Consider the following 108,139-nt stretch of genomic DNA (forward strand, 5'->3'; position numbering starts at 1 on the left):
TTCACCAACCCCGACGGCCCTCTGATCGTCTGCCTGCCCGGCGGCGAACTCGCGTTCTGGGCCAACACCCGAGCCGCGACGACCCCCAAGGCCGGCTAGCCACCTGTCGTAGTGGGGGTCCTGCTCCGGGTGCACCAAGCCAGCTGACCGCGGTCCTGCGCAAACTGACAGTCTGGTGTCATGGGAATGTACGCCTCAGCTCGCGGCTGGCTGGAGATGAAGGTCGAGCAGCGGAGCGCCGCTCAGGAAATCATCACGCGGCGTCATCACGAGCTCTATTCGGGCGGCTGGGCCTTCCCGACGGCGCCGTTCAACTGGACTCTGTACCTCTTCTACGGCGGTGACATCCGGGAACAGGAGCTGGACTGGCTCCGCGAAGCGATCGCGGAGCTGGCGGCGATGCCACCGATCGACGACGACGGCGACCGGCCCGCCGGCTTGTTCCTGATCACCGACGAACGCGGACATGCGACCCAGTGGCAGATCCGGAACGGCTCCCTGGACGACCGGCCGGCACCCTCCCTGGCCTGGCTCGGCGAGTAACGCAGAACCCGCTAGGCCGGGGCAGCGGTCGCGGGTCGGGAGATGCGCCGTCATCAAGCTAGTTCCGCCTGATCGAGAGCGACCCGCTGCCCTACTCCGTAGCTGTCGCTGCACCACGGCCTCAGCATGAGCTAACGTCGACCCGCGCGCCGGGCAGAGGCAACATGGGAAGGCGCGTCGTGTTCAGTCATGTTGTCTGAACGCGGGGGAATTCTCCGCAGCGGCATGAGCCGGTTCGAGTCCGGTAACCCGGAGCGCGCTGACCGCGGCTAGATGAGTGCGCCCTCAGACTCGCTCATACAGAGAGCGGCAATGCCGCTGTGACTCGAAGACGGCTGCCATAATTCAATAATGCCTGAGCAGGTTAGCCGCGACCATCACACCGTACCGAAGCTGTATCTGCGCGGCTTCTGCGGACGAAAGAAGCTAGACAAGGAAATCCTGCTGGCGCGACATCGCGACGGCACTGAGGAACGGATGCCTATCAAGAAAGCAACCGTCGAAGTGGATTTCTACGATGTCGGCGAACTCGGCCAGCCGGACGATTCCCTTGAGCAATGGTTCGCACGCTCAATCGAGAGTCCTGTCGGAGACGTCATGCGCGCCCTCCGCGACGGAGCCCTTCCGCCTCCGGGCCCACTCCGGGCCACGCTCGCCACCTTCGTCGCAACCCAAATGGTCCGCACGGTGGCTGTCCGCCGCACGATGCAAGATGTGAACTCCCACCTCGGCCCCATGGTCTTCGCAAGCACGGTGCTCCAACGTGCCATCGAAGCGGACCCCGCGGTGAAGGCGAGGGGTGACCTCACCGCCATGTATCACGACATCGCGAGCCGCGCCCCAGAGGCGATGCGCAGGACGGATACACCGTCGATGCTGCGGACAATGGTCCGGGAAGCGGACAGAATCAAGCTTCTCCTACTCGACATGCACTGGTTGCTGACCTCCTCACCGAATCCCGTTCTGATCACGAGTGACGCTCCCGTGGTCACGGTTAGCGCGACCGGTGAACTCGACTTTTCTAGCCCGGTACTCCTGCCGGAGCTGCACGAGGTACACATGCCGGTCACCCCCTCACGGTTGCTCACCATCACACCTATCCAGCCCTTGGGCGCTCCACCGACCGTCCTAACGACCGAGCAGACCACGCTCGTGAACCACGCGATCGTGCGCAATTGCTGGGACATACTGCTGCGTCCGCCTACGATGCCGTTTCCAGCCGACTTGGTTCTTCCACGTCAACGGTCCAGCATCAGGCAGCCTAAAATTACGGTCCGAGCAAACGAAGGTCAGCCGCCTACGTCCCTGACTTTCCCGCCGGTTGTCGATGCGGCCTTGGCGGACGCCCTGAATATTTTGGGCGGAGATCCCGCAACGCCCGCATGAAATGGACTGCAAAAGTCACGAGGGAAGGCACGTTCGTGTACTCACATCGGCATGACCGGACACCGAAATCAGGTCGGGCTGTAGGAAATGTGACAGCAGTGGCGCACGATCGGCGGCAGATACGGATGCGCCGGCGTGAGTAACAATAGTTCGGTGGTTGATCACCGACAGTACCGCTTCGCGGCCAACGGAGGCGAGCTGGCACTTGCGGGTCCGTCGGCGGCTTTGCAAGCCTTCAGCGACGACTTGCTGCGTCGGCGCACTGACCGTGTCGAGGTACCTATTAATGGTGGACCCGCGGGTTCAGGAGGTGACCACTGGTCCGCTGCTTGTCGGCTTGCCGGGCGCGACTGTACTGGGCTTTCCGGCGGACGCGAGTATCTCAATATCGTGTAGGACGTGCTCGTTGGCGTGGCCGCTGATGCCGAGACTGCCGAAGATCGGAAAGTCAACCGGCATCAGCACATCGAGTACTTCCCTGGAGACGAGCACCGATCGCCGGATTCGATGCCGCTGATCATTCTGGCTGACCCGCCGGACACACCAGCGCAGGCGACGACTGATCTCCGCAAGAGTCGGCACTTCAGCCCTTCATGCGCCGAACTGAGCGTGACGGCTTGGGGCGGCCAGCGCGCACGACCGGCGGCAAGAGAGTAAGCAAGTGAGACGTCGGCTCGGCTTGGGGCTCCGCTCTGGATTTCACTATCACGCGGAAGAGCTAAGCCGAATGGGTCCCGATAGACCCCACATGAGGGAGGCCGACCCGTCTGCTGTGGTGGGAGGATCCTATTGCTCGCACAGTCGGATTCGTTTCGGAACGCCCTACGTGGCGCAGTCATTCAGAGTGTGAACGTCGCCGTCGCGGACCATTCACGATTCCGCAGTGCCAGAAGCCTGACGGACGGATCACAGGAAGGACGATCGATGAACATTCCCGGAAAGGTGATGGCTGGATCGCTCGCGGCGGCATCGACTTTCGCGACTCTAGCAGTGAATCCATCGCCTGCATCGGCTGCAACGACGTCAACTGTTGTGGGAACGGCCTGCTATGCGGGCAGCACGGAGGTTGCTTGGGTCAAGGGCGATCTGGACAACTCTCATCCGCCAGCTCAAAAATTCACGCCCTCCTGGTTCGACAACAAAATTCACTACAAAGTAGTTTTCACCGGAATCACCAATTCCGGGTGGGCCTGGATTTGGTTCGACTGCAACATCGCACCGGATCGTGGCGCGTGGGTCCGCACGAACCCGGGCCAAACGTCGACCCTCAACTATTAGCGGGAAGCCTGCATCATGTGAGGCCGATCAACGTATTCTTGTATCTCGGATCGGTTGCTGGCGGCGGCATTGTTCGCCGCTCTCGCTACCGGCGCGGACCTGATTGGTAGCTACTTCACCGAAACGGGCTTGTCTCCGCCTTCCGCGGCCAGGTGCCCTGATCGCGGAAGGTGTCTAGCCGCGCGGCTCGGCTGGGGTGGTGGTCAGGCGCTTGCCGTACCAGACTTGCATGTAGAGGCGGCCCGAGCGCTGTACCAGCGCCACGGCTACCGTGAGATTCCGGCGTACTGCACCGGCCTCGACCAGGTCGAGTCGGGTGTTGAGAACCATCTCCGTCGCGCCCCTCGCGGGTCAGGCTCTCCGACGCCGCCTGCAGGAGTGTGCCACCGCCGCTACCCCGATAGGCCGGCCGCATGAAGACGCGGGTGGGTTCGGCCCGTTTGCGGTCCAGCCTCCGAAGCCGCCGCAGGCCGCCGGCTCACCCTCGAAGCGCCCGACGACGAACTGGCCCGTGGGTGGTGTGAGCGCCGCGGCATCGTCGTCGGCCAGCTCTCGGTCCACCTCGACGGCGGTTGCGGCGCGCCGACAGTAGCGGCCGGCGACCTCGGCGTAGTACTCACGGCGAAGGGTGCCACGCGTCGGGCGAGTCGAAGGCTTCGGCGACCAGGCTCAGGAGGTCATGGCGTTTCTACCGGGACGGAACCCAGGCCGCACTACGACAATCAGTGATTCGAGGAGGGTGCCCGGATTTCTACGGTGGCTCTCATGTCACTCTCCACTTCTCTGCTCTGGCGGGGCGTCCTCGCCGTCATCATCGGGATCGTCTCTTTCACCTGGCCCGGCCTTACGATCGGGGCGTTCGCCATCCTGTTCGCCGTCTACGCTTTCGTGGCGGCGGTGCTGGAGGTCGTGCGGGCGTTCAGTCGTGAGCGGGCCGGGCCGGTCGTCGGCTGGCTGTTGCTGGCTCTGCTGTCGGTCGCGGCCGGTGTCGTCGCCCTGGCCTGGCCGGGCGTCACCGCCCTGGTGCTCACCATCTGGATCGGGGCCTGGGCCCTGACCACCGGGCTGCTCGAGGTGGCGCTGACCTTCCGGCAGGGGCAGATCGCCGGGGAGTGGGCCGCCTGGATCCTCGGCGGGCTGGTCTCGATCGCCTTGGCCGTCGTGCTGTTCATCCGCCCGGACATCGGCGCTGTGTCGCTGGCCGAGGTGTTCGGGCTGTTCAGCCTCTTCTACGGCATCATCGGCATCGTCCCGTCGGTGCGGGCCCGCCGCATCCTGGCGGCCGTCTGACGCCCGTCTCAAAGGGACAGCTCGGCCCGTTCCATCAGCACGCGGACCAGCTGCGTGCGGGAACGGATGCCGAGCTTCCGGAACACCTTTCCCAGGTGGTACTGCACCGTGTTCTGGCTGATGTACAGCTGCTCGCCGACCTCACGGTTCGAGTGGCCCGCGGCGACGAGCCGGGCCACCTGTGCCTCCTGGGCGGTGAGCTCGCCGGATTCGCCGACCTACTCCGCGGTCGCCCTCAGCTCCCTCTCGGCCCGCTGGGCGAAGCCGGCGAATCCCCGGGCCCGCAACATCTCCGACGCGATCCGCAGCTGGGCCCGGGCGTCGCGCCGGCGACGGCGGCGGCGCAGCCATTCGCCGTACAGCAGATGCGCTCGGGCCAGGTCGGCGTCCCGCAGGCCGCCCAGGGCCCGGCAATAGAACTCCTCGGCGTCGCCGTCCGCGAGCAGGGCCCGGCACAACGCCTCCCGGCCCGGCTCCAGGACGGCGACGTCGACGCCCCGCGCCGCCGTGGCCATCGCGCCCGGATGGCGGCTGCGGCCGGCCGCCTCCAGCAGGTCCGGCACCACGCGATCGCTCAGGCCGGCCACCCCGCCGCGGCGTACGGCCAGCGCGTGGCCGAACGCCGCGTCGTACCGGCCCAGCCCGAGTTCGAGGATCGTCAGCGCGTAGTGCCCGGCCGCCCGGGCGCCGGCCGTGTCGTCGCGCAGCAGCGCGGTCACCAATGCCCGGGTCTCCGCCTCCCGGCCACGCCAGCGCCAGCGGCTCGCGCCCCGGACAGGCGAGTAAGCCGGGGTGCGCGGGAATGGCGGGCAGGGCGTGCAGCCGGTGCGCCACGATGCTGAGCACCGACGTTCGCGACGGCGCGCCGGCCAGCAGGCCCAGCAGCACCCGGTCGAGTTCATCCATGCCGACGATCGTGCGGGCCTGGTCGACCCCACGGCCTAGGTAAGACGACCGCCCGCATCGCCGGGGGAAACGCGGTCTGCCCGCGGGGGCAGGATGCCGGATTCGGGGGCGTCGCCGGGCTGCCGGGCACATAGCGTCGCCCTCCATGAAATCGCTTCAGCTGCACGAGTTCGGCAAGCTCGAGAGCCTGCGGATCGTCGACGTGGTTCCGGCGCCGCTCGAGGCCGGTCAGGTCCGGGTCGCCATCGAGGCCGCGCCCATCAACCCGTCCGACTTCCTGACCGTCAGCGGCCGGTACGCCGTACGGCCGCCGCTGCCGTCACCGCTCGGCGCCGAGGGTGTCGGTGTGGTCACCGAGGTCGGCGCCGGTGTCACCGCGGTCACCACCGGCGACCTGGTCCTCGTGCTGCCCAACCCGCAGCCGGGCACCTGGCAGGAGGAGGCCGTGGTGCCGGAGCGGTTCGTGGTGCGGGCCGACCCGAACGCCGACCCGGCCCAGCTGGCCACGGCCGGCATCAACGCCGCCACCGCGTACCTGCTGCTGGGCTACGGCGACGGGCTGAAGCCGGGCGACTGGGTCGTGCAGACCGCCGCCAACTCCGCGCTCGGCGCGTTCGTCGTCGCGCTGGCCCGGCACCGCGGGCTGCGCACGCTCAACGTGGTGCGGCGGCCCGGGGCCGAGGTGCCGGGTGGCGACGCCGTCGTGGTCAGCGACGACACGTTGATGGCCCAGGTCCGTGACGTCCTGGACGGTGAGCGGCCGGCGCTGCTGCTCGACGGGGTGAGCGGGCCGGTCGTGGACAGCCTGGCGGCGGTGCTGTCGGTGAACGCGCACATCGTGAACTTCGCCGCGCTCAGCGGGCAGCCGCTGGTCGTCGACCGCGTGCACCTGCTCTTCAAGAACCTGAACGTGCACGGCTTCTGGCTCAACAACTGGATCGCCACCGCGCCGCGGGCGGAGATCGAGCGGGTGTACGCGGAAGTGACCGGGCTCATCGCCGACGGGGTCCTGCGTACGGAGATCGCCGCGCAGTATGGACTCGGCGACTACGCGCGCGCCCTCGCGCACGCGAGCGCGCCGGACCGTACGGGAAAGGTGGTCTTCCGCCGATGACGGAAGTGAACGAGCTCGCCGAGCTGACCGAGGCCGCGTTCATGTACGACTACGAGACCCGCATGCCCGCGGCCGCGCGCGATCGGCTCGGCGTGGCCGCGGCCCGGATCGGCGGCGGCGTGGTCCTGGCCATGCGGCACGATCCGGCGTCGTACTGGAGCAAGGCTCTCGGTTTCGGTGTGACCGAGCCGTTCACCCCGGCCGTCCTCGACGAGGTCCTCGACTTCTACCGCACCCACCGGGTGCGGCAGGCGGTCCTCCAGCTGGTTCCGTCGGTGCTGCCGGCCGGATTCGCCGGCCGGGGCCTCGAGAAGACCAGCACCTGGGTCAAGCTGGGCGGCGACCCGGCCGCGATCGCGGACACTCCGACCGATCTGCGGATCGCCGCCGTGACACCGGAGACGGCCGAGGAGTGGGCCGGCGCCGTGCTGGACACGTTCGGCATGCCCGCCGGCGACCTCACCACGATGCTCGCCTCGACCGCCGGCCGGGCCGGTTGGCGGCCGTTCGGCGCGTGGGACGGCGACCAGGTGGTCGCCGGGGGCAACGTCTACCTCAACGGCGACGGGGCCGGGCTGAACGCCGCCGCGACCAGGCCGACGCATCGCGGCCGGGGCGCGCAGTCGGCCCTCATCGCGGCCCGGGCGCGGGCGGCGGCCGAGGCCGGATGCGGCCGGCTGTTCGCCGAGACCTGGCGCGGCGAGGGCAACCAGTCACTGTCCAACATGGTCAGCGCCGGTCTGGTGCCTCTGTATGAGCGGGAGAACTGGACAGTGCGCTTCTGAGCTGGTTGCGGTTGCTGATGCCCAGCTTCGGGAAGACCTTGTACAGGTGGGTTCCGATCGTGCGGTGCGACAGGTAGAGCTGGTCGGCGATCTCCTTGTTGGTCAGGCCGTCCGCGGCCAGCTCGACGATGCGCCGTTCCTGCGCCGTCAACTCGTTGAGCGTGTTCCGGCCGGGGCGCGACGCGACGGGCGCGACCCCGGCCGCGCGCAGCTCGGTCGAGGCACGCTCGGCCCACGGATGCGCGCCGGCGCCCTCGAACGCCCGCAGGGCCGCGCTCAGCTGCTCCCGGGCGTCGACGATGCGCCTTCGGCGGCGCAGCCATTCCCCGTACGCCAAGCGGGTCCTGGCCACCTCGAGCACGGCCGGGTTGTCCTCGGCGGCCAGCGCCGCCTCGTAATGCTCCTCCGCCTCGGGTCCCGGGGCGATCTGCGCGAGGCCGCGGCGGACGAGGTTCTTGAGGTACGGGCTGGGGAACGCCGCCGCGCGGTCGAGCAGCGGCTGCACGACGGCCGTACGCCCGGTGCGCACCGCGGCCTCGGTCAGGTCGCCGAGCGACCACAGCCCGGTGGTGCCGATGGCCTGGGCGCCCTCCAGGGCCGTCCACGCGTCCTCGTACCGGTGCTCGTTCAGGGCGACCAGCCCGGCCGACCAGCTCGCCCGGGCTTTGATGAACGTGACGTCGAGCCCGTCGCCGAGCGCGATCGCGGCCAGCGCCCGCGCGTTGTCGCCCTGCCACGCGTACGCCCGGGCCGCGACGATCGCCGAGTCGGCCGCGGTGACCCGCAGTCCGAGGTCGGAGCTGAGGCGCAGCGCCATCTCGGCGTCGGCCAGGCCGTCGCGCAGCTGCCCGAACCCGACCCGGATGAGCGCGCGCTCTCGCATGGTCCACGCCTCGTCGCCCGGCGCCCCGGCCCGGTGGAAGTGGTCGACGCCCAGGCTCCACCACTCCGATGCGGCCGGCAGGTCGTGCACCGCCTGGGCCATCAGCCCGACCCCGATGATGATCTGCGAGCGGCTCGGTGACGTCCCCTCGGCCAGGTAGGCCCGGACCGCCCGGCCCAGCTCGGGCAGCCGCTCGCGGGCCTCGGCGGCGTGCCTCACCGGGTCGAGCAGCACCCGGCCGACCAGCGCGTGCGGGCTTCGCGCGCCGGCGTCGGCGGCCACGATGGCGTCGTCGAGGCGCGCCCGCAGGTCGGCCGGCAGCCCCTCGATGGCGTTGGCGGTGGCCGCCGTGGCCAGCACGCGCAGGCGCTGCATCCGGTTCTCGCCCCCGCCCGGCCCGGCCAGGCGGGCGACCAGGTCGAGCAGTTCGCCGGTGCTGTGGCCGGGCACGGCGGCGCTGGCGCCCAGGGCGACCTCGGTGAGCGTGAGGTGGGTGAGCACGTCGGGGTCGGCGGCGAGCGGCCAGGCCTCCCGGACCAGCAGCGCGCTGGCGGCCACCTCGCCGGCCTGCCGGGCCACCTCGGCCGCGGCCGCGAGCCGGCGGCTGCGGTCGGTCACCGAGGACGACAGGGCGGCGGCGCGGCGCAGGGCCGCCACCGCCTCGATCTGCGCGCTGCGGTCGCGGGCCCGGTCCGCGGTCTGCTCCAGGGCGGCCGCGACCGCGTCGTCGTAGTCGGGGGTGGCCGCGGCGGCGTGCCAGGCGGCCCGGTCGGGGTCGGTGGCGGTGTCGGCCAGCAGGCGGTGGGCGGCGGTCCGTTCGGCGAACGAGGCGGCGTTGTAGACGGCCGAGCGCACGAGCGGATGGCGCGGCACGACCCGGTCGCCGGCCACGGCGGCCAGCCGGGCCCGCTCGATCGGGGCGAAGTCGTCCAGGGTGAGCCCGGCCCCGGCCGCGGCGGCCATCAGCTGCCGCAGGGACGACTCGGGGGCGGCGGCGATCAGCAGGAGCATCTGCCGGCTGCGCTCGGGCAGGCCGGCCGCGCCGTCGAGGAAGGCCTGCTCGAGGCGGCGGGTCATCGGCAGCCATTGGTCGCCGGCCCGGGCCGGGGTCAGCGCCCGGGGCAGCTCGGTGAGGGCCAGGGGGTTGCCGACGGCCTCGGCCAGGATCCGCTTGCGGGTGGGCGCGTCGAGGCCGGCGAGCAGCTGCTCGGACGCCTGCTCGCCGAGCGGGCCCAGCGGGAGCTGCGGCAGCGAGGCGAACAGCTCCGAGGCGTGGCGCATCGTGATGATCATCAGGACCGGGGCCTGGGACAGGCGGCGCGCCGCGAAGGCGACGGTCTGCGCGGTGGAGGCGTCGAGCCACTGCGCGTCCTCGACCACGACCAGCGTGGGCTGCTCCGACGCGTACTCCTCGAGCAGGCCGAGCGCCGCCAGGCCGGTCATCAGCCGGCTCGGCGCCGGCCCGTCGGCCCGGCCGAGCGCGACCTCCAGGGCCTGCCGCTGCCGGGCCGGCAGGCTGGGCAGGCGGTCGAGCACGGGGTGGAACAGCTCGTGCAGCCCGGCGAAGCCGGCCGTGGTCTCGCTGGCCACGCCGGTGCAGCGCAGCTCACGGAAGCCCCGTTCGGCGGCGATCGCGGCCACCGCGGCGGCCAGGGTGCTCTTGCCGATGCCGGCCTCACCCTCGACCACGACGGCCTGCCCGCCGGGGCCGACCGCGTCCAGCAGCTCACGGAAGTGGGCCAGCTCGGTCTCGCGCCCCACGAGGAAGGGTGTCTGCGCCGGCACAAGATCGAGCTTAGCGGCGGTGTGGGCAAGCGCCGTTGCCCGTGTGACGCCGGAAACTCGGCCCGGGTGACGGAGGCCACCCGCCCCTGTCACGGTTGCCGGGTGAACAGGACGTCTTTCCCCGAGATCGAGGATCTGCCCGCCGCCGCGACCGCCCGGCTCGACGCCGAGCAGTTGGCGCGCGCGGCCACGTACGGCGCCGAGGTGACCGTGACCGCCGGGACGCGGCTGTACGAGGTGGGCGAGGCGAACTGCGACCTGATCGTGTCCCGGAGCGCCACGCTGTGGGACGGCCTCTTCACGTACGGGCCGGGTGGTTTCGCCGGTGAGCTGAGCCTGCTGACCAGCCAGACCCGTAACCAGGCGGTCACCGTGGTCGAGCCGGGCACGGTCCGGGTCATCGACCAGGCGTCGTTCCGGCGATTGATGGCCCAGCAGACCGACCTGGGCGACCTGTTCCTGCGGGCCTTTCTGGCCCGGCGCCGCTTGCTGCGGCTGGGGGCCGAGCAGTCGACGACCATCGTCGGCGATCCCCGCTCGGGCGATGGGCTGGCCCTGCGGGTGTTCCTGTCCCGTCAAGGACTGCCGCATCTGTGGCTGGACGCCGCGTCGGCCGAGGCGCACGGCGTACTGAAGCAAGCCGGTCTGTCGCCCGAGGATCTGCCGGTGGCGCTGACGCCGGCCGGCGCGATGCGGCGGGTGACGCCGGGGATCATCAGCGAACGGCTGGGGCTGACCTACAGCAGCATCGGCCGGGGCACGGTCGACCTGGCCATCGTCGGCGCCGGGCCGGCCGGCCTGGCCGCGGCCGTCTACGGCGCCTCGGAGGGACTGAGCACGCTGCTGCTGGACATGGTGGCCACCGGCGGGCAGGCGGCCACCAGCGCCCGGATCGAGAACTACCTGGGCTTCCCGTTCGGGCTGAGCGGGCTCGATCTGACCACGCGGGCGGCGGTGCAGGCGCTGAAGTTCGGGGCCGAGATCGCCACGCCGTGCGGGGTGTCGGCGCTGCGCCCGGGCGAGAAGGAGCACGTGGTGGTGCTGAACGACGGCACCGAGATCACGGCCCGGGCGGTCATCGTCGCGACCGGCGCCGCCTACCGGTCGCTGCCGATCGACCGCTGGGACCACTTCGTCGGCAACGGCGTCTATCACGCCGCGACCGACCTGGAGGCCCAGGGCGTGGCGGGCGAGCCGGTGGCGGTGGTCGGCGGGGCCAACTCGGCCGGGCAGGCGTCGTTGCACCTGGCCCGCTACGCCAGCCACGTGACGCTGATCGTCCGCGGTACCGACCTCTCCGCCAAGATGTCCTCGTACCTGGTCGAACGGATCCTGGCCGACCCCCGGATCACCGTCCTCACCGGCACCGAGATCTCCGGCATCGGCGGCGGCGACCGCGTCGAGAGCCTGACCCTCACCGGCCGCGACGAGCCCTTGGAGTGCCGCGGCGTGTTCAGTTTCATCGGCGCCACCGCGGCCACGGACTGGCTCGACGGCGTCGAAACCGACAAAGACGGATTTATCTGTACGGACGCCGTCTTCGCCACCTCCGTTCCCCGCGTCTTCGCCGTCGGCGACGTCCGCCACGGCTCCCTCAAGCGGGTCGCGGCGGCCGTCGGCGAGGGATCGGCCGCGGTGCGTTCCGTCCATCAGTCCCTGTCTTCAGTGATTTGACTTATGCCTCCGCCGTCATCGCACGGCACTGTTGCCTCATGACCCAGACCCTGGTCCCCACGCTCGACGTGTCGGTGCAGGCCACCGACTCGCTCACCCTGGCCGGGCTGACCGTGCTGCTGGAGGGCCGGCCCGAACTGCGGGTGCTCGGCCCCGAGCAGGCCGGCGGCGACGTGCTGGTGTTCGCCGCCGACCGGCTGGACGCCCGGGTGGTGGCGGCGCTGCGGCGCTCGGCCACCGCCACCCGCCGGCCGGTGGTGCTGGTGCTCGACGAGATGAACGATTCCGAGCTGCTGCTCGCCGTCGAGTGCCGGGTCCACTCGGTGCTGCCGCGGGCGGCGGTGACCGCCGAACGGCTGACCCGGGCGGTCACCGCCGTCGCCGCCGGCGACGGGGTGATGCCGCCCCCACTCGTCGGCGACCTGCTCAAGCACCTGCGCGACCTGCAGCAGCGCGTGCTCGACGAGGCCGGGCTGAACGCGGCCGGGCTCACCCCGCGCGAGATCGAGGTGATCCGGCTGATGGCCGAAGGCCTGGAGACCACCGAGATCGCCGGCCGGCTCAGCTACTCGGAACGCACCGTCAAGGGGATCATCCACACGATCACCCGGCGGCTCGGGCTGCGCAACCGGTCGCACATCATCGCCCACGCGATGCGCTACGGCGTCATCTGACCAGCTGGGCGCGGTTGGTCACGCCCGCTTAGCCGAACGCCTCGTACCTCGGGGACCCGGCGCCGGAGCCCGGGTCCCCGCCGGGGTCACGCGACCGTGACGTCCTTCAGGTCGATCGAGACGATGAGCGGATCCGGAACCTTCCGGTTGTTCTCGTCCGTGCTGTAGATCTTCCGGCTGGTCGCCACGACCAGGCCGTCGACGGTGGCGAAGTCGAGCGCGTACTGTGCGCTCGGCGCCCGGCCGGCGATGTCGACGGTGTAGTCCCGCCGCCGGATCAGGCCGTCCGCGTCGACGTAGAGCACCTGGCGCGGGGTGTGGGTGGCGATGCCGTCCGGATAGGTGACGGCCAGCCGGCGGAACGTCTTGCCGTCCTCGGTCCAGCCGTCGATCTCCTCGGTCCGCACGCCCGGCAGCAGCAGTGATGCCGGCTCGGTGGTGTACGTCCACATCGCGTACCCGGAGAAGTAGGCCAGTTGCAGTCGGCTCCACGGGGTGGTGAGCACGTGCCCGGCGAACGAGTCGCGCGGGTGGAGCAGCTCCTCGACCACCTCGCCGTCCGCGGTCTCCACGGCGACGCGCTGCGGCGTGAAGTTGGTGTGGTGGCCCGCCTCGAAGAACGGCTCCTGCCGGGTGTGCTCGCGGTGCAGATCGACTGTCACCTGGACGTCGTCGAGCGCACCGGGCCAGCCCTTCATGCCCCAGAGCACGCCGCCGAAGAACTGGCGGGCGCTGATCTGCTGAGCCTGCTCCCAGGCCGCGCGACCGCCGTACGTCTCAAGAATCACTTCGAGCAGATCGGCCATGTCACTTGTCTCCTTCGCTGAGGAATGCGTTGACGTCAGCGGCGGCCTCGGCCGCGTACTGGAAGAGCGAAGCGTGCGCGGCGTCCGGGTAGATGCGGATCCGCGCGTCCGGGATGAGCCCGGCCATGGTGTAGCTGCCCTTGGTCGGGATCATCAGGTCGTCGTCGCCCTGCAGGATCAGCGTGGGGGCGGTGATACCGGTCAGCCGCTGCAGCGCGGAGTGGTCCGGGATGCCCCACTCGATGATGGCGTCGAACTGGGCGTCGCGGACGGCCACGGTGGTCGGCTCGTCCCGGTTCTCGGTACGGGCGAAGATGCGGCCCAGGAACTGTTTGCCGAGCGCCTGGCTGGTCTCGGTGTGCGCGAAGAAGATGTAGAGCAGATCCTCGGCGTCGTTCACCTCGGCCCGTGCGTGCGACGCGATGTCCTCGCGCCACGCGTGCATGCCGGGCGCGCCCTTGGGGCCGGTGCCGGCCAGCACCAGCTTGCGAACCAGTCCGGGCCGGACGAGGGCGATCTCCTGGGCCACGAACCCGCCGAGGGAGAAGCCGAGCAGGTCGATCCGCTCGAGCCCGAGGGCGTCGGCGAAGGCGATGATGTCGCGGGCGCTGCGCGCCACGGACGGCGCCGGCTCGCCGGTGGAGGCGCCCACGCCGGCGTAGTCGACGAGGATGACCTCGCGGGAGGCGGCGAGACCGTCGGTCAGGGCCGGGTCCCAGTTGTCGAGGTTGCCACGGAAGTGCTGAAGCAGCACCAGCGGCACGCCCCCGCCGGTGCCGAACCGGCGGTAGGCGTACGAGACGCCGCCGGCCTCGGCGAACCGGGTCGGCGCGGTGTGATGGGTGATGTCAGGCATGACTCCAGTTGAGCCCCGGTTGCGGCCACCCGCCGAGGACCGGCGCTCACCCATGGCCTAAAGGGTCACGCCGGTCGCCCCCGCGCACTGTTCTCGAGCGCTGATCAGAGGACCTGGTTCGACTGGGGGTCTAGATCTGCTTGGGCGTTCCCTCTCCCGCCGCCCAGAAGCACAGGTCGTAGTTCACCGGCCGGCCAGGGTGCGCTGGGTGGGCCAGAGCTTGGCCGGGTTCAGGCCGACGCCCTTGACGCAGTTGTCGATGAACATCTCGGTGTCGGCCTGGTACTCCATCTGGTTGGTCAGGCACACGTAGAGGTCCACCGCCTTCTGGCGTCCGCCGGTGCGTTCGGCGGCCAGGAACATCGTTGAACTCAGGTTGTAGTTGTAGCTCTGGCGCTTGGCGTCGGGGGCGTAGAACGTCTCGCTGGGCGGGAACGGGCCCGCCGGGCGGTAGGCGCGGCCGGCTCGGACGGCGCGCGTCGCCGTCTGGGCGTATCCGGGAGCGTCGAGGAACTCGACCCAGCGGGCGAAGCCCTCGATCGGCCAGCTGGCCTGCACGTTGGTCGACTTGGGGCCGTAGCCGCCGGCCCTGGACTGGATCAGGTGCGGGGCGATGGCGTGGGCCATCTCGTGGGCCATCACGGTCTGCGTCTGGCGGACGCTGGTGAACCGCGACATGTCGAGCACGATCCGGGAGCCGGCGCCGCGGCGGATCCAGGAGGGCTGGTTCGGCTCGTGCAGCACCTTCGGGTTGGGACGGTCGAACTGCTCCGTCCCCTCGTCGTCGGTCGCCCGCGGGAAGACGGTGACGCCGACGGCGCCCTGCCGGGATACGTTGTTGTCGTACCACTTCAGGAACTGCTTGTGGTCACCCAGGAAGATCACAAAACCGGGGGTGCCGTACGGGCGTGCGCCCCACAACGACCGCACCAGCTTCGCCGCCCGCTGCGCGGCCGGCAGGTACACCTTCGGATCCCAGGTGCTGCCCACGGCCGAGGCGACCGTGATGCCGCCGGCCGTGGCGGTCCGCAGGGGTACGTCGTCGGCCGGCGGGAACAGCAGCGGGTTCTGGTACTGCGGGTTCCAGCTGGGCGCGGCGTCGGTGATGGTGACGGTGTCGCCGGTGAAAGCGAGTTTCCAGTCGTACGGGATGACCGAGCGGTCGACGTCGGCGGTGAGCCGGGAGATCTGGTCGATGACGACGTCCGGCTTCTCGTCGAAGACGGCGGTGGCCGTGACGTTGCTCAGTGACAGGTCGAACGAGGCGAAGCGGAACTGCCGCAGGTTGGCGAACCGCTTCCGCTCGAAGGCGATCGCCTTGGTGGCGGCCGGGTCGATGTCGGCCAGCCACGCTTTCTCGTCACCGGCCTTGAACGCCGCCGCCCGCCTCGCGAGCATCTGGTCGATGAGCCGCAGCCGGCGGTCGGCGTCGCTCTCGTACGACTGGGCGACGGTCGCCGTGACCGCCTCGGGCGCCGCGTCCCCGGGCCGCGACACGACGACCACCCCGGCCACGGCGACCGCGACCGCCGCGACGGCCGCCGGTGCGATCCATCGCCGCGGCGACCGTTTCGGTGGGACGAACTCCGGCGCCGTCTCGAACGTGGCTGGCCGAATCTCCGGCATCAGAACAAATCCCCCAAGATCGCGATCAATGCCGGGCCAGCGTAGATCAGGCCGTTTCGCCCCCGTCGGCCAGCAGGGTGCTGCCGGTCATGAAACAGGACAGGTCGCTCGCGCAGAACAGGGCGACGCGGGCGATGTCGTCGGGGGTGCCGGGGCGGCCGATCGGGCTGGTCATCATGAGCGGGGTGGGCGGGATGTCACCGGTCATGAGGGCGGCGGCCGCGGCCATCGTGCCCTCGGTGGGCACGAAGCTGGGGGCGACGCCGAGCACCCGGATGCCCCGGGGCGCCAGCTCCACCGCCATCTCCCGGGTGAGGCCGCGGGCGGCGTGCTTCGACCCGACGTACGCGGCCAGGCCGGGCGCGCTGGCCCGGAACCCGGCCGTGGAGATGATGTTCACCACGACGCCACCTCCGGTCATCCGCCGGGCCGCCTCGCGGGTGCCCACGAAGACGCCGCGGGCGTTCACCGCGAACACCGCGTCCCACGCCTCGTCGGTCATCTCGAGCAGCGGGACGCTCGGGAAGACCCCCGCGTTGTTGACCCAGATCTCCAGGCTGTCCAGCAGGCCGGCCGCGGCCGCGACCGAGGCGCTGTCGGTCACGTCCATGTGGGTGCCGATGGCTTTCACCCCGTACCGGGCGGCGAGGTCGGCGGCGGCCTTCGCCGCCAGGTCGGCGTCGAGGTCGCCGAGCAGGACGTCGGCGCCGGCCTCGGCCAGGCGCTCGGCGATGGCCTGGCCGAGCCCGCGGGCGCCGCCGGTGACGACGGCGCGGCGGCCGCGCAGGGAGATGAGGTCGTGCAGCGAAGGCATGCGGGATCCCTTTCAGCGAACGGCTTTGACTCGGGTGAACACCAGCAGGCCGCCGATCAGGGCGAGCACGGCGCCGGTGAGGTACAGCAGGGTGTAGTTCTTCTCGCCGGAGGAGCCGGCGATGATGAACGGGGCGATCAGCGGCGCCACCGCCGACGGCAGCTTGTGGGCGAACTGGACGACCGCGATGTAGCGGCCCGCCTCGTCCCGGCTGGGCAGCACGGCCAGCACGATGGCCTGGTCGACGGCGCTGAAGAACGCGATGGCGAGCTGCATCAGCACGGAGCCGACGAGCAGGGCCGGGAACGAGTGGGCGAACGCCTCGACGACCGCCCCGGCCACGAAGAAGATCGCGCCGATCAGGGCGAACAGCCGGCGGCGGCGCAGCTTGTCGGAGAGGTAGCCGCCGCCGATGGCGCCGGCCGTGGCCGCGACCAGGCCGATGACGCTGATGACGGCGACCGTGCCGGCCACCTCCCGGACGGGAAGGTCGAGACGTTGGGCGTAGAAGAAGGTGGCGAACGTGGTGTTGAAGTACAGGCCCATGAAGAAGGCGAGCCGGCCGAGCCAGTTCCAGCCGAAGTCCGGGTGCTTGCGGGGGTTGAAGACGTAGCTGCCGAGCAGGGTCCGGGCCGACACCGGAGTGGTGGCGACGTTGGCGCGGATGTTCTCCCGCTTGCTGGTGGCCACGAAGACGGCCAGCAGCGCCGCGCCGATCAGGCCGGGCAGCATGAAAACGAGGAAGGTGTTGCCGCTGACGGCGCTGGCCACGCCGATGCCGATGGTGGGCCCGATCTGGCCGGTCATCCCGGAGAAGCCGGAGACCCGGCCGCGCTGTTCCTCGGGGATGCGGTCGGCTTGCAGGGCGAGGATGGTCTGGGCGGCGGTGGCCCAGCCGAGCATGGCCAGGATCCAGCCGGCGCCGAGCAGGAACAGGTTGGGGGCGACGGCGATGGCGGCCAGCGCGGCCAGGCCGAGCACGCCGCCGGCGATCAGAAACGGCCGGCGGCTGCGGGTGCGGTCGCTCCACACGCCGATGAGCGGGCTGAGGACGAGGAAGACGGCCTGGGCGGTGCCGGTGACGTAGCCCAGCACCTCCTCCCGGCCCGGTGCGAGCTCGTCGATGCGGACGGCCAGGGAGAAGGCGGCCGGGACGACGTACGCCATGGCGACGCCGAAGTTGGCCGCCATCATCCAGAAGATGAAGCCGCCGCGGGCCTTGGGCAGGACGTCGGGGGCGACGGAAGCGGGAACGGTCATGGCAACCGAGCCTCGGCAGCGGCGGCCGTGGTGGCCATGGATTGCCATGCTTTGCCGCGGCGCCGGCTCGTCGAGGCGCGCACGACCAGCCGGGTCGGCAGGGTGACGGCGGACGGCCCGGCACCGGCCAGCACGGCCTTGACCGCCGCCTCGCCCATGGCGTGCAGGGGCGCGGCGACGGTGGTCAGGGCGGGAGTGACCAGCTCGGCCGCGAAGATGTTGTCGAAGCCGGCCACGCTGACGTCGTCCGGCACGCGGACGCCCATGGCGGTCAGCCGCCGGACGAGCCCGATCGCCATGAGGTCGTTGTAGGCGACGACGGCCGAGGTGGGCCGGCGGGCGAACTCGTGGGCCGCCTCCGCTCCGCCGGCCACGGTGGGCTCGTAGGGACCTATGCGATGAGCGTGGACGCCCCACTCGCGCAGCGCCCGCCAGCGCACGCCGTCGGTCCACGACGCCTCCGGGCCGGCCACGTACGTGAGGCGGCGGTGGCCGAGCTCGCCGAGGTGCTCGGCGACCCGGCGGGCGCCGCGCGGATTGTCGACGACCACCGACGGCACCCCGGCCACGATCCGGTTGAGCACGACGACCGGGCGCTGCTTGGCCACCTGCCGGATGGCCGAGTCGGACATCCGGGAGGTGGCCAGGACCAGGCCGTCGACCAGCGGTACGGCCCGTTCGAGCACGTCCCGCTCGGTCACGCCGTTCTCCTGGGCGTCGGCCAGCAGAGTCGTGCGGCCGGCCCGGCCCGCCGCGGCCTGGGCGCCGCGGATGATCTCGTCGTAGAACGGGTTGGTGACGTCCGAGATGACCAGCCCGATCATCGAGGTGCGCCCGCGCGGGGCCGGGCGCGGGACCGGGCCGGCCCGGTAGCCGAGGTCCGCGGCGACCTTGCGGATGCGTTCGGCGGTCTCGACGTTGACGCGGCCGGGCCGGGCGAACGCCCGGGAGACGGTCGAGGAGGCGACGCCCGCCGCCCGGGCCACGTCGTTGATGGTGGCCGGCTTGCCGGTCACGGCCGGCGCCAGCGCCGGCGGAGCTCGTGCGCGGCCGCCTTGGGCCGCCGGTCGCGGGTGAAGACACCCTTCTTGTTGCCGTCCACCCGGTGGATGCCGTGCGAGGTCTGGAAGTCGGCGAAGTTCCACACGTGCTCGCCGACGAAGCCCTCGATCCGGTCGAAGACCCGGTGGTGCATGGCCAGGAACGCCGCCTGGTACTCCTCGGTCCACGGGGTGTCCCACACCGAGTGCAGCCCGGGCAGGGTGTCGGCGCCGTACTCGGACATCATGACCGGCTTGCCGAATCGCTGGATCCAGCCGCGCAGGTCGGCCTCCAGGTACCCCTCGGCCGTCTCCAGGTCGCCCGTGGCCACGTACCAGCCGTAATAGCGGTTGATGGAGAGCAGGTCGAACAGGTCGGCGATCTGGTCGTTGGCCGCGGTGGCGAACATGACCGCGGAGTAGGTCAGCGGCCGCGAGGGGTCGAGGGTGCGAGCCAGCTTCACCAGAGGCTCGAAGTACTCGCGGGCGCCGTCCTCATTGGAGGCGGGCTCGTTGGTCAGCGACCACATGACGACGCTGGGGTGGTTCTTGTCGCGGGCGATGAGCTCGGCGATGGCCCGGGCGTGGGCCTCGCGGGTGGCGTCGCCGAAGGTCTCGGGCGAGAAGGTGGGCCGCGGCGGCGCGCCGGTCAGCCCGGACACGACGGCCAGGTTGAGCCCGACCGCCGCGGTCTCGCCGATGACGACGACGCCGTGCCGGTCGGCGAAGTCCAGGACCTCTTCGGCGTACGGGTAATGCGACGTGCGAAACGAGTTCGCGCCGATCCACTCGAGCAGCTGGAAGTCGTGCACGAGGTAGGCGTCGTCGTGTCCCTTGCCCCGCACCGGAGTGTCCTCGTGCTTGCCGAATCCGGTGAAGTGGAAGGGTTCCCCGTTGATCAGGAACTCGGTGCCACGGACCTCGGCCGTACGCACGCCGAACGGCAGCGCGTACACATCGTGGCCCTTGATCTCGGCTTCGAGGGTGTAGAGGTAGCCGGCGCCGGGCTTCCACAGGATGGGGTCGACGATCTTCACGATGCCGTCGGTGCCGGTGGCCACCAGCACGCCCGCCGCGTCGTACACCCGGGCCCGCACCTCGGCCGGCTCGCTGGTCGACACCTCGTAGGAGACGGTGCCGTCGAGCGCGGTCGTCACCGCGATGTCGGTGATGTGCACCGCCGGCACGCTGTGCAACCAGACCGAGCGGTGCAGCCCGGCGTAGTTGTAGAAGTCGTGCTGGTACTGCTGGCGGCGGCGCCCGTCCGGGCCCTCGGTGATCGTGCCGGGCGGGATGGTCGTCTCGGTGAGCTCGTTGCTCACGCCGATGGTGAGCCGGAACTCCTCGCCCGCGCGGACCAGGCCGGTGATGTCGGCCTCGAACGGCGTGTAGCCGCCGGAGTGCTCGGCCACCAGCTCGTCGCCGATGTAGACGCGGCCGTGGTGGGTGGCCGCGTCGACCCGTACGAGGATCCGCTCGGAGGACCAGCCGCGCGGCACCCGCACCTCGCGCTCGTAGTAGACCCAGCCGACGTGGTCGCGGATGGCGGGATCGGTGAACAGGTCGTTGTAGCTGGCCGGGACCGGCGCCTCCAGGCCGGTGAAGGCGTCGCGGGAACCGACGGCGAAGCGCCAGAGCCCGTCGAGGCGGACCTGCTCGCGGGTGGCGGTGGGGCGGGGGCGCAGCATCAGCGGCCTCCGTTGCGGCGGGCGAGATCGCCCAGCCAGGCCAGGCTCGGCTTGGGGGTGCGCACGAAGGTCTCGCGGTCGACGGCGATCAGCCCGAACGTGGGCGCCCAGTGGCCCCACTCGTAGTTGTCGAGCAGGCTCCAGTGCAGGTAGCCGCGCACGTCCACACCGTCCGCGACGGCCGCTTCGAGGCCGTCCAGGGCGGCCGAGGTGTAGGCGATCCGCCGCTCGTCGTCGCCGGTGGCGATGCCGTTCTCGGTGACCAGCACGGGCGTACCACCGGTGACCTCCCAGGTGTGCCGCACGGCCAGGCCGAGCGAGTCGGGCCGGTACGCCGTACCCACCAGGGTGTTGTCCGGGCGCACCGGGTGCGGCTCGATGCCGTCCGGGCCGACCCACATGCTGGAGTAGGACTGCACGCCGACGAAGTCGTCGCCCTTGGCGCCCTCCAGATAGAGGTCCTCGCGCACGTACCGGACCTCGCGCAGCTTCTCCTCGCCGCCGGGCCGGGCCACCAGGGCCTGGTTGGCGACGGTCCAGCCGACCTTGGCGCCGGTGCGCTCGCGGATCAGGTCGCGCACGGCGTGGTGGGCGTCGACCAGGCGGCGGCCGATGGCCGGATCGGGCGAGGGCAGCACGGGCCGGGCGCCGTCGTCGACCGTGGGGCTCTGCCACTGCTGTCCCGACGCGGCCAGGCGGGCCATCATCGTCATGATCGCGAGCATGTTGGGCTCGTTCATCGTGCAGACCCAGGGAACGCCGTCGAGGATCGCGGCGGTCGTCTCGGCGTACGACAGGAACCGCTCGACGGCCCGCTCCCCCATCCACCCGCCCTCGGCGGCGAACCACCGCGGGTTGGTGAAGTGGTGCAGCGTCACCACCGGCGTCAGGCCGAGATCGATCGCCGTGTCGATCATGCGACGGTAGTGGGCGAGCTCGGCCCGCGAGACCAGGCCGGGCTCGGGCTCGACCCGGGCCCACTCGATCCCGAACCGGTAGGCGTTGCAGCCGGAGTCGGCCAGCAGGCGCATGTCCTCCGCGTAGCGGTGGTAGCTGTCGCAGGCGTCGCCGCTGCGCTCCATGCCCGGCATGGCCGCCTCGGCCTGCCAGAAGTCGCTGTTGTGGTTGTTGCCCTCGACCTGGTGCGGCGCCGTGGCCGCGCCCCAGAGGAAGCCGGCGGGGAACTTGGACATGATGAAGCCTCCGTTACGGGCTCGTTAATCGTTGCCGTGGCGGCAATCTTGCAATCGCGGCAACCAAAAGTAAAGATGTTCGGCATGACTCGGGAAGTTGGTCTCCGCGAACGTAAGAAGGCCGCCACGCGACGGGCGCTGAGCCGAACGGCGTGGTCGATGATGTTGGCGAACGGCCTGGAGGCGGTCACGCCGGAGGCGGTCGCCGCGGCCGCCGACATGGCGCCACGGACGTTCCGCTACCACTTCCGCAGCCGCGAGGAGGCGATCCTCGACGAGCTCGCCCAGCAGCACCGGGCCCTCGCCGACCAGCTACGTGACCGCCCTGAGGGCGAGCCGGTCTGGGAGTCGCTGCTCGCGTTCCTCCCGGAGGCCATCGCCGGCCTGGCCGGCGATCGCGCCGAGTTCGCCGAGCTGCTGACGGTCCTGCAGGCCAGCCCGGCCCTGCTGGCCGAGAACCTGCGCGTGCTCGAGCTGACCCGTCAGCTGCTGGCCGAGGTGATCAGCGAGCGCACCGGCCGCGACCTGCGCACCGACACCTACCCGGGCCTGATGGCGGGCGTCGTGATCACCGTGATCGGCACGTCGGTCGCGCACTGGGCCACCGGTGACGACGACGCGGCGCTGCCCGGCCTGATCCGCGACTGCCTCGCCCAGATGCGCGCGGGCCTGCGATGACCACGCCGTACGACCTGCGCGTGGACGCGCCCGTCGCCCGCCCCCGGCTGTCCTGGAAACCCGGCGGCGCCGCCGCGTGGCGGCTCGAAGCCCGGATCGAAGGGGCCGCGCAGCCGCCGGTGACCGTCGACGGTCACCTTTTCGTCGACTGGCCGTGGCGGCCGCTGACCAGCGGCGAACAGGCCGAGTGGCGGGTCGGCGACTCGGCCTGGAGCACCTTCGAGGCCGGCCTGTTCGACGCCGACTGGACCGCCTCGTGGATCTCGCCGCCCTCGTCCGACGGGCAGGTCGAGCGGCTGCGCGGCGAGTTCGACGTCCACGGCGACGTGGTCCGGGCCCGGCTCTACGCGACCGCGCTCGGCGTCTACGAGGCCTTCGTCAACGGCGAGCGGGCCGGCGACGCCGAGCTCACCCCCGGCTCGACCTCCTACGCGGACACGCTGTACGCGCAGGCCACCGACGTGATCGGGGCGCTGCGGCCGGGCGCCAACGCCATCGAGGTCCTGCTCTCCGACGGGTGGTACCGCGGGCTGTCCGGCGCCTGGCGCAAACGCGCGGCCTGGGGGCCGTTGACGGCGGCCCGGGTCGAGCTCCACCTGCGCTTCGCGGACGGCACGACCCAGGTCGTACGGTCGGACGCCACCTGGACCTCGCAGCCCAGCGCCATCGTCGCCGCCGACCTGATGAACGGGCAGACCACCGACTTCACGGCCGTCACCCCGTACCCCTCGAAGGTCCTGACCGACGCCGTGACCGCGCCCCCGATCGACTGGTCCCCGGCCCCGCCCGTGCGGGTCGTCGAGGAACGCCGGGCACACTTCGTGAGCCCGCTGGTGGCCGACTTCGGCCAGAACGCCTCGGGCTGGATCACGCTCAGCGACCTCGGCCCGGCCGGGACACGGACCGTCATCGACTACGGCGAACACCTCGACGCGCACGGCGACCTCACCACGAGCCACCTCGACAGCGCCAAGCCCGGCCAGGCGCCGATCCCGTTCGTCCAGCGCGACGAGGTCGTCTCGGCCGGCGACGGCGGCGTCTTCGAGCCGCGGCACACCGTGCACGGCTTCCGCTACGCCCGTTTCAGCCGCCCGGTCGACCCGGACGCGGTCGTGATGCGGGTCGTGCACACCGATCTGCGGCCGACGGCCACCTTCACCTGCGGCAACGACGACCTCAACCGCCTGCACGCCGTCGCCGGCTGGAGCTTCCGCGGCAACGCGGTCGACGTGCCGACCGACTGCCCCACCCGCGAACGCCTCGGCTGGACCGGCGACTACCAGGTCTTCGCGCCGACCGCGGCCCGCCTCTACGACGTCGACGGCTTCAGCCGCAAATGGCTGCGCTCGGTCCGCGACGACCAGCTCGCCGACGGCCGCGTCACCAACGTCTCCCCCGACCACGCGCGCCTCAAGGCGATCCCCAACCCGGAGGCCGACCACATCACCGGCTCGGCCGGGTGGGGCGACGCCATCGTCACGGTTCCCTGGACGCTTTACCAGACGTACGGGGACCGGGCCGCGCTCGCCGAGAACTGGGACGCCATGACCCGGTGGGTGGACTTCGCGCTGGCCGCCGCCCGGGACAAGCGGCACCCGTCCCGCGTCGAGCGATCGGCCACCCCGCAACCGCACGAGCGGTTCCTGTGGGACGGCACCTTCCACTGGGGAGAGTGGCTGGAGCCCGGCGACCGCGGCCCGGCCGGCGATCCAATGGCCTGGTTCATGGCGGACAAGGGCGAGGTGGGTACGGCGTACCTGTTCCGCTCGGTGCGGACGCTGGCCGCGATCGCCGAGGTGCTGGGCCGCCCGTCCACTTACGCCGCCCTGGCCGAGGACATCCGCGCCGCCTGGCAGACCGAATTCCTCGACACGGGCCTGCGCACCCAGGCGAACTGCGTCCGCGCGCTGGCCTTCGGGCTCGTGCCGCCGGACCGGCGCGACGCGATCGCCGAACGCCTCGTCACCCTGATCCGCGACGCCGGCACCCACGTCGGCACCGGGTTCCTGTCCACGGCCGACCTGCTGCCGGTGCTCGCCGACACCGGGCACGCCGACGTCGCGTACGACCTTCTCCTCCAGCGCACCTCGCCGTCCTGGCTGGGCATGCTCGACCGCGGGGCCACCACCGTCTGGGAGGACTGGGACGGCGTGGCCGCCGACGGGACGGCGACCGGCTCACTCAACCACTACAGCAAGGGCGCGGCCGTACGCTTCCTGCACACCCACGTCCTCGGCCTGCGCCAGGCCCCCGGCTCCGTGGCGTGGGAGTCCTTCGTGGTCGCCCCGGTGCCGGACGAGCGGATCGGGTGGGCCCGCGGCACTTTCGACAGCCCGCAGGGCCTCATCAGCGTGCGCTGGCGGCTGGACGACGGCGACCTGCTGATCGCGGTCGAGGTGCCGCCCGGGGCCACCGCCGAGGTGGTGTACCCGGACGGCCGGCGCGTCTCAGTCGTCCACGGGCTCGCGGACCAGGATGTCCTCCAGGTTTGAGATCTGCAGGACCATGCGGACCATGGCCGTCGGCTCCCGCAGCATCAGCGTGACGCCGCGGGCGGCGGCCGCCCGCTGCGCGGCGACCAGCACGCCGATGCCGCTGGAGTCGAGGAAGGCCACCCCGCTCATGTCCACGTCGATGCGGTCGGTGTTCGGCGCGTCGACGGTGCTGCGGAGGACTTCCCGCAGCACGTCGACCGTCTCGAGGCTGACGTCCCCCTCGGGTGCCACCGTGACGGTGCTCGCATCGCGTTCGATCCGGTACTGCAAGGACATCGTCGACCCCTGTCGAAAACGGTGGCGGCTGGTCGCCGCGCGATACCCCACTACACGCGCCTCAAACGTGCCGCAGCTCGAACGGCCACTCATACGATACTGACCGCCGGCCCGCACCCCTACCGGGTCGGCCGCTACTCGCCCGGCTTCTTGAACTCGGTACGCGGCTGGCCTTCCATGTAGTCGGCGACCGTGCGGTAGACGATCGGGTTGATGACGCTGTGCGGCATCCGGTCGGTGTGGTTGGCCCAGTCCGGGTTGACCATGTATCCGGCCACGACCAGGTTGCGGGAGCCGACGACCAGCGACGCGGTCTTGTCGTTGTCGGTGGTGCCGGTCTTGCCGAAGATCGGGTGGCCGACCGTGCGGTACGCGTTGGCCTCGGTCGCGCCGCCGCAGCTGCCGAGCTGCGCGCGGTCACCGACCGGGCAGCGGGCCGCGTCCAGGGCCTTGCGGGCCACGTCGGCGCTGGTGGCCCGCTTGCAGGACGGCTGACCGGCCTTGACCTTGGAACCGTTGGCCGCGTAGATCTGCTTGATCGGCGTCGGCGCGCAGTACATGCCGTCGCCGGCCAGCGTGGCGTACGCGTTCGCGATGTCCAGCGGCGTCGACGCGGTGACACCGAGGGTGAACGCGCCGAACTGGTGCGCCGCCTCGGGGGTGGCGATCAGCTTGCGGTCGTCGGACGAGCGGTACTGCACGCCGAACCGCTTCGAGACGTCGACGACCTTCTCCGCGCCGACCTTCTCCTGCAACGGCACGAAGTACGTGTTCACCGACTTGCCGAAGCCGGTCCACATGTTGAACGTGCCCTTCTCGCTCTTCGAAGCGTTCTCCGGGCAGTAGAAAGACGTGTTCGGGCAGGCCGCCGGCGAGTTGAAGGCGACCGGATAGCTCGTCTTGTAGAAGTAGTCCGAGGTGATGGAGTGGCTGAGCTCCAGGCCGTTCTCGAGCGCGGCCACCATGGTGAACATCTTGAACACCGAGCCGGCCTGGTAGCCGTTGATGTCGCCGCCACCGGTGATGATCGGGTTGGTGGTGTTCGGGTAGGTCGCCCGGGCCCCGGCCCTGCGGGTCTGCGGGTTCGAGCTCGGCGGGTTGGTGCCGTCGTCGAGCTTGTACGACCGGTTGGTCGCGAGCGCCTTGACCCGGCCCGAGCCCGGCTCGACCGCGGCGATCAGGACGGCGTTCTTGTTCTTGTCCTTGATCTTCTTGGTGATCTCGTTACGGGCCGCGGTCTGCGCCTTGATGTCGAGCGAGGTGACGATCCGGTAGCCGCCGGTCTTGAGCTGACGTTCCCGCTCGTACGAGTTGGCGCCGAACGCGGACTGACCCATCCACCAGCGGTAGAAGTAATCGCAGAAGAAGCCCCAGTTGTTCTTCGCGACCGAGGTGCAGCCGTTGCCGGGACGGTTCGTCGTCCGGCCCAGCTTGACCTTCTTGGCCTCGTCGCCCTGGGCCTTGGTGATCTGCCCCAGCGACACCATGTTGTCGATGATGTAGTTGCGCCGGTCCAGCGCCTGCGGGTAACCGGTCGGGGTGGTCGGGTCGAACGCGGTCGGCGCCTTCACCATGCCGGCCAGCAGCGCGGCCTCGGCGATGGTCAGGTCCTTGGGCGACTTCTTGAAGTAGACCCGGCTGCCGGCGTAGACGCCGTACGCGCCGTTGCCGAACGGGGCGAGGTTCAGGTACCGCTCGAGGATCTGCTTCTTGTCCAGGTCCTTCTCGACCTGCAACGCGTACTTGATCTCGGTGACCTTGCGCTCCGGGCTGTCCCGGGTCGCGTCGATCGCCTCCTGCGGCGTCTTGGCGCCGTAAGCCTGCGCCATGCGCACGTACTGCATGGTCAGCGTCGAGGCGCCCTGCTTGGACCCGCCGTTGTTGTTGTTGACGGCGGCCCGGGCGATGCCCTTGAGGTCGACGCCGTTGTGCTCGTAGAACTTGTGGTCCTCGGCCGCGACGATGGCGTTCTGCATGTTCACCGAGATCTGGCTGATCGGCACATCGCTGCGGAACTCGTCGTAGAGGACGGCGATCTGCGTCTTGCCGTCATTGGCGAAGACCCGCGTCACCTGCGGCGTCGACTGCTGCACGAGCGTGCTCGGCAGCGCGGAGAACTCCTGCGCCCCCGCCTTCGCCACCAGCCCGCCGAGCGCGAACGCCGGGAACGAGGCGGCCGAGACCACCACCCCCGTCAGCAGCCCGCACAGGAGCAACAGAACGGCCTTCGTAGGCCACTTACGGTCTTTCGTCCGGTTACCGACAGACACGGAGCTCCAGACCACCTTTCTCCACGAATACCCCGAACACGCCGGCACAGGGAACCATCCCCGCGCAACACAGCGGCGCCAAGACTACGTGATCTTGTCGCACGCCGCCCGGGAGCCGGAGCCCCCAAGCTTCACCGCAACGGAGCCTTGAGAATGCGGGAAGTAACTATCTGGCCCTCCGGCGAGAAGACCCACACCCAAAGCGACAGCCACCCACGTTCCCTTCGCCCCGAACTCGGAGAGCGCCGCGGCTTGTGGCGAACAACACAGCCACATTCACCTGTCCCGCCGAGTCTGTCAGAAAACGGCTCTGGCGCGGAAACGGTGGCCGTCGGCCGGCCGCACCCACCGTGGGCAGAAAGATTCACAGACTCTTGAACATTTGGAGGCTGGGCTGCGTCCTTGAGAGAGACGGCCGGTCCAACGGGGGGTGTAATCAGCGTGGATTCCGCGCTCATCACGTGCGAGAGTCTCGTACGCATCTATCAGTCCGGGCCGATCGAAGTCCAAGCCTTGCAAGGCCTCGACCTGGTGGTGGACAAGGGCGAGATGGTCGCCGTGGTCGGCGCTTCCGGCTCCGGCAAATCAACGCTGCTTTCGATTCTGGCCGGGATCGACGCACCGACCGCCGGACATGCCCGCGTCGATCAATGGAATCTGCTGTCCATGTCACGCGCGGATCGGGTCCGCTACCGCCGGCACGCCGTCGGCTTCGTCCGTCAGCAGACCGCCAGCAACCTCATCCCCTATCTCACCGCCCAGCAAATGGTCGACCTGCCCATGACCGCCGCCCGCACGCCGGCTCGCGAACGCAGACGCCGTGCCGCCGACCTGTTGAGCGCACTCGGCGTGGGTGAGCTGGCCGACCGCAGGCCCGGGCAACTGTCCGGCGGTCAACAGATGCGGGTAGCCATCGCCGTCGCCCTGGCCAACCAACCGCACGTCCTGTTCGCCGACGAACCCACCGGCGAACTCGACACCGCCACCTCGGCCGAGGTCTTCGCCGCTTTGCGCGACGTCAACCGCAATTTGGGCGTCACCGTTGTCATCGTCACCCACGACTCCGCCGTCAGCGGGCAAGTCGAACGCACCGTGGCCATCCGCGACGGGCGCACCAGCAGTGAAGTCCTACGCCGCACCGCCACCAGCGACGACGGCGACACCCATGTGACAGCCGAGGAGTACGCCGTCATGGACCGCGCCGGACGCATCCAAATACCTCGCGACTACCGCGAAGCCCTCGCGCTGACCCGACGTGTCCGGCTGGCTCTGGAGTCCGACCACATCACCATCCGGCCGGATGCATGAACACGCCCCTTTTGGCGGTCCGCGACGTCAACCGCAGCTTCGGCACCGTTCACGCCCTACGGGACATCTCCTTCGACGTCGAACCCGGCACGATGGTCGCTGTCGTCGGGCGCTCCGGCTCCGGCAAGACCACCCTGCTCAACGTCATCGGTGGACTCGACCGCCCCGACAGCGGCACGGTGACCGTCGACGGGCTTGAAGTCACCTCGCTGGACGAGGACGGGCTGTCGCAACTACGCCGCGACAAAGTCTCCTACATCTTCCAGACCTTCGGCCTCATCCCGGTGCTGTCCGCCGCCGAGAACGTCGGTGTGCCACTGCGCCTGGCCCGCACCGACCCAGGCGAACGGGAACGCCGGGTGGCGGTGTTGCTCGACCTGGTCGGGCTGGCCGGCCACGCTCAGCAGCGCCCTGGCGAATTGTCCGGTGGCCAGCAGCAGCGTGTCGCCATCGCCCGCGCGCTGGCCGGCTCACCCCGGTTGTTGATTGCCGACGAACCCACTGGGCAGCTCGACGCCGAAACCGGATTGGCCGTCATGGCTTTGTTGCGCGGCGTGGTGGAGTCCGAGGGCGTCACTGCCGTCATCGCCACCCACGACCCCGTCATGATGGAACTCGCCGACCGCGTCATCCGGATCAGCGACGGCCGTGTCGCATGCTGAGGTTGGTCGCCCGGCGGGCCCGCGCCCAATGGCCGCTACTGGCTGCCCTGCTGTCCGTCCTGGTCATCGGGGCCACCCTGCTGGGCACCTGCGCACTGTTGCTGGACCACACCTCCCAGCGTTCGGTCGAGGTGTCGGCCATGCGAGCAGATCCCGACGAGGTCACCTCCACCGCGTACGTGGCTGAGGTTTCCGCCGACAACGCACGCTCAGTCGCGGCCGGCACCCGCGACGTGCTGGTCTCAGCGGCCGCTTCGTTCCCGGTGACGACGTCCGCGCGCGCGTCGTCTTACCTGCGCGAGCTGCCGATGGCCGATGGGCGGGGCGGCAGCGACATCGTGGGCGGGGCATACATGTCCGCACTCGACGACCTGCCGGCGCGGGCCACGCTGGTCTCAGGCCGTTGGCCGCGTGCCACGGGTCAGCAGCGGGAAGCGGCCGTCCTGCAGAGCACCGCCCGGCTCCTCGGGCTGCGCGTCGGCAGCCGTGTCAGCCTCGGTCTCGAGTTCGGCCGCACATCGAACCCACCGGTCGAGCTGACAGTGGTTGCCATCGTCCGGCCGACGCCGGATGCGGGCTGGGAGCGCGACCCGTACGGCGGCACCGGTTTCAGCGACAACCCGCCGGAGAGCACCTCGGCCCGTCAGATTCACGCGTACGGGCCCTTCCTCGTCGACTACGACAGTCTGCTCAACGGCGGGTCGGCGATCAGCCGCCTCGAGGTCACCGCCCGCCCGGAGCTGTCGAACCCCACCGTCGGCGAGCTCGACCGGCTCACCGCCGCGTTACTCATGGCCGACCGCCGGCTGGCGGGCACGCTGGGGGAGCGCGCCAAGGTTCACCGCGTCGATTCGCCTCTCCCCCAGCTGCTGCTCGACCTGCGCAACCAGCGGCAGCTCACCACGGGTACGGTGCTCGCCGTCGCGCTGATCGGTCTGCTACTCACGACGGTCGCCCTCGCGCTGGCCGGGCGGCTCACGACCGGGCTCCGTGATGCCGAGTCGGAGTTGCTCGCCGCTCTCGGCACAAGCCGATCCCAGTTCAGTGCGGTCGCGGCCACCGAGGCGGCCCTGATCGCCACGATGGCCGTGGTCCTGGCCGTGCCGCTGTCCTCGTTGCTGTACGCCGGTCTGACCCGCGTCGACCCGCTGTCCAGCGCCGGGCTGACCGCCCCGGTGACCGTGAGCGGCGTCCAGATCGCCGTCGTCGTCGCCGGTGTGGTGGCCTTGGCCGCCCTGCACATCGCCCTGGCTGGTCGCCGTGACGGCGTCCGGAACCACCGCGGCCACCGCGAACTGCTGGCCCGCTCCGGCGCCGACCTGCTGTTGGCCGGGCTGGCTGCCGTCGGCTGGTGGCAGCTGCGGTCCCAGCCTGCGGGGGCCGGATCCAGCGTCGATGCCGTACGGGTTCTGGCCCCGGCACTGATACTTGTGGCCGGCGCGGCGCTGGCCCTGCGCGTGGTACCACCGCTGCTGCGCCGCGCGGAACGGCTGGCCGCCCGCTCCCCCGGCTTCGTGCTGACGCTGGCCACCGCGGGAGCCGCCCGCCGCCCGCGGGCACTGGCCGCGGGGTTGCTCATCTGCCTGGGCGGCGCCACCGCCACCTTCGGCACCGCCTTCGACGCCACCTGGCGTACGTCCCAGCGGGACCAAGCCGACCTGTCGGTGGGCACTGACCTGGCCCTGTCCCTCACCGCGGCGCCCGTCATCGGGCAGAGCAGGCAGGTCGAGCAAGCCACCGGCGGCACGGTCAGCCCGGCCGTCACGGGCCCCGTCGTGGTCGGGCAGTGGCTCGGTGGTCCCGGCGGCGTTCCTCGCGTGGTCGCCGTCGACACCCGCCGTGCCGGCGCCCTGCTGCGTGGACGGCACGACGACAGCCCCGACTGGGGCACCGTCACCCGCGACCTCGCGCCGACCGGCGCAGTGGGCGGCGTAGCCCTGCCCCGTGACAGCAACCCCGTCCTCACCGGGTCGGCCGGCGAGGGTCAGCCGACCCTGGTGGTCGTACGCCTGCTCCTCGAGGATCTGACCGGCCTCCGGACCACCTGCGCCAGCAACCCCGTCGTCCTCGACAACCGGCCGCACCCTGTCACCGGGTGCACACCGGCCGATGGTCTGCGGCTGATCGGGGTCGGCCTGGCCGTGCTGGGCGACGTGCGCGCCGACGTCGAGCGGCAGAGCCGGATCGACGCCACGCTGAACCTGCCCGGGCCGTCGGCGTCACCCTGGTTTGTCCGCGCCGGGGCGCAGTCGAGCGATGTCGCCGGCCCCACGGTCACGGTGGATGGCACCCGGCTGCGCCTCACCGCGACGGTAGGGTTCAGCGACCCGAGTCCCGAGAGCCGGGTTCTGGTCGCCACTGCCTTCGACGATCCGGGTCCGATGCCGGTCATCCTCTCCCGGCGGCTCGCGACTGAGATCGAAGCGCGACCTGGATCCGAAGTCACCATCGCCCTCGACCAAACCCCCGTGGACGCCACCGTCGCCGCCGTCGTGGCCGAGGTGCCTTCGGCGCCGGGCGCTCCAGCGCTGCTGGCTGACCTCGATTGGCTGACCCGTTCCCTGGCCGTTCAGGGCAACGCGGATTCGCCGGTGACGGCCTGGTGGATCGGCGAGCCGGAACGACCAGACGCCGTCGCGCGAGCCGCCGAGCTGAATCTGGGACCGGTTACCAGCCGCGCTGCTGAGACTGATCGGCTGATCGGCAGCCCCATGCGCGCCCCCTTCCCGGCGGTCTTGCGAGTGCTGGTCGTGGCCGCGGTCGTCATGCTGTTCGGAGGGGTTTTGCTCCAAGTGACTGCGGACATGCAACTTCGCGCGGTGGAGGTGGCCCGGCTGCGTGGCCTGGGGATCCCCCGCCGGGGTATCCGCGACGTGCTGTTCACCGAGTATGCCGCAGTCCTCGTGCCCCTGCTGGCTGCGGGCACCCTCGTCGGCGCGCTCGCCAGCCGGCTGATCGCGCCGCTGCTGGTCCGCTCGGACACGGGGACGGCCGCCTCGCCGCCCGTGGTGGCCGACTGGCCCTGGCTGGCTGAGGCCGCGCTACTGGTGGGACTGTTCGCCGTGTGCGCGGTGGCGCTGGGTGCCACCATCGCCGTGCAGAGCCGCCGGGCCGACGCCGCGCACCTGCGAGTGGCGTCGTGAGGACGGCCGTAGGGGCGTTGCGGTCCGGCCTGAAGGCGTGGCGCCCGGATCCGCACTGGCCGAGCGTACGCGGCCGGGCCCGGGCGGACGCCGGGCCGCTGTCGTTGGTCGCCTGTGTCATCGCCGTGGTGGCGTTGTTCGCCGGAGCGACGCCACCACTGTTGCGCTTGGCCGCTGACGAGGCGGCCCGCGAAGCCGTACGCCGGTCCGCCGACGAGGCCGCCATACGCGTGGACGCTGATTGGCGCTCCACGACGACGGAAGTAGGCGCCTACAACCTACGAGACCCCGCCGCGGGCGCGTTCGTCGCCGCCCTGGCCCCGGCGGCGAAACTGGAGCTCGACCCCGGCCTGCAGGCGGTCCTGCGGCCGCCGGTGACCACGGTCTCGAGCATTTCCCTCGCCGTCGGCGACGGCAGCGTGCAGCGCCGCCTCCAGCTCAACTATTTGCGCTCCGACAGCGGTGAGCCGGCGGTGACCTGGGTCGCCGGCCGGGCGCCGGCGGCCTCGAGCACCGACTTGACCATCCGAGTGCCCCAGACCCGGCCGCCTTGGCCCGTGCAGATCGGGGTGTCGGAGGCGGAGGCGGTCGCTCTCAACGTCAGTCCAGGCGACCGGATCCCCGTGAAGGACGATTCCTACAAGGTCTACGACGTTCGGGTCAGTGGCATCTTCCGGCCGGTCGACCCCGACGATCGCGCCTGGAGCCACGCGCCGTGGCTGCTTCAGCCCACGACCGGCCAGGACGGCCGGGGCACGACCCGGTTCGGCGGCCTGCTGTCGGCCGACTCCCTGCCCGACGCCCGCCTGGCCTTCCTCGACGATCAGCTGCGCCGCTCGGTCCGGCTCGACGTCGAACCGGACGCTTTCACCTGGAAGTCGGCGCAGGCCCTGGCCACGACCGTGGCGGCCCTCAAGGGCACCTCGGGAGCCTCGGCCGAGCGGGATGAAACCCTGAAGTGGTCCACTCAGCTCGACAGCCTGCTGCGAGACGTCGGCGGCCAGGTGGCCGCCGCAACCGCCCAGGCCACTATGTTGCTGATCGCCGTGCTGGCCGGCGCCCTACTCGTCATCGGGCTTGCTGTCGAGCTGCTGACCCGGCGCCGCGCGGTCGCCCTGGCCACCGTCCGCGGGCGCGGGGTCGCCCTGCCGAGCGTCGCGGCCGAACTGGCAGTCGAGTCGGTCGCGGTGGCCGTGCCGGCGGCGCTGATGGGCATCGCCGTCGCCGTCGCGGTCGCCGGCAGCGCCTCGCTGGGCGGGATCCTGCCGTTCCTTCTGCTGGCCGTCGCGGCCAGCCCGGTCGCGGGGACCCTGGCGGCGGCCAGGGCCACCCGCGACAAGCGCGTGCCGGCCAACCGCAGCGCCCGCCGCTGGGCCGGGCGTACGGTCCTGCTGCGTCGCATCGCCGTCGACGTCGCCGTGGTGCTCCTGGCCGTCGGCGCGCTGGTCGCCCTACTCCAGCGTGGCATCGGCTCCAGCGCCGACGGGGACGCGGCCCTGCCCGCCGCTGCCCCCACCCTGTGCGCGCTTGCGGTGTCGCTGCTACTTGTCCGGTTGATGCCGCGCATCACGGGTCTCCGGCTGCGCCTGGCCCTGCGGTCGAGGCGCCCCCTGGCCCTGTTCGGACCGGCGCGGGCCGCAGCCACGTCCGGGCGGGTGCTGCCCGCGCTCACGCTGATCGCCACCATCGCGCTGGCGTCGTTCGCTGTCACGCTGTACGCGACCACGGAGCGCGGTCTGTCCGTCGGCGCCTGGCAGTCGACCGGCGCCGACGCGCGTCTCGACCTCAGCTACGACTCCACGGTCTCGGCCACCGCGATCGCGGATCGGCTGGCCACCTACCCTGGAGTCCGGCAGGCCGTCGCGGGCGAGGTCATCTCGGCAGCGACGTTCGTCGCGGAAGGCGATGGTGCGCCCTCGCGCTTGATCGTCGTGGACACTGCGGCGTTTCGCGAGCTCGCGGCCGGCAACCCATTGCCCGGCCTCCAGGCCACCCCCGCGCTGACGACGCTCGTGGACGGCGCGATTCCCGCGCTGGTGCGGTCGCGTGCGGACGTCCTCCGGCCCGGTCTGCGGTTCACCCTCCCCCGGCGGGACGCCGACGAGATCGACCTGGTCGCGGTCGGGTCCATACCCGCCATGGGTCTGGGCGACGACGTGGTCGTGGTGGACTCGGCGGCGGCCCGCACGGCCGGCCTGGAGTTCACGCCGAACACGGTTTGGGCGTCCGGACCGGGCGCGGCCCAGGCCGTACGGGCACAGGGCGCCGAGGGATCGGTGACCACCCAGGCCGACGTGCTGACTGCCAACCGGACGGCGCCCCCGACCGCCGGCCTGCTGCGCCTCGACCTCGTATCGGCGGCGGCCTTGCTGGCGCTCGGGCTGCTCGGGTTCGCGGTGGCCGCGGCGACCAGCGCCCCCGAACGCGGGCAGACGCTGGCCCGGCTACGGACCTTGGGACTGCGGCCACGCGACACCCGCCGTGTCGCGGCGGCCGAGCTGTCGCCACCGCTCGTGGCCGCGGCCATCTGCGCACCCGTGGTGGGGGTCCTATTTGCCTGGGTGTCGCTGGATTCGCTGGCCCTGCGGCGGGTGACCGGGCAGACCGCCACGCCGGAGCTCGTCATTCCCTGGTGGACGATCGGGGTGACGACGGTCGTCGCGTTGGCCGCGGTGTTGATCGCAGTGGTGGCGGCCGAGTCGTCCGCTCGGCGACGGCGCGGGCTGGGCGATGTCCTGCGCGTAGGTGAAAGCTGACTGCCGCGCCGCGTCGGCCGCCCCTCGCGGAGCCTGGGTCAGCGACGACGACACCCTCTCAGCGCAAGAACGCGTCGCGGTCACCGCACCGTACGGCCAGCACGGTCCGGTCCAGTGCGCGATCACGGTCGCGGGCGGGCACCTGACCACCGACGCCGAGCGACTGCTCGACACCCCACTCCGGTCCTCCTGGTGGACTGACACCCTGATACGAACGTACGCCGGTCCCCATGGCCGCCACGTGGCTGATCAATACACTATCGAGGCTGTCCCGTGAGTATCGAGGAGCATTTCCCACTCTTTCGCGAGGGCGTGATTGATTCGGTCATCGCGGGCGATGGCTTCCTTGAACCAGGCGATGGTGGCGGGCGCCATGGCGAGGATCTGGTTGTAGTTGAGGGCGGCCGGGTTGAGGCCGAACACCAGGCCGGTCTTCAGAAGCGTGCCTGAGGTGGCGATGGTGTGCCCGAGCAGCAGCATCGAGGTGAGCTTGGCGTGCTCCAGTTTCCGCTGCTCCTTGGTGCCGCCGGTGGCGTAGCTTTTGAGCAGCCAATATCCGCGGATGATGGCGGACACGACGCCGGGAGTGATGCCCATGGTGAAAAAATGGCGTAGGTCGTAGCCATTCGTGTACATGTGGCGGGCGACGTCGGTCCAGGGGACTTTGACGCCGGAAGGGCCCAGCGCGAACGGTGAATCGATCTGGCCCAGCTGGAGCAGGCTGAAGAACGGAGGCTGCAGGCCGGCCGGCGTGTAGACGTCCGAGAGCAGATGGCGCACCTGGGTGATGAGAGCGCCGATCAGGCCGATCGGGTCGGCTCCGGCCGGGACCTGAATCAGTCGCCCTACGTTGTCGATGTAGGTGCCGGTACCGCGCATGAGGTCGGCCACGCCGGCGAGGAAACCCAGGGCCGGATCGTGGCCGAGGCTTTGGAGCCGATGGGTGGCCGGTCGCATGCCTGCGACCAGACCTTCGGTGGCCGCCGTGGTCGGGGCGTCATAAGACACTTTGGCCAGCTTTTCGAACCTCTTGAAATAGTGGCCGTGGATCGTTCCGGCACGGTCCTTGTCCTGAAGCCATTTCGTGAGGGGCGAGCCCGTGTACTTCTTGCCGAGGAAGGTGGAATCCCGGGGGATGCGGACGAGCACGATGTCCAGCAGGGTGGCGATGGTCCCGGCGAGCAGGACCACCGTCCAGTCGGTCTCGTCCCAGCTGATGTCGCCGTGTTCCGCGGCGTAGCGGCGCAGGCTGTCGGCGATCTGGCCGTGCGGAACGACCTGAAGGAGCGGGTCCCGGGTGAGATCGATGCCCAGCCGATCCAATCGGGCTTCGGCCATCCTGACCAGCTGATCGAAGTCGCTTTCGGCCGGGACGACGGGCACGGCGTGACGAGGGCGGCCCGGGGTGCCGGCGCTCGGGGTGGTCACCGCGCGCGACGGGGGACTTGGGGCCGGCGGTACGGCGATGCCCAGCGCCCGGAGCCGGGCGCGCACCGCGTCGAACTCGGACTCGACCGAGTCCAAGGAGTCGCTGACGTGACGTTCGCGTGCGAGGACCTCCCCGAGGTCGAATTCCACCCGATCGAACAGGCCCTGAAGCTCGGTCAACGTGACGGCCTGGTAGGCCACGACGGTGGCGGCGGCCGTCAGCTGGTCACGCGGCACCGAGCGGTTCCCGCCGTTCGAAGGACTCCTGGCTGGTCTGCAGACTCACCAGGGCCTGCTGGAAGGCGTCCAGCTCGGCCTTGAGCGCGGTGAGCCGCTCCTCGTTCCGTACGGTCTGCTCGAGGCCGGCCTCCATCCGGTGGGCGAGGCCCGCGATGTCGTCGGTCAGCTCGGCCATCGCCTGCTGGTGATGTTTGAGGACCTGCTGGATCAGGTACTCGCGGCGCTTCTCCCGTTCCCGCTCGTTGGTGGCCAGCAGGTAGCGCGTTCCCTGATGGACAGCGACCCCGAGGATGACCACCGTGCCGATCCCGGTGACCATCGCGCTCAGGCCCAGCAGGCCTCCGAACCCCAACGCCGCCAGCCCGGTGGTGATGCCGGCCCCGCCGAGACCCGAGACGCTGCCGGCGAGACTGACGGCGGCGATCGGAGCTCCGAACGCGGCCACCTTGGCCGCGATCTCCTTGGTGGTGGTCTCCATCTGGCTGGTGGTGACCTTGCCGGAGGCGAAGTCCTCCTCGGCGATCACCAGCCGCTCGGTCGCCCGCACGACCTCCCCGGCTGACTCGGCGAACACCAGTCCGGCGACCAGCACGATCCGCTCACGCTCGACATCGGCGGCATGCCGGTCGGCCCGCGAGATCCGCACCAAATCGCGCACGAGCATGGTGAACACCGGCTCGCGCTGGTCCTCCGCGAGGAGGTCGTGCAACTGCCGCGCCAGCTCCTCGGTGGCCTCCGGTGTCTGCGCGCCGTGTTGGGCCGCCGTGATTTCGCCCCGCAAAGCCGATCGCGCGCCCTCGTCCAGCCCGATCGTCGAGGCGAACAGGTACAGGTTGGCGATCTCGCGAGGATCGAGTACGTCGTCGACCTGCGCCAAACTCACCAAAATGCGGCAATAGAGCAACTTCGCGTCGCCCCCGAGCGCGGACAGATCAACCGAGTCATCGGAATTGCGCGACAGGCTGTCCTTGACGTCTGCGACCTTCGCCATCACCTGCTCGGCGGACTGCTTCACCACCTCCTGGGCATCGCCGGCGGCATCCGCGACCATCTGCCTGGCCGTGCTCGTGCCGTCGGCAACCCTCCGCCCGGCCGCGTCGGCAACGGCTTTCAGGCGTCCCAGCCCAAGGTTACGCGGGTTCATCGTCGTCCCTTTCACGCTCTTTGGCGAAAGGCTATCGGCCACCACCGACAAAACGATCTCCCCCGAACGGCCCGCCCCCGCCGACCGACCAAGCAAGCCCGCAACCCACCGCGCAGCGCCGAGCGGCCCCTCCCCCTGGCACGCTCCGCCCCCGGCGGTTCCAGCGCAAGAAACCCCGCACCACCAGGGAGTGATCGCGCCACCACCGAGATGGACTTTCGACGGATGACGTAAAAGTTTAAGACGGTCGATCCAAAAGTCTGGACATGAGCGTCACGAAGTTCCTAACGTGAGCACCACTACGGGAATGTTTCCGGCAGATGTCCCCCTCGCTCATCCCCAGGTAAGGAAGGGACTCCGTGAACCATCGAGCCCGAATCCATCGATTAACAGCGATGGCTTCCGCCACCCTCCTCCTCTCCTTCGCGGCCGCCGCCCCCGCGGCCGCCGTCATCAATCCCGCCGACTTTCAGCAGGTCACCCTGGCCAAGGGGGTGGCCGAGACCGGTGAACCCATCGGGCTGGCCGTGCTGCCCGACCGCTCCGTCCTGCACACCTCCCGGGACGGCACCGTGCGGCGTACCGACGCCAACGGCGCCACCGCCGTCGTGGGGACCATCCCCGTCTACACCCACGACGAAGAGGGCCTTCAGGGCGTCGCCGTCGACCCCGGCTTCGCCACCAACCGGCAGATCTACCTCTTCTACGCCCCTCCGCTGAACACCCCCGCCGGTGACGCGCCCGCCACCGGTACCGCCGCCACCTGGGCCACCTGGGCCGGCGTCAACCGCCTGTCGCGGTTCACCCTCAACGCCGACTTCACCATCAACCAGGCCAGCGCCGTCACCGTCCTGGACGTGCCCACCGACCGGGGCATGTGCTGTCACGTCGGCGGGGACATGGACTTCGACGCCGCCGGGAACCTCTACCTGTCGACCGGCGACGACTCCAACCCGTTCGACTCGGCCGGCTATTCGCCGATCGACGAGCGGACCAACCGCAATCCCGCGTACGACGCTCAGCGCTCCGCCGGCAACACCAACGACCTGCGCGGCAAGATCCTGCGGATCAAGGTGAACGCCAACGGCTCGTACTCGATCCCGGCCGGCAATCTTTTCGCCCCGGGCACCGCCAACACGCGGCCCGAGATCTACGCCATGGGCTTCCGGAACCCCTACCGGATCAGTGTGGACAAGGCCACCGGCCACGTCTACGTCGGTGACTACGGGCCGGACGCCGGCACCACCTCGGCCACCCGCGGCCCGTCCGGTCAGGTCGAGTTCGACCGGGTCACCGCGCCCGGCAACTTCGGCTGGCCGTACTGCACCGGCACGAACACGGCCAACGAGACGTACAACGAGTGGGACTTCGCGGCCAGCACCGGCGGCGCCAAGTACAACTGCGCCGGCGGCCCCACCAACAACTCGTTCCGCAACACCGGCCTGGCGACCTTGCCGCCGGCTCAGCCCGCCTGGATCCGGTACGCGGGTGACGCCGGCTCCCCGCCCGAGTTCGGCGGCGGCTCCGAGTCGCCGATGGGCGGCCCGGTCTACCGGTACAACGCGAGCAACCCGTCCACCACGAAGTTCCCGCAGTCGTTCGACGGGCAGTTCTTCGCCGCCGAGTTCGGCCGCGGCTGGATCAAGCCGATCGTGGTCAACGCCAACGGCACGCCGGGCGCGATCGACACGTTCCCGTGGAACGGCAAGCAGGTCATGGATTCGGCGTTCGGGCCGGACGGTTCGCTGTACGTCCTCGACTACGGCACCGGCTATTTCAACGGTGACGCCAACTCGGCGCTCTACCGGTACGACTACGTCGCCGGGGCCAACCGCGCTCCGACCGCCGTGGCCGGCGCCAACCCCACTTCCGGGTCCGCTCCGCTCACTGTCACCTTCTCCTCGGCGGGCAGCAGCGATCCCGAGGGTGGCGCCCTGACGTACTCGTGGGCCTTCGGCGACGGTACGACGTCGACGTCGGCCAACCCGACCAAGACGTACGCCACCAACGGCACCTATACGGCGACGCTGACCGTCCGCGATCCCCAGGGCGCGACCGGCACCGCCAGTGTCCCGGTGACCGTCGGCAACACCGCGCCGGCCGTCACCATCACCACCCCGGCCTCCGGTCAGCTGGTGTCGTTCGGCGACAGCGTCCCGTGGAGCGTCACCGTCACCGACCCCGAGGACGGCACGATCGACTGCTCGAAGGTCACCATGGCCTACGTGCTCGGCCACGACCAGCACGGGCACCAGATCACGTCGCAGAACGGCTGCTCCGGCACGATCGCGATTCCGACCGACGGTGAGCACGACGACGCCGCGAACATCTTCGGAATCTTCGACGCGTCCTACACCGACAAGGGCGGGCTGACCACCCACGCGCAGCACATCCTGCAGCCGCGCAAGCGTCAGGCCGAGCACTTCAAGACGTCGTCCGGGGTCAACAAGTTCACCAAGGCCGCGGCCGAGGGTGGGCAGACCGTCGGTGACATCAACAACGGCGACTGGATCCAGTTCGACCCGTACAAGCTCAACAACGCCACCTCGTTCACCGCCCGGGTCTCCTCGGCCGGCAGCGGTGGCACACTGCAGATCCGTACCGGCTCGCCGACCGGCACGGTGATCGGCTCGGCCGCTGTCGCCCCGACCGGGTCGTGGGACACCTTCGTCAACGTCACCGGCACGATCTCCGGCGCCCCGGCCGGAACCACCTCGCTCTACCTGACCTTCGCCGGTACGGGTACGGGCGCGCTCTACGACCTGGACAGCTTCACCTTCAGCACGGCGAACCTGTTGTCGCTCAACAAGCCGGCGACCGCGTCCAGTGTGGAGAGCGCCACCTATCCGGCCTCCGCGGCCGTCGACGCGTCGGCCACCACGCGGTGGTCGAGCGCGTTCGCCGATCCGCAGTGGATCCGGGTCGACCTGGGCACTTCACAGGCGATTTCCCGGGTACGGCTCCAGTGGGAGGCCGCCTACGGTTCGGCCTACCAGATCCAGACGTCGGCCGACGGCACCACGTGGACCACGGTCCGCTCGGTGACCGGCGGCGACGGCGGCGTCGACGACCTGACCGGTCTCAACGCGCAGGGACGCTACGTCCGCGTCAACGGCACGGCCCGGGCCACCGCCTGGGGCTACTCCCTCTTCAACTTCGAGGTGTACGGCAACTGACCTTCCCCAGTTAGGAGGTGGGCGCTCGTCCCCCCACGCGGGCGCCCACCCTCCCCCCAGCAAGGAGGTTCGAGTGCGCAAGCTTCTGGCCGGCGCGATGGCCCTGACGGCCGTCGCCGCCTGCACAATGAGCGCGTCTCCCGCATCCGCGGCCGACGCGCCGTACGACGTCCTGGTCTTCTCCAAGACCGCCGGTTTCCGGCACGACGCGATCCCGGCCGGCATCCAGACGATCCGGGATCTGGGCGCCGCCAACAACTTCACGGTCACCGCGACCGAGGACGCGGCCGCCTTCACCACGGCCAACCTCTCCCAGTACGAGGCGGTGGTCTTCCTCAACACCACCGGCGACGTTCTCAACGCCACCCAGCAGACGGCGTTCGAGTCGTACGTCCGCGGCGGTGGCGGCTACACGGGCGTGCATGCGGCCGCCGACACCGAATACGACTGGGCCTTCTACGGGCAGCTGGTCGGCGCGTACTTCCATTCGCACCCGGCCATCCAGCAGGTCACCTCCCGGGTCGAGGACCGGGCCCACGCCAGCACGGCCCACCTGCCGCAGTCCTGGACCCGCACCGACGAGCTGTACAACTACCGGACCAACCCGCGCAGCAGCTCACACGTGCTGGCCACGCTGGACGAGTCGACGTACTCGGGCGGCAACATGGGCGCCGACCATCCGATCGCCTGGTGCAAGACGGTCGACTCGGGCCGGTCCTGGTACACCGGTTTCGGGCACACCCAGGAATCGTACGCGGACGGGAATTTCCGCAGTCACCTGCTCGGCGGCATCCGCTACGCGGCGGGCCGGGCCAAGGCCGACTGCCGCCCCGAGACCGGCTACACGCCCCTCTACAACGGCAGCACGGCCGGGTGGACGCAGGCCGGGCCGGGCAGCTTCACCAACACGGACGCGACCCTCACCTCGACCGGCGGGATGGGCCTGCTCTGGTATTCGGCGCGGCAGTTCACCTCGTACTCGCTGAAGGCCGACTGGCGTCTGACCGGCGACAGCAACTCGGGCATCTTCGTGGGCTTCCCCAACCCGAACAACGACCCGTGGGTGGCGGTCAACCAGGGCTACGAGGTGCAGATCGACGCCACCGACGCGGCCGACCGCACCACCGGCTCCATCTACACCTTCAAGTCGGCCGACCTGGCCGCCCGCGACGCCGCGCTGAACCCGCCCGGCGAGTGGAACACCTACGAACTGCTCGTCGAGGGCCAGCGGATCCGGGTCTACCTGAACGGCCGGCTCATCAACGACTTCACCAACACCGACCCGGCGCGCAACCTGGACGGCTACATCGGCCTGCAGAACCACGGCAGCGGCGACACGGCCGCCTTCCGCAACGTGCGGGTCAAGGACCTGAGCGTGGCCCCGCCGGCGTCGAACGTGGCGCTGAACAAGCCGGCCACCGCGTCCAGCGTCGAGAACGCGAGCTACCCGGCCTCGAACGCGGTCGACAGCTCGGCGACCACCCGCTGGTCGAGCGCGTTCTCGGACCCGCAGTGGATCCGGGTGGACCTGGGAGCCACGTACACGGTGTCGCGCGTGCGCCTGCAATGGGAAGCCGCATATGGGTCGGCGTACCAGATCCAGACCTCGGCCGACGGCAACACCTGGACCACCGTCAAGTCGGTGACAGCGGCCAACGGTGGTGAGGACGACCATCCGGGTTTGAGCGCGCAGGCCCGGTACGTGCGGATCAACGGAACCGCGCGCGGGACCCAGTGGGGCTATTCGCTCTACAACTTCGAGGTCTACGGCAACTAGCAGGAGGTTTCATCAATGACGACCGGCGTGTGGTTGATCGGAGCAAGAGGATCTGTGGCGGTGACCAGCATGGTCGGGGCCACCGCACTACGCGCCGGGCTCGCCGAGCCGCTCGGCTGCGTCACCGAGCTGCCGGCACTGGCCAGCAGGGCCGTTCCCGGCCTGGGCGAGCTGGTGTTCGGCGGCCACGACATCAGCGACATCACCCTGGAGAAGAAGGTCGAGGACCTGGTCGCCGCCGGCGTGCTCCCCGCGGGCCCGGCGGCGGCCGTCGCCGACCAGCTTCCGGCCCTGCAGCGCGAGCTGCGGCCGGTGCCGACGGCGGCGACCCAGCTCGAGGTGGCCCGCCTGATCGCGGACGACATCGACGACTTCCGGCGGCGGCGCGGCCTGGAGCGGGTCGTCGTCGTCAACGTCTCCTCGACCGAGCCGGCGGCCGCCGCTCATCCGGCCCATGCCACGCTCGATCTCCTGGAGCGCGCACTCGGTGAAGAATCCGTGCTGCCGCCGAGTTCCCTGTACGCCTACGCGGCGTTCAAGAGCGGCTGCGCGTACGTCGACTTCACCCCGTCCACCGGCACCCGCCTTCCGGCGTTGCGCGAGCTGGCCTCGCAAACCGGCCTGCCGTACGCCGGCCACGACGGCAAGACCGGCGAGACGCTGGTCAAATCGGTGCTGGCGCCGATGTTCGCCATGCGGAATCTGCGCGTACGGACGTGGGCCGGCACCAACCTGCTCGGCGGCGGCGACGGCGCCAACCTGGCCGACCCGGCCGCCAACGCGGCCAAGGCCGGAAGCAAGCAGCGGGTGCTGGCCGAAACCCTCGGCTACCAGCCGCAGGGCAGCAGCCACATCGAGTACGTCGACGACATCGGCGACTTCAAGACGGCGTGGGACCTGATCACCTTCAGCGGTTTCCTCGGCACCCGCATGCGGATGGAGTTCTCCTGGCACGGCTGCGACTCGGCCCTGGCCGCTCCGCTGATCCTCGACCTGGCCCGCCTCACCGCGGCCGCCCACGCCGCCGGTCGCAGCGGTCCCCTCACCGACCTGGCGTTCTTCTTCAAGGACCCGATCGGCGAGGTGCCACACGCCCTGCCCGACCAGTGGGCCCGCCTGGTGAGCTTCGTGCGAGGCCTCGATGGGGTGGCGTGACCTGGCCGAGCTGGTCCGGGCCCCGGCCGCCCTCTCGGTGCCGGGTGACACGGTGGCCGGCGCGGCCGCGGCCGGCGGGGTCCGAAGGTCGACCCCGGGGCTGATGGCGGCCTCGGTGTGCCTCTACTGGGGCGGAATGGCCGCCAACGACTGGGCCGACCGGGAGCTCGACGCCCGGGAGCGCCCGGAACGGCCGATCCCCTCCGGGCGGGTCAGGCCCGGTCAGGCGCTGATGACCGCCGCCGGACTGACCGCGGCCGGCGTCGGCCTGGCCGCGCTGGCCGGCGGCCGGCGCGCCCTCGCGGTGGCCGCTCCGCTCGCCGCCGCCGTCTGGGCCTACGACGTGTGGGCCAAGAACACTTCAGCCGGCCCGGCTGTGATGGCCGCCTGCCGAGGACTGGACGTGTTGCTGGGGGCGAGCGGGGGCCGGGTGAAGCGCGCTGTGCCCTCGGCGCTGACCGTGGCCGCCCACACCTACACGGTGACGGCTCTGTCGCGGCACGAGGTCTCCGGCGCGACACCCGCTCTACCGTTGGTGACGCTGGCCGGGACGCTGAGTCTGGCCGCCACGACGGTGGGCTCCTCCGCCGCGGCCGGATCGCTGGCCGCCTGGTACGCCGCCGGCTACGGCACCGCGCAGGCCCGCGCCGCCGCCGACCCCTCCGCCGGCCGGATCAGGGCCGCCGTCGGGGCCGGCATCACCGATCTGCCGCGGCTTCAGGGCGCTTTGACGGCCCGGGCCGGCTCCCCCGCGTACGGCCTCGGTCTCGCTCTTGTCGCGCCCCTGGCCCGGCGCCTGGCCCGAAAGGTGTCGCCCACATGAGGTTCGGCTACGGAACGAACGGTTTCACCAATCATCGGCTGCCGGAGGCGCTGGCCGTCATCGCCGACCTCGGCTACGACGGCGTCGCCCTGACCTTGGACACCAACCATCTCGACCCGTTCGACGCCGATCTGGCCCGGCGCACCGCCGCCGTCGCCGCCGAGCTGCAGAAACGCAACCTGGCCGTGGTCATCGAGACCGGCGCCCGCTATCTGCTCGACCCGTGGCGCAAGCATTCCCCCACGCTCATGGACGACGATCCGGCCCGGCGGCTGGAATACCTGCGGCGCGCGATCACCGTCGGCGCCGAGCTGGGCGCCGAGGCCGTCTCGTTCTGGGCCGGCATCGGGCGGGCCGAGCATTGGGGCCGTCTCGTCGACGGCTGTCTCGAGGTCGTGGACGAGGCGGCCGGTAAAGGGGTCACCCTCGGGTTCGAGCCCGAGCCGGGGATGCTGGTCAACGACATCGCGGATTGGCGGCGGCTGTACGCGGATCTGGGTGAGCCGCCGAACTTCGGCATCACGCTCGACATCGGGCACTGCCGTTGCCTGGAGTCGATGCCGGTGGCCGACTGTGTCACGGCCGTGATGGATCACCTGGTCAACGTGCAGATCGACGACATGCGGCGGGGTGTGCACGAGCATCTGGAGTTCGGCACCGGCGAGATCGACTTCCCGCCCGTGATGAAGGCTCTCGCTCCGTACCCCGGGCTGATCTCGGTGGAGTTGCCCCGCCACTCGCACGCCGCGCCGGCGATCGCCGCGCAGTCGCTGGACTTCCTGCGGAACGCGGTCAAGGAGGCTTCGAATGACCACATTGGATGACCTGCGGGCGGAGCTCGGCGGCAACGAACGGCTCGCCGCCGATCTGTTGCGCGTCACCGGCGAACCGGGCGCGGTGGCCGGCCTGTTCCCGGCCGCCGGCCGGCGTTACGGGCGGGATCCGCTCGGCGACGGCTGGGCGACCGACGAGGCGGCCCGGGCTCTGCTGCTGGCCGCCGTGCCGCCCGAGCAGGTCGGCGACATCTACCGTCACGGCGACACGGCCGAGAAGCTGGCGGTGCTGAAAGCGTTGCCGCTGCTGCCGATCGGCCCCAGCGCCGTCCCGCTGCTCGAGGATGCCCTGCGCACCAACGACACGCGGCTCGTGGCGGCCGCGCTCGGCCCGTACAGCGACCACCTCGACCAGGAGGCGTGGCGGCAGGCCGTGCTCAAGTGCGTGTTCATGGGTGTACCCCTCAAGGATGTCCACCGCCTGGCCGAGCGGGCCGACGCACCGCTCGGCGCGATGCTGCGCGCCTTCGCCGCCGAACGTCACGCCGCCGGTCGCGACATGCCGCCCGACGCGCTCGCCCTGCTGGATCAGCTGAAGGAGGCCTGATGCGTATCTTCGATCCGCACATCCACATGACCTCGCGCACCACCGACGACTATCAGCGGATGGCCGAGGCCGGGGTACGGGCGGTGGTGGAGCCCGCGTTCTGGCTCGGGCAGCCGCGCACGAACCCCGGCTCATTCACCGACTACTTCGACTCGATCATCGGGTGGGAGCCGTTCCGGGCCTCGCAGTTCGGTATCCGGCACCACGCGACGATCGCGCTGAATCCCAAGGAGGCCAACGATCCGCGCTGCCGGCCGGTGCTCGACCTGCTGCCGCGCTACCTGGCCAAGGACGGGGTGGTCGCGGTCGGGGAGATCGGGTACGACTCGATGACGCCGGCCGAGGACGAGGTGTTCTCGGCCCAGCTCGCGCTGGCTCTCGACCACGACCTGCCGGCGCTGGTGCACACGCCGCACCGGGACAAGGCCCGCGGCACCCAGCGCAGCCTCGACGTCATCAAGGAGTCGGGCATCGATCCGGGCCGGGTCGCCCTCGACCACCTCAACGAGGTGACCGTCGACGCCGCCCGTGACGCCGGGGTGTGGGTCGGTTTCTCCATCTACCCGGACACCAAGATGTCGCCCGATCGCATGGTCGAGATTCTTCGCAAGTACGGGACCGAGCGGGTGCTCGTCAACTCGGCGGCCGACTGGGGCAAGTCCGATCCGTTGCTCACCGTGCGGACGGCCGAGGCGATGCTCGCGGCCGGGTTCACGGCCGAGGACGTCGATCGGGTGCTGTGGCGCAATCCGGTCGACTTCTACTCGCAGTCGGGCCGGCTCGACCTGTCGGACGTCGACGGCGCCGAGGCCACGTTCGCCGGGAACTCGATCCTGCGGGGAGGCAGCTGATGCATCTCAGCTACTGCACCAACGTGCACCCGGCCGAGGACCTGGACGGCATCATCGGCCAGCTCGACACCTTCGCACTGCCGATCCGGCGCCGCCTCGGCTCGGATGTGCTGGGCCTGGGCCTGTGGCTGGCCGCGCCGGCCGCGGCGGCGCTGGCCGGCGATCCCACTTTGCGACGGCGACTGCGGCGGGAGCTTGACGTACGGGGTCTGGAGGTGGTCACTCTCAACGGTTTCCCGTACGAAGCGTTCCAGGCCCCCGTGGTCAAGCACGCCGTCTACCACCCCGACTGGACCGACCGGGAACGGCTGGATTACACGCTGAACTGCGCCCGGGTCCTGGCCGACCTCATGCCGGATTCGACCGGCTACGGTTCGGTGTCGTCGCTGCCGCTGGCCTGGCGCACCCCGTGGGACGCCGAGCGGGCGACCGCCGCCACCCGGCATCTGGACGACCTCGCGCGCGGCCTCGACCGGATCGCGGGCGAGACCGGGCGGACCGTCCGGGTCGGCTTCGAGCCGGAACCGGGCTGTCTCATCGAGAACACGGCCCAGGCGACCGAACTGCTGGCCAAGGTGGACACGCGCTGGCTGGGTGTGTGCCTCGACCTCGCCCATCTGGCCTGCGCCTGGGAGAACCCGGCCGAAGCTCTCGGGCGGCTCCGCACGGCCGGCATCCCGGTGGTGAAGACGCAGGTGTCGGCCGCGCTTCAGGCCGACGATCCGCTTGCGGCCGAGCAGGTGCTGCGGTCGTACGCCGAGAAGCGTTTCCTGCATCAGACCCGCTCGGCGGAGGGCGGGTCGGCCGATGACCTGGACGAGGCGCTCGACCGCCGCCTGCAGGGGCCGTGGCGGATCCACTACCACGTACCTCTGCACGCCGAACCCGAGACGCCGCTGACGTCGACCGTGCCGGTGATCCGGGAGGCGCTGCGCGAGCTGCTGACGGCGCCCGGCGAGCGCTGCGAGCACTTCGACGTGGAGACGTACACCTGGGGTGTCCTCCCGGAATCCCAACGGCCGAAAGATGAGACCGGGCTGGCCGACGGCATCGCGGCCGAGCTCTCCTTCGCACGCGACCTGCTGGCGGTGAACCGATGAGCAAACTGCTGGTGCTCGACGTGGTCGGGCTGACCCCGCGCCTGCTGGCGCACATGCCCCGCCTGCAAGCCCTGGCGAAACAGGGCTTCCAGGCCGAGCTCGGCACCGTGCTGCCGGCGGTGACCTGCTCGGCGCAGTCCACGTTCCTGACCGGGGCGCTGCCGAACGAGCACGGGATCGTCGGCAACGGCTGGTACTTCCGGGAGCTCGGCGAGGTCTTCCTCTGGCGGCAGCACAACGCGCTCGTCGGCGGCGACAAGATCTGGGACGACGCCCGGCGGCTGAAGCCGGACTACACGGTGGCCAACGTCTGCTGGTGGTACGCGATGGGGGCCCGGGTCGACTGGACCATCACGCCGCGGCCGATCTACCGCGCGGACGGCCGCAAGGAGCCGGACTGCTACACCTATCCCCCGTCCCTGCACGACGAGCTGCCACCGTTCCCGCTGTTCACCTACTGGGGACCGGGCGCGGGCATGCCGTCGTCGCAGTGGATCGCCGACGCCGCCCGGCACATGCTGAAAACCAAGCAGCCCGACCTGACGCTCGTCTACGTGCCGCATCTGGACTACGACCTGCAGCGGTTCGGTCCCTCGGCGCCGCAGGCGTCGGCCGCCGCGGCCGAGCTCGACAAGGTGCTGACGCCGCTGCTGGACGACGCGGCCGCCAGGGACACCACGGTGGTGGTGCTGTCCGAGTACGGCATCACGGACGTGAGCCGCCCGGTCGACGTGAACCGGCTCCTGCGTACCGAAGGGCTCCTCGAGGTCTACACCCAGGACGGCATGGAATATCTCGACCCCTGGGTCTCGCGGGCCTTCGCCGTCGCCGACCATCAGGTGGCGCACGTCTACGTCCGCGACCAGGTCGACGTCGCGGCCGTGGCCAAGCTCTGCGCCGCTCTGCCCGGCGTCGACCAGGTCCTCGAAGGCCCGGACAAGGCGCGGTACGGGCTCGACCATGAGCGGGCGGGAGATCTGGTGCTGGTGGCCGAGCCGGACTCCTGGTTCACCTACTACTACTGGCTCGACGACGCCCGGGCGCCCGACTTCGCCCGCGTCGTCGAGATCCATCGCAAGCCCGGCTACGACCCGGCCGAGCTGTTCTTCGACCCGGCCAACCCGGCCGCGGCCAAGCGGCGCGCGGTCACCGCGGTGGCCCGCAAGAAACTGGGGCTGCGGTACGTGATGGACGTCGTCGGCCTCGACGCCGGCGCCAAGGCGGTGCGCGGCTCGCACGGCCGGCTCCCGGACGATCCGGACGACGGCCCGGTGTTCCTGTGTTCCGACCCCGCCCTCGGGCGCAAGGAGATCGCCGCGACGGAGGTGAAGGCCCTGTTGCTGGAACTCACGGGGCTGGCGTCATGACGCTGCAGGCGACGCGCCGGCCCCTCAGCCAACGGTTCGACACCGCGCTGGCCGAGTTCATCGACCGCCAGGACCCGGCCTGGCCCGACGGCGCCCCGCGCGGCGCGCTCGACTCGCTGCGCCGCTTCGTGCTGGCCGGTGGCAAGAGGCTGCGCCCCACCTTCGCCTACTGGGGCTGGCGCGGCGGCGGGGGCGAGGACTGCCCGGAGGCGATCCGGGCCGCGGCGGCGCTGGAGCTGTTCCACGCCTTCGCGCTCATCCACGACGACATCATCGACGGCAGCGACCGCCGCCGCGGCCAGCCGTCGATGCACCGCCTGTTCGCCACCGTCCACGACCGGCACGCCTGGCGCGGCGACTCGCTGGCCTTCGGCCGCAACACCGCCCTGCTCTGCGGCGACCTGTGCGCGGCCTGGGCCGAGCAGATGTTCCACGAGTGCGGGCTACCCCCGAGACAGATTCACCAGGGGTACGCGGCCTTCGCGCTCATGCGGACCGAGGTCATCGCCGGGCAGTATCTCGACCTGGTCTCCGGCGTCGGCGACGGCTCGGTGGCGAGCGCCCTCACGGTGATCCGCATGAAGTCGGCCCGCTACACGGTCACCCGCCCGCTGCAGATCGGCGCCTGCCTGGCCGGCGCGCCCCGCGCCCTGTCGGCGTCGTTCACCGAGTTCGGCGACCCGCTGGGCGACGCCTTCCAGCTGCGCGACGACGTCCTGGGCGTCTTCGGCGACCCGGCCGTGACCGGCAAGTCCACCCTGGACGACCTGCGCGAGGGCAAGATGACGGTGATGATGGCGCTGGCCCGCGACGCCGCCGACCGCGACCAGACGGCCCGCATGTCCGAGCTGTTCGGCGACCCGGCCCTGGACGCCGAGGGAGCGGAGGAGCTGCGCTCCATCATCCGGGAGACGGGCGCGCTGGACCGCATAGAGCAGATGATCCGCGTACGGGCCCAGGCCGGCCTGAACGCCCTGGAGGCGGCCCCACTCCCCGATTTCGTCCGCTCGGCCTTGGCCGACCTGGCCGCCGCCGCGGTCGACCGCACCACCTGACGGAGCACGCCCACCGCGCCGGCCCAGCCGTCGCGGTGGGCGTCGATGCCGAGGGTTTGACCACCACCTCTGATTCGGCTACGAATTTGCTCTGACACCCGGGCGCCGCGCTCGCGCCATGAGTCCCCTGGGGGCTCTCACCCCGCTGGGGAGTCGAGAGACCGCCGCTCAGTCGAGGTCGAGGGTGAACTCGGCCCGCTGCACCTTGCCGTCGACCTGGAACTCGAGGAAGGCGCGGTAGCGGGCGGCGGCCGGAATGGAGACGGCCACCTTGACCGCGCCGTCCGCGAGGTCGGCGTCCGGGTGGACATGGACGTAGCCCAGGTCGCCCTCGCGGAGGATGACCAGGTGGCCGTACGAGCCCAGGTAGCGCTCCAGGCTCACCGGGGCGCCGGCCCGGGTGACGCGGAACAGGACCGGGACGGTGGCGCCGGGGCGCGGCGCGCCCTCCATGGTGACGGTGAAGGGGCCGGCCTGGGCGGTGGTGGCGGCGGGCGGCAGGTCGGTCTGGGGGCCGTCGCCGGGCACGTGGTGGTCGGCGCCGAGGACGAGCGGGATCTTCGCGCCGGCCGAGCTCTCGACGGTGAAGTCGGCGAAGACGCGGTAGGCGCCCGGCTTGGCCAGCGCCAGCGGCACCGACCACAGGCCGTCGGGTGACATGGTGGGGTGCAGGTGCTGGAAGTCGGCCAGATCGCGGCCGACGACCACCAGGTGCAGCGGCTTGTCGTGGACCACGGCGTAGCGGGTGGCCGGCTTCTTGTCGGCGCCGAGAATCCGGAACGTGTACGCGGTGCTGGTCTTGGGCGCCTGCGAGCGATGAACCGGCTGAAGGGTGTAGCCACCCGAGCTGATCGCGGTTCCGGACGCCTCCAGAGTGGCCGCCCCACCGCTGTGCTGGTGCCCGGTGGCCGCCGCGGCCGCCGCCGGAGCCGGCGGCGAGGGCGGGGCCTTCGGCGCGGCGGTCGACCGCCCCAGCGCATAGCCGCCGATCAGCGCCACCACGACCGCGCCGACCGCGAGCGGGCCCACCGGAACCGACCGCCGGCCGTCGGCGCCACCCGGCTCGCGCGCGCCCTCGTTCGCCGCGCCCTTCAGCGAGTCCCGACCCTCGCCGGAAGCTCCGCCCCACGGCTGGCTCCCGCCCTTCGGCTGACCCCCGCCCTTCGGCTGACCCCCGCCCTTCGGTTGGCTCCCGCCTGTAGTCGCGCCCTTGGGCCGAGTCGCGCTGGAAGCGCGGCCCTTCGGCCAGTCCCGGGACGGCGCCCGGCCTTTCGGCTGGTTCCGGCTCGCCGACCGGCCGCGGCTCAGAGCGGGGGCTCGGCGCCAGAGCAGGAAGCCGGCCCCGGCGGCCACCGCCGCCGCGACGGTCAGCCAGATGACGAGCCCGTTGCCGCCCTCGCCGGCGGGAGGCGCCGCGATCGGAGCGGCCGCGGAGGCGGGAGCGGCCGCGGATGCCGAGGCCGGTACCTCGCCCTGGTCGCCGGACTGACCGAGCGCGGCATCGGGCGCGCCGGTCGGTGGCGACCACCCGACCGGCGCGGCGGTGGCCGGGCCCGTGTACTTGAACGTCACGGAACCCCGTACGGGATCGCCGTCCGACGCCTTCGACTGATATTCCACCCGGTATTCGCCGGTGGCCGGCAGGTGGGCCACGCGCACCCGCGCCGGGTAGCCCGTCGTGTACTGCCGGGGCTCGAACTTGCCGTCGACCATGAAGTACTCGGTCACCGGCTTGTCGAGCGGCCTCGGCGCCGCGTGCTCCCAGCCGTTGTCGACCCGCCCACCGCCCGGCGCGGTGACGGCGAAGTACGCGTTGTCCGGCACCTTCTCGGTGAAGAACAGCTCCACGCTGCCCAGCGGAGCACTGACCGTCGCCCCCTGGGCGGGCACGGACATGCCGAGTGTCCCGTGGGCCGCGGCCGGCGACGGCGGCAGTCCGAACACGACAACGGCGACGGCGGCGAGCGCGAGAAGACCCCGGCGGAGCGGCTTCATCCTCCCATCCTCGGAGCTCGGAAGCTTTAGTCAAGACATCGAGAACTTTTTACTTCTCTGAAAAAAGTTACGTCCCATTGCTACATAGAAATATCTAAGATTCTATGGCTGCACGGACGTAGCTTTCTTGAAGGAGTGACCCTCTTGAGGAAGACATTCAGCGTCGCGCTGGCCGGCGCGGTGGTGGCGACCCTCATCGCCACGCCGGCCGCGGCGGCGCCCGCCGCGGGACCGGAACGGGCCGACCGGGAGCCCACCGCGTCGCTCGGCGAGGACAACCTGCCGCACCCGCTGGCCGAGCAGCGGGAGGCGGAGCGCACCGAGGCCGTACGCAAACTCATCGCCGGCCAGGTGACCACCGAGAAGAAGAACGGCTCCGAGGTCGTGAAGCTCGGCCGGGGCAGGTACGTCGAGTACCGCAAGAAGGAGACGAAGACCGACCCGGTCCTCACCTTCCTGACCGAGTTCGGCGACGCCACCGCCCCGGCCACCGGCGGCACGGCCGGCCCGGTGCACAACCAGATCCCGCAGCCGAACCGAGCCGTCGACAACACGACGATCTGGCAGGCCGACTTCAACTCGGCGCACTACAAGCAGCTACTGTTCGCCAAGAACAAGGAGTCGATGGCGAACTTCTACTACAAGCAGTCGGGCGGCCGGTACACGGTCGGCGGCGACGTCTCCGACTGGGTGAAGCTGCCCTACAACGAGGCCCGCTACGGCAGCAACGAGATCGCCGAGGACGACGGCTACTGGAACTACATCAAGGACAGCGCGACCGCCTGGTACGACAGCCAGATCGCGGCCGGCAAGACCCCGGCCGAGGTCGCCGCGTACCTGAAGACCTTCGACGTCTGGGACCGTGACGACTACGACGACGACGGCGACTTCAACGAGCCCGACGGCTACGTCGACCACTTCCAGGCCATCCACGCCGGTGAGGGCGAGGAGGCCGGCGGCGGCGCGCAGGGCACCGACGCGATCTGGTCGCACCGCTGGTACGCCTTCTCCGACCTGGAGGGCACCGCCGGCCCGGCGAACAACCTGGCCGGTGGCGTGCAGATCGGCGACACCGGCATCTGGATCGGTGACTACACGACCGAGCCGGAGAACGGCGGCCTCGGCGTCTTCGCCCACGAGTACGGCCACGACCTGGGCCTGCCCGACCTCTACGACACCGCGGGCGGCGACAACGGCACCGGTTTCTGGACGCTGATGTCGGCCGGTTCGTGGCTCGGCCGCGGCGCGCCGACGATCGGCTCGACGCCCGGCTACATGGGCGCCTGGGAGAAGATCTTCCTCGGCTGGTCCAACTTCGTGACGGTCAAGCCCGGCAAGAGCCAGTACATCACCCTGGGTACGGCGGCCAACGGCGAGAGCAAGCTGCCGCAGGCCGTGGTGGTCCCGCTGGCTGACGGTTCGTACTACGCGGCCGAGTACCGCACGTACACCGGCTACGACGAGACCCTGAAGCTCGGGCCGTACAACTGGGGCTGGGCCGACACGAAGCCCGACTGGGCCGAGCGTTTCCCGTACCAGGACGGCCTTCTGGTCTGGTACGTGAACCCGGCCGCCGGCGACAACAACACCAGCCGCCACCCGGGTGTGGGCCTCAGCCTGCCGGTCGACGCCCGGCCCGCGCCGGTCGTCTTCCCGGACGGGGTGCTGCTGGGCAACCGCCGCCAGCCGTTCGACGCGACCTTCGGCCTGCAGAAGACCGACCCGGTCACGTTCCACCGCAACGGCGCCGCGGTCTCGGTGCCCCGCCAGAAGGCCATCCCGGTCTTCGACGACTCCGACCCGCTGAGGTACTACGACAGCGCCAACCCGCAAGGTTCGGTGAAGGTCGCCGGCGCCGGCGTCAAGCTCGAGGTGAAGACCCAGATCACCGGGCCGCTGCCGCTGATGACCCTGAAAGTGACCCCACCGAAGAAGTAGAACTTCGATAGGTTCCCGGGTGTGGCCGATTCGCCGCCGTTGCTGAGCATGCCGTCGTCCATGCCCGGGACCACCCTGAACGACGCGACCCGGCAACTGTGCGGTGCGCCCTATCTGGACACCGGCTTCGCCAACGACGTCATCCGTGAGGTCGTCGAGCCGGAACGCAAGGCGGTGCCGCCGTCGTACGGCTTCGATCTGGATCCGGTCGTACGGCATTGACTCCGCGCCCGCCGCCTGCTGCTGATCCGCTACGCGATCGTCACCGCGCTGCTGGTGGCCGGCTTGTGCGCCAACGCCGTCGCGACAGTCGCAGTGGCCGCTCTACCGTCAACCAGCGGTTGACGGTCCGCCTGCGTCAACCTATGGTTGACGCATGACCGATTCCGTACGCCTCGACGACCTGATCGAGACCATCAAGAACAACAACGCGACCGCCCTCGAGCGGCTCTCCGACGCGGTCCTGGCCGCCGACCGCCTGGGCGACATCGCCGACCACCTGATCGGCCACTTCGTCGACCAGGCCCGCCGCTCCGGCGCCTCGTGGACCGAGATCGGCCAGAGCATGGGCGTCACCAAGCAGGCCGCCCAGAAACGCTTCGTGGCCAAGCCCGACAGCTCCGACCTCGACGCCAGCCAGGGCTTCAGCCGCTTCACCGACCGCGCCCGCAAGGTGGTGGTCACCGCCCAGGAGGAGGCCCGCAACCGCGGCAACGCCCAGATCAGCGTGGCCCACCTGCTGCTGGGCCTGGTGGCCGACCCGTCCGCCCTGGGCGCCCGGGCGATCGTCGCGCAGGGCGTCACGCTGGACACGGTGCGCGAGGTCGCCACCAAGACCCTTCCCGCGGCGGCCGAGTCGGTGCCCGCCTTGATCCCGTTCGACGCGCACGCCAAAAAGGCCCTGGAGCTGACGTTCCGCGAGGCCCTGCGCCTGAACCACACGCACGTGGGCACCGAGCACATCCTGCTGGCCCTGCTCGAACTGGAGGACGGCACCGGCGTCCTGGCCGGCCTGGGCGTCACCAAGCCCACCGCCGAGACCGCCGTCATCGCCGCCCGGCAGGCGTAGGGCCGGCTCCGGCGGGCGTTCAGATTCCCTGGCGGGTACGGGTGGGCAGGCCCAACTGGCCGGCGACCGGGTTCCAGACGGCCAGGAAGGCGACCTTCGAGGTGCCGGCCTGGTCGGACTCGGCCAGGCCCCGGGAGTAGGCGGACTTGCGGCCGGTCGTGTCGGCGCAGCCGTTGTCGGCGGCGGCCTCGGCCCACTCCACGAAGGCGGCGTCGGCGTCCAGGGAATGCTGGAGGGCGGTGATCAAAGTGGAGCGGATGGACTCGCCGTCGCTCACCGCGGACAGGTCGGCCGAGCGGACCTCGGCGATCTGTGCCCGGCGCTCGTCGCCCACCTCGCGCATGTCGGACAGGGCGCCGTTCAGGCCGGTGCAGCGGCCCACCCGGTCGATGGCGACGTTCAGCTTGTCGCGGCTGGCCTTGCTGCGCACCAGCACGTCGTCGACGACCCGGGCCTGCGGCAGGGCACCGGCGCCGGCGTCGGTCGGCCGCGTGGTGGCCGGATCCGTCGTTGCCGTCGCGCCGTCGGCTGTGCCGGGCCCGGTGGGCTGGCCGCCGCCGGTGGGCTGGCCGCCGCCCGCGGGCTGGGTGGCCGGGGCGGGGCCGGCGACGGGGTCGTCCTGGCCGTTGCGGTAGACGACGAGGCCGGCGACCAGCGCCAGCAGCACGAGGACCGAGATGCCCGCGACCACGGGAAGCCAGTTGCGCGGCGGCCGCCCGTACATGGGCGGGGTGGAGGGCGGCGCGGGATAACCGGCGGCGGGATAACCGGGCGCGGGAAGGCCGGCGGCGGGATAACCGGGCGCGGGAAGGCCGGCGGCGGGATAACCGGGCGCGGGAAGGCCGGCGGCGGGATGGCCGGCGGCGGGATAACCAGGCGCGGGATGGCCGGCGGCGGGATGGCCGGGTGCGGGATGAGCGGGTGCGGGATGAGCGGAACCGGGTCCTCCGTAGCCGGGCGGCGGGACGTGACCGGGTGGCGACTGCGGCGCGAGCGGGTAGCCGGGGTGGGGGGTGTAACCGGAGGGCGGGGACGACGGCGGGGCCGCGGGGGCGTAGCCCGGCGGCGGCCACGACGGGACCGCGGCCAGCGCGGTGTTGCACCGGGCGCAGGCCGCGGCGCTGGGGTCGTTGTCGAGCCCGCAGGTCGGACACACCATGCGCGCCACCCTATCGATGGAAGGTCACCTCGTGTGTGCCCGTGGGAGCGACACGTGAGGACCGGCGGGGGCGCGAGAGCTGTCGACAGCTGGCGGTAATGTTCGATCCGTGAACCGGCCGCTGCGTCCCGACGACCCGGCCCGGCTGGGCCGCTATGAGCTGGACGGCCGTCTCGGCGAGGGCGGTATGGGCACCGTCTTCCACGGGCGTACCCCGGCCGGGCGGCCCGTCGCCGTCAAGGTGGTCCGCCGCGAGTTCGCCGCCGATCCGGAGTTCCTGCGCCGGTTCCGCAGCGAGGTCAACCGGGCCCGGCAGGTGCCGCCGTTCTCCACGGCCGAGGTGCTCGACGCCGACCCCGACCACGACCCGCCGTACCTGGTGGTGGAGTTCGTCGACGGGCCGAGCCTGGACGCCGTGGTCCGGGAGAAGGGTCCGCTGGGCGGGGCCGCGCTGCACAGCGTGGCGGTCGGCATCGCCACCGCGCTCTCCGGCATCCACGGGGCCGGGGTCATCCATCGCGACCTCAAGCCGGCGAACGTGCTGCTCGCCATGGGCGGGGTCAAGGTGATCGACTTCGGGATCGCCCGGCCGACCGAGGTGACCAGCCGGCACACCGGGACCGGGACCATGGTGGGCACCGTCGCCTACATGGCGCCGGAGCGGTTCGACTCCGACGAGGCCGGCTTCCCGGCCGACATCTTCGCCTGGGGTGCGGTGGTCGCCTTCGCCGCCACGGGCCGTACCCCGTTCGGCGGCGACTCCCCCACCGCGACCGCCATGCGCATCATGACCCAGCCGCCGAACCTGACCGGCCTCGACGGCCCGCTGCGGGCCATCGTCGAGCGCGCCCTGGCCAAGGACCCGGCCGCCCGCCCGACGGCCCGCGACCTGCTCGACGCGTTGCTGGGCAACCCGATCCCCGCCCAGCTCGCGGCCCCGGCCCCGGCGGCCCCCGCCCAGCCGGCGGCCCCCGCCCAGCCGGCGGCCCCCGCCCCACCGGAGCCGGTTCCGCCGGACTATCTGCCTCAGCCCGGCCGCGGGCGGGCGTGGGCGATCGCGGCCGCCGTCGTGGCCATCGCGGTGGTGGCCGGCGGCGCCGGTTTCGTGCTGCGCAACCGCCACAGCGACGCCGCCGTCTCGCCCCCGGCGTCGGCGCCGGCCTCGGCATTCCCCGCCCCGGCGCCCGCCGCGACCGGTCTTCCGGGCATCCTGGCCGGCAGGCGCCGCACCCTCCTGCACCTGGCCAACGTCGACAAAGACCTGTACCTGCCGCAGAACGCCCCGGCCAAGGCCGGCGGCGGCACCACCCCGGAGTCGGTGTTCGTCCTGGTTCCGCACGGCGAGCGGTATCAGATCGCCTCGGCCGTGCCGGCCCTCTCCGGCGAGCGCCGTTGTCTCGGCATCAAGCCCTCCGAGACCCGGGCCTCGTCGGACCTGGTGCCCACCGACTGCGCCGTCTCCGACAAGACGCTGTTCGGGTTGTCGGAGACGGCCGAACTCGACGACAAGAACCGGCCGACCTACTCCTTCGTCAGCGAGGAGTACGGCATCGTGCAGTGGAGCGAGGACGACGCCCGGCTCTACGTGGAGCTGGCCGGCGACTTCCCGGCGTCTGTCCCGTTCAGTTTCGTCGATCGGGGACCGACATAGGCAGCCGTACGGTGAAGGTGGTGCCGAGGTGCGGCTGGCTGGTCACCTCGAGGCGCCCGTGGTGGTCGGTGACGATGCGGTGGGCGATGGTCAGGCCCAGGCCGGTGCCGCCGGTGGCGCGCTGCCGCGCCTTGTCCGCGCGCCAGAACCGTTCGAACACGTGCGGCAGGTCGCCGGCCGTGATGCCGACCCCGGTGTCGCGTACGGTCAATTCGGCCTCGCCGTGCGCGGCCTGTACCCGTACCTCCACCTGCCCGCCTTTGTCGGTGTAGCGGATCGCGTTGCTCAGCAGGTTGCCGAGGACCTGCCGCAGCCGGTCCTGGTCGGCCTCCACCCAGACGGCCGGTGACGTCTGGATGGTCAGTGTCACGCCGGCCTCGGCGGCGCGGGCCCGGTGGGCGGTCACGCTGGCCGCCGCCAGCTCCGAGAGGTCGGCCGGGGTCTTCGTGTAGCCGAGGTCGCCCGCCTCGGCCAGCGCCAGCACCTGAAGGTCGTCGAGGATGCGTCCCTGCAGCAGGGTCTCCTCGTGCAGCGAGGCGAACAGTTCCGGGCTCGGCTCGACCACCCCGTCGGACAGCGCCTCCAGGTAGCCGCGCAGGTTCGACAGCGGCGTGCGCATCTCATGGGCGACGTCGGCGATGAGCCGCCGCTGGCGTTCCTCGCTCTCCTCCAGCGCCCCGGCCATCGTGTTGAACGAGGCGGCCAGCCGGGCCAGTTCGCTCTCGCCTTTGACGCGCACCCGCACGTCGAGCATGCCCGCCGCGAGCATCTGGGAGGCGCCGGTCAGGCGGCGTACCGGCCGGCTGACCTGCCGGGCGATGAGGAACGTGCCGAGGATGGCCACGACGACCAGGCCGGCGACGCCGATGATGGCGGGCCGGCCGAAGTCGGCGATGTCGACCGTGCCGCGCGCTCCCAGGTAGAGCTGGAGCGGGATCGCCGCGCTCGTGACGACCGTGTCGGCGTACGCGCCCTCGACGCATTTGCTGCCGAGCGGGTCACCGACGAGCCGCCGGGGCGCGCCGGTGCAGTTCTCGAGATAGTCCCAGTAGCTCTGGAACCAGGCCTTGTCGCCGAGCACCTTGGCCGTGGCGTCGCGCAGGCAGGTGGGTGAGGCGGCCCGCTGCTGGGCGGTCACGTACGGCGCCCGGTCGCTGCCCAGCGCGGCCGGCACGCCGAGGGTCTTGTTCAGGCAGCGCACCAGGACCAGGCCGGCCCGGTACTGGGCGGCCTGCCGCAGGGCGATCGCGGCCGGGCTTCCGTACCGGGAATCGGTCGGGGCCGGCCCGTAGAGGTCGCGCGGGGTCGGGGTGCCGGCCAGATAGGCCGCGGGCGCGGGGAAGGCCGACGGCGCCCGGTCGTACAGGCTGGGCATCGGGTCGATGGCGTAGCCCACGGCCTGCACGGCACCGGCCGCCCGGCCCGCCTCGGTGTCCGAGTCGACCAGCACCTGGCCCTCTTTGGTCTGCAGCTGGATGTGCAGGTGTGTGCGGTCGGACAGCTCGGTGACCAGTTTGTTCACGCCGGGCCAGTTGCCGTGCCGCAGCCCGTACCGCTGGACCGTCTGGACGATCTCGGCCCGGTGCCGGCTCTGCGCCTCGAGGGCGTCGGACACCTCACGCTGGGTCAGGTTGAGGGTCAGCCACGCCGTCGCGCCGATGGCGCTGAGCGCCACCAGCATGACCAGCAGGAAGATGCGGACCCGGAAGCTCAATGCTCGGCCATCCGGTAGCCCCGCCCGTACACCGTCTGCACGTATTCCGGCTCGGCCGGGTTCTGCTCGACCTTGCGGCGCAGGTTGACCACGTGGGCGTCGACGGTCCGCTCGGAGACGTCGTGTTCGAAGCCGAACGCCTTGTCGATGATCTGGCCGCGGGTGTAGACCCGGCCCGGTTCCTTGGCCAGCAACTCGAGGATCGCGAACTCCTTGGCCGTCAGCGTGACCGCCTCGCCGCGCATGCGCACCTCGAACCGCCCGGCGTCGATTTCGAGATCGCCCACTTGCAGAAGGCCGCCTTCACCGGCGCCGGCCCGTCGCAGCAACGCCCGCACCCGGGCCGTGAGCTCGCGCGGGCTGACCGGCTTGGCCATGTAGTCGTCGGCGCCGATGTCGAGCCCGAGGAGCATGTCGTTCTCGGAGGAGCGGGCGGTGACCAGCAGGATGGCCACGTCCGACTCGGCCCGCAGGATGCGGCAGACGTCCAGCCCGTCGACCAGCGGCATCATCACGTCGAGTACGAGCAGGTCGGGCTTGCGGGATCGGGCCACGTCCAGGGCCGACCGGCCGTCACCGACAGTGAGCACCTGATGCCCCTCGCGCTCGAGGTAGAGGCGAATGAGCTGGGCATGCTTCGGGTCGTCGTCGGCCACCAGGATACGTGCGGTCACGCGGCGATTCTGACCCAGCGAAGCAACATCGACCAACGAATGTTGGGTTCTTGTGAAGGTCCGTGCCGATTGCGATGAGGCCACAAGTTCTTCACAGGTTGCGACCTACGTTTTCCCGGAACCGATCTGGGGAGGTACGTATGTGTGGGCTCAGCGTCTTCGTGAGCAGCCGCCCGGCCGCCGGAACGCCGGATGAGGCGTCCGCTGCCGCGTTCGCCGGCGCGCTCGAGTCGATGCACCACCGGGGCCCGGACGACACCCAGGTGGAGTTCGCCGACGGCGCCGCGTTCGGCTTCAAGCGGCTGGCCATCATCGACCGGGCCGAGGCCCAGCAGCCGGTGCACTACCGGGACCGGTGGACTGTCGTGTTCAACGGCGAGATCTACAACTACCGCGAGCTGCGCGCCGAGTTGATCCGCGACCACGCCGCCACGTTCGCTACCGAGGGTGACAGCGAGGTGCTGGCGGCCGCGTTCCACTTCTGGGGCCCGGCGGCTCTCCCGCGGCTGCGCGGGATGTTCGCTTTCGTGGCGTACGACCGGTGGACCGGCACCCTGCACGCCGCGCGCGACCCGTTCGGCATCAAGCCGCTCTACATCCTCGAGACCGTCGACGGGCTGTTCCTGGCCAGTGAGCGCAAGGCCCTGCTGTCGTTCAGCGGCAGTTCCCGCTCGGGCTTCGACACCGACGCCCTCGCCCACTACCTGACCTTCCAGTACGTTCCGGACCCGCTGACCCTGCACCGCCAGGTCAAGCGGCTGCCCCCGGGCCACCGGATGACCTGGACGGCCGGCGGCGGCATCCGCGTGGAGCGCTACTTCCGCCCGTCGCTGCGCCCGCTGGCCATGACGGCCGAGGACGCTCAGCGCGGCATCCGCGACGCCCTGCGCGACAGCGTGCACAAGCACCTGCACGCCGAGGTGCCGGTCGGCGCGTTCCTGTCCAGCGGCGTCGACTCGTCGGCCATCGTCGCGCTGGCCCGCGAGGTCAAGCCCGACCTGCACGTGTTCACCGCCGGGTTCGGCACCGACGGCTACTCCGAGATCGAGATCGCCCAGGACACCGCGAACCAGCTCGGCGTGAAGCTGACCCCGACCCTGGTCACCGAGGACGACGTGATCCGGGAGCTGCCGCGCATCGTCTACCTGCTGGACGACCCGGTGGCCGATCCGTCGCTGATCCCGCTCTACTTCCTGGCCCAGACCGCGTCGCGGTACGTCACCGTGGTGCTCTCCGGCGAGGGGTCGGACGAGCTGTTCGGCGGCTACACCATCTACCGCGAGCCGTCGTCGCTGGCGAACGTCGAGCGGCTGCCGGCCGGCCTCAAGCGCGGGCTGCGCGGCCTGTCGCACGCGATGCCCGAGGGGATGCGCGGCCGCAGCTTCATCGAGCGCGGCACCACGCCGATCGAGGAGCGCTACTACGGCAACGCCCGGATCTTCTCGGCCGCCGAGAAGGCGGAGCTCATGCGCTTCACCGCCGAACCTCACACGGCGATCACGTCGCGGCTGTACGCCGAGACGGCCGACGTCGACGACGTCGCCTCCATGCAGTACGTCGACCTGCACACCTGGCTGCCGGGCGACATCCTCACCAAGGCCGACCGCATGTCGATGGCCCATTCGCTGGAGCTGCGCGTGCCCTTCCTCGACCAGGCGGTGTACGCGGCCGCGGCCGGCCTGCCGACCGATCTGAAACTGCCCCCGCACAGCCGGGCCACCAAGTACGCGTTCCGTGAGGCGATGCGCGGCATCGTCCCCGAGTCGGTCCGTGACCGCCGCAAGCTGGGCTTCCCCACCCCGACCCGGCTCTGGCTCAAGGGCGCGATCGGCGACTGGGTGGACGGCCTGCTGGCCGGCTCCGGCGCCCGGCACCTGCTCGACCTCGACTACGCCCGGCGGCTGCTGGCCGAGCACCGGGCCGGGCACGCCGACAACTCCCGCAAGGTCTGGACCGTGGCGATCTTCTGCCTCTGGTACGCGATCTTCGTCGACGGCACGATCCGCCCGTCGACCACGGCCCTGTCTCCGGCCCTCGCGGCGCCGGTTTGACCGGTATGGTGGAAAAGCGTGACCATCGTCGTCGGCTACGACCACTCCCCCGACGCGCGCGCCGCCGTCGCGTGGGCGCTCGACGCCGGCTCGCCGGTCACTCTTCTCTACGCCCATGAGGTGCCCAGCTGGATCCCGTCGAACGCCGGCGAGGTCCTGCCCGGCGGCGAGTGGGAGCAGACCGTTCTCACCGCGCTCGACGAGGTGGTAGCGGACGCCCGGCGCACGCATCCGCACGTGCCGATCGAGGTCCGTGCGGTGCACTCGCCGCCGGTGCAGGCGCTCCTCGACGCCTCGGCGTCCGCGTCCATGATCGTCTTCGGCAGCCGTGGCCACAGCGCCGTGGCCAACCTGCTCGGGACGGTGAGTACGACGGTCAGCGCCCACGCCTGTTGCCCCGTCGTCGTGGTCCGCGGTCAGGCCACCGCCGGCGCGCCCGTCGTGGCCGGGGTCGACGGCTCGGCCGCCGAGGAGCCGGTACTGCGCTTCGCGGCCGAGCAGGCCGCCGCCCGGGGGGCGCCGCTGCACGTCCTCACCGGCCCCCGCTCGGAGGTCTCCCCCACCTTCGGCGGCACGGTCGAGCCCGTCACCGGGCACGCCGCCGACGCCCTGACCGCCGCCAGCCGGCGGGCTCAGCTCGTCGTGGTCGGCTGCCGGGGCCGCGGCCCCTTCCTCGGCCTGCTCCTGGGGTCGGTCAGCCAGCACCTGCTGCGGCACAGCGCCTGCACGGTCGCCGTCGTCCACTCACCAGTCGTGGACTGATCCGTCCAGGTTGCGGGCGACCGGCAGGTAGCGGGGCTGGTACGGGAACCTCGCGGCCACCTCGTCGTCGTACTCGATGCCGAGGCCCGGCTCCTCCGACGGGTGCAGGTGGCCGTCCGTGACCTGGGGGGTGCCGCGGAACACCTCGTACGTCTCCAGCGTGTGGCCCATATGTTCCTGAATGCCGAAGTTGGGCTGGGCGATGTCGACGGCCACGGCCGCCGCGACCGTCACCGGTGAGAGATCGCTCGCGCCGTGCGACCCCGTGCGGACCTGATAGAGCGCGGCCAGGTCGAAGATGCGCCGCAGATGCGTGATGCCGCCGGCGTGCACGACGGTCGTGCGCACGTAGTCGATGAGCTGCTCGGTGATGAGCTGCTTGACGTCCCAGATCGAGTTCAGCACCTCGCCGGTCGCGATCGGCGTCGTCGTGTGCTGCCTGATCAGCCGGAACGCCTCCTGGTTCTCGGCCGGCGTCGGGTCCTCCATCCAGAACAGCCGCAGCTCCTCGACGCTCCGGCCGAACCGGGCGGCCTCGATCGGCGTGAGCCGGTGGTGCACGTCGTGCAGCAGGTGCAGCCCGAAGCCGAACTTCTCGCGCACCTTGGCCAGATAGCTCGGCGCGACGTCGAGATAGGCCTCGGTGCTCCACAGCTGTTCCTCGGGCAGAGCCGTCGCGGCCGGCTCATAGAAGGCGCCCTTCCGAATGCCGTAAGTGCCACTGACGCCGGGGACGGCCGCCTGCGCCCGGATCGCTTTAAACCCTTTGTCGCGGTACGCGGCCACGTCGTCGACGAGCGCCGCCACATCCACCCCACTCGCGTGGCAATAGACCAGCACCCCGTCGCGGGACCGCCCGCCGAGCAGTTGGTAGACCGGCAGCCCGGCCACCTTGCCCTTGACGTCCCAGAGCGCGACGTCGACCGCCGCGATCGCCGTCATGGTCACCGGCCCGCGCCGCCAGTAGGCGCCCTTGTAGAGGTACTGCCAGGTGTCCTCGATCCGGGCCGGGTCGCGGCCCACCAGCAGGGGCGCGACGTGGTCGCGCAGGTACGAGGCGACGGCCAGCTCGCGCCCGTTCAGGGTCGCGTCGCCGAGGCCGGTCACGCCGTCGGAAGTGGTGATGCGCAGCGTCACGAAGTTGCGGCCCGGCGACGTGACAAGGACCTCGACCCGATCGATAGTTGCCATTTTTCTCCCCGGCCCGTAACCGTCGCGGCGAACGCTCGTTGGTTCTGCATCATGGCAGGCGGATCCCCTCTCCGGCTGATCGTGCCCGCGCTGCTGGCGACGGTCGCGCTGGCCTGCGCGTTCGTCCTGCTGCCGACCGGAAGTGTGGCCGGCCTGCTGACCGCGGCCTCGGCTGTGACCGCTGTCGTCATGGCCCGCGCGGCCCGCACCGGCCGGTCGGCCGGGCCACCGGCCCGGGCCCTCGCGCTGGCCGGCGGGCTCGGCCTGACCGCGCTGGCCGGCGCCGCCAGCGGCATCGCCACCCTGGTGGCGCCGGACGTACTGGTCGACGGTGTGCCCCTGCCGGCCGAGATTCCGCTGGTCTCCATCTTCTTCGTGGCGACCCTCTACCTGCCGGCGATCCTGCGCCCGGCGCAGCGCCGCACGGGGGTGGCCCGCCTGCGTACGGCCCTGGACGTCGCCGGTGTCTGGACCTGCCTGATCTTCTCGTCCTGGCTGCTGCTGTTCAGCGACGGCGGCGAGCAGCGCGGCGCGACCATCACGGCACTGATCTTCGGCGGTGGCGCGGCCACCACGGCCGGAGTCGCCGGCGTCCACGCGATCCGCCACCGAACGGCACTGCAGTGGTGCGGTCCCGGCGCGGCGCTGTCGCTGGTCGGGCTTACCGCCCTGGTCATCGGCCTCGACTATCCGGGGATACCGAACGCGGCCATCGCGGCGGTCATCGCGGGTGCGGCGATAAATGTCGCCGGGGGCCTGCTGTGGTACGGGTCGGTGCGGCTGCGCCCGGACCTCGCGCCCCTGCCACCGCCGGACCTGCCTCTGCTCACGGTCCCGGTCATCGGCTCGGCCCTGATCACGGTCTTCCACCTGCTCAACGGCGGCGGCGTGGACGCGACGGCCATCATGCTGGGCACCCTGGGCATCGCGGTGGTGGCGGCCCGGGAATGGGTGTCGGCGGTCGCCCTGCGCCGCCAGGCGGGCCACCTCACCGACCAGGAGAACCGGCTGCGCAGCCTCACGTTCGGCGCCGCCGACGTGGCCCTGGTCCTCGACGCGAGCCTGGCCGTGCGCTGGCAGTCGTCGGCCGCGTTCCGCCAGTTCGGCCTGCCCCTGGGCCGCTGCGTCTCGGTCCTGGTCGACCCCGGCCAGGCCGACGACGTCCACTCCTACCTGATGTCCCGCCTCGCCGCCCCGCACGCCACCGGGACCGGCTCCGACGGGATCGCGGTCCGGCTGCGGGACGGGTTCGGGCGGTGGCGCCAGACCGAGTGGACCGCCAGCGGCGCCGACCCGGCCGAGCCCGGCCAGACGCTCGTGGTGCACATCCGCGACGTCAGCAACGCCCGCGACCTGGAACTGGCGCTGCGCCAGGAGACCCACCTCGACCGGCACACCGGCCTGGCCAACCGCGAGGGACTGCTCCGGGCGGCCGGCCTCATCCCCGACGCGGCCGCGATCATCGTGGTCGAGCTGGGCGGCCTGACCGCCATCGGCGACGTGCACGGGCCCGCCCTGGCCGAGTCGGTGCTGGTCGAGGCGGCCCGCCGGCTGCGGTCCCGGGTGGCCGCGGCCGACGTACCGGCCCGCATCGGTGAGACCCGCCTGGCCGTGCTGACCCACTGCGGCGCCGTACGGGCCCACCTGCTCGCCGGCCAGTTGGTGAACGCCCTGTCGGCTCCCTACACGGCGGCCGGCACGGTCTCCCACCTCTCCGCCTGGGCCGGGCTGGCCGACCTGCCGGGAGACCAGCCCGCCGAGGAGGTGCTGCGCCGCTCGCAACTCGCCCTGCGGTCCGTACGCTCCGGGCCGCCCGGCGCCGTCGAGTGGTACGAGGCCGAGATGGAGACCAGGCTGCTGCGGCGCTCCACGCTCGAGCAGGACCTGCCCGGCGCCGCGATCGACCTGCTCTTCCAGGTGGTCGTCGAGCTACCGGGCCGGCGCCCGGCCGGTGTGGAGGTCGTGCCGGTGTGGCGGCACCCCACGCTGGGCACGATCCCGGTGGCCGAGCTGCTGGCCCTGGCCGAGGAGCTGGGTAGCCTCGCCACGATCGGCCGCCGGGTCCTGGAGACCTCGTGCCGCCTGCTCGCCGGGTGGCGCCGCCTGCACCCCGGCCTGTGGCTGGCCGTCGCCGTGCGCCCCCGCCAGCTGGCCGATCCGGCCTTCCAGGCGAGCCTGCACACCGCCCTGGAGTCGTACGGTCTGCCGTACTCGGCTTTGGTCGTCGAGGTCTCCGAGGACGACGTCCGCCAGCCCGGCGTCGACGAGGTCGCCGCCCGGCTGGGCCGGCTGCGCGCCGAGGGCGTCCGGACGGCGGTCGGCCACTTCGGCACCGGCCCCACCTCGCTGAGCCGCCTGCGGATCCTCCCGGTCGACCTGCTCAAGATCGACCAGGAGGTCTTCGCCGAACCGGCCGTCCTCGAGGTGGCCGTCACCCTGGGCCACCGCCTGGGCATGGAGGTCATCGCCCACGGCGTCGCCGGCCCGGGCGACCTGGACACCGCCCAGTCGGCCGGCTGCCAGCTGGCCCAGGGCGACCTGCTGGGCCGCCCGATGCCGGCCGAACACCTGGAGGCCGTCCTCGAACAGCACCACGACGCCCGGCGCTAGCCGGTCACCCCTGCGCCTCGATGGCGAGCGGCTGCCACTCGCGCCACTCGGCGAGCCGGGACTCGTAGTCGGCCGTGGCGATGCCGAGCGGCGCCTCGCCGAAGAACACGCGCAGCGGCGGCTTCTCGGCGTCGACGATCTTGAGGATGACCGCGCCCGTCGCGGCCGGATCACCCGGGTTCGCGACCCGCTTGCTGCGGGCTTCGGCGGCTTGGGCGCGCACCTGTTCGTACGTGTCGAGCTTCGTCGCGTGCCGCGCCGACGAGCCGGCCCAGTCGGTGCTGAAGCCGCCCGGCTCGACCAGCGTCACCTTGATCCCGAAGAGCGCGACCTCCTGCGCCAGCGCCTGGCTGAACCCCTCGAGCGCCCACTTGGAGGCGTTGTAGACGCCGATGTTGGCGAACGCCGAGATGCCACCGATCGACGACACCTGAATGATGTTGCCGCCGCCGGCCTTGCGCAGGTAGGGCAGAGCACCCTGGGTCACCCAGAGCGCCCCGAACACGTTGGTCTCGAACTGCGCCCGGGCCTCCTGCTCGCTGATCTCCTCGATCATGCCGAACTGCCCGTACCCCGCGTTGTTGACGATCACGTCGAGCCGCCCGAAGTGGTCGTCGGCCGCCTTGAGCGCGTCGAGCACCGCCGCCCGGTCGGTCACGTCCAACGTCAGCGGCAGCACCTGGTTCCCGTACCGCTGAACAAGGTCTTTCAAAGATTCGGCGCTGCGAGCCGTGGCGGCGACCCGGTCGCCCCGCTCCAGCGCCGCCGTCGCCCACTCCCGCCCGAAGCCACGCGAGCTGCCGGTGATGAACCAGGTCCTGGCCATCGGTATGTCCTTCCGCCGGTTGTCGCCCCAACCCTACGACCGGCCATGGTCATCCGCAGGTCAGAAACCGGTCGATTCGCTCAGCGACCGCCACCGGCTCATCTCGGCCCCCACCGCCAGCAGTTTCTGTTCGACGCGGTCCAGGGCGTCGCGGCCGAGCTGGACGCGGACCGGCGGATCGGCGGCGTCGGCGATGGTGACGACGGCGGCGGCCGCCTTGGCCGGATCCCCGGGCTGCCTGCCGTCAGCCGCCCGGAGAGCGCGAAGCCGCGTACCGACGGTCGCCTGATAGTCCTCGATCAGGGGGCGCTCGGTCATCCGGGCGCTCGACGGGTCCAGGAAGTCCGTCCGGAACTGGCCCGGCTCGACCACCGTCGCCCTCACCCCGAGCCCGTCCAGCTCGACGTTGAGGGCTTCGGTCACCGCCTCGACCGCGAACTTCGAGACGCTGTACGCGCCGGAGCCGGGAACGGCCGTGAAGCCGCCCACCGACCCGATGTTGACGATCCGGCCGGACCGTTGCCGGCGCATCATCGGCAGCACCGCCCGCGTGGCCCGGATCAGACCCAGGACGTTGACCTCCAACAGCGATCGGATCTCGTCGTCGCCGGTCAGCTCGAGCGCCCCGAACAGGCCGTAGCCGGCGTTGTTGACGAGCACGTCGAGCCGCCCGAACTCACGCTCGGCCAGGCCGGCCACGGCCGCGACGTCGCCCGGGGAGCTGACGTCGAGCCGGACCACGCGGACGCCGGCCTCGAGCAGGGCGGGGTACGGGCGGTCGGTGTCGCGCACGCCGGCCAGCACAGTGTGCCCGGCCGAGGCCGCGGCCAAAGCGATGTGGTGACCGAGCCCGCGGGACGCGCCGGTGACAAGCCAGATGGACATGCACCGAATGCTGCCCGTCCCGGACCCCCGCGCCGAGGTGCGCATCCCCCCTTCGATCAGTGCCGCCGGTGTGGACGTCGAACAGCGTTTCCGAGGTACGGATTCACGCGACGCTCCCGTGGACATTCCGGAGCCGCCACATCGGTACGGGGTACATCGGTACGGGGTAAGGAGTTCAGGAGATGACACGTCGGCTCACACTGCTGTTCGCGGTGGCCGCGGGCGCCGCGGTGGCCAACCTGTACTGGGCGCAGCCGCTGCTCGACCTCATCGCCGGCGACCTGCACGCGAGCCAGGCGGCCGCGGGATGGCTGGTCACCGCCACCCAGATCGGATACGCGGCCGGCATCCTGTGCATCGTCCCGCTCGGCGACATGCTCGACCGGCGGCGCCTGGTACGGACCGTGCTGCTGTGCTCGTCCGCCGCCGCGCTGCTGTGCGCCGTCGCGCCGTCGCTGCCGCTCCTGCTCGGCGCGCTCGTCCTGCTCGGGCTGACCGCGGTGGCCGGCCAGATTCTCGCGCCGCTGGCCGGGGACCTGGCGGACGACGCCACCCGGGGCCGGATCGTCGGCACGGTGATCTCGGGCATTCTGATCGGGGTGCTCGTCTCGCGGACGGTCGCCGGTTTCGTGGCCGGCGTGGCCGGCTGGCGGGCCATCTACGTCGTCGCGGCCGTGGTCGCGGCCGGCGCGGCCCTGGTCCTCCACCGGGCGGTGCCCACCCTGCCGGTACGGTCGCGAATCCCGTACCCCACGCTGTTGGCCTCGGTCTTCCGGGTGATCGCCCGGGAGCGGACCGCGCGCTGGACGGCCGTGCTGGCCGCCACCGCGTTCGGCACGTTCACGATGTTCTGGACGTCGCTGACGTTCCTGCTCAGCGGCCCCCCGTTCGGCTACTCGGTCCAGGTCATCGGCCTGTTCGGGGTGGCCGGCCTGGTCGGCGCGCTGGCCGCGCAGCGGGCGGGCGGGCTGCACGACCGCGGGCGCTCGATCCCCGCCACCGGCGCCGCCTGGGCGCTGACCGTGGTGTCGCTGACGCTGGCCCTCACCGGGCAGCGGTCGGTGGTGGCCGTCGTGGTCGCGATCGTGCTGCTCGACGCGGCGGTGCAGACCATCGGCATCCTCAACCAGACGCGCCTGTTCGCGCTCTCCGGCGAGGCCCGCAGCCGGCTCAACACCATCTACGTGACCAGCAACTTCCTCGGCGGCGCGGCCGGTTCGGCGCTGGCCACGATCCTGTGGCCGGTCGGCGGCTGGACATTGATCTGCGCCGTCGGTATCGCACTGAGCTGTTTCGCCCTCGGAGTCTGGGCCGTCGGCCGCCGCGGCGCCCTGATCCCCCACCCGGCCGGGAAGGGGTGACCCGTATGTCTGGTAGCCCGCAATCCTGGGTACCCCGCGGGGATGAGATCCGGAGTCCTGTTCGACGTCGACGGCACCTTGGTCGACTCCACGTACCTGCACACGGTCGCCTGGTGGGAGGCGCTGCGCCAGCGGGGCGCCGACGTACCCATGGCCGCGATCCACCGGGCGATCGGCATGGGTTCCGACAACCTGCTCGACCATCTGCTGGGCCCGTCCCGCGACCACGGCCAGGACGAGGAGTCCTCGACCGCCCACGACGTCCTGTACGGCGCGTGGTGGGAACGGCTGCGCCCGCTGCCCGGCGCGGCGGAGCTCCTGCGCGCGGTGGCCGGCCGCGGCCTCGCGGTCGCCCTGGCGTCGTCGGCGCAGGCGGCCGAGCTCGAACACCTGCGCCGGGTGATCGACGCCGACGACGTGATCACGGCGGCCACCTCGTCGGCCGACGCCGAGCGGACCAAGCCCGCCCCCGACATCCTCCAGGCCGCCCTCGACCAGTCCGGCATCGATCCGGCGTCAGCGGTCTTCGTCGGCGACTCGGTCTGGGACGTCAAGGCCGCGGCCAAGGTCGACATCCCGTGCATCGGCCTGGCCTGCGGCGGCACCTCGGCCGGCGAGCTGAAGGAGGCCGGAGCGATCGAGGTGTACGAGGATCCGGCCGCCCTGCTGTCGGCCCTCGACAAGTCCGCGATCGCGGCCCTGGTCAGTTAGCTCGCGGCCCAGGTCAGTTGGCGAGCGGCCGGAGCATCGCCAGCAGCGCTCCCGGGTCGGGCAGGGAGCCGAAGAAGGCGGCGTCGGTGGCCTCGACGACGGCGACGGCCTCCTTGGCGAGTTCGGCGCCGCGCTCGGTCACCCGCAGGCGCTTGACCCGGGTGTCGGCCGCGTCGACCTCCCGCCGGATCAGCTCCTTGGCCTCCAGCCGGCGGACCACCTGGGAGGTCATCTTGACGTCGGTGCCCGCCTGCCGGGCCACGCTGAGCTGGCTGGGCGGCTCACCGTGGGCGTTGAGCCACCAGGTGGTGGCCAGCAACACGAACTGCACGTGGGTCAGGTCGAGCGGGGCCAGCGCCGCGGTGATGTCCCGCTGCCAGCGCAACGTGACGTGCCAGAGCAGAAAGCCCGGGCTGTCGTTCGGGTCGAGGGCCACGACTCAGCTCTCGGCGAGCCGAACGAGCGCCCCGACGACCTCGGGGAAGTCGGCGGTGATGGCCGGCCCCAGCTCCGGCCCGACCTGGTCGGCGGCGGGCCCGTCGATCTCGGTCCGGTAGACGACCCGGGTCTTCCCGGCCCCCGCGGGCTCCAGCGAGTGCACGGTCCGGACGACGAAGTCCCCCGCGTCCATCTCGTCGGTGAACAGCCGCCCCGGCACGACCTCGGTCAGCCGCATCCGCAGCGGCTCCTCCCCCGGCGGCGTCATCGTGAACGCGGTGCCCACCGCGAACGGCCCGTCCACCTCGATCTTCTCGATCCCCGCGTTCCATGTCGGCCACTGATCCACCGCCGACCAGTGACGCCACAGAACCTCGGGCGCCGCGCTGGTCTCCGCACTGTGCTCGTACTGCCACATGATCCGCTCCTCACGTCGATTGGCTGCGCAGAGACTATCTTCGCGCAGACTATCAGTCAACATGGTGGTCCAGTTTTGAGCGATGCCCCGCCTCGTGAAGCTCACCAAGAAGAAGCTCAACGGCAATCGGGGACTGGGATCACCGTCGACCTGTGCCGCCCCGTGACTCGAGACCGGGACGCGTGGAGCTTCGTCGACCTCGAACTCGACCTCTGGCACCTGCCGGACGACGACACGCCGTCCGGCACCGATCCCCGCCCCCGGCTCAGCCGGCACGGCCGGACCGTCGGCGTCGCCGACGACGACGAACTCGACGACGCCGTCAGCCGGGAATGGATCACCCCCGCCGAGGCGGCACGGACACGCGGCGAAGCCCGGTATGTCGCCGACCTCATCCTCGACGGGCGCCACCCGTTCACCCGGGCGGCGTGGGAACGCTTCGAGCGGGCGATCACCCGAAAACTGCCTGCTCCACGTTAGAGTCGCCGGGCATGGGACTTCTTACCTTCAGCCTCAACGTCACCCTGGACGGTTGCGTCGACCATCAGGCGGGGATCGCCGACGACGAGACGCACGCGCTCTTCACCCGCCTGATGGACGAGGCCGGCGCCATGCTGTGGGGCCGCGTCACCTACGAGATGATGGAGAGCTACTGGCCGGCCGTCGCCCGCGGCGACGTGCAGGCGCCGCCGGCTGAGCGCGAGTGGGCGGTCAATCTGGAGACCAAACCCAAGTACGTGGTCTCGTCCACGCGTACGGAATTCCCGTGGACCAACAGCCACCACCTGGCCGGCGATCTGCGCGAGGGCGTACAGAAACTCAAGGACGCCAACCCGAACGGCGTCCTCCTCGGCAGCGGCAAGCTCGCGACCGAACTCGACCGGCTCGACCTGATCGACGAGTACCGGTTGCTCGTCCACCCCCGGATCGCCGGTCACGGCCCGACGCTGTACGCGGGTGGTCTGCCCAGCACGCGCCGGCTCGAGCTCATCTCGGCGGAGCCGCTGCGCAACGGGGCGGTGGCCATGCACTACCGGCGCGAGCCCACCGGCGTCAGCGCCGGCCGCTGAGCTTCAGCACGAGGTCACCGGCGGGCGCTTCGACCAGTACGCCGTCCCCGTACTCCCAGTCGAGGTCGGTGGCCCGCAGCCGCTGCCCGCCGGTGTCGACCCCGAAATGCTTGCCGTCGGCCAGCTCGTCGAGCACGAGCCGGGTGGCCTCGTCGCTCGCCGTACGCGGCAGGCCGAGGGCGGCCGTGATGTCGAGGCCGTGGATGACCACGTGGCTGAGGGCCCCGGCGGCGCCACCGCCCGGCGGGGCCCACCGGGCCATGGTGTCGCTGCGCAGGTCGGCCAGCAGCGACGCGAACGGCAGGTCACCGTCGCGGCGGGCCACCCGCTCGGACAGCGCGTCGAAGTCGTGCCCCACCGCCGCCAGTTCGGCCATGAACGCCGGCCCGTCGTAGCGGGCGGCCATAGTCATGTGGGCGACCACATGGCGTACCTCCCAGCCCGCACACAGCGAGGGGGCGGTCGGCGGCTGCCCGGCGAGCGCGTCGGCGAGGGCCTGAAACTGGGGCCCGACAAGCTCCTGCATGACTTTCTCCTCAAGTTCGACAACGGCGTACGGGTCCCGTCCGGCCCCCAGACGTGCGTGAGATGCTCAGGCTTCGTCAGACACGCGAAGACCAGCCCCACGGGCGCGTCGTGGACGTACCTCACCGCGTCTCCCCCAGCCGCCTCAGATGCTCGGCCTGCCGGGCATCGATCCAGGCCAGCGCCTCGACCAGCCGCTCCACCTGAAGGCTGGCCGGCCGCGCCTGAGCCTGCTGGCGGCCCGAGAGGACCTGAGCGCGCTCACCGAAGCCGGAGAGGCCGAAGGCGGTGCGGCGTGACAGGAGCCACTGCCCTTCCCTCCGAGACCAGCCTGGCCAGTGTCGGCCACGCGTCCGTCAGTGGCCTCCGCGCTGTCATCACCACGTCCACTTCTGCAGGGCTGCCCCGGTGCAGGTGACTATCTGGATCTGGGCTCGTTCGGCCGAGGAGGCGGCGGCCAGGCACAGCGTGGTCTTGGCGACCGGGCGGATGGTCTTGTCGGTGCCGTACTGCCAGGTCTGGGCTGGGGTGCCGTTGCAGGTGTAGATGAAGATGCGCTGGCCGGTGACGAAGTTCTGGCCGGGGATGTCCAGGCAGTTGCCCAGGACGCGCAGGGACTTGTCGTTGGGGAGGCGGGTCAGGGCCTGCGCCCTGGTGCCGTTGCAGGTGTAGGTCTGCAGGTAGGTCTTCAGGACCAGGGACGAGCCGGGGAGGTCGATGCAGCGGCCGGTGTCGTTTTTGACCTGGCTCATCAGCGGGTTCGGGGACTTCGGCACCTGGACCGTCTTGGCCACCGACGGGACGCCGTTGGCGTCGACGATGAACAGCATGTAGTAGCCGGGTGGGGCCACGCCGCCGTTCGGTGGGCCGGTGACCGTCAAGGCCGTACCGGAAACCGTGTATTTCAGCGGGATGTAGCGCTGACCCTGGTCGATGCTGTGGGTGACGTCGCCCAGGCCGACCAGGCCCACCTTGCGGATGGCCGACGCCTGCGGGGTCGACACCGTGAACGTGGCGCCGATGCCTACCGTGGCCGGCGCGGTGGTGATCGCCGGGCGGTCGGCCAGAGCGCCGCTACCGTCCTTTTTATACAGGTACGGCGGCGTGAAGTACTCGATGTTCTTCTCCAGATAGCCGGCGGCCATGCACGCTCCGCAGACGCCGCCGCCGCCGGTCAGGACGCGGCCGTCGGGCAGCAGCGCGGCCGTCGAGTGGTACTGGCGGATGCGGCTCGCCTCGGCCAGCACGGACCACTGGCCGGTTGCCGGGTCCCACCGTTCGGCTGTGGTGATGGCGTGGGCCAGGTCGACGTTGACGTTGACGGCGGCGCTCGTCATGCCGCCGGTGGCCAGGACCGAGCCGTCGGCGAGCAGGGTCGCGTTCAGCTGGCGGCGGCCGGTCGACAGGGAGCCGGTCGACGTGGTGGCCGGGAACATGGTGGCGCCGGTGCTCATCACCACCGCCGTCTTCGTCGGCACGTCGGCCACGCCGCCCTCGGTCATCTTGCCGCCGCCGACCACGACCGTCTTGCCGACGTCGTACGTGGCGAAGCTTCCGTAGTCGCGGAACAGGTTGTCGCGGTTGCCGGTCGCCGTGACGATGCCGATGCCGGACGTGTTGACGGTCCAGCCGGTGGTGTACGGGCCGATGACCCCGAGCTGGGTGTCGGGGCGGGAGCCCATGAAGGCGTAGAGGCGCGAACTGTACTTGGTGAATCCGGTGAGGGGGCGAATGGCGCCGTTCGCCTGATAGACCTCGGAGATCTCCGGGCCGCCGCCGACGATGACGTTTTCGCCGTTCGCCGTCTCGGCGACCGCCGGGTACCAGCGCGCGCCCGCCATGTCCTGTCCGCGGGTCCAGGTTTCGTTCTGCCAGTCGAAGATGTGCGTTTGGACGGTGCCGTCCAGCTGTGCGTTCGCATTTCCGCCGGCGACCAGGATGTTGCCGTTCGGAAGGTGGGCGAATCCGGCGCAGAAGATGTTCGAGCCTTGCAGATCAACGCGTTTGTACGTGTCGTCGGCCGGATTCCAGACCATCGCGCGGGTGAAGTTGTGGTCGGGGTAGGACTCGCTCGAGTTGTCGCCGACCGAGTCCCAGATCAGGGCTTTTCCGTTGGGCAGCACCGCGGTGAAGACCGGAATGACGGGCGTGTCGAGCACCGGGCTCCATGATCCGGACTTTCCGGGATCGGCGGCGAGGTTCGCTTTCTTCTTCGCCGTTCCGGGCCGGACTCCGGTCGCCCGCTGGATGCGGTCCGCGTTTTCGGCGGTCTGCCGCTCGATGACACTGACCGGCGTTCCGGCCAGATCTTCGGCCATATGTTCCCGCGAGTCGTCATGGGCATGCGCATGGTCGTGCGAATGCACATGGACATGGTCATGTCCAGAAGCGGGTGTCACGTGAAATATGAATGCACCCAACAGCACCGATACGGAGAAAATAGCAAGACGCTTGTGCATGACTAAGCCCCTTTCCCCGAGCAAGTGGCTCACCTTAACCCCGCGTTAAGACACTCTTCAATGTCTCAACCCCCGAGATTTGGTTGCATCGCACAGCCCGTCCGTCTATGGCGACCAGCCGATCATCCGAGCGGCACTTTTGACTCGTACGAGGAAAGTTCGGGCAGGATCTTCGAAAGCCATGGACGCCCCGGCAAAAGTGGCCCACGATATTCACCATCCTGAATCACGGCTGTAATCGGAGAGCGCCGATGAAACGACTGCTCGTGGGTGCCCTGCTAGTGGGAACTTTCGCGACGGTGCCGGCCCAGGCCGCCGCTGCCGCCGATCCTCCGCAAGAACCCGGGGTGACGCTCCGGACGTACGACATCGGCACGGCGATGAGCCGGGTCTGTGAGCTCAAACCCGGCCAGACCCCCAACGTGGACAAGCTGATGCCCACGGTGGACTGGTCGAGCACCGACCAGTTCGGCCTCAGCGACAACTTCGTCACCCACGCGCTGGCCAACCTCACGGTGCCGGCCACCGGGGCGTACACGTTCCGGCTCGTCAGCGACGACGGCTCGAAGCTGTTCATCGGCGACACCCTGCTGATCGACCACGACGGCCTGCACGACGTCGAGCCGCCCGGCGAGGGCACGATCGACCTGACCGCGGGCGTCTACCCGATCCGCGTCGAACACTTCGACCGCGACGGCGGCCAGCGCCTCACCCTGTCGTGGAAGACGCCGGGCTCGAGCGACTTCGCGGTGGTGCCGACCAGCGCGCTCAGCACCGACGCCGGCGTGGTGCGGGTGACCGCGCCCGGCCGCAAGGAGTGCACCTCCGGCACGGACACCCCGGGCGACGGGCTGCCGCTGACCGCGGTGAACCCCGGATACGACCTCACGAACCTGCGCCCGCCGGGCTTCGAGCCGCAGGTCACCGGCATCGCCTGGCGACCCGACGGCAAGATGGTCCTGTCCACCTGGGGTGGTTCGGACAAGGTGGCCGGCGAGGTCTACCTGGTCACCGGCGCGACCGGGCCGGGCCCGGTCACGTACCGGAAAATCGCCGAAGGCCTCAAGGAACCGATGGGCATCGCCGTCGTCGACGGCCTGGTCTACGTCTCGCAGAAGCATGAGCTGACCGAGCTGCGGGACACCAACGGCGACCAGGTGCTCGACGCGCGGCGCACGGTGGCGGTGTGGCCGTTCGGCGGCAACTTCCACGAGTTCGCGTTCGGGCTGCTCTACAAGGACGGCAACTTCCATCTGAACCTGTCGGTCTCGATCAACCTGGGCGGGGCGACCACCGACCCGCAGCCGGTCGGCGGGCGCGGCACGAGCATCGTCGTCAACCGCAAGACCGGCCAGGTGACCACGGTCGCCGGCGGCCTGCGCACACCGAACGGCATCGGCTGGGGCGACGACGGCAGCCTCTACGTCACCGACAACCAGGGTGGCTGGCTGCCCTCGTCCAAGCTCATCAAGATCTCCAAGGGCGCGTTCTACAACCACTACACCAACCCCGACGGCCCGTACGACGCTCAGCCCGTGACCCGTCCCGTGCTGTGGCTGCCGCAGAACCAGATCGCCAACTCGCCCAGCACCCCGGTCCAGCTCAAGTCCGGCCCGTACAAGGGGCAGTTCGTGATCGGCGACGTCACCTACGGCGGCCTGCAGCGGGCGTACCTGGAGAAGGTGAACGGCCAGGAGCAGGGCGCGGTCTTCCGGCACACACAGGGCCTGGAGGCCGGCGTCAACCGGGTCTCGCTCGGCCCGGACGGCTCGCTCTACCTCGGCGGGCTCGGCGCCGACGGCAACTGGGGCCAGGAGGGCAAGCTCCGCTTCGGCCTGCAGAAGCTCACCCCGAACGGCAAGAACGTCTTCGACATGAAGACCCTGAAGGCGACCTCGACCGGTTTCGCCATCGAGTACACCAAGCCGCTGTCGGACGAGACCATCGCGAAACTGCCCACGGCGTACGGCATCGAGCAGTGGCGTTATGTGCCGACCGAGCAGTACGGCGGGCCGGAGGTCGACAAGGAGACGCTGAAGGTGACCGGGGCCAAGGTCTCGGGCGACCGGAAGACGGTCACGCTGACCGTGGACGGGCTGCGCCGCGACCGCGTCGTGCACCTGCGCTCGCCGCGGCCGTTCGCGGCCCGCGACGGTGAGACGCTCTGGAGCACCGAGGCCTGGTACACGATGAACGAGAAGCCCGGCCCGCGCCAGCAGGAGGTCTTCTACGAGGTTGAGGAGGGCTCCCGCGAGGGCGGAGCGTCGCTCGCGACCGACCACCGCGGCTACTCCGGCGTCGGGTTCGTGGCCGGCTTCGGCAACCTGAACGCCTCGGCCACCACGCACGTCACGGTGGACAAGACCGGCGACTACGCGGTCGGGCTGCGCTACTCCAACGGCCCCAACCCGTTCAGCGGCGCCAAGACGGTCAGCGTGCACGTCAACGACCGCAAGGTGAAGCAGGTGTCGCTGCCGTCGACGGTCACCTGGGACGAGTGGGCGACCGCCACCGAGACGCTGCGGCTCACCAAGGGCGTCAACAAGATCCAGTACCGGGTCGACGCCCTCGACACCGGGCACGTCAACCTCGACCTGATCAGCGTGCGCGAGCCCGGCAAGCGGATCGTCCTGTTCGACGGCAAGAGCCTGGACAACTGGCAGCACACCGACGGCCGCCGCCCGCAATGGCCGATCATCGACAAGAGCGCCACCGAGGTCTGCTGCGGTGACCTGCGTACCAAGGAAGCCTTCGGCGACTACAAGCTGCACGTCGAGTTCAAGGTGCCACTGCTCCCGCCGGAGGTGACCGGCCAGAACCGCGGCAACAGCGGGGTCTACCAGCAGGAGCGTTACGAGATTCAGATTCTTGACTCGTACGGGGACACGACGCTCGACAACAACGAGGCCGGCGCCATCTACACCGTCAAGGCGCCGGACGTGAACATGGCGACGCCGCCCGAGACGTGGCAGAAGTACGACATCACGTTCCGCGCCGCCCGCTACGACGCCTCCGGCGCCAAGACCGAGAACGCCCGGGTGACGGTTGTCTGGAACGGCCGGACGGTGCAGAACAACGTCGAGATCCCCAACGGCACCGGCGGCAACATCCCGGAGGGCCCGGCGACCGGGTCGATCCGCCTGCAGGACCACGGCAACAAGGTTCAGTACCGGAACGTCTGGATCGAAAGTCTTTAGTCCGGTCAAGGGCGGTGGCGGGGAGGTTGGATGGGCACGTTCAGGAGGCGTACAGGTTGGGTGACTAGGGTTCCGGGCTGAGGGGAGTACCTCGCTCAGAGCGCTGCGGTCATCACGGACGTCCCGGTACGTCCCCGTACGCTCGCCCGCGATCCAGCGGGTGAGGGAGACCTCGGACGATGACGTATGTCCGAGGAGGCTCTTCCCCGATGCTCGAATCCGTTGCCTCTCCGCAGCTGTGGGCGATCAGCATCCTGGTGCTGGTCGCCCTGCTGGCGGCCGACTTCTGGGTCACCCGCAAGCCCCACGACGTGCCCATGCGCGAGGCGGTCGGCTGGTCGGTCTTCTACCTGACCCTGCCGGCCGTCTTCGGCCTGGTGCTGTGGTGGGCGTACGGGAGCCGCCCGGCCGTCGAGTTCTACACCGGGTTCGTGGTCGAGAAGTCCCTGTCGGTCGACAACCTCTTCGTCTTCATGCTGCTGCTGGGCGCCTTCGCGGTGCCACCGGCCCTGGCCCAGAGGGTTCTGCTGTACGGCATCGCGGGCGCCCTGGTCCTGCGGGGCGTCTTCATCGCGGCCGGCGCCGCCGTCCTTCAGGCCGGCACCTGGGCCTTCCTGCTGTTCGGCGCGGTGCTGCTGCTCACCGCGGTGAAGGTGATGCGGGACGCGGCCCGCGACGAGGAGCGCGCGATCGACATCGATCAGATGCGCAGCGTCCGGCTGATGCGCCGCTTCTTCCCGGTGACCAGGGACTACCGGGGCGCCAAGATGGTCGTCCGCGACGGCGGCCGCCGGGCCCTGACCCCGCTGGCCGTGGTCGTGGTCGCCGTCTTCATGACCGACATCGTGTTCGCGGTCGACTCGGTCCCGGCCGTGTACGGCGTCACCGAGGACCCGTACCTGGTCTTCGCGACGAACGCGTTCGCGCTGATGGGCCTGCGCGCCCTCTACTTCGTGCTGCGCAACGTGCTCGACAAGCTGCGCCACCTCGACTACGGCCTGGCGATCATCCTGGCCTTCATCGGCGTGAAGCTCGTCCTGCACTGGGCGCACGGCATCTGGCCGTCCCTGCCCGAGGTGCCGACGCTGGCCTCCCTCGGTTTCATCGCCCTGACCCTGCTCACCGTCACCCTGACCAGTCTGGCCGCGAACCGCCGCGACGCGGCCAAGGAGCTCGTCACACAGAAGTGATGGTGAAGCCCAGACGCGCCCGTGCGGCCCGGTACTCCGCCGAGGGCCGCACGGCCGGGCCGCAGCTGGCCGAGCCCAGGCCGGTCACGCCGGCCGCCAGGTGAACCCAGAGCAGGTCGCCCTCGGTCAGTTCGTGGGCGTGCCGCGCCTTCTCGAGCTGGGCGGTCGACCACGGGCGTACGGCCAGTTCGAACGGCTGGTCGCCCTCGATGGTCAGGTCACCCTCCGGATTCGACAGCGTCAGCCGGCTCACCGCCGACCGGTTGCCGTTCTCCTGCGGCACCACGTACGGGGTCTGGGCCTCCCGGACCGTCATGCCGTACCGCCCGTGCCGGACGGCGGCCCGCGAGTCGGGGTAGCTCTCCCCCGGGCCCAGGCCGAGCCATTCCAGCCACACCGAGCCCGGCTCGGGGGTCCGCAGGGCGAGCGCCACGCCCAGGCGCGGCAGGGGCAGCCGCCACTCGCCGCGCCGGTCGATGTCGACTTCGAGGCGCAGGGCGTCACCGGCCGCCGCCCAGCGGTACTCCACCTCGAAACCGCTGTCCAGCCCGGGCGAACCGTAGTGGACACGCCGGCGCCACCACTCGCCGTCCGGCCGTTCCTCCACGGTTCGTTCGACGAGCTGGTGCAGGCCCGCCGTACGCCATCGCTCCTCCAGCGAAGCGTGATCGTTGTCCGTCGGCGCCCGCCAGGCGTCCAGGGTGAGCGCCGCGATCGGGAACGGCCCCAGCGTCGCCGGCCGCGCCGGCGTGAGCGGTCCCGGGGCGACGGGTGACGCCGGGGCCGGCCGCTGCGCACAGGAGAGCGCGTTGCCCTCGACCGTCGCCGTGACGGTCAGCCCGGCGCCCGCGGCCAGCGGAAGGGGGACGCGCCGCCGGGACAGCGGGGCCACCGTGGGCACGTCGAGCACGCCCTCGTCGACGACCATGCCGTCGGTTTCCGTGGACCAGGCGAAGACCACCTTGCCGGTGCTGGTGAAGCTCCACCGGTTCTCGACCACGAGCTCGCCGCCGTCCAGCCGCAGGCGCACCGGCGCGATCACCGCCGCGAACTCGGCCAGGCCGGGCGACGGCGTCCGGTCCGGCCGCACGAGCCCGTCGATGACGAAGGAGCCGTCGTGCACGGTTTCGCCGAAGTCACCGCCGTACCGCCGCTCCGGCCCGAGGCCGTGGTCGATCCACTCCCAGACGAAGCCGCCGGCCAGCCGCGGGTGGGCGTCGATGACGGCCTCGTAGTCGGCCAGGCCGCCGGGCCCGTTGCCCATCGCGTGCCCGTACTCGCACATGATCATCGGAAGGCCGCGGCGGCGCCGGTCCCGGTCCGGGTCGGCCAGCGGCGGCTCCTCGCCCCGGCCGATCGCCGCCAGCTCGTCGTAGTCCACGTACATCCGGCTGTAGACGTCGACGCTCTCGCACTCGGCGTCCCCCTCGTAGTGAACCGGCCGGTCCGGGTCCCGCTCGGCGGTCCAGCGGGCGTTGGCGGCCAGGTTGCGGCCCCAGCCGGCCTCGTTGCCGAGCGACCAGATCACGACGCTCGGCGCGTTCTTGTCGCGCTCGACCATGCGCCGCATCCGGTCGAGGTAGACGCCGGCCCAGGCCGGGTCGTCCGACGGGTTGCCGCGCCAGCCGGCCAGCGAGAAGCCGTGCGTCTCGAGGTCGCACTCCTCGATCACGTAGAGGCCGTACCGGTCGCACAGTTCGAGGAAGTACGGGTCGGGCGGGTAGTGGCTCGTGCGTACGGCGTTGATGTGGTGCTGTTTCATCAGCGCGACGTCGCGCTCCATCACCTCGCGCGACACCGCCCGGCCGCACTCCGGGTCGAAGTCGTGCCGGTTGACGCCGCGGAACACCAGCGGCGCGCCGTTGAGCAGCAGGCGGCCGTCCTCGACGCCGACGGTCCGGAATCCGACGTCGAGCGATACGGTCTCGGCGTCGGTGCTCACGAGCAGCTGGTAGAGCCGCGGGCTCTCGGCCGACCAGGGCTGGACCTCGTTCAGCGGCGAGGACAGCTCCCACCGGACCGGCCGGCTGCTCGTCGCCTCGACCGTCAACGTGCCGGTGCCTTCGACGTGGTCGTAGCCGGCCACCACCCGTACGTCGTCGATTCCGCCCTCCGGCCGATGCAGCAGCGCGACCGACCGGAAGATGCCGGACAGCCACCACTGGTCCTGGTCCTCGACGTAGCTGCCGAAACTCCACTGGTGCACCCGGACCGCGAGAACGTCGTCGCCGCCGGTCAGCGCGCCGGTCACGTCGAACTCGACGGTCAGCCGGCTGCCGGACGAGGTCCCGACGGAGACGCCGTTCACCCACACCTCGAACCACGAGTCGACGCCGTCGAAACGCAGCAGGACCCGGCCGCCGTCCCAGTCCTGCGGCCGGCGCACGATCCGCCGGTACTCGCCGGTCGGGTTCGCCTCCGGCACCCGCGGCGGGTCGATCGGGAAGGGAAAACGCACATTGGTGTACGCCGGTGCGCCGTACCCGTAGAGCTGCCAGTGCCCGGGAACGGGGATCTCGTCCCAGTCCACACCCGGATCGCCCGGCTGCCGCCCGGTGTCCGCCGTCGGCGACCAGGCAAAACGCCACAGCCCGTCCAGCGACTCGACGCCCGCGTCGGTCGCGAGCCGCGCCCGCGCCGGCACCGCGCCGGTGGGCGGCGACACGATCTCGTATGCGGCGGTCATCGCAGCCTCACCGGTCCCCCCGAGGTCAGATCCACCATCGTAAGTACGCCGTCCACCGCGACGGTAACCGTGGGCCAGGGCTTGGCCGGCCGCTTGCTGACCGAGCTGACCGCCTACGCCACCGCCTGCGCCATGGACTTCATCCTCCTCTTCGCCGACGACGACACCCTCTACACCCGCCACGGCTTCACCCGAGTGGCCAACCCCCTGAGCTGGGTGAAAATCAACGACCACCAGGTGATCGGCCTGGCCCGCTCAGTGACCCCCCACGAGCTGATGGCCCGCCCCGTGACCACCGCCACCTGGCCACCCGGCGAGATAGACCTGCTCGGCCACGTCTTCTGACCGCCGCCCTCACTCGCACGGCCTCACCTGTCAGATCGAGGGCCGGCTATCGAGGATCACCGATCCGGCGTGTCATGGTGAACGGATGTGGAAGTGGCCTTCGCGGCGCCCTCGTGAGGCGCCGGCGCAGACGCCGGCGCCGCAGTTCCAGGGCGCGGTGTTACTCGACAACACGACCGTCTTCGGGGCACGGCGTGCGCTCGAGTGGGAGCCCGCCCTGTCGCGCACGCTGCCACCCGGAGTGGATCTCCGGTCGCTCATGGACGTCCTCGAGATGATCGTTCTCGCCAACGACCTGCTCGTCGACTCGGCCAGCCGGGTGGAGCACGCCTGGCCCGATCTGGAGCGGGCCAGTGACAACAGCTCGTCGTTCTACCTCGACACGGAACTCTCGGCCGTCGGCGAGGTGGCCATCGTGGACGAGCTCTTCGATCTCAGCATCCAGCAGGCCAGTCATCTCGTCGCCTCGGGGGAACTGCGGACCCAGCTCGGCTTCCTGCCTTCGCTGCGCGAGGTCGAGGTACTGCCGGACATCTATCGGGACCACGAGGACTTCGTCGACAAGACGATGTCGTCGGTCTACCACATCGCCAGCCCCAGCATGGTCGACGCCCGGCCGGCCGACTCGGCCACGCTCGCCGGGCTGCGGCAGCGGCTCGACGACTTCGTGGACGGACTCGACATCCTGACGCCCGAGCTGCGGAACTTCGCCCTCTTCACCTTCCGCGGCTTCTACTACCAACAGCTCGCGCACCTGCTGAGCTTGTCGTACGTGCCGCACGCGTGGCGGTCGGGGGCCATCGCGTCGCAGCTCACCGAGCCGGTGGACCGGTTCCGGCGGATGGCGCTCGGCGTCGGGGAGCAACTGCGCAAGGAGGTGCGGGATTCGATAAACGCCGAGTTCACCGCGCCGGCTCTGCGGGCCGAGTTCCCGCTCATCGCCTCGTATGTCATCGGGCAGGCGACGAGCCGTGGCGACCTGCTGCGCACGGCTATCGACATCCGCGACACGGCCAAGGCCGCCCGGTTCCGCGGCTGGATTCTCGACATCGAGACCCGGATCCGCGATGAACACGACCTCGGCCGGATCAAGCAGGCGCAGGACGAGCTGACCGATCTCGTCCAGGAACTGAGGGCGGACTTCGGCCTGGCCGAACGCGCCGGTCAGGAGATCAAGATCCGCCTCGGGCTGCCGACGCCGGTGACCCCGTCGGTGGAGAGCGCGTTCCGGGTGCACCGGCCGTACTGGGTGGAACGGGTTCTGCGGCGCCGCACCCACCTCGTCTTCCTGCGCGAGCTGGCACGGGAGTCGGTGAGCCTGCCCCCGTTCATCAAGCGGTACGAGGCACTGCCCAGCTGACTCCCGGCGCCCGCATCGAGGTGGTCAGTCGCACGTGGTCCGCACGGCGAGGCCGCCCGAGCTGTTCCAGAACACGGTGAAATCCACGCGCCGGGTCTGTGCCGGACAGCGCGAACATCTAGCTGTACCTAGGTACGATAAGCGCATGGCAGAGGGACCTGTGCGTGTCACCCAGCCTGCTCGTGGTCCGCGACGCCATGGACGGGGCGCACTCATTCACCGAGTTCCAGCGGCGGACCGGCATCGCCCGCAACATCCTCACCGACCGGCTCCGCCGGCTTACCGCTCACGGCATCCTCGCGCAGCGGACCGCGCCCTCGGGCCGCCGTCAGGAATACGTGCTCACCGACGCCGGGCGTGACCTGTTCACCGTCATCGTCGGCCTGCGCCAGTGGGGTGAGCGTCACGCGTTCAAGCCCGGCGAGACGCACTCCGTCCTGCTCGACAGCGACGACCGCCCCCTGGCCGACCTCATCCCCACCAGCACGGATGGCACACCGCTCGACGCGGGCACCACCCACGTGCGGAAGGTCCGGGATTCAGCGGGTGGGTAGCGGGGGCAGGGCCCGCTGGTCGAGCCAGGCCGTGAAGAGCGGGCCCAGCGGCTCGGTGGTGAAGCGCTGGGCGTGGGAGCGGAACTGCGCCGTCGTCACCGTGGCGTGGTGGTGTTCGGCGACCCAGGAGCGCAGCAGCGCGAAGAATGCCGCGTCACCCACCCGCAGGCGGAGGGCGTGCAACGTCAGGGCGCCCCGCTTGTAGACGATCGGGTCGAACATGCGGGCCACCCCGGGGTCCGAGACCACGACGTCGAACGGGCGGGCCGCCAGCGTGGCGTGCCACTGGGCGGCCAGGGCCTCGATCGACGGGCCGCCCGACACGTCGGACCACAGCCACTCGGCGTACGTCGCGAAGCCCTCGTTCAGCCAGATGTGCTTCCAGTCGGCGACTGTCAGGCTGTTGCCGAACCACTGGTGGGCCAGCTCGTGGGCGACCAGCCGCTCGTACGTGCGCCGGCCGTCGACGTGGTTGCGGCCGAAGACCGCCATGCCCTGGGCCTCGATCGGGTCGTCCAGGTCGTCGTCGGCCACCACCACGACGTACTCGCGGAAGGGGTAGGGGCCGAACATGTCGGTGAGCACGTTCATGATCTCGCCGTGCCGGCCGAAGTCGTGGCGGAACACGGTGCGCAGGCGGGGTGGGATCGCCGCCCGCTGCACCACGTCGCCCGAGGCCATCTCGAGCAGCTCGTAGCGGCCCACCTGCACGCTCATCAGGTACGGCGCGGTGGGCTCGTTGCGTTCGTACACCCACGTGGTGTTGCCCGCGCCGCGGCGGCGGGAGACCAGGTCACCGGTCGCCACGACCGTGTACGGGGTCGGCGCGGTCAGCGTGACCAGGAAGGTGGCCTTCTCGAGGCGGTCGTTGCACGGGAACCAGGACGGCGCCCCGTTCGGCTGGCTGGCCACCAGGGCGCCGTCGGTCAGCTCGTCCCACCCGATGTCGCCCCAGCGCCCCGAGATCGGGACGGGCGAACCCGCGTACCTGACCTCGATTTTGAAAATGACGCCATAGCTGATTGATTTGTCGGGTTTGATCCGGATTTTTCCGGAGCGATGGGTCCACGCAACCCGATGACCGTCGACCCGGACGTCCTGGACCCGGAAGACGCCCAGGTCCAGGCTGAACCGGGAAAGCGGCTGCACGGCCTGCGCCGTGATCGTCGCCTTCCCGGCGAGCCGGTTCGAGACGACCCGGTAGTCGAGCTCCAGGTCGTAGTGGAGCACCCGGTACCCGCCGTTGCCGTGCGTGGGCAGGTACGAGTCGGTGGAACGGTCGGCCCCCGCAGGCGTCATTGCCAGGTCGCGATCGGGTTGCCCAGCCACCGGCTGTCGTCGGGCACGGCGTCGCCGCGGGTGACCAGCGAACCGGGGCCGACAGTGGTGCGGGCGCCGATGCTCGCGCCGGGCAGCACGATGCCGTGCGGGCCGAGTGTGGCGCCCGCGTCCAGAGTGACCTCGTCCATGGCCATGATCCGATCATGGAACAGGTGGGTCTGCACGACGCACCCCCGGTTGACCGTCGCGCCCTCGCCCAGGCGCACCAGGTCGTACTCCGGAAGCCAATAGGTCTCGAGCCACGCACCCCGGCCGATCGTGGCGCCGAGGGTGCGCAGCCAGATGTTGAGCAGTGGGGTGCCGGCCGCGAAGCGGAACAGCCAGGGCGCGGCCAGGACCTCGACGAACGTGTCGGCCAGCTCGTTGCGCCAGACGAACGACGTCCACAGCGCGTGCTCGGTGACCTTGAACCGGCCGACCAGCAGCCACTTGGCCAGGGTGGCGGTCAGCGCGGCCACGATCACCGCGCCGAACAGCACCGGACCGGCGAGAGCCGCCGTCACCCAGCCGTTCGTGGCGCGCCAGATCTGGTCGAGACCGGCCAGCACCAGCACGGCCAGCACGCCGGCCAGCATCACCGGGATGATCCGGCACAGCTCGATGGCCGCGCGGGCGATCTTCAAACGGAGGGGCGGCGCGTACGTACGGCTGGCGTCGCCCGACTCGACGGTCCGGCGCAGCGGCATCGGCGGGGCGCCGAGCCACGACGAGCCCTTCTTCGCCTTGCGCGGGGCCGACGACAACACACCGACGAGACCGCGTTTGGGTACGGACCGTCCCGGCAACGCCATGCCCGAGTTGCCGAGGAACGCCTGCTTGCCGATGCGGGCCGGCGCGACGCGCAGCCAGCCGTGGCTCAGCTCGTAGGTGGCCACCATCGTGTCGTCGGCCAGGAACGCGCCGTCCTCGACGGTCGTCATCTTCGGCAGCGCCAGCACCGTGGACAGCTCCGCGTTGCGGCCGATCTTGGCGCCGAGCAGCCGCAGCCACACCGGCGTGAACAGGCTGGCGTAGATCGGGAAGAGCGCGATCCGGGCCATGCCCATCAGCCGCTCGGTGGTCCACACCTGCCAGGCCACCCGGCCCCGCACCGGGTGATACCCCTCCCGGATCCCCACGCTGAGAAGCCGGACGGTCACGAGCACGAGGACGGCGTACGTCAGGAAGTACGCGACAGCCGCGACCGGGGCCATCAGCAGGGCCGCGCCGAGGTCGAACCCGTCCCTCACCGTCCAGCCGAGCAGCGCGAGCGCCGGCAGCACGGCGACCACCGGGAGCAGGCCCAGCAGCTGAGCGGTCACGCTGTACACGCCCACCCACAGCCGCGAGCGGCGCGGGGGACGCTGCGACGGCCAGGCCGCCCCGTCCTTGGCCGGCGCCGGCGCGGCCGGCGATCCCGACCACCGCTTGTTCGCGGGCACCGCACCGGTCACCGTCGAGCCGGCGTCGATGTGCGCGCCCTTGCCGATCCGGGCGCCGGGCATCAGCGTGCTGCGGCCGCCGACGCGAGCGCCGGCGCCGATGCGGACCTTCCCGACCCGTACGACATCGCCGTCGACCCAATAGCCCGACAGGTCGACCTCGGGTTCCACGGCCGCGCCCCGGCCCAGCTTGAGCAGGCCGGTCACCGGCGGCGCCGAGTGCAGGTCGACGTCGCGCCCGATCTGGTTGCCGAGCGCCTTGGCGTATGTGATCATCCAGCCGGCGCCGGCGACACCGGTCGCGCCGGTGAGCTCGGCCAGCCGCTCGGCCGCCCACAGCCGCAGGTGGACGCCGCCACCGCGCGGGTACGTGCCCTTGCCGACGCCGCGCAGCAGCAGCCGCGCCCCGCCGGCCGCGATGGCGATGCGCCCGGCCGGGCTGAACAGGACCAGCCAGCCGGCCGCGATCCACCACCAGTGGATCGACGGGCCCCACGGGGTCAGCGCGAGCAGGGTGGCCGCGATGGTGAGCCACCGCAGGCCGACCAGGGCCAGCATCGGGATCATGAGCAGCGCCTGGAACAGCCCGGTCCGGCGCGGCGCCGGCTTGATGTCGCGGCGCACGGTCTGGGTGGCGACCAGCGCGTCGAGCACCGCCGCCATCTCGGACAGCCGCGGGTTCTGGTAGACGTCGGCCACCGCGATCCGCGGGTGCTTGAGCCGGATCCAGGCCACCAGCTGGGCCGCGCCGAGGCTGCTGCCGCCGCTGCTGAAGAAGTCGGCGCCGGACTCGGACGGCCGCAGGCCCAGGATCTGCTCCCAGCCGTCGGCCAGCCACGCCTCGGTCGGGGTGAGTTCCGCGCCGTCGGCCGCGGCGCCGGCCAGGGGCCACGGCAGGGCCGCCCGGTCGACCTTTCCGGAGGTACGGGTCGGAAGCGTGTCCACCTCGGCCAGCAGCGGCACGAGAGCGGCCGGCAGCTGCTCGCGGATGCGGGCGGTGGCGGCGGCGAGATCGAATTCCTCACGCGGCACCACGTAGCCGACCAGCAGCTGGTTGCCGGCGGCGGTCTTCTTGATGGCGGCGGCCGCGCCGGCCACGCCGGGCAGCGCCTGCAGCGCCGCGTCGACCTCGCCCAGTTCGATCCGGCGGCCACCGAGCTTGACCTGCTCGTCACCGCGGCCCAGGAAGATCAGGCCCTCGGGTTCGGCCCGCACGATGTCACCGCTGCGGTAGGCCCGCGACCAGCCCAGCGACAGCAGCGGCGCGAACTTCTCGGCGTCCTTGGCCTCGTCGAGGTAGCGGGCCAGGCCGACACCGCCGATGACCAGCTCGCCGGTCTCGCCCATCTCGACCGGCTGCCCGGACGCGTCGACCACGGCCAGCTCCCAGCCGTCGAGCGGCAGCCCGATGCGCACGGGTCCCTCGCCGGTCAGCGGGGCCGCGCAGGCCACGACGGTCGCCTCGGTCGGCCCGTACGTGTTCCAGACCTCGCGCCCCTCGACGGCCAGCCGCTCGGCCAGCTCGGGCGGGCACGCCTCGCCGCCGAAGATCAGCAGGCGGACCTCGTCGAGCGCCTCGGCCGGCCAGAGCGCGGCCAGCGTGGGCACTGTCGAGACGACGGTGATGCGCTGCTCGGCCAGCCACGGGCCGAGGTCGACGCCGCTGCGCACGAGCGAGCGGGCGGCCGGCACCAGGCAGGCGCCGTGCCGCCAGGCGAGCCACATCTCCTCGCAGGAGGCGTCGAAGGCCACCGACAGCCCGGCCAGGACGCGGTCGTGCGGCCCGATCGCTTCGGCGTCATCGCCGGCCAGGAACAGCCGCGCCTCGGCGTCGACGAACGCGGCGGCCGAGGCGTGCGAGACGGCGACGCCTTTCGGCGTGCCGGTGGAGCCGGAGGTGAAGATGATCCAGGCGTCGTCGTTCGGCCCGGGCCGTCGGGCGACGGCTTGCTGGGGGGTACGGCGCATGGACACGCTCAGCCCGTCGCCGAGCACCGCCGCCACTCCCGCCTCGGCCCAGACCAGCTCGGCCCGCTCGTCCGGGTCGTCGGCGTCGACCGGCACGTAGGCCGCGCCCGCGGCCAGCACGCCGAGAATGGCGAGGTAGAGCTCCGCCGTACCGGAGGAGACCCGGATGCCGACCCGGTCGCCGACCCCGATTCCGTGCCCCTCGAGGTCGATCCGCACCGCCTCGACCAGCTCGGCCAGCTCACGGTAGGTGAGCACCGATCCGCCGGCGTCGATCGCGTCGGCCCCGCCGTGTGCCTGCACTGTCGCGTCGAAGATGTCGAGCAGCGTGCGCCGCACCGGGGTGGAGCGGGAGTGGAACAGCGCCGGGGCCTCCGGCGCGAATGCGATCTCGGGAAGGTCGATCAGACGCGGGTCGGTCGTCACTGTCACCGGGCGTGTGCTCCATCTCCACCACAACGGGCTTTGTCGGCCAGGCGCACGACGCTGAACCGCCCGGGGCAGCGTTCAACGTTACAGGCGGGAAACGGGAAGTGACGGCTATGTGTCCAAGGTGACAGGCGGGCTCAGGCCTCCCCCATGACCAGCCCTTCGATCGTGTGCTTCTGCGTGATGGGCGTCAGCCGGTCGACGATCGGGCAGCTCAGATGCCGTCGTACGGCCTCGGGCAGTCCCTCCCAGTACGCCTTCGTGACCGCCAGATCGTGCTTGTCGCCGTTCGTCGCGTCCGGCGCGTCGACGCCCAGCACGAGCACCGGCCGCGACAGCTGCGAGTGGTTCTTGGTGCCCCGGTGGATGGTCAGCGCCGACCGGGCCGAGATGTCGCCCCGCTGCGGATATTTGCGTACGGCCCGCTCGTTGTAGCGCTCGTAGTGCGACTTGGGCGGGAACATGCCGTGGCCGAAGTCGGGCTCGTCGTCGAACTGAGTACCGGGCGCGATCTCGAACGGCCCCATCTCCTCGGTGGTGTCCACGGCGGTGAGGTTGAAGGCGAGCGAGTCGAGCCGGCCCGCACGGCGGGTCACCTCGGGCATCGGGAAGTCGCGGTGCCACGGCTGGTTGACCGCGCCCGGGAACGGGATGTCGAAGCCCAGCTCCACGATCCGGTAGTCCGGCCCGAGCACGGCCGTGGCGACGGCGTCGACCCACGGGTGGCTGACCAGCTCCACGAAGCCGCGCAGCTGCTCGGGGTGGATCTCCACGTACCAGCGTCTGGGTCCGCGGCCGACCGCGCCTCCCTCGCGCGACCGGGCCTCGGCGAACGCCGTCTCGATGTCCTCGCGCATGGCGTCGGCCCAGGTCGTGCTGAACGCGCCTTTCAGCGCCGTGATGCCCTCGTCGTAGATGGCGGCCCGGGCCCGCTCGCCCGCCGTCGCATCGATGGAAGTCGTCATACCTATGACCTACAACGCCGTTTCCAACGTTGCAAGTCGACGGGAGCGCTCCCAAGGGCCTACCATGCCGTCAACCCATCGATAACTGTCGAAGTAATCGCCGCCACCGGTCGAAGCGCTTCGACGATGTGTGGATTGGATCGACATGCGGAAACGCACCCTCGCGCTCTCCCTGGCGGCGGCCACCGCGATCACCGCGGCGGTCGCCCTCCCCGCCTCGGCGGCGGCCGGATGCCGGGTCGGTTACACCGTCAGCAGCCAGTGGCCCGGCGGCTTCGGCGCCACCGTCACCATCACCAACCTGGGCGACCCGATCACCTCGTGGTCGCTCGTGTGGTCGTACGCCAACGGCCAGACCGTCACCCAGGCCTGGAACACCGCCCTGACCCAGTCGGGCGCGCAGGTCACCGCGCGCAACGCCGGCTACAACGGCGGCGTCGGCACCAACGGGACCGTCTCGTTCGGCTTCAACGGCTCGTCGACCGGCACCAACACGGCCCCGACGGCGTTCACCCTCAACGGCACGGCCTGCACCGGCTCGGTGCCCCCGACCACGCCGACCACGCCCACCACGCCCGGTGGCGTCCCCTCGGACGCGGCCTGGGTCGACTCGGGCCAGTGGGCGTCGTGGACCAACAACGGCTACACGCTCTACAACAACATCTGGGGTTCCGGCGCCGGCACCCAGACGATCTGGGCCCGCGGCGGCACGAACTGGGGCGTGCTGGCCAACCACCCGCGCACCAGCGGCGTCAAGTCGTACCCGAACACCGGCAAGACCCTGAACCGGAGGCTGAGCTCGCTGTCCTCGGTGACCAGCTCGTTCAACGTGAGCGTGCCGGCCGACGGCGACTACACCACGGCGTACGACATCTGGGCCGACAACCACGCCTACGAGGTCATGCTCTGGACCAACCAGCACGGCGCGGTAGGCCCGATCGCCGAGTCGTACGACGCCAACGGCGCCGTCCCCACGGTCCGCAACCTGACGGTCGGGGGCCACACCTGGAACGTCTACCGCGGCTCGAACGGCGCCAACGCCGTCTACTCGTTCGTGCGCACCAACACCGACGCGGCCACCATCGACATCCTCGCCATCATGAACTGGCTGCGCACCAACAACTGGTGGGGCGACGTGACGGTCGGCGAACTCCAGTTCGGCTTCGAACTGACCGGCACCGCCGGCCAGTCCGCGTTCACCACCAACAGCTTCTCGCTGAACTACAGCTGAGACCGTCCGGTGAGGGGGCCGCGCGCGGCCCCCTCACCGAAGGTCAGCGGTCGGCTTCCAGTTCGGCCGGTTTGCCGTTGGCGGCCGGGGCGGCGCCGTGCGTGGCGCCGAGCTTGCTGAGCAGGCCGGCCAGGTCGATGCCGGTCAGGTCGGTGCCGAGCTGGAGGCCCTGGGCCACGTTGTTGGCCACCGACTTGGTCAGCGAGGACGCGCCGTCGGTGGAGATGACGGTCATCTTGTCGATCGAGCCCATCGGGGCCGCGGCTGCCTCGACGACCTGCGGCAGGACGCGGACGAGCAGGTCCAGGACGGCCGCTTCGCCGTACGCCGCGAACGCCTCGGCCTTCTTGGCCATGGCCTCCGCCTCGGCGCCACCCTTGGCCAGGATCGCCGCCGCCTCGGCGGCACCCTCGCGCTCGACGGCCTCGGCGATCGCGGAGCGCCGGCGCTGTTCCGCCTCACCCTCCTTGGCGCCCTCGATCGCGTTCGCCTCGGCCAGCGCCGCCCGGCGGGCCCGCTCGCCCTCACCGGTCAGGCGAGCCTGCTCGGCCGAGGCCTGCGCGGCCGCGATGACGGACTGCCGCTGCGCGTCGGCGTGCAGCACGGCTGCGGCCCGGTTGGCCTCGGCCTCCTGCTCGACCTTGTACCGCTGGGCGTCGGCCGGCTTGCGGACCTCGGTGTCGAGCTGGCGCTGCTTGAGCTCGGCGTTGCGCTCGGCCACCTTCTGCTGCTCGGCCAGAACCGCCTGGTCGCGCTCGGCCTGGGCCAGCGGGCCGGCCGCGGCCGACTTGGCCTTGGCCGCGTCGATCTCGGCCTGGATGCCGGCCTGCTTGAGCGACAGGTTGCGCTGCGCCTCGGCGATGGCCTCCTCGGCCAGCAGACGCTCCTGCTCGGCCTGCTGGCGGGCGCGGGCCTCGGCGATGGCGGCGTCCTTGAGCACGCGGGCTGCCTCGGGACGGCCCAGGTCCTGCAGGTACGAGCCCTCGGCCAGGATGTCCTGGAGCTGGAAGGTGTCGAGCACCAGACCCTGGTTGGTCATCGAGTGCTCGGCCTCCTCGGCCACCGCGCTGGCGAACGCGGCCCGGTCGCGGATGATCTCCTCGACCGTGAGCCGGCCGACGATCGAGCGCAGCGCGCCCGCGAGCACCTCGCGGGTGAACTCCTCGATCTCGGCCTGCTGGTGCAGGAAGCGCTGCGCGGCGGCCCGGATCGCGCCTTCGTTGCCGCCCACCTTGACGATCGCCACGCCGTGCAGGTCGGCCCGGATGCCCTGCTTGGAGACGGCGCCCTTGATGCCGACGTCGATGCGGCGGCTGGACAGGTCGAGCGACTGGAGCTTCTGCACGACCGGCAGGACGAACACCGAGGCGCCCATGACGACCTTCTGCCCGGACAGGTCGGTGGTGTTGGTGCCGTCGGCGGACTGGGTCACGCGGCCCTTGCGGCCGGTGATGATGAACGCCTCGTTCGGGCCGGCCACCTTGATTCGCGACAGCACGAACAGGACCACGAGAATGATGAGCAGCACGGCACCGCCGACGGCGATGAGCAGAGGTGACATCTAGGCCTTTCCAGGGGTGTGAGGGTCGATCTGCAGGGTCTGTTCCACGACGACGCTGGTGTCCGAGGGCGCCTCGACCACGAAGACCTGGGCGCCGGCCGGGATCGGGTGCTCGGCCCGGGCGTACAGCTTGACGGGTTGCCCGCCCAGCAGGACCCGCACCTCGCCGTACCCGGTACCGCTGGGCACGGCCGTGACTATGACGCCGAGCGCGCCCACCAGGTCCTGCCGGCGCGGTGTGGCGTCGGTCGGCATGGTGCGGGCGGCGCGGCCGAGGCGCAGGGCCAGCCAGGCGGTGGGCACGGCGGCGGCGAGACCGGCGACCGGGGCCAGTACGGCGCGGCCGGACAGCTCCGCCGTGATCGCGCTGGCGAACCCGAACGCGCCGACGAAACCGGCGACGACCTCGAGCGACACCGGCCCGTCGCCGACGTGCAGAATGCTGAGCAGTTCACCGCCGAGCAGGGAAAGCGCCAGCACGACGACGCCGACCGCACCGATCGCGAGATAGATCGCCGTGGCCGTCTCCATGTGCCGCCTCCCCCACCGAACGCCTGGTCAGGGTAGTGCAACGGCGCCACTCACGGACGGGCGCCTCCGTCGATCCAGCGGCGCAGCAGCAGCGTGTTCTCCTCGGGCCAGGCGCCGTCGCACGGCATGCTGCCGCGGGCCACCACCTGGAAGATGCTCTCCGCGTGCTCCCGCACGTCCTCGGCCGACCACAGGTCGAACATGAAGAGCATCGAGTTGCGGTCCTTCTCCCGGAACAAAGGCCGGATGTCGGTGGCGAAAGTGGGTTCCATGCCTGCTAGGACCGCATGGCCGAGCCGATCGTGACAGCCTCGGCCCCGTCCCGGCCGGTTAGGAGATCGGGGGCCGGCTCGACGCCGGCCCCCGGTTCCTCACTCCTCGATCGGGGTCTCGGCCGGCAGGGTGTCCATGAAGGAGCTGACCGAGAAGACCGCGTTGCCGGCGCCGGGCGGGCCGTAGCCGGGTGGGCTGGACAGGCCGTTGGACTCCATGGTGGCGCGGTAGGCCTCGAGCAGCCGGATGTGGTACTCCAGCGGGGCGCCCTGCGGATTCGTCCGGCCCAGGGGGGTCGTGGGTTCCGGGCACCACGTGGTGAAGCGCGGGGTGATGCCGCGCGACATGAAGTACTGCAGGCCCTCGGTGGTCGACTCGATCGCCTCGTCGACGCTGCGGAAGCCGTACGGCTCGGCCATCTCGACGCCGGCCACGAAGTTCGGGATGACGTTGCGCGGCCCGAACACCTCGGCCGACTCGAGGATGCGGCGGTGCCACTCGGCGCGGCCCACGTAGCGCTCCTTGCCGGGACAGTAGAGCTCGAACAGCCGCTTGTCCCACACCTCGAAGTTGGGGTGGTAGATCTGGATGCCGTAGTCCTTGAACCGCTGCACGTCCTCCCGCGGCAGCGCCTGGGCCACGACCTTGCCGATCCAGCGCCCGGGGAACCGGTCCTCGATCGCCTCGGCGTACCGGCCGTAGAAGTCGGCCTCCTCGAGCCCGTCGACCTTCGAGGTGACGCTGCCACCGGTGAGGGTGTACGCGTGCGAGGTCTTCGCCGTGTCGTACTTGTCGATGATCTCGAGGGCCTCAAGGACCTCTTCGACCGGCTTGACACCGGTGTACGGGCGTCCGGCCGCCTTGTGCTGGCGCCAGTTGTGGTTGATGTCGCAGTACTGGCACTCCTCCTTGGCGCCGAAGTACTGGCAGACGCGGAAGACGGTCAGGTAGACGAGGTAGCCCCACTGGATCGTCGGCGCCACCTCCATGACCTGCTTGCCGTTGGCCAGCGTGTGCCGGTAGTAGTCCGGCATGGGCGGCACACCGACGTCGGCGATCGGCTTGCCGTCGAGGAACAGCTGGAGCTTCCCGTCCTCGCCGGCCTGCACCTTGTACGGCGAATCGGGATTGGTGCGGACCGAGACAACGGTGCGGCGAAGCCCGTACGGCCCGCCGGTCAGCACGATCTCCTCGGGCGGCCGCCGCAGGGCCGCGGTGCCGAGTTCCGGCAGCGTCCGGTGGTCGAACGAGAAGATGAAGTACGACTTCGGCTTGACGTCGCCGCCCTCGTTGTCGGTCAGCGCGGAGTCGTCGAAGGCCAGCCCGCCACGCAGCAGGTCCTCCTTGATGACCGCTTCGCGCGGGATGTGCGGGAAACGGCCCATCAGATCTTCGACGAGATCCGTCCGTGACGACATGCGCCCTCCTGCCATTGCTGGGTTGACCTCATTCCATGTCATCACGTCTGCGCGCCGTCGCCGGGTCCCCGGCGAGAGACGTTTGCGACACCTATCACCTCGGCCAGCACGGCGGCCTCACTGATCGCGACGTCCTTGCTGGCCGTGAGCAGCAGAAGCGGCCGGCTCCGCGCGAGCTCACGCAGATGCGCCAGCGCCTCGGCCTGCTCGCCGCCACCGAGCTCCGCCTCGTAGCGCCGCCGGAACTCGGCGAACTTCTCCGGCGCGTGCCCATACCATTTGCGCAGCTCAGGGCTGGGCGCGACCGACTTGCACCACTCGTCGAGCGCGGCCCGGTCCTTGCTGACCCCCCGGGGCCAGAGCCGGTCGACGAGCACCCGCGCGGCCCCGTCATCGGTGGTCACGTCGTCGTAGATGCGCCCGGCCCGTGTCTTCATCGTTCCCATTCATACCTCGTTCGCTATCCTAGGGTTCCTAGGTTTGAAACAGGACCCCCAAGGATCACGTGATGCCACGGCAGGGCCTGACCACCGACCGTGTCGTCGCGGCGGCCGCCGAGATGGCCGACGCGATCGGTCTCGACCGGCTGACGGTGGCGGCGGTCGCCCGCCATTTCGGCGTGGCCGACGCCAGCCTGTACGGCCATGTCCGCAACCGGGAGGCGCTGCTGCACCAGGTCGCCGTCCGGGCCGCGGCCCTGTTCGCCGACCGCTTGTCGCTGGCGGTGGCGGGCCGTTCCGGCCGGGACGCCCTGGGCGGTTTCGCCGCCGCCTACCGGGCGTTCGCGGTGACCCACCCCGGCCAGTACGCGGCCACGAACCTCCAGCTGCCACCCGAGATCGGCCTGAACTCGCCGGGCCACCTGCGCCTGATCGACCTGAGCTACGCCACCCTGCGCGGCTACGGCTTGCCGGAGCCGGCCCTGACCGACGCGATCCGCCTGGTCCGCAGCACCCTGCACGGCTTCGCCACGCTCGAGGCGGCCGGCGGTTTCGGCCACCCCCGCGCCCTCGACACGTCGTTCACCAGCATCGTCACCGACCTGCACACCCTGCTTTCCGCGAAGGAAACCCATGACCGCGATTGACGTACGCTCGGCCGACGGCACCCGCTTGGCGGTCCGCCGCGAGGGCACCGGCGACCCGATAGTCCTGCTGCACGGCTCCGGCGGCGGCTTGCACAGCTGGGACCCCCGGATAGCCCACCTGGCCGACTCGTACGAGCTGTGGATCCCGGCCCGGCGCGGCTACGCCCCCAGCGACCTCCCCCCGGGCCGCAAGTCCTTCCAGCAGGAGGTTGCCGACGTAACGGCCGTCCTCGTCGCCGTAGCCCGCCCCGCCCACCTCGTCGGCGCCTCCTACGGCGCCACCCTGGCCCTGCACACCGCCGCCGCGCCGTTGTCGCCGGCCGGGCCGGCAACGCCGCCCGCGCTGCGCACGCTGACGGTGTTCGAGCCGCCGCTGTTCGCCTCCGGGCCACGGATCGCACCACTGCTCGACCGCTACCGGGACTGCTTCGACCGTGACGACCACGCCGGCATGTTCGCCGTGCTGAACGAGGTCACTCAGGTGCCGCGCCGAATCGCCGCCGCGTTCGGCCCGCCCACCCGCAACCCGGCCGCCGAACTCGGCTGGTTGCACGACCTCGAAGCACTCGCCGACGACAGCCCCGCCTTCGTGGCGAACCCGGCCATCCCCACCCTGATCCTGCAGGGCGCCGACACCTGGGACCCGATGCCGGCCACCATCGACGCCCTGGCCGCCGCGCTGCCCCACGCCCGCCGGGTCAGCTGGCCCGGCCAGTCGCATTTCGCCCCCAGCCTCGCCCCCGAGTTGATGGCGACGGCCCTTCGCGACTTCTTCGCCGATGGCGGCTCCGCTCAGCAGGGGCAGGGCTTATAGGCGACGGCGGCAGCCGGCCGGAGCGTTCTCACCTCCGTTTCGATGCCCGCGAGCATCCGGCGGCGGCGGGCGGGGTCGATGAGGGCGCCCCGGACGACGACGCTGTTGACGCGGGTCGTGTTGCGGATGTCGCGCAGCGGGTCGGCGTCGAGCAGGACCAGGTCGGCGACCGCGCCGGGGGCGACGACGCCCAGGTCTCGCCGGCCGAGGTAGCGGGCCGGGTTCAGCGTGGCGGCGGCCAGGGCCTGTATCGGCGTCAGGCCCGCGCGGACCAGCAGTTCGAGCTCGTCGTGGAGGCTGAAGCCCGGCATGAGGTACGTGGTGCCGAGGTCGGTGCCCGCCATCAGCGGCACCCCGGCCGCGGCCAGGTCGGCGGTGAGGCGCAGGCGCCGCCGGAAGATCTCCGCCGACTCGGCCACCCGGCGCGGGTCGCGGCCGGGCAGATAGAGGCTCTCCAGGGTCCAGTCCCAGTAGCCGATCATGTCGGCGCTGACGTAGCGGTAGCGCGGGTCGTGCCGGTCGATCGCCTCCGGCATGTCGTTGGTCTCGTGCAGCACCAGCGTCGGCGTGACGTAGGTGTCGTTGGCGGCGAGCCGGTGGAAGACCCGCGCGGCCCGGCGACGGTCGTAGGTGCGTGCCGCCGCGTACTCCAGCGGGTGCATCCGGTTGAACCACCCGTTGTAGTCGCCCGGCCCGATCGGCACGGCCGCCACGGCCCGGCGCAGCCGCTCCTCCTCGGACGACGTGTCGTACCACACGGTGAACAGATGCTCGACGGTCCGCAGGCCGCGATCGCTGGCCTCGGTGAGCGGCACCACGTCGGGCACGTGCCCGAGGAACGGCAGGCCGAGCATGCGGCACTCGCCGGCCACGGCCAGGAAAGACTCCCGCGACAACCGCGAGTACGTCTTGATGAACGCCGCCCCCGCCGCGTGCTCCCGCCGCACGGCGGCCCGCGCCTCGTCCGGGCCGGCGACCGCGATGTGCGTCCCGCCGTCGGGGTCCAGCCCGTCCCACAGCGACGGCGACCCGTCGACGATCCGGCTCCCGATCACCCATCGCGGACCCAGACGCTCGCCGTCGGCGATCTGCCGCCGCCAGATCCGCGCCTGCTGACCGCCCGACATCTGGCGTGTGGTCGTGACGCCGTTCACCACGTACAGCTCGGGGTCGGTGTCGTCGATCCCGGTGGCATGGCTGTGCATGTCGGCCAGGCCCGGAATGAGGAATTTCCCCCGGCCGTCGACGAGCGTGGCCCCGGTGGGCACCGGCACTCGCTCGGAGGGCGCCACGTCGAGGATGCGGTCACCCCGGACCAGCACGGTATGGCCGCGCCGCACACCCCCACGCGCGTCGATGACAGTCACGTTCTGCACGGCCAGCAACGCCCGGTTTCGGGCCTCGGCCGCCTGCGGCAGGCCCAGAGCCGCGACCCCGAGCGCCGTTCCGGTCAGAATCGTCCGCCGCTGCATCCTCGTCTCCTTCGGCCGGGCTGGTGTCGCGGTCCAGCCTTCCGGGTTCGGTGAGGAGGGGCACTGGTGCTAGGCCCCGTTCGCGGGTAGGGCTAGGCATACCCCGGACAAGCGCGGCTCAGCTGACCGGGAAGAAGGGCTGGATCGAGGTCACCCATTTGACCCACCAGAAACCGCGGCGGCTCGGGGCCGCGATCCGGGCCGGGAAGCCGTGCCCGTACGTCAGGGCCTGCCCGGCGACGGCCGTGACCGGCCAGATGTCGTCGAGGGTGCCGGCGCCGAACCAGCGCGAGAAACCGGTGATCGAGCGAACCTCGACACTGCGCCAGCCGCCCGCCGTGACGCCGGCCCTCTCCAGCAGAGCACGAAGTCGCACGCCTTCCCACTCCTGGATGCTGTACCAGCCCGCTGGTGCAGTCGAGGGTGGCCGTGAACCGTTCGAGGGGCTGGGCCAGGACGTCGGCGTAATCGAGGGTCGCCGATCCGATGGAAAGCCGCCACCGCGCCTGGTCGACGCGCTGGATGCCGTCGTTGATCCACGACGTGACTTCCAGGGAGTCGCGGGGACGGAACCGGTGAAGCGGCGGGAGGTCGCCGCCCACGTGTCCCAGGCCGCCGTCGCGACCGCGGCGCCCGCGCCCAGCGCGGTCAAGCGGAGCAGTGCCCTGCGGTCGAGGCCGGTGCGCCGGGGGCGTACCCAGTGACCGAAAAATGCGCCACGACCGTGAGCACCGCGCCGACCGCGGCGCCGACGTGGATCTGCATCAGGGTGAGCGGGCCGACGTGCTCGGCGCGGCCCGTGGAGTGCAGCAGGCCGCTGCCGATCGTCACCAGCGCGAACAACAGCAGGGCCAGCGACAGGGTCTTGGTGGGCCGCCGCTGCCGCGGGTTGCGCAGGCCGCGGCGGATCACCACGTACTTCCAGGGCGCCAGGAGCAGGATGGCCAGGGCCCCGGCGGCGTGCAACTGGATCAGGTCGAGCGGCCATCTCACGCCGATGGTGTCGGCCGCGATCCCGGTCAGCACGCCGGAGATCAGGAGCAGGCCGAGCACGAGGTCGACTCGCCGCCCGCCCTGTCTCATGTTCTTCTTCTACGCGCGCGAGGGCCGCGGGCTCACCGCGAAGCCGAAGAAGCGCCGGAGGAACGCGACAACTTCCAGACCGCCGGGAGCAGACCGGCCGCCAGGGCCGCCTTGATGGCGTCGCCGAGCAGGAACGGGGTCAGGCCCTGGCTGATGGTCTGGCTCAGGGTCAGGTCGGCCGCCACGGCCAGCCAGGCCATGCCGATGCCGTAGATCAGGACCTCGCCGGCGAGCATGGCCGGAACGGCGCGCCACACCGAGCGGTCCGCCCCGCGCTCGGCCAGCCAGCCGCAGAGGGTGGCGGCGGCGAGGAAGCCGACGATGTAGCCGAACGACGCCGTGGAGTAGCCGCTGCTGTGGTCGGAGAACCAGGGCACGCCGAGGACACCGGCCACCGCGTACAGGGCGATGGTGGCGGCCGCCCGGCGCATGCCGAACGCCGTGCCGACGAGCAGGACGCCCAGGGTCTGGCCGGTGATCGGAACCGGGGTGCCCGGAATGTGCACGGCGATCTGGGCCAGCACGCCGATCAGGCCGGCGCCGCCGGCGACCAGCGCGACGTCGCGGGCCAGCGTGCCGGGGACCAGGTCGGCCAGGACGAGCGGCCGGGGCCGGGTGAGCGCGACGGACTGCGTCATGAAAACCTCCGAGGGGTGACGGTGCCTGCAGATCATAGGGACGACTCGGTGGCGGCGTTCCTGCGCGGCCGCTGGCGGGTGCGGCGGCGCATCGTCGATCACCGGGCCGGCGTCGAGGGTTCCTTCGCGGGCGCGGCCGAGTTCGGCGACGATCTGTCATATCACGAGCAGGGCGAATTGACGTACGGTGACCATCGCGGCCCGGCCACGAGGTCGTTGCGCTACCACGACCGGGGCGGCCACCGCCTGGAGGTCACGTTCGCCGACGGCCGCCCGTTCTACCTGCTCGACCTCAGCGACGACGCCTGGTCGGCCGAGCATCCCTGCGCCGCCGACACCTACGTCGTGGCCGGCCGCGTCACCGGCCCGGACAGTTACACCGAGCATTGGCACGCGACCGGCCCGAACAAGGACTACGAACTGTTCACCTCGTATGAACGACTCTGAACTCGCCGCGCTCGCTGTGCATCCGCCACAGCTTGCCCGCGAGTTCCGCCGTCTCGTCCGGTTCGATCGCCCCGGGAATGATCAGCTGCCCGACGTGCACGCCTTCGGCGCCGAGGGTCTCATGGAGCATTTGGCCGTACGCCCCCTCGCCCGCGAAGGCGATCGACGTGCCCCCGACCTTCGGGTTGGGCCGGGCCCCGCTGCCGCCGTTGACGAACAGGATCGAGCCGCGGCCGCGCTCCCGCATCCCCGGCAGCACCTGGTTCACCGCGGTCATCGGGCCGGCCACCGAGAACTCGAAAGCCTCCCGGGCCTCCGCCACGGTCGTCTCCAGGACCGGTTTCAGGAATTGCCGCTGCGGCAGCGGGCTGTACTGCAACACCTCGATCGGCCCGAGGTCGTTCGCCGCCCGCTCCAGGGCCCAGGCCAGCTCTTCCGCGTTGAGCACGTCGGCCGCGTACCCCCGGGAATTGACGTCTTTGAGATCGGTCACGAGTTTGTCGAGCCGGTCCTGACGGCGGGCGAGGAGCGCGACACTGAATCCCTCGGCGCCGAAGCGGCGCGCGACGGCCGCGCCGAGCCCCTCCCCGGCGCCGACGATGGCGAGTGTGGTCATGCCTTGAGGGTGTCGATGTCGATGACGAAGCGGTAGCGGACATCGGACTTCAGGACCCGCTCGTACGCCTCGTTGACGTCGTCGGCGCCGATCAGCTCGATCTCCGGGGCGATCCCGTGCTCGGCGCAGAAGTCGAGCATCTCCTGGGTCTCGGCGATGGAGCCGATGCTGGAGCCGGCGAACGAACGACGGTTGTTGAACAGGCTGAACACCTGCACCGGCAGCGGCTCCGGCGGGGCGCCGACGCTGACCAGCGTGCCGCCGAGGCGCAGCAGGCCCAGGTGGGCGGCCATGTCGATCGGGGCGCTGACCGTGTTGACGATCAGGTCGAAGCTGTTGGCCAGGGTCTCGAAGGTGGCCGGGTCACCGGTCGCGTAGTAGCCCTTCGCCCCGAACGCGAGCCCGTCGTCCTTCTTGCTCAGCGTCTGCGACAGGACGGTGACGTCGGCGCCCATCGCGACGGCGATCTTCACCGCCATGTGGCCGAGGCCCCCGAGGCCGACCACGGCGACCTTCTTGCCGGGCCCCGCGTTCCAGTGCGCCAGCGGTGAGTACGTGGTGATGCCCGCGCACAGCAGCGGCGCCGCCTTCTCGTACGGGATCGACTCGGGCACGCGCAGCACGAAGTCCTCGTCCACCACGACGTGCGTCGAGTAACCGCCCTGGGTGATCGTGCCGTCGCGGTCGACGGCGGCGTACGTGCCGGTGTTGCCGTCGAGGCAGTACTGCTCCTGCCCGGCCTGGCAGTTCTCGCACTCCCGGCACGAGTTGACCATGCAGCCGACGCCGACCCGGTCGCCCTGGGCGTGCCGGGTGACCTCGGCGCCGGTGCCGGCGACGACGCCGACGATCTCGTGGCCGACGGTGAGCGGGTACGGCACCGGGCCCCACTCGCCGCGCACGGTGTGGATGTCCGAGTGGCAGATCCCGGCGTACCGGATCTCGATCAGAATGTCCTTCGGCCCCAGGTCGCGCCGCTCGACGGTGGTGCGCACCAGCGGCTCGGTGGCGGACGGGGCGGCGATGGCGTTGACGGTGAGGATGACGTACTCCTTCTGTTAGTTTGCTTTTGCAAGCAACATTGTCAGGGACGCGGCACGGCGTTCACAGCGCGCCGGTCGTCCCTGGCCTGATACCCCTCAGCGGCCCGCTCCAACGGCAGACCCAGGCCGAAGACGTCGCGTCCTCGCATGCTTCCAGGCAACCAGCCCCGAACCTTTCGCGGGAGTTCCTGCCGAAGGGTGTACCAGCAGTACATCCCACCGGCCCGCGCCGCGTCCTACCGTCGAAGGGTGAACAACCGAGTCGAAGTGCACGAGTTCCTCACCTCGCGCCGGGCGAAGATCACCCCGGAGCGGGCCGGGATCCCGGCCGCCGGCCAGCGGCGCGTGCCCGGCTTGCGGCGCAGCGAGGTGGCGGCGCTGGCCGGCATGAGCGTCGAGTACTACGCCAAGCTGGAACGCGGCGCCCTGGCCGGCGTCTCGGCCGGCGTGCTGGAGGCCATCGCCCGCGCCCTGCAACTCGACGACGCCGAGCGGGCCCACCTGCTGCACCTGGCCCAGGAGGCCAACGGCAGCGGCGCCCTGCTGCGCCCGAGCCGCCGCCCACGCCAGGCGGCCGTGCGCCCCAGCCTCCAGTGGTCGCTCGACACCATCACGGCCCCCGCGATCGTGGTGAACCACCGCGCCGATTTGATCGCCGCCAACCACCTGGGCAAAGCGATGCACAGCGACCTGTACGCGGACCCGGCCACCCCACCGAACTTCGCCCGCTTCACGTTCCTGGACAGCGCGGCCCGCCGCTTCTACCCCGACTGGAACCTGTTCGCCGACATGACGGTGGCCAACCTGCGCACCGCCGCCGGCGTCGACCCCCACGACAAGGCCATGCACGACCTGGTCGGCGAGCTCTCCACCCGAAGCGACGAGTTCCGCCGCCGCTGGGGCTCCCACAACGTCCGCCTGCACGGCACCGGCGTCAAACACTTCCACCACCACGTGGTGGGCGACCTCGACCTGGCCTACGAGACCATGGCCCTGGTGGCCGACCCCACCCTGCGCATGACCCTGTACGCCGCCGAGCCCGACTCCCCCACCGCCCACGCCCTCACACTGCTGGCGTCCTGGGCCGCCACCACGTCCCTGCAGCCCCGCTAGCCCTCAGTCACATCCGGCACGATCGCACTGTCATCGGACCGCCGAGTCCCGTCATCGGCCACTTCGGGATGCACCTCCCGCAGATGGTTCGTCATCTCGTCATCGGGCACGTCCCGCTTTTCCGGCGGGCACAGATTGCAGATCGCCATGCCTCCACTCTTGCCACCGCCGTCCCTTCCCAAACCGCATCAGCCACCCCGCGCGCGGAGAAGTCGGCGAAGTCTCTCCATTTCCACATATCAGGTTCGCGGAAAGCGGGTCGCCCTCCAGCCCCGCGCCGAGGACAATGCGAGGGTGGCATGGAACGATGTACCGGCTCAGATGGACAGTGACCTGAGGATCCGGCTTACTACGGTCGCCTGAATCCTCTGCGTCAGATTTTGCCGACCCGTGCAGACGAATTTGCCGGCAACAAACGAAGCCATCTGAGGGAATCATCACCGCTGACTTGATCAGCGCAGCCGGCCGTCACCTTCTACAGCGGCCCGGACACCAGTCGGGTTGCAACGATCAAACTGGCTCCACGTGTTACCCGGCCGACACAACATGAGCGGCCGGGACGACATTTCGGTGATTGTCGGACGGCGTATGGCGCCGGATAAATTCGATCTGATCGTTGCCGGCTACCGGGAGGACCTTCATCATCTCAATGGCCGGGCGTCGCACTTTCACGTAACTCCCGGCGCGGCCCTCCATGACGTCGATTTTCCACCAGGGCAGGACGAACTGATCACCAAAATCTCTCTGAATTTGGACATCGGCAGCGACTCCGTGGAGAAGGATGCCCTCGTGCTGGCATATGCCGCGCAGAAAGCACTTCAACTCTCCGGTCACCTCGTGGAGCGCAACGGGGCCTGGAAGATGCACACCGCCCGGGGCCGCAGGCGTCACGGGACAAACACATCACCACGACGATCCCGCAGCCGGGCGATCAGATCACCACCCGACTCCCCACAGGCCGCAACGGCGGACGGCCACCCGCGTTCAACCCGGCCGTTGACAAGCGCTGTAACCAGGTCGAACACGGCTTCAACCAGCGCAAGCACCGGCGCGGACTGACCACCCGCTACGACAAGTCGGGCGCCCGCTTCCCAGCCACCCTCGACCTCGTCGAAATGCTCGACTGGCTCCGCGCCCTACCCCGGCGGCCTTGCCCCAAGAGACACATCAAACCGCTTCGGATGGTGGCAGCTGCGGATGCATGACTCCACCTCCTCGTACGTATCGATTGCGCCCCTGGTCCAAACTCTCCGAACCGTTGGGACCGCCTCGGACGACGTGACTGTCGTGGTTGTCCTGGCCGTCGTCCTCCCATCCGCACTCGCCGCAGATTTCGTACACACCTCTCTCCGCCAAGGTCGCATGGCCGCAGCACGGGCAGGTGTAGGGAGCGCCTCGTCGGGGCCCGAACACGTTCTTCTGTGAGGTGTATGCCGCGAACCACTCTGTCCGTCGGCTGATCAGGTCGTCGTCGGACAGCGACGGATCGTCGTTCGGGCCACGAGTTACCGGGCGTTCTGACATGCCCCTCATCTTCCAGTCGAGCGAACGCCTTCCAGAAGTGGACCCGATAGCCGGATCTGCCGCTGAAAATACGTAACGGCCAGCAGGGCCGTCACGCACTGTGACGCCCCCTGAGTTTGCCGGTGCCCGCTCATGCCGAGAAGCGGACGTGCCGTACCGGCGGCGGCTTCTTCCTCCTGGGGCCGGCCTTGGGGGGATGCCAACACGGATGGACGATCCACTGGTTCGTTAAAGTGCCACCATGACGGTGCGTGGGATGCGGCGGATCATCGTGTCGGTGGCAGACCGGGAGCGGGCGCTCGCGCTCTATCGGGATGGCCTGGGACTGACGGAGAAGTACTCCACCAGTGAGATGGTGATGCTTGCCGTCCCGGGTTCCGACACGGAGGTTCTGCTGCACGAACGTCCGCCCACGCCGGGCTTGGCCGGTGTCGCCGTCAGCTTCCTCGTATCGGACGTTGACGCGGCCACCGCTGTGGCCGAGAAGGCTGGTGCCGAGGTCATCGATGCCCCGGCCGACCAACCCTGGGGTGAGCGGCAGTCAGTACTCACCGATCCGGACGGCCACGTCCTCTGCCTGGTGGCGCCAACACCGTCCTGAGTGGGTCGCCCGCGAGCTCCGCCGCTGGTTCGTCGACGCGGTGGCGGCAGGGAACACCCGCGGCGTCACAGACTTCCTGGGCGCCATCGAAGTCCGGTCCGGCAGCGTCACAGACTTCCTGGGCGCCATCGAAGTCCGGTACGGCAGCGAAGACCCCGACACACGCAACGTCGTGGAAGTTTCGTTCATGGAAGATTTGTTGGTACTGCCGGATGCCAATGAGCGGGCAGCCATCGACGTCTTGCACCGGTGGGCCGGACCGAGGACGCTCGCGGGCCTGATCGCGGCGCGCACATACCTGCACCCGCCCGGTGATGAGCCCCGTCCTGCGTCGTAGGAGACTCGCGGCACCGTCCCGCCTCATGCGCCATGAGCGCCCTCGTCTGCCGCTGATCGAGCGCAGTTTTGCGCTTGGCGGTGACGCTTCGTACGCCACGTGCCGGTCGGGTTGCTCGTAGCTTCGTACCCTCTTCATTGCCGGCCTGGCCGCGTCGGGATCAGCAGCCAGCGAGCGAAGCAGCTTGAGTCGCCGAGCTCGGTGTGCGACCGGGCGGTGACTCGATACGTCGTGGCTCGGGTAGTGATGATCAGCCCCGTGTCGGGCTCTCGGCTGGGTGTGCCGTGTTTGGTGGGAACGTCGCCAGCGTGGCGGGAGACATGCCACACCAAGGCGTGCAAAACTCGTGCGCTCTGGTCGACCGCAGCGGCGGGTTAGAGGGTTCGCGCGATCCTTTCGTAACCGGCGAAGAACTACCGCCCGCCGACAGCAGGAACGCAAGCCTCCTACCGGCACCCGCAGGCCCACCCACCAGCCCGCGCAACCGGCCTGGAATTGCCGCCCAGCCCCCCACCCAGCCGGCCCGCCCGACCGACGCACCCACCCGAACCCCAACGCGGCAGCGAACCCCACCCCACACCCAGGCGCAAGGTGACCACCCACCCCACGTACCACCAAGCAGCCCCCAACCCACGACTGGCCGGCACCGAAACCCCACGCAAGGTTGAGGGCCGGGTGTGGCCGACCCAGACGTCAAGCGCT

The 108,139-nt window shown here is 70.9% G+C and carries 94 protein-coding genes and 1 pseudogene (1 of these 95 only partly in view); 51 read left to right on the top strand and 44 right to left on the bottom strand.

Features of this window, described 5'->3' with window-relative positions; genetic code table 11:
• The 5 genes from AB0C26_RS23915 to AB0C26_RS23935 all read left to right on the top strand — a co-directional run.
• Positions 1-99: the final stretch of a DUF6188 family protein gene (locus AB0C26_RS23915; RefSeq protein ID WP_360251353.1), read on the top strand. Its footprint begins 297 nt before the window's first position; the window shows 99 of its 396 coding nt (coding positions 298-396); its start codon lies beyond the left edge, outside the window; its stop codon occupies positions 97-99.
• Between the two features lie 81 nt (positions 100-180).
• Positions 181-543: a hypothetical protein gene (locus AB0C26_RS23920; protein WP_360251356.1), complete on the top strand. Its 363-nt coding sequence runs from the start codon at positions 181-183 to the stop codon at positions 541-543.
• Between the two features lie 351 nt (positions 544-894).
• Positions 895-1,929 (top strand): DUF4238 domain-containing protein, encoded by a 1,035-nt coding sequence (locus AB0C26_RS23925; protein ID WP_360251359.1) that lies wholly within the window; start codon positions 895-897, stop codon positions 1,927-1,929.
• Positions 1,930-2,328: 399 nt separating this feature from the next.
• Positions 2,329-2,586, top strand: a complete 258-nt coding sequence (locus tag AB0C26_RS23930; protein WP_360251362.1) for a hypothetical protein — start codon at positions 2,329-2,331, stop codon at positions 2,584-2,586.
• Positions 2,587-2,853: 267 nt separating this feature from the next.
• Complete coding sequence (locus AB0C26_RS23935; protein WP_360251365.1) at positions 2,854-3,207, top strand: hypothetical protein; 354 nt, start codon at positions 2,854-2,856, stop codon at positions 3,205-3,207.
• A gap of 174 nt (positions 3,208-3,381) precedes the next feature.
• Here AB0C26_RS23935 and AB0C26_RS23940 read toward each other — a convergent pair whose 3' ends face one another.
• Positions 3,382-3,537, bottom strand: a complete 156-nt coding sequence (locus tag AB0C26_RS23940; RefSeq protein WP_360251368.1) for a hypothetical protein — start codon at positions 3,535-3,537, stop codon at positions 3,382-3,384.
• 435 nt (positions 3,538-3,972) lie between these two features.
• On the opposite strand from AB0C26_RS23940, the gene AB0C26_RS23945 reads away from it, so the two are divergent.
• A complete protein-coding gene (locus AB0C26_RS23945) occupies positions 3,973-4,497 on the top strand; it encodes a DUF308 domain-containing protein (protein WP_360251371.1) in 525 nt (174 codons plus the stop codon).
• An 8-nt stretch (positions 4,498-4,505) separates the two neighbouring features.
• On the opposite strand, the pseudogene AB0C26_RS23950 reads toward AB0C26_RS23945, so the two are convergent.
• A pseudogene (locus AB0C26_RS23950) lies at positions 4,506-4,685 on the bottom strand (helix-turn-helix transcriptional regulator); the annotation flags it as partial.
• A gap of 30 nt (positions 4,686-4,715) precedes the next feature.
• Positions 4,716-5,216: a hypothetical protein gene (locus AB0C26_RS23955; RefSeq protein WP_360251374.1), complete on the bottom strand. Its 501-nt coding sequence runs from the start codon at positions 5,214-5,216 to the stop codon at positions 4,716-4,718.
• Between the two features lie 332 nt (positions 5,217-5,548).
• On the opposite strand from AB0C26_RS23955, the gene AB0C26_RS23960 reads away from it, so the two are divergent.
• Both AB0C26_RS23960 and AB0C26_RS23965 read left to right on the top strand, forming a co-directional pair.
• A complete protein-coding gene (locus AB0C26_RS23960; RefSeq protein WP_360251377.1) occupies positions 5,549-6,517 on the top strand; it encodes a zinc-dependent alcohol dehydrogenase family protein in 969 nt (322 codons plus the stop codon).
• Positions 6,514-7,302 (top strand): GNAT family N-acetyltransferase, encoded by a 789-nt coding sequence (locus AB0C26_RS23965; RefSeq protein ID WP_360251380.1) that lies wholly within the window; start codon positions 6,514-6,516, stop codon positions 7,300-7,302. The genes AB0C26_RS23960 and AB0C26_RS23965 overlap by 4 nt, the downstream gene beginning before the upstream one ends.
• On the opposite strand, the gene AB0C26_RS23970 is transcribed toward AB0C26_RS23965, so the two are convergent.
• The gene (locus AB0C26_RS23970) at positions 7,247-9,970 is read right to left on the bottom strand and encodes an AAA family ATPase (protein WP_360251383.1); all 2,724 of its coding nucleotides are present in this window, start codon (positions 9,968-9,970) and stop codon (positions 7,247-7,249) included. The two genes, AB0C26_RS23965 and AB0C26_RS23970, sit on opposite strands and share 56 nt — an antisense overlap.
• Positions 9,971-10,072: 102 nt before the next feature.
• Here AB0C26_RS23970 and AB0C26_RS23975 point away from each other — a divergent pair, with 102 nt between their 5' ends.
• Positions 10,073-11,644 carry an FAD-dependent oxidoreductase gene (locus tag AB0C26_RS23975; protein ID WP_360251386.1) on the top strand — a complete coding sequence of 524 codons (1,572 nt, stop codon included), beginning with the start codon at positions 10,073-10,075 and terminating at the stop codon, positions 11,642-11,644.
• Between the two features lie 38 nt (positions 11,645-11,682).
• The gene (locus AB0C26_RS23980) at positions 11,683-12,318 is read left to right on the top strand and encodes a response regulator transcription factor (RefSeq protein ID WP_360251389.1); all 636 of its coding nucleotides are present in this window, start codon (positions 11,683-11,685) and stop codon (positions 12,316-12,318) included.
• Between the two features lie 86 nt (positions 12,319-12,404).
• On the opposite strand, the gene AB0C26_RS23985 is transcribed toward AB0C26_RS23980, so the two are convergent.
• The 8 genes from AB0C26_RS23985 to AB0C26_RS24020 all read right to left on the bottom strand — a co-directional run bounded on the left by AB0C26_RS23985 (position 12,405) and on the right by AB0C26_RS24020 (position 21,601).
• Entirely contained in the window at positions 12,405-13,124 is a 720-nt protein-coding gene (locus AB0C26_RS23985; RefSeq protein ID WP_360251392.1) for a hypothetical protein, read from the bottom strand.
• Between the two features lies 1 nt (position 13,125).
• Entirely contained in the window at positions 13,126-13,980 is an 855-nt protein-coding gene (locus AB0C26_RS23990; RefSeq protein ID WP_360251395.1) for an alpha/beta hydrolase, read from the bottom strand.
• Between the two features lie 183 nt (positions 13,981-14,163).
• Positions 14,164-15,606, bottom strand: coding sequence for a hypothetical protein (locus AB0C26_RS23995; RefSeq protein ID WP_360251398.1), 1,443 nt, complete (start codon positions 15,604-15,606; stop codon positions 14,164-14,166).
• Positions 15,607-15,652: 46 nt separating this feature from the next.
• Positions 15,653-16,420, bottom strand: a complete 768-nt coding sequence (locus tag AB0C26_RS24000) for an SDR family oxidoreductase (protein WP_360251401.1) — start codon at positions 16,418-16,420, stop codon at positions 15,653-15,655.
• A 12-nt stretch (positions 16,421-16,432) separates the two neighbouring features.
• Positions 16,433-17,680, bottom strand: a complete 1,248-nt coding sequence (locus AB0C26_RS24005; RefSeq protein WP_360251404.1) for an MFS transporter — start codon at positions 17,678-17,680, stop codon at positions 16,433-16,435.
• Positions 17,677-18,696, bottom strand: a complete 1,020-nt coding sequence (locus AB0C26_RS24010; RefSeq protein WP_360251407.1) for a LacI family DNA-binding transcriptional regulator — start codon at positions 18,694-18,696, stop codon at positions 17,677-17,679. Before AB0C26_RS24010 ends, AB0C26_RS24005 begins: the two co-directional genes overlap by 4 nt.
• A complete protein-coding gene (uidA, locus tag AB0C26_RS24015) occupies positions 18,693-20,408 on the bottom strand; it encodes a beta-glucuronidase (protein WP_360251410.1) in 1,716 nt (571 codons plus the stop codon). Before uidA ends, AB0C26_RS24010 begins: the two co-directional genes overlap by 4 nt.
• Positions 20,408-21,601, bottom strand: coding sequence for a family 1 glycosylhydrolase (locus AB0C26_RS24020; RefSeq protein WP_360251413.1), 1,194 nt, complete (start codon positions 21,599-21,601; stop codon positions 20,408-20,410). The genes uidA and AB0C26_RS24020 overlap by 1 nt, the downstream gene beginning before the upstream one ends.
• 84 nt (positions 21,602-21,685) lie before the next feature.
• Between AB0C26_RS24020 and AB0C26_RS24025 the strand changes: the two genes are divergently transcribed.
• Both AB0C26_RS24025 and AB0C26_RS24030 read left to right on the top strand, forming a co-directional pair.
• Complete coding sequence (locus AB0C26_RS24025; RefSeq protein WP_360251416.1) at positions 21,686-22,279, top strand: TetR family transcriptional regulator; 594 nt, start codon at positions 21,686-21,688, stop codon at positions 22,277-22,279.
• Positions 22,276-24,771, top strand: a complete 2,496-nt coding sequence (locus AB0C26_RS24030) for a family 78 glycoside hydrolase catalytic domain (RefSeq protein ID WP_360251419.1) — start codon at positions 22,276-22,278, stop codon at positions 24,769-24,771. Before AB0C26_RS24025 ends, AB0C26_RS24030 begins: the two co-directional genes overlap by 4 nt.
• On the opposite strand, the gene AB0C26_RS24035 is transcribed toward AB0C26_RS24030, so the two are convergent.
• Both AB0C26_RS24035 and AB0C26_RS24040 read right to left on the bottom strand, forming a co-directional pair.
• On the bottom strand, positions 24,727-25,050 hold the full coding sequence (locus tag AB0C26_RS24035) for an STAS domain-containing protein (RefSeq protein ID WP_360251422.1): 324 nt from the start codon (positions 25,048-25,050) through the stop codon (positions 24,727-24,729). The genes AB0C26_RS24030 and AB0C26_RS24035 overlap by 45 nt on opposite strands.
• A gap of 134 nt (positions 25,051-25,184) precedes the next feature.
• A complete protein-coding gene (locus tag AB0C26_RS24040; RefSeq protein ID WP_360251425.1) occupies positions 25,185-27,320 on the bottom strand; it encodes a transglycosylase domain-containing protein in 2,136 nt (711 codons plus the stop codon).
• A gap of 441 nt (positions 27,321-27,761) precedes the next feature.
• On the opposite strand from AB0C26_RS24040, the gene AB0C26_RS24045 reads away from it, so the two are divergent.
• The 4 genes from AB0C26_RS24045 to AB0C26_RS24060 are packed head-to-tail and all read left to right on the top strand — an operon-like array spanning position 27,762 to position 35,189.
• Positions 27,762-28,628, top strand: coding sequence for an ABC transporter ATP-binding protein (locus AB0C26_RS24045; protein ID WP_360251428.1), 867 nt, complete (start codon positions 27,762-27,764; stop codon positions 28,626-28,628).
• Entirely contained in the window at positions 28,625-29,290 is a 666-nt protein-coding gene (locus AB0C26_RS24050; RefSeq protein WP_360251431.1) for an ABC transporter ATP-binding protein, read from the top strand. The genes AB0C26_RS24045 and AB0C26_RS24050 overlap by 4 nt, the downstream gene beginning before the upstream one ends.
• On the top strand, positions 29,284-32,433 hold the full coding sequence (locus AB0C26_RS24055; RefSeq protein WP_360251434.1) for an FtsX-like permease family protein: 3,150 nt from the start codon (positions 29,284-29,286) through the stop codon (positions 32,431-32,433). The genes AB0C26_RS24050 and AB0C26_RS24055 overlap by 7 nt, the downstream gene beginning before the upstream one ends.
• Positions 32,430-35,189 carry an FtsX-like permease family protein gene (locus tag AB0C26_RS24060; RefSeq protein WP_360251437.1) on the top strand — a complete coding sequence of 920 codons (2,760 nt, stop codon included), beginning with the start codon at positions 32,430-32,432 and terminating at the stop codon, positions 35,187-35,189. Before AB0C26_RS24055 ends, AB0C26_RS24060 begins: the two co-directional genes overlap by 4 nt.
• Positions 35,190-35,438: 249 nt before the next feature.
• Here the strand turns inward: AB0C26_RS24060 and AB0C26_RS24065 are convergent, their stop codons facing one another.
• Together AB0C26_RS24065 and AB0C26_RS24070 are read right to left on the bottom strand one after the other, a co-directional pair.
• A complete protein-coding gene (locus AB0C26_RS24065) occupies positions 35,439-36,572 on the bottom strand; it encodes a hypothetical protein (protein ID WP_360251440.1) in 1,134 nt (377 codons plus the stop codon).
• A 271-nt stretch (positions 36,573-36,843) separates the two neighbouring features.
• The gene (locus AB0C26_RS24070; protein ID WP_360251656.1) at positions 36,844-38,046 is read right to left on the bottom strand and encodes a TerB family tellurite resistance protein; all 1,203 of its coding nucleotides are present in this window, start codon (positions 38,044-38,046) and stop codon (positions 36,844-36,846) included.
• 350 nt (positions 38,047-38,396) lie between these two features.
• Between AB0C26_RS24070 and AB0C26_RS24075 the strand changes: the two genes are divergently transcribed.
• The 10 genes from AB0C26_RS24075 (at position 38,397) to AB0C26_RS24120 (ending at position 50,685) form a co-directional block, all read left to right on the top strand.
• Positions 38,397-41,177 (top strand): PQQ-dependent sugar dehydrogenase, encoded by a 2,781-nt coding sequence (locus AB0C26_RS24075; protein ID WP_360251443.1) that lies wholly within the window; start codon positions 38,397-38,399, stop codon positions 41,175-41,177.
• Positions 41,178-41,274: 97 nt separating this feature from the next.
• Entirely contained in the window at positions 41,275-42,954 is a 1,680-nt protein-coding gene (locus AB0C26_RS24080; RefSeq protein ID WP_360251658.1) for a ThuA domain-containing protein, read from the top strand.
• A gap of 15 nt (positions 42,955-42,969) precedes the next feature.
• Positions 42,970-44,109, top strand: a complete 1,140-nt coding sequence (locus AB0C26_RS24085) for an inositol-3-phosphate synthase (protein ID WP_360251446.1) — start codon at positions 42,970-42,972, stop codon at positions 44,107-44,109.
• Complete coding sequence (locus AB0C26_RS24090; RefSeq protein ID WP_360251449.1) at positions 44,096-44,932, top strand: SCO3242 family prenyltransferase; 837 nt, start codon at positions 44,096-44,098, stop codon at positions 44,930-44,932. Before AB0C26_RS24085 ends, AB0C26_RS24090 begins: the two co-directional genes overlap by 14 nt.
• Positions 44,929-45,756, top strand: coding sequence for a sugar phosphate isomerase/epimerase family protein (locus AB0C26_RS24095; RefSeq protein WP_360251452.1), 828 nt, complete (start codon positions 44,929-44,931; stop codon positions 45,754-45,756). Before AB0C26_RS24090 ends, AB0C26_RS24095 begins: the two co-directional genes overlap by 4 nt.
• Positions 45,740-46,312 (top strand): EboA domain-containing protein, encoded by a 573-nt coding sequence (locus tag AB0C26_RS24100; protein ID WP_360251455.1) that lies wholly within the window; start codon positions 45,740-45,742, stop codon positions 46,310-46,312. Before AB0C26_RS24095 ends, AB0C26_RS24100 begins: the two co-directional genes overlap by 17 nt.
• Positions 46,312-47,163 carry a TatD family hydrolase gene (locus AB0C26_RS24105; RefSeq protein WP_360251458.1) on the top strand — a complete coding sequence of 284 codons (852 nt, stop codon included), beginning with the start codon at positions 46,312-46,314 and terminating at the stop codon, positions 47,161-47,163. Before AB0C26_RS24100 ends, AB0C26_RS24105 begins: the two co-directional genes overlap by 1 nt.
• Complete coding sequence (eboE, locus tag AB0C26_RS24110) at positions 47,163-48,263, top strand: metabolite traffic protein EboE (protein ID WP_360251461.1); 1,101 nt, start codon at positions 47,163-47,165, stop codon at positions 48,261-48,263. The genes AB0C26_RS24105 and eboE overlap by 1 nt, the downstream gene beginning before the upstream one ends.
• On the top strand, positions 48,260-49,630 hold the full coding sequence (locus AB0C26_RS24115) for a nucleotide pyrophosphatase/phosphodiesterase family protein (RefSeq protein ID WP_360251464.1): 1,371 nt from the start codon (positions 48,260-48,262) through the stop codon (positions 49,628-49,630). Before eboE ends, AB0C26_RS24115 begins: the two co-directional genes overlap by 4 nt.
• Positions 49,627-50,685 (top strand): polyprenyl synthetase family protein, encoded by a 1,059-nt coding sequence (locus AB0C26_RS24120; RefSeq protein WP_360251467.1) that lies wholly within the window; start codon positions 49,627-49,629, stop codon positions 50,683-50,685. Before AB0C26_RS24115 ends, AB0C26_RS24120 begins: the two co-directional genes overlap by 4 nt.
• 168 nt (positions 50,686-50,853) lie before the next feature.
• Here the strand turns inward: AB0C26_RS24120 and AB0C26_RS24125 are convergent, their stop codons facing one another.
• On the bottom strand, positions 50,854-52,680 hold the full coding sequence (locus tag AB0C26_RS24125; RefSeq protein WP_360251470.1) for a copper resistance CopC family protein: 1,827 nt from the start codon (positions 52,678-52,680) through the stop codon (positions 50,854-50,856).
• A 144-nt stretch (positions 52,681-52,824) separates the two neighbouring features.
• Here AB0C26_RS24125 and AB0C26_RS24130 point away from each other — a divergent pair, with 144 nt between their 5' ends.
• The 3 genes from AB0C26_RS24130 (at position 52,825) to AB0C26_RS24140 (ending at position 55,687) form a co-directional block, all read left to right on the top strand.
• Positions 52,825-54,618: an immune inhibitor A domain-containing protein gene (locus AB0C26_RS24130; protein WP_360251473.1), complete on the top strand. Its 1,794-nt coding sequence runs from the start codon at positions 52,825-52,827 to the stop codon at positions 54,616-54,618.
• 21 nt (positions 54,619-54,639) lie between these two features.
• Complete coding sequence (locus AB0C26_RS24135) at positions 54,640-54,840, top strand: hypothetical protein (protein WP_360251476.1); 201 nt, start codon at positions 54,640-54,642, stop codon at positions 54,838-54,840.
• 154 nt (positions 54,841-54,994) lie between these two features.
• The gene (locus AB0C26_RS24140; protein WP_360251479.1) at positions 54,995-55,687 is read left to right on the top strand and encodes a Clp protease N-terminal domain-containing protein; all 693 of its coding nucleotides are present in this window, start codon (positions 54,995-54,997) and stop codon (positions 55,685-55,687) included.
• Positions 55,688-55,706: 19 nt separating this feature from the next.
• Here the strand turns inward: AB0C26_RS24140 and AB0C26_RS24145 are convergent, their stop codons facing one another.
• Positions 55,707-56,846, bottom strand: a complete 1,140-nt coding sequence (locus tag AB0C26_RS24145) for a hypothetical protein (RefSeq protein WP_360251482.1) — start codon at positions 56,844-56,846, stop codon at positions 55,707-55,709.
• Between the two features lie 109 nt (positions 56,847-56,955).
• On the opposite strand from AB0C26_RS24145, the gene AB0C26_RS24150 reads away from it, so the two are divergent.
• A complete protein-coding gene (locus AB0C26_RS24150; RefSeq protein WP_360251485.1) occupies positions 56,956-58,497 on the top strand; it encodes a serine/threonine-protein kinase in 1,542 nt (513 codons plus the stop codon).
• Here the strand turns inward: AB0C26_RS24150 and AB0C26_RS24155 are convergent.
• Both AB0C26_RS24155 and AB0C26_RS24160 read right to left on the bottom strand, forming a co-directional pair.
• Positions 58,469-60,211, bottom strand: a complete 1,743-nt coding sequence (locus AB0C26_RS24155; protein ID WP_360251488.1) for an ATP-binding protein — start codon at positions 60,209-60,211, stop codon at positions 58,469-58,471. The genes AB0C26_RS24150 and AB0C26_RS24155 overlap by 29 nt on opposite strands.
• On the bottom strand, positions 60,208-60,885 hold the full coding sequence (locus tag AB0C26_RS24160) for a response regulator transcription factor (protein ID WP_360251491.1): 678 nt from the start codon (positions 60,883-60,885) through the stop codon (positions 60,208-60,210). Before AB0C26_RS24160 ends, AB0C26_RS24155 begins: the two co-directional genes overlap by 4 nt.
• A gap of 140 nt (positions 60,886-61,025) precedes the next feature.
• Here AB0C26_RS24160 and asnB point away from each other — a divergent pair, with 140 nt between their 5' ends.
• Entirely contained in the window at positions 61,026-62,936 is a 1,911-nt protein-coding gene (gene asnB, locus AB0C26_RS24165; protein ID WP_360251494.1) for an asparagine synthase (glutamine-hydrolyzing), read from the top strand.
• A gap of 18 nt (positions 62,937-62,954) precedes the next feature.
• Positions 62,955-63,698: a universal stress protein gene (locus AB0C26_RS24170; RefSeq protein WP_360251497.1), complete on the top strand. Its 744-nt coding sequence runs from the start codon at positions 62,955-62,957 to the stop codon at positions 63,696-63,698.
• Here AB0C26_RS24170 and manD read toward each other — a convergent pair.
• Complete coding sequence (gene manD, locus AB0C26_RS24175) at positions 63,681-64,889, bottom strand: D-mannonate dehydratase ManD (RefSeq protein WP_360251500.1); 1,209 nt, start codon at positions 64,887-64,889, stop codon at positions 63,681-63,683. The genes AB0C26_RS24170 and manD overlap by 18 nt on opposite strands.
• Positions 64,890-64,940: 51 nt before the next feature.
• Between manD and AB0C26_RS24180 the strand changes: the two genes are divergently transcribed.
• Positions 64,941-67,499, top strand: coding sequence for a bifunctional diguanylate cyclase/phosphodiesterase (locus AB0C26_RS24180; RefSeq protein ID WP_360251503.1), 2,559 nt, complete (start codon positions 64,941-64,943; stop codon positions 67,497-67,499).
• A 4-nt stretch (positions 67,500-67,503) separates the two neighbouring features.
• On the opposite strand, the gene AB0C26_RS24185 is transcribed toward AB0C26_RS24180, so the two are convergent.
• Together AB0C26_RS24185 and AB0C26_RS24190 are read right to left on the bottom strand one after the other, a co-directional pair.
• On the bottom strand, positions 67,504-68,325 hold the full coding sequence (locus AB0C26_RS24185; protein ID WP_360251506.1) for an SDR family oxidoreductase: 822 nt from the start codon (positions 68,323-68,325) through the stop codon (positions 67,504-67,506).
• A gap of 60 nt (positions 68,326-68,385) precedes the next feature.
• Positions 68,386-69,210 (bottom strand): SDR family NAD(P)-dependent oxidoreductase, encoded by an 825-nt coding sequence (locus AB0C26_RS24190; protein WP_360251509.1) that lies wholly within the window; start codon positions 69,208-69,210, stop codon positions 68,386-68,388.
• Positions 69,211-69,392: 182 nt separating this feature from the next.
• On the opposite strand from AB0C26_RS24190, the gene AB0C26_RS24195 reads away from it, so the two are divergent.
• Both AB0C26_RS24195 and AB0C26_RS24200 read left to right on the top strand, forming a co-directional pair.
• Positions 69,393-70,571, top strand: a complete 1,179-nt coding sequence (locus AB0C26_RS24195) for an MFS transporter (RefSeq protein ID WP_360251512.1) — start codon at positions 69,393-69,395, stop codon at positions 70,569-70,571.
• A 42-nt stretch (positions 70,572-70,613) separates the two neighbouring features.
• Positions 70,614-71,282 carry an HAD family hydrolase gene (locus AB0C26_RS24200; protein ID WP_360251515.1) on the top strand — a complete coding sequence of 223 codons (669 nt, stop codon included), beginning with the start codon at positions 70,614-70,616 and terminating at the stop codon, positions 71,280-71,282.
• Between the two features lie 13 nt (positions 71,283-71,295).
• On the opposite strand, the gene AB0C26_RS24205 is transcribed toward AB0C26_RS24200, so the two are convergent.
• Both AB0C26_RS24205 and AB0C26_RS24210 read right to left on the bottom strand, forming a co-directional pair.
• Positions 71,296-71,718, bottom strand: a complete 423-nt coding sequence (locus tag AB0C26_RS24205; protein WP_360251518.1) for a MarR family transcriptional regulator — start codon at positions 71,716-71,718, stop codon at positions 71,296-71,298.
• Between the two features lie 3 nt (positions 71,719-71,721).
• The gene (locus AB0C26_RS24210) at positions 71,722-72,138 is read right to left on the bottom strand and encodes an SRPBCC family protein (protein ID WP_360251521.1); all 417 of its coding nucleotides are present in this window, start codon (positions 72,136-72,138) and stop codon (positions 71,722-71,724) included.
• 162 nt (positions 72,139-72,300) lie between these two features.
• Here AB0C26_RS24210 and AB0C26_RS24215 point away from each other — a divergent pair, with 162 nt between their 5' ends.
• Positions 72,301-72,618, top strand: coding sequence for a hypothetical protein (locus AB0C26_RS24215; protein ID WP_360251524.1), 318 nt, complete (start codon positions 72,301-72,303; stop codon positions 72,616-72,618).
• 11 nt (positions 72,619-72,629) lie between these two features.
• Positions 72,630-73,208: a dihydrofolate reductase family protein gene (locus AB0C26_RS24220; RefSeq protein WP_360251527.1), complete on the top strand. Its 579-nt coding sequence runs from the start codon at positions 72,630-72,632 to the stop codon at positions 73,206-73,208.
• Here the strand turns inward: AB0C26_RS24220 and AB0C26_RS24225 are convergent.
• Positions 73,192-73,734 (bottom strand): maleylpyruvate isomerase family mycothiol-dependent enzyme, encoded by a 543-nt coding sequence (locus tag AB0C26_RS24225; RefSeq protein ID WP_360251530.1) that lies wholly within the window; start codon positions 73,732-73,734, stop codon positions 73,192-73,194. The two genes, AB0C26_RS24220 and AB0C26_RS24225, sit on opposite strands and share 17 nt — an antisense overlap.
• Positions 73,735-73,882: 148 nt before the next feature.
• On the opposite strand from AB0C26_RS24225, the gene AB0C26_RS24230 reads away from it, so the two are divergent.
• Positions 73,883-74,032, top strand: a complete 150-nt coding sequence (locus AB0C26_RS24230; RefSeq protein ID WP_360251533.1) for a hypothetical protein — start codon at positions 73,883-73,885, stop codon at positions 74,030-74,032.
• Between the two features lie 78 nt (positions 74,033-74,110).
• Here AB0C26_RS24230 and AB0C26_RS24235 read toward each other — a convergent pair whose 3' ends face one another.
• Positions 74,111-76,051, bottom strand: coding sequence for a galactose oxidase-like domain-containing protein (locus tag AB0C26_RS24235; protein ID WP_360251536.1), 1,941 nt, complete (start codon positions 76,049-76,051; stop codon positions 74,111-74,113).
• Positions 76,052-76,443: 392 nt separating this feature from the next.
• Between AB0C26_RS24235 and AB0C26_RS24240 the strand changes: the two genes are divergently transcribed.
• Positions 76,444-79,389, top strand: a complete 2,946-nt coding sequence (locus tag AB0C26_RS24240) for a family 16 glycoside hydrolase (RefSeq protein ID WP_360251539.1) — start codon at positions 76,444-76,446, stop codon at positions 79,387-79,389.
• 209 nt (positions 79,390-79,598) lie between these two features.
• Positions 79,599-80,579 (top strand): TerC/Alx family metal homeostasis membrane protein, encoded by a 981-nt coding sequence (locus AB0C26_RS24245; protein WP_360251542.1) that lies wholly within the window; start codon positions 79,599-79,601, stop codon positions 80,577-80,579.
• Here the strand turns inward: AB0C26_RS24245 and AB0C26_RS24250 are convergent.
• Positions 80,566-83,265, bottom strand: coding sequence for a glycoside hydrolase family 2 TIM barrel-domain containing protein (locus AB0C26_RS24250; RefSeq protein ID WP_360251545.1), 2,700 nt, complete (start codon positions 83,263-83,265; stop codon positions 80,566-80,568). The two genes, AB0C26_RS24245 and AB0C26_RS24250, sit on opposite strands and share 14 nt — an antisense overlap.
• An 81-nt stretch (positions 83,266-83,346) precedes the next feature.
• On the opposite strand from AB0C26_RS24250, the gene AB0C26_RS24255 reads away from it, so the two are divergent.
• From AB0C26_RS24255 to AB0C26_RS24265, 3 genes are all read left to right on the top strand, one after another.
• Positions 83,347-83,610 (top strand): hypothetical protein, encoded by a 264-nt coding sequence (locus AB0C26_RS24255; protein ID WP_360251548.1) that lies wholly within the window; start codon positions 83,347-83,349, stop codon positions 83,608-83,610.
• A gap of 85 nt (positions 83,611-83,695) precedes the next feature.
• Positions 83,696-84,970, top strand: coding sequence for a hypothetical protein (locus AB0C26_RS24260; protein ID WP_360251551.1), 1,275 nt, complete (start codon positions 83,696-83,698; stop codon positions 84,968-84,970).
• Between the two features lie 164 nt (positions 84,971-85,134).
• The gene (locus AB0C26_RS24265) at positions 85,135-85,524 is read left to right on the top strand and encodes a helix-turn-helix domain-containing protein (RefSeq protein WP_360251554.1); all 390 of its coding nucleotides are present in this window, start codon (positions 85,135-85,137) and stop codon (positions 85,522-85,524) included.
• Here AB0C26_RS24265 and AB0C26_RS24270 read toward each other — a convergent pair.
• The 3 genes from AB0C26_RS24270 to AB0C26_RS24280 form a co-directional block, all read right to left on the bottom strand.
• Positions 85,510-86,823: a M1 family metallopeptidase gene (locus AB0C26_RS24270; RefSeq protein ID WP_360251557.1), complete on the bottom strand. Its 1,314-nt coding sequence runs from the start codon at positions 86,821-86,823 to the stop codon at positions 85,510-85,512. The two genes, AB0C26_RS24265 and AB0C26_RS24270, sit on opposite strands and share 15 nt — an antisense overlap.
• Positions 86,820-90,686: a Pls/PosA family non-ribosomal peptide synthetase gene (locus AB0C26_RS24275; RefSeq protein WP_360251560.1), complete on the bottom strand. Its 3,867-nt coding sequence runs from the start codon at positions 90,684-90,686 to the stop codon at positions 86,820-86,822. The genes AB0C26_RS24270 and AB0C26_RS24275 overlap by 4 nt, the downstream gene beginning before the upstream one ends.
• 134 nt (positions 90,687-90,820) lie before the next feature.
• Entirely contained in the window at positions 90,821-91,648 is an 828-nt protein-coding gene (locus AB0C26_RS24280) for a phytanoyl-CoA dioxygenase family protein (protein WP_360251563.1), read from the bottom strand.
• A gap of 145 nt (positions 91,649-91,793) precedes the next feature.
• Between AB0C26_RS24280 and AB0C26_RS24285 the strand changes: the two genes are divergently transcribed.
• Positions 91,794-92,879 (top strand): cellulose binding domain-containing protein, encoded by a 1,086-nt coding sequence (locus AB0C26_RS24285; RefSeq protein ID WP_360251566.1) that lies wholly within the window; start codon positions 91,794-91,796, stop codon positions 92,877-92,879.
• 43 nt (positions 92,880-92,922) lie between these two features.
• On the opposite strand, the gene AB0C26_RS24290 is transcribed toward AB0C26_RS24285, so the two are convergent.
• From AB0C26_RS24290 to AB0C26_RS24310, 5 genes are all read right to left on the bottom strand, one after another.
• Positions 92,923-94,440: an SPFH domain-containing protein gene (locus AB0C26_RS24290; RefSeq protein WP_360251569.1), complete on the bottom strand. Its 1,518-nt coding sequence runs from the start codon at positions 94,438-94,440 to the stop codon at positions 92,923-92,925.
• Positions 94,441-94,971, bottom strand: coding sequence for a hypothetical protein (locus AB0C26_RS24295; protein WP_360251572.1), 531 nt, complete (start codon positions 94,969-94,971; stop codon positions 94,441-94,443).
• Between the two features lie 50 nt (positions 94,972-95,021).
• Positions 95,022-95,243 (bottom strand): hypothetical protein, encoded by a 222-nt coding sequence (locus AB0C26_RS24300; protein ID WP_360251575.1) that lies wholly within the window; start codon positions 95,241-95,243, stop codon positions 95,022-95,024.
• A gap of 99 nt (positions 95,244-95,342) precedes the next feature.
• The gene (locus AB0C26_RS24305) at positions 95,343-96,662 is read right to left on the bottom strand and encodes a radical SAM protein (RefSeq protein WP_360251578.1); all 1,320 of its coding nucleotides are present in this window, start codon (positions 96,660-96,662) and stop codon (positions 95,343-95,345) included.
• 41 nt (positions 96,663-96,703) lie between these two features.
• Entirely contained in the window at positions 96,704-97,099 is a 396-nt protein-coding gene (locus AB0C26_RS24310; RefSeq protein ID WP_360251581.1) for a DUF488 family protein, read from the bottom strand.
• Between the two features lie 71 nt (positions 97,100-97,170).
• Here AB0C26_RS24310 and AB0C26_RS24315 point away from each other — a divergent pair, with 71 nt between their 5' ends.
• Positions 97,171-97,749: a WHG domain-containing protein gene (locus AB0C26_RS24315; protein WP_360251584.1), complete on the top strand. Its 579-nt coding sequence runs from the start codon at positions 97,171-97,173 to the stop codon at positions 97,747-97,749.
• On the top strand, positions 97,736-98,563 hold the full coding sequence (locus tag AB0C26_RS24320) for an alpha/beta hydrolase (protein ID WP_360251587.1): 828 nt from the start codon (positions 97,736-97,738) through the stop codon (positions 98,561-98,563). Before AB0C26_RS24315 ends, AB0C26_RS24320 begins: the two co-directional genes overlap by 14 nt.
• On the opposite strand, the gene AB0C26_RS24325 is transcribed toward AB0C26_RS24320, so the two are convergent.
• The 4 genes from AB0C26_RS24325 to AB0C26_RS24340 all read right to left on the bottom strand — a co-directional run bounded on the left by AB0C26_RS24325 (position 98,542) and on the right by AB0C26_RS24340 (position 101,756).
• On the bottom strand, positions 98,542-100,035 hold the full coding sequence (locus tag AB0C26_RS24325; protein ID WP_360251590.1) for an amidohydrolase family protein: 1,494 nt from the start codon (positions 100,033-100,035) through the stop codon (positions 98,542-98,544). The genes AB0C26_RS24320 and AB0C26_RS24325 overlap by 22 nt on opposite strands.
• Positions 100,036-100,153: 118 nt before the next feature.
• On the bottom strand, positions 100,154-100,687 hold the full coding sequence (locus AB0C26_RS24330; RefSeq protein ID WP_360251593.1) for a molybdopterin-dependent oxidoreductase: 534 nt from the start codon (positions 100,685-100,687) through the stop codon (positions 100,154-100,156).
• Complete coding sequence (locus tag AB0C26_RS24335; RefSeq protein ID WP_360251596.1) at positions 100,684-101,118, bottom strand: hypothetical protein; 435 nt, start codon at positions 101,116-101,118, stop codon at positions 100,684-100,686. Before AB0C26_RS24335 ends, AB0C26_RS24330 begins: the two co-directional genes overlap by 4 nt.
• Before the next feature lie 32 nt (positions 101,119-101,150).
• Positions 101,151-101,756, bottom strand: a complete 606-nt coding sequence (locus tag AB0C26_RS24340) for a biotin transporter BioY (protein WP_360251599.1) — start codon at positions 101,754-101,756, stop codon at positions 101,151-101,153.
• A 21-nt stretch (positions 101,757-101,777) separates the two neighbouring features.
• Here AB0C26_RS24340 and AB0C26_RS24345 point away from each other — a divergent pair, with 21 nt between their 5' ends.
• On the top strand, positions 101,778-102,203 hold the full coding sequence (locus AB0C26_RS24345; protein ID WP_360251602.1) for a DUF6314 family protein: 426 nt from the start codon (positions 101,778-101,780) through the stop codon (positions 102,201-102,203).
• Here the strand turns inward: AB0C26_RS24345 and AB0C26_RS24350 are convergent.
• A complete protein-coding gene (locus tag AB0C26_RS24350) occupies positions 102,181-102,819 on the bottom strand; it encodes an SDR family NAD(P)-dependent oxidoreductase (protein ID WP_360251605.1) in 639 nt (212 codons plus the stop codon). The genes AB0C26_RS24345 and AB0C26_RS24350 overlap by 23 nt on opposite strands.
• Positions 102,816-103,862 carry an NAD(P)-dependent alcohol dehydrogenase gene (locus AB0C26_RS24355; protein WP_360251661.1) on the bottom strand — a complete coding sequence of 349 codons (1,047 nt, stop codon included), beginning with the start codon at positions 103,860-103,862 and terminating at the stop codon, positions 102,816-102,818. Before AB0C26_RS24355 ends, AB0C26_RS24350 begins: the two co-directional genes overlap by 4 nt.
• Positions 103,863-104,111: 249 nt before the next feature.
• Between AB0C26_RS24355 and AB0C26_RS24360 the strand changes: the two genes are divergently transcribed.
• On the top strand, positions 104,112-104,975 hold the full coding sequence (locus tag AB0C26_RS24360) for a helix-turn-helix transcriptional regulator (protein ID WP_360251608.1): 864 nt from the start codon (positions 104,112-104,114) through the stop codon (positions 104,973-104,975).
• Here the strand turns inward: AB0C26_RS24360 and AB0C26_RS24365 are convergent.
• Positions 104,972-105,124, bottom strand: a complete 153-nt coding sequence (locus AB0C26_RS24365) for a hypothetical protein (protein WP_360251611.1) — start codon at positions 105,122-105,124, stop codon at positions 104,972-104,974. The two genes, AB0C26_RS24360 and AB0C26_RS24365, sit on opposite strands and share 4 nt — an antisense overlap.
• A 397-nt stretch (positions 105,125-105,521) precedes the next feature.
• Between AB0C26_RS24365 and AB0C26_RS24370 the strand changes: the two genes are divergently transcribed.
• Positions 105,522-106,034, top strand: coding sequence for a hypothetical protein (locus AB0C26_RS24370; protein ID WP_360251614.1), 513 nt, complete (start codon positions 105,522-105,524; stop codon positions 106,032-106,034).
• Positions 106,035-106,142: 108 nt separating this feature from the next.
• On the opposite strand, the gene AB0C26_RS24375 is transcribed toward AB0C26_RS24370, so the two are convergent.
• Positions 106,143-106,508: a CPCC family cysteine-rich protein gene (locus tag AB0C26_RS24375; RefSeq protein WP_360251664.1), complete on the bottom strand. Its 366-nt coding sequence runs from the start codon at positions 106,506-106,508 to the stop codon at positions 106,143-106,145.
• Positions 106,509-106,740: 232 nt separating this feature from the next.
• Between AB0C26_RS24375 and AB0C26_RS24380 the strand changes: the two genes are divergently transcribed.
• A complete protein-coding gene (locus tag AB0C26_RS24380) occupies positions 106,741-107,100 on the top strand; it encodes a VOC family protein (RefSeq protein WP_360251617.1) in 360 nt (119 codons plus the stop codon).
• 40 nt (positions 107,101-107,140) lie between these two features.
• On the top strand, positions 107,141-107,437 hold the full coding sequence (locus AB0C26_RS24385) for a hypothetical protein (RefSeq protein ID WP_360251620.1): 297 nt from the start codon (positions 107,141-107,143) through the stop codon (positions 107,435-107,437).
• Positions 107,438-108,139: the final 702 nt, after the last annotated feature.

Source organism: Actinoplanes sp. NPDC048796 (assembly GCF_040650035.1).
Taxonomy (GTDB): domain Bacteria; phylum Actinomycetota; class Actinomycetes; order Mycobacteriales; family Micromonosporaceae; genus Actinoplanes.

Bases quoted from the DNA above. Each gene is read 5' to 3' on its own strand.
- AB0C26_RS23920 (WP_360251356.1), top strand. From the start codon at position 181: ATGGGAATGTACGCCTCAGCTCGCGGCTGGCTGGAGATGAAGGTCGAG.
- AB0C26_RS23925 (WP_360251359.1), top strand. From the start codon at position 895: ATGCCTGAGCAGGTTAGCCGCGACCATCACACCGTACCGAAGCTGTAT.
- AB0C26_RS23935 (WP_360251365.1), top strand. From the start codon at position 2,854: ATGAACATTCCCGGAAAGGTGATGGCTGGATCGCTCGCGGCGGCATCG.
- AB0C26_RS23940 (WP_360251368.1), bottom strand. From the start codon at position 3,537: ATGGTTCTCAACACCCGACTCGACCTGGTCGAGGCCGGTGCAGTACGC.
- AB0C26_RS23945 (WP_360251371.1), top strand. From the start codon at position 3,973: ATGTCACTCTCCACTTCTCTGCTCTGGCGGGGCGTCCTCGCCGTCATC.
- AB0C26_RS23960 (WP_360251377.1), top strand. From the start codon at position 5,549: ATGAAATCGCTTCAGCTGCACGAGTTCGGCAAGCTCGAGAGCCTGCGG.
- AB0C26_RS23965 (WP_360251380.1), top strand. From the start codon at position 6,514: ATGACGGAAGTGAACGAGCTCGCCGAGCTGACCGAGGCCGCGTTCATG.
- AB0C26_RS23980 (WP_360251389.1), top strand. From the start codon at position 11,683: ATGACCCAGACCCTGGTCCCCACGCTCGACGTGTCGGTGCAGGCCACC.
- AB0C26_RS23985 (WP_360251392.1), bottom strand. From the start codon at position 13,124: ATGGCCGATCTGCTCGAAGTGATTCTTGAGACGTACGGCGGTCGCGCG.
- AB0C26_RS23990 (WP_360251395.1), bottom strand. From the start codon at position 13,980: ATGCCTGACATCACCCATCACACCGCGCCGACCCGGTTCGCCGAGGCC.
- AB0C26_RS23995 (WP_360251398.1), bottom strand. From the start codon at position 15,606: ATGCCGGAGATTCGGCCAGCCACGTTCGAGACGGCGCCGGAGTTCGTC.
- AB0C26_RS24000 (WP_360251401.1), bottom strand. From the start codon at position 16,420: ATGCCTTCGCTGCACGACCTCATCTCCCTGCGCGGCCGCCGCGCCGTC.
- AB0C26_RS24005 (WP_360251404.1), bottom strand. From the start codon at position 17,680: ATGACCGTTCCCGCTTCCGTCGCCCCCGACGTCCTGCCCAAGGCCCGC.
- uidA (WP_360251410.1), bottom strand. From the start codon at position 20,408: ATGCTGCGCCCCCGCCCCACCGCCACCCGCGAGCAGGTCCGCCTCGAC.
- AB0C26_RS24020 (WP_360251413.1), bottom strand. From the start codon at position 21,601: ATGTCCAAGTTCCCCGCCGGCTTCCTCTGGGGCGCGGCCACGGCGCCG.
- AB0C26_RS24025 (WP_360251416.1), top strand. From the start codon at position 21,686: ATGACTCGGGAAGTTGGTCTCCGCGAACGTAAGAAGGCCGCCACGCGA.
- AB0C26_RS24030 (WP_360251419.1), top strand. From the start codon at position 22,276: ATGACCACGCCGTACGACCTGCGCGTGGACGCGCCCGTCGCCCGCCCC.
- AB0C26_RS24035 (WP_360251422.1), bottom strand. From the start codon at position 25,050: ATGTCCTTGCAGTACCGGATCGAACGCGATGCGAGCACCGTCACGGTG.
- AB0C26_RS24050 (WP_360251431.1), top strand. From the start codon at position 28,625: ATGAACACGCCCCTTTTGGCGGTCCGCGACGTCAACCGCAGCTTCGGC.
- AB0C26_RS24055 (WP_360251434.1), top strand. From the start codon at position 29,284: ATGCTGAGGTTGGTCGCCCGGCGGGCCCGCGCCCAATGGCCGCTACTG.
- AB0C26_RS24075 (WP_360251443.1), top strand. From the start codon at position 38,397: ATGGCTTCCGCCACCCTCCTCCTCTCCTTCGCGGCCGCCGCCCCCGCG.
- AB0C26_RS24080 (WP_360251658.1), top strand. From the start codon at position 41,275: ATGGCCCTGACGGCCGTCGCCGCCTGCACAATGAGCGCGTCTCCCGCA.
- AB0C26_RS24085 (WP_360251446.1), top strand. From the start codon at position 42,970: ATGACGACCGGCGTGTGGTTGATCGGAGCAAGAGGATCTGTGGCGGTG.
- AB0C26_RS24090 (WP_360251449.1), top strand. From the start codon at position 44,096: ATGGGGTGGCGTGACCTGGCCGAGCTGGTCCGGGCCCCGGCCGCCCTC.
- AB0C26_RS24095 (WP_360251452.1), top strand. From the start codon at position 44,929: ATGAGGTTCGGCTACGGAACGAACGGTTTCACCAATCATCGGCTGCCG.
- AB0C26_RS24100 (WP_360251455.1), top strand. From the start codon at position 45,740: ATGACCACATTGGATGACCTGCGGGCGGAGCTCGGCGGCAACGAACGG.
- AB0C26_RS24105 (WP_360251458.1), top strand. From the start codon at position 46,312: ATGCGTATCTTCGATCCGCACATCCACATGACCTCGCGCACCACCGAC.
- eboE (WP_360251461.1), top strand. From the start codon at position 47,163: ATGCATCTCAGCTACTGCACCAACGTGCACCCGGCCGAGGACCTGGAC.
- AB0C26_RS24115 (WP_360251464.1), top strand. From the start codon at position 48,260: ATGAGCAAACTGCTGGTGCTCGACGTGGTCGGGCTGACCCCGCGCCTG.
- AB0C26_RS24120 (WP_360251467.1), top strand. From the start codon at position 49,627: ATGACGCTGCAGGCGACGCGCCGGCCCCTCAGCCAACGGTTCGACACC.
- AB0C26_RS24125 (WP_360251470.1), bottom strand. From the start codon at position 52,680: ATGAAGCCGCTCCGCCGGGGTCTTCTCGCGCTCGCCGCCGTCGCCGTT.
- AB0C26_RS24140 (WP_360251479.1), top strand. From the start codon at position 54,995: ATGACCGATTCCGTACGCCTCGACGACCTGATCGAGACCATCAAGAAC.
- AB0C26_RS24145 (WP_360251482.1), bottom strand. From the start codon at position 56,846: ATGGTGTGTCCGACCTGCGGGCTCGACAACGACCCCAGCGCCGCGGCC.
- asnB (WP_360251494.1), top strand. From the start codon at position 61,026: ATGTGTGGGCTCAGCGTCTTCGTGAGCAGCCGCCCGGCCGCCGGAACG.
- manD (WP_360251500.1), bottom strand. From the start codon at position 64,889: ATGGCAACTATCGATCGGGTCGAGGTCCTTGTCACGTCGCCGGGCCGC.
- AB0C26_RS24180 (WP_360251503.1), top strand. From the start codon at position 64,941: ATGGCAGGCGGATCCCCTCTCCGGCTGATCGTGCCCGCGCTGCTGGCG.
- AB0C26_RS24185 (WP_360251506.1), bottom strand. From the start codon at position 68,325: ATGGCCAGGACCTGGTTCATCACCGGCAGCTCGCGTGGCTTCGGGCGG.
- AB0C26_RS24190 (WP_360251509.1), bottom strand. From the start codon at position 69,210: ATGTCCATCTGGCTTGTCACCGGCGCGTCCCGCGGGCTCGGTCACCAC.
- AB0C26_RS24195 (WP_360251512.1), top strand. From the start codon at position 69,393: ATGACACGTCGGCTCACACTGCTGTTCGCGGTGGCCGCGGGCGCCGCG.
- AB0C26_RS24200 (WP_360251515.1), top strand. From the start codon at position 70,614: ATGAGATCCGGAGTCCTGTTCGACGTCGACGGCACCTTGGTCGACTCC.
- AB0C26_RS24210 (WP_360251521.1), bottom strand. From the start codon at position 72,138: ATGTGGCAGTACGAGCACAGTGCGGAGACCAGCGCGGCGCCCGAGGTT.
- AB0C26_RS24220 (WP_360251527.1), top strand. From the start codon at position 72,630: ATGGGACTTCTTACCTTCAGCCTCAACGTCACCCTGGACGGTTGCGTC.
- AB0C26_RS24225 (WP_360251530.1), bottom strand. From the start codon at position 73,734: ATGCAGGAGCTTGTCGGGCCCCAGTTTCAGGCCCTCGCCGACGCGCTC.
- AB0C26_RS24230 (WP_360251533.1), top strand. From the start codon at position 73,883: ATGCTCGGCCTGCCGGGCATCGATCCAGGCCAGCGCCTCGACCAGCCG.
- AB0C26_RS24235 (WP_360251536.1), bottom strand. From the start codon at position 76,051: ATGGCCGAAGATCTGGCCGGAACGCCGGTCAGTGTCATCGAGCGGCAG.
- AB0C26_RS24240 (WP_360251539.1), top strand. From the start codon at position 76,444: ATGAAACGACTGCTCGTGGGTGCCCTGCTAGTGGGAACTTTCGCGACG.
- AB0C26_RS24245 (WP_360251542.1), top strand. From the start codon at position 79,599: ATGCTCGAATCCGTTGCCTCTCCGCAGCTGTGGGCGATCAGCATCCTG.
- AB0C26_RS24250 (WP_360251545.1), bottom strand. From the start codon at position 83,265: ATGACCGCCGCATACGAGATCGTGTCGCCGCCCACCGGCGCGGTGCCG.
- AB0C26_RS24260 (WP_360251551.1), top strand. From the start codon at position 83,696: ATGTGGAAGTGGCCTTCGCGGCGCCCTCGTGAGGCGCCGGCGCAGACG.
- AB0C26_RS24270 (WP_360251557.1), bottom strand. From the start codon at position 86,823: ATGACGCCTGCGGGGGCCGACCGTTCCACCGACTCGTACCTGCCCACG.
- AB0C26_RS24280 (WP_360251563.1), bottom strand. From the start codon at position 91,648: ATGACGACTTCCATCGATGCGACGGCGGGCGAGCGGGCCCGGGCCGCC.
- AB0C26_RS24285 (WP_360251566.1), top strand. From the start codon at position 91,794: ATGCGGAAACGCACCCTCGCGCTCTCCCTGGCGGCGGCCACCGCGATC.
- AB0C26_RS24290 (WP_360251569.1), bottom strand. From the start codon at position 94,440: ATGTCACCTCTGCTCATCGCCGTCGGCGGTGCCGTGCTGCTCATCATT.
- AB0C26_RS24295 (WP_360251572.1), bottom strand. From the start codon at position 94,971: ATGGAGACGGCCACGGCGATCTATCTCGCGATCGGTGCGGTCGGCGTC.
- AB0C26_RS24300 (WP_360251575.1), bottom strand. From the start codon at position 95,243: ATGGAACCCACTTTCGCCACCGACATCCGGCCTTTGTTCCGGGAGAAG.
- AB0C26_RS24305 (WP_360251578.1), bottom strand. From the start codon at position 96,662: ATGTCGTCACGGACGGATCTCGTCGAAGATCTGATGGGCCGTTTCCCG.
- AB0C26_RS24310 (WP_360251581.1), bottom strand. From the start codon at position 97,099: ATGAAGACACGGGCCGGGCGCATCTACGACGACGTGACCACCGATGAC.
- AB0C26_RS24315 (WP_360251584.1), top strand. From the start codon at position 97,171: ATGCCACGGCAGGGCCTGACCACCGACCGTGTCGTCGCGGCGGCCGCC.
- AB0C26_RS24320 (WP_360251587.1), top strand. From the start codon at position 97,736: ATGACCGCGATTGACGTACGCTCGGCCGACGGCACCCGCTTGGCGGTC.
- AB0C26_RS24325 (WP_360251590.1), bottom strand. From the start codon at position 100,035: ATGCAGCGGCGGACGATTCTGACCGGAACGGCGCTCGGGGTCGCGGCT.
- AB0C26_RS24335 (WP_360251596.1), bottom strand. From the start codon at position 101,118: ATGAGACAGGGCGGGCGGCGAGTCGACCTCGTGCTCGGCCTGCTCCTG.
- AB0C26_RS24340 (WP_360251599.1), bottom strand. From the start codon at position 101,756: ATGACGCAGTCCGTCGCGCTCACCCGGCCCCGGCCGCTCGTCCTGGCC.
- AB0C26_RS24350 (WP_360251605.1), bottom strand. From the start codon at position 102,819: ATGACCACACTCGCCATCGTCGGCGCCGGGGAGGGGCTCGGCGCGGCC.
- AB0C26_RS24365 (WP_360251611.1), bottom strand. From the start codon at position 105,124: ATGGCGATCTGCAATCTGTGCCCGCCGGAAAAGCGGGACGTGCCCGAT.
- AB0C26_RS24370 (WP_360251614.1), top strand. From the start codon at position 105,522: ATGAGCGGCCGGGACGACATTTCGGTGATTGTCGGACGGCGTATGGCG.
- AB0C26_RS24375 (WP_360251664.1), bottom strand. From the start codon at position 106,508: ATGAGGGGCATGTCAGAACGCCCGGTAACTCGTGGCCCGAACGACGAT.
- AB0C26_RS24380 (WP_360251617.1), top strand. From the start codon at position 106,741: ATGACGGTGCGTGGGATGCGGCGGATCATCGTGTCGGTGGCAGACCGG.